At 69.3% G+C, this 114,401-nt stretch carries 108 protein-coding genes and 2 tRNA genes; 30 read left to right on the forward strand and 80 right to left on the reverse strand.

Features of this window, described 5'->3' with window-relative positions; genetic code table 11:
* Nucleotides 1-11: 11 nt before the first annotated feature.
* The 20 genes from AB0G63_RS02830 to AB0G63_RS02925 form a co-directional block, all read right to left on the reverse strand.
* A complete protein-coding gene (locus tag AB0G63_RS02830; RefSeq protein WP_360743195.1) occupies nt 12-1,388 on the reverse strand; it encodes an IS1380 family transposase in 1,377 nt (458 codons plus the stop codon).
* Nucleotides 1,389-1,570: 182 nt separating this feature from the next.
* The gene (locus tag AB0G63_RS02835) at nt 1,571-2,203 is read right to left on the reverse strand and encodes a hypothetical protein (protein WP_360743198.1); all 633 of its coding nucleotides are present in this window, start codon (nt 2,201-2,203) and stop codon (nt 1,571-1,573) included.
* Between the two features lie 171 nt (nt 2,204-2,374).
* Nucleotides 2,375-3,172, reverse strand: a complete 798-nt coding sequence (locus AB0G63_RS02840; protein WP_360743201.1) for a phosphoadenosine phosphosulfate reductase — start codon at nt 3,170-3,172, stop codon at nt 2,375-2,377.
* Nucleotides 3,169-4,158, reverse strand: coding sequence for an N-6 DNA methylase (locus AB0G63_RS02845; protein WP_360743204.1), 990 nt, complete (start codon nt 4,156-4,158; stop codon nt 3,169-3,171). Before AB0G63_RS02845 ends, AB0G63_RS02840 begins: the two co-directional genes overlap by 4 nt.
* Before the next feature lie 5 nt (nt 4,159-4,163).
* Nucleotides 4,164-4,799: a hypothetical protein gene (locus tag AB0G63_RS02850; protein WP_360743207.1), complete on the reverse strand. Its 636-nt coding sequence runs from the start codon at nt 4,797-4,799 to the stop codon at nt 4,164-4,166.
* A 94-nt stretch (nt 4,800-4,893) separates the two neighbouring features.
* On the reverse strand, nt 4,894-5,292 hold the full coding sequence (locus tag AB0G63_RS02855; protein ID WP_360743210.1) for a hypothetical protein: 399 nt from the start codon (nt 5,290-5,292) through the stop codon (nt 4,894-4,896).
* A complete protein-coding gene (locus AB0G63_RS02860) occupies nt 5,292-5,666 on the reverse strand; it encodes a hypothetical protein (RefSeq protein ID WP_360743214.1) in 375 nt (124 codons plus the stop codon). The genes AB0G63_RS02855 and AB0G63_RS02860 overlap by 1 nt, the downstream gene beginning before the upstream one ends.
* An 82-nt stretch (nt 5,667-5,748) precedes the next feature.
* A complete protein-coding gene (locus tag AB0G63_RS02865) occupies nt 5,749-6,285 on the reverse strand; it encodes a hypothetical protein (RefSeq protein ID WP_360743217.1) in 537 nt (178 codons plus the stop codon).
* A gap of 12 nt (nt 6,286-6,297) precedes the next feature.
* Complete coding sequence (locus AB0G63_RS02870) at nt 6,298-7,023, reverse strand: hypothetical protein (RefSeq protein WP_360743220.1); 726 nt, start codon at nt 7,021-7,023, stop codon at nt 6,298-6,300.
* 31 nt (nt 7,024-7,054) lie between these two features.
* Nucleotides 7,055-7,837: a hypothetical protein gene (locus tag AB0G63_RS02875; protein ID WP_360743223.1), complete on the reverse strand. Its 783-nt coding sequence runs from the start codon at nt 7,835-7,837 to the stop codon at nt 7,055-7,057.
* Between the two features lie 41 nt (nt 7,838-7,878).
* Complete coding sequence (locus AB0G63_RS02880; RefSeq protein ID WP_360743226.1) at nt 7,879-8,562, reverse strand: hypothetical protein; 684 nt, start codon at nt 8,560-8,562, stop codon at nt 7,879-7,881.
* Between the two features lie 94 nt (nt 8,563-8,656).
* Nucleotides 8,657-9,340 (reverse strand): hypothetical protein, encoded by a 684-nt coding sequence (locus AB0G63_RS02885; protein WP_360743229.1) that lies wholly within the window; start codon nt 9,338-9,340, stop codon nt 8,657-8,659.
* Nucleotides 9,341-9,405: 65 nt separating this feature from the next.
* A complete protein-coding gene (locus tag AB0G63_RS02890) occupies nt 9,406-9,714 on the reverse strand; it encodes a hypothetical protein (protein WP_360743232.1) in 309 nt (102 codons plus the stop codon).
* Nucleotides 9,715-9,810: 96 nt separating this feature from the next.
* Nucleotides 9,811-10,083, reverse strand: a complete 273-nt coding sequence (locus AB0G63_RS02895) for a hypothetical protein (protein WP_360743235.1) — start codon at nt 10,081-10,083, stop codon at nt 9,811-9,813.
* 85 nt (nt 10,084-10,168) lie between these two features.
* A complete protein-coding gene (locus AB0G63_RS02900; RefSeq protein ID WP_360743238.1) occupies nt 10,169-10,951 on the reverse strand; it encodes a helix-turn-helix domain-containing protein in 783 nt (260 codons plus the stop codon).
* Entirely contained in the window at nt 10,948-11,277 is a 330-nt protein-coding gene (locus tag AB0G63_RS02905) for a helix-turn-helix domain-containing protein (RefSeq protein ID WP_360743241.1), read from the reverse strand. The genes AB0G63_RS02900 and AB0G63_RS02905 overlap by 4 nt, the downstream gene beginning before the upstream one ends.
* A gap of 7 nt (nt 11,278-11,284) precedes the next feature.
* Nucleotides 11,285-12,154 (reverse strand): hypothetical protein, encoded by an 870-nt coding sequence (locus tag AB0G63_RS02910; protein WP_360743243.1) that lies wholly within the window; start codon nt 12,152-12,154, stop codon nt 11,285-11,287.
* A gap of 100 nt (nt 12,155-12,254) precedes the next feature.
* Complete coding sequence (locus AB0G63_RS02915; RefSeq protein ID WP_360743246.1) at nt 12,255-13,337, reverse strand: PD-(D/E)XK nuclease family protein; 1,083 nt, start codon at nt 13,335-13,337, stop codon at nt 12,255-12,257.
* Between the two features lie 55 nt (nt 13,338-13,392).
* A complete protein-coding gene (locus AB0G63_RS02920) occupies nt 13,393-14,559 on the reverse strand; it encodes a recombinase RecT (RefSeq protein ID WP_360743249.1) in 1,167 nt (388 codons plus the stop codon).
* Nucleotides 14,560-14,677: 118 nt separating this feature from the next.
* A complete protein-coding gene (locus tag AB0G63_RS02925) occupies nt 14,678-15,034 on the reverse strand; it encodes a hypothetical protein (RefSeq protein WP_360743252.1) in 357 nt (118 codons plus the stop codon).
* A 245-nt stretch (nt 15,035-15,279) separates the two neighbouring features.
* On the opposite strand from AB0G63_RS02925, the gene AB0G63_RS02930 reads away from it, so the two are divergent.
* Complete coding sequence (locus AB0G63_RS02930) at nt 15,280-15,771, forward strand: hypothetical protein (protein ID WP_360743255.1); 492 nt, start codon at nt 15,280-15,282, stop codon at nt 15,769-15,771.
* A 58-nt stretch (nt 15,772-15,829) separates the two neighbouring features.
* On the opposite strand, the gene AB0G63_RS02935 is transcribed toward AB0G63_RS02930, so the two are convergent.
* Nucleotides 15,830-16,480 (reverse strand): hypothetical protein, encoded by a 651-nt coding sequence (locus AB0G63_RS02935; protein WP_360743258.1) that lies wholly within the window; start codon nt 16,478-16,480, stop codon nt 15,830-15,832.
* A 228-nt stretch (nt 16,481-16,708) separates the two neighbouring features.
* Between AB0G63_RS02935 and AB0G63_RS02940 the strand changes: the two genes are divergently transcribed.
* Nucleotides 16,709-17,923 (forward strand): hypothetical protein, encoded by a 1,215-nt coding sequence (locus AB0G63_RS02940; protein WP_360743261.1) that lies wholly within the window; start codon nt 16,709-16,711, stop codon nt 17,921-17,923.
* A 426-nt stretch (nt 17,924-18,349) separates the two neighbouring features.
* Here the strand turns inward: AB0G63_RS02940 and AB0G63_RS02945 are convergent, their stop codons facing one another.
* Genes AB0G63_RS02945 through AB0G63_RS02960 form a run of 4 tightly spaced genes read right to left on the reverse strand, consistent with a single transcriptional unit; the run spans nt 18,350 to nt 20,029 of the window.
* Nucleotides 18,350-18,556 (reverse strand): hypothetical protein, encoded by a 207-nt coding sequence (locus AB0G63_RS02945; protein WP_360743264.1) that lies wholly within the window; start codon nt 18,554-18,556, stop codon nt 18,350-18,352.
* A 43-nt stretch (nt 18,557-18,599) separates the two neighbouring features.
* Nucleotides 18,600-18,845: a hypothetical protein gene (locus tag AB0G63_RS02950; RefSeq protein ID WP_360743267.1), complete on the reverse strand. Its 246-nt coding sequence runs from the start codon at nt 18,843-18,845 to the stop codon at nt 18,600-18,602.
* Between the two features lie 18 nt (nt 18,846-18,863).
* Entirely contained in the window at nt 18,864-19,127 is a 264-nt protein-coding gene (locus AB0G63_RS02955) for a hypothetical protein (RefSeq protein ID WP_360743271.1), read from the reverse strand.
* 26 nt (nt 19,128-19,153) lie between these two features.
* Complete coding sequence (locus AB0G63_RS02960; protein ID WP_360743274.1) at nt 19,154-20,029, reverse strand: peptidoglycan-binding protein; 876 nt, start codon at nt 20,027-20,029, stop codon at nt 19,154-19,156.
* Between the two features lie 400 nt (nt 20,030-20,429).
* Between AB0G63_RS02960 and AB0G63_RS02965 the strand changes: the two genes are divergently transcribed.
* Nucleotides 20,430-21,002 (forward strand): hypothetical protein, encoded by a 573-nt coding sequence (locus AB0G63_RS02965; RefSeq protein WP_360743277.1) that lies wholly within the window; start codon nt 20,430-20,432, stop codon nt 21,000-21,002.
* A 9-nt stretch (nt 21,003-21,011) separates the two neighbouring features.
* Here AB0G63_RS02965 and AB0G63_RS02970 read toward each other — a convergent pair whose 3' ends face one another.
* From AB0G63_RS02970 to AB0G63_RS03025, 12 genes are all read right to left on the reverse strand, one after another.
* Nucleotides 21,012-23,954 carry a hypothetical protein gene (locus AB0G63_RS02970; protein ID WP_360743280.1) on the reverse strand — a complete coding sequence of 981 codons (2,943 nt, stop codon included), beginning with the start codon at nt 23,952-23,954 and terminating at the stop codon, nt 21,012-21,014.
* Between the two features lie 125 nt (nt 23,955-24,079).
* Entirely contained in the window at nt 24,080-25,054 is a 975-nt protein-coding gene (locus AB0G63_RS02975; RefSeq protein WP_360743283.1) for a hypothetical protein, read from the reverse strand.
* Between the two features lie 11 nt (nt 25,055-25,065).
* Entirely contained in the window at nt 25,066-25,995 is a 930-nt protein-coding gene (locus tag AB0G63_RS02980; protein WP_360743285.1) for a hypothetical protein, read from the reverse strand.
* Nucleotides 25,996-26,015: 20 nt separating this feature from the next.
* On the reverse strand, nt 26,016-26,909 hold the full coding sequence (locus tag AB0G63_RS02985) for a hypothetical protein (protein WP_360743288.1): 894 nt from the start codon (nt 26,907-26,909) through the stop codon (nt 26,016-26,018).
* The gene (locus tag AB0G63_RS02990) at nt 26,909-31,960 is read right to left on the reverse strand and encodes a phage tail tape measure protein (protein ID WP_360743291.1); all 5,052 of its coding nucleotides are present in this window, start codon (nt 31,958-31,960) and stop codon (nt 26,909-26,911) included. Before AB0G63_RS02990 ends, AB0G63_RS02985 begins: the two co-directional genes overlap by 1 nt.
* A 9-nt stretch (nt 31,961-31,969) precedes the next feature.
* The gene (locus AB0G63_RS02995) at nt 31,970-32,419 is read right to left on the reverse strand and encodes a hypothetical protein (RefSeq protein ID WP_360743294.1); all 450 of its coding nucleotides are present in this window, start codon (nt 32,417-32,419) and stop codon (nt 31,970-31,972) included.
* Entirely contained in the window at nt 32,353-32,889 is a 537-nt protein-coding gene (locus AB0G63_RS03000; protein ID WP_360743297.1) for a hypothetical protein, read from the reverse strand. Before AB0G63_RS03000 ends, AB0G63_RS02995 begins: the two co-directional genes overlap by 67 nt.
* Nucleotides 32,889-33,413, reverse strand: coding sequence for a hypothetical protein (locus tag AB0G63_RS03005; protein WP_360743300.1), 525 nt, complete (start codon nt 33,411-33,413; stop codon nt 32,889-32,891). Before AB0G63_RS03005 ends, AB0G63_RS03000 begins: the two co-directional genes overlap by 1 nt.
* Before the next feature lie 85 nt (nt 33,414-33,498).
* On the reverse strand, nt 33,499-33,939 hold the full coding sequence (locus tag AB0G63_RS03010; protein WP_360743303.1) for a hypothetical protein: 441 nt from the start codon (nt 33,937-33,939) through the stop codon (nt 33,499-33,501).
* Complete coding sequence (locus AB0G63_RS03015) at nt 33,936-34,364, reverse strand: HK97 gp10 family phage protein (RefSeq protein ID WP_360743306.1); 429 nt, start codon at nt 34,362-34,364, stop codon at nt 33,936-33,938. Before AB0G63_RS03015 ends, AB0G63_RS03010 begins: the two co-directional genes overlap by 4 nt.
* Nucleotides 34,364-34,780, reverse strand: a complete 417-nt coding sequence (locus AB0G63_RS03020) for a DUF6093 family protein (protein WP_360743309.1) — start codon at nt 34,778-34,780, stop codon at nt 34,364-34,366. The genes AB0G63_RS03015 and AB0G63_RS03020 overlap by 1 nt, the downstream gene beginning before the upstream one ends.
* A complete protein-coding gene (locus tag AB0G63_RS03025) occupies nt 34,770-35,132 on the reverse strand; it encodes a hypothetical protein (RefSeq protein ID WP_360743312.1) in 363 nt (120 codons plus the stop codon). Before AB0G63_RS03025 ends, AB0G63_RS03020 begins: the two co-directional genes overlap by 11 nt.
* 94 nt (nt 35,133-35,226) lie before the next feature.
* On the opposite strand from AB0G63_RS03025, the gene AB0G63_RS03030 reads away from it, so the two are divergent.
* Nucleotides 35,227-36,459: an HNH endonuclease signature motif containing protein gene (locus tag AB0G63_RS03030; protein WP_360743315.1), complete on the forward strand. Its 1,233-nt coding sequence runs from the start codon at nt 35,227-35,229 to the stop codon at nt 36,457-36,459.
* Between the two features lie 21 nt (nt 36,460-36,480).
* On the opposite strand, the gene AB0G63_RS03035 is transcribed toward AB0G63_RS03030, so the two are convergent.
* Together AB0G63_RS03035 and AB0G63_RS03040 are read right to left on the reverse strand one after the other, a co-directional pair.
* A complete protein-coding gene (locus AB0G63_RS03035) occupies nt 36,481-36,708 on the reverse strand; it encodes a DUF397 domain-containing protein (protein WP_360743861.1) in 228 nt (75 codons plus the stop codon).
* Nucleotides 36,709-36,719: 11 nt separating this feature from the next.
* Entirely contained in the window at nt 36,720-37,601 is an 882-nt protein-coding gene (locus AB0G63_RS03040; RefSeq protein ID WP_360743318.1) for a helix-turn-helix transcriptional regulator, read from the reverse strand.
* A gap of 223 nt (nt 37,602-37,824) precedes the next feature.
* On the opposite strand from AB0G63_RS03040, the gene AB0G63_RS03045 reads away from it, so the two are divergent.
* Together AB0G63_RS03045 and AB0G63_RS03050 are read left to right on the forward strand one after the other, a co-directional pair.
* Complete coding sequence (locus tag AB0G63_RS03045; protein ID WP_360743321.1) at nt 37,825-39,168, forward strand: hypothetical protein; 1,344 nt, start codon at nt 37,825-37,827, stop codon at nt 39,166-39,168.
* A 55-nt stretch (nt 39,169-39,223) separates the two neighbouring features.
* Nucleotides 39,224-39,928 (forward strand): 2'-5' RNA ligase family protein, encoded by a 705-nt coding sequence (locus tag AB0G63_RS03050; protein ID WP_360743324.1) that lies wholly within the window; start codon nt 39,224-39,226, stop codon nt 39,926-39,928.
* Here AB0G63_RS03050 and AB0G63_RS03055 read toward each other — a convergent pair.
* On the reverse strand, nt 39,809-40,369 hold the full coding sequence (locus AB0G63_RS03055) for an ATP-binding protein (protein ID WP_360743326.1): 561 nt from the start codon (nt 40,367-40,369) through the stop codon (nt 39,809-39,811). The two genes, AB0G63_RS03050 and AB0G63_RS03055, sit on opposite strands and share 120 nt — an antisense overlap.
* Before the next feature lie 211 nt (nt 40,370-40,580).
* On the opposite strand from AB0G63_RS03055, the gene AB0G63_RS03060 reads away from it, so the two are divergent.
* From AB0G63_RS03060 to fxlM, 6 genes are all read left to right on the forward strand, one after another.
* Nucleotides 40,581-40,988: a hypothetical protein gene (locus AB0G63_RS03060; RefSeq protein WP_360743329.1), complete on the forward strand. Its 408-nt coding sequence runs from the start codon at nt 40,581-40,583 to the stop codon at nt 40,986-40,988.
* The gene (locus tag AB0G63_RS03065) at nt 40,985-41,164 is read left to right on the forward strand and encodes a hypothetical protein (RefSeq protein WP_360743332.1); all 180 of its coding nucleotides are present in this window, start codon (nt 40,985-40,987) and stop codon (nt 41,162-41,164) included. The genes AB0G63_RS03060 and AB0G63_RS03065 overlap by 4 nt, the downstream gene beginning before the upstream one ends.
* Before the next feature lie 183 nt (nt 41,165-41,347).
* The gene (locus tag AB0G63_RS03070; protein ID WP_360743335.1) at nt 41,348-41,551 is read left to right on the forward strand and encodes an FxLD family lanthipeptide; all 204 of its coding nucleotides are present in this window, start codon (nt 41,348-41,350) and stop codon (nt 41,549-41,551) included.
* 80 nt (nt 41,552-41,631) lie between these two features.
* Nucleotides 41,632-44,682 (forward strand): lantibiotic dehydratase, encoded by a 3,051-nt coding sequence (locus tag AB0G63_RS03075; RefSeq protein ID WP_360743338.1) that lies wholly within the window; start codon nt 41,632-41,634, stop codon nt 44,680-44,682.
* The gene (locus AB0G63_RS03080) at nt 44,682-45,857 is read left to right on the forward strand and encodes a lanthionine synthetase C family protein (protein ID WP_360743341.1); all 1,176 of its coding nucleotides are present in this window, start codon (nt 44,682-44,684) and stop codon (nt 45,855-45,857) included. The genes AB0G63_RS03075 and AB0G63_RS03080 overlap by 1 nt, the downstream gene beginning before the upstream one ends.
* Before the next feature lie 84 nt (nt 45,858-45,941).
* Nucleotides 45,942-47,165 (forward strand): methyltransferase, FxLD system, encoded by a 1,224-nt coding sequence (gene fxlM, locus AB0G63_RS03085; protein ID WP_360743344.1) that lies wholly within the window; start codon nt 45,942-45,944, stop codon nt 47,163-47,165.
* A gap of 467 nt (nt 47,166-47,632) precedes the next feature.
* On the opposite strand, the gene haaN is transcribed toward fxlM, so the two are convergent.
* The 4 genes from haaN to haaT all read right to left on the reverse strand — a co-directional run bounded on the left by haaN (nt 47,633) and on the right by haaT (nt 52,478).
* The gene (gene haaN / locus AB0G63_RS03090; RefSeq protein WP_360743347.1) at nt 47,633-48,112 is read right to left on the reverse strand and encodes a cyclophane-containing RiPP N-acetyltransferase HaaN; all 480 of its coding nucleotides are present in this window, start codon (nt 48,110-48,112) and stop codon (nt 47,633-47,635) included.
* A 92-nt stretch (nt 48,113-48,204) separates the two neighbouring features.
* On the reverse strand, nt 48,205-49,365 hold the full coding sequence (locus AB0G63_RS03095; RefSeq protein ID WP_360743350.1) for an FxsB family cyclophane-forming radical SAM/SPASM peptide maturase: 1,161 nt from the start codon (nt 49,363-49,365) through the stop codon (nt 48,205-48,207).
* A 13-nt stretch (nt 49,366-49,378) separates the two neighbouring features.
* Entirely contained in the window at nt 49,379-49,582 is a 204-nt protein-coding gene (gene haaA / locus AB0G63_RS03100) for a HaaA family cyclophane-containing RiPP peptide (RefSeq protein WP_360743353.1), read from the reverse strand.
* 127 nt (nt 49,583-49,709) lie between these two features.
* Complete coding sequence (gene haaT, locus AB0G63_RS03105) at nt 49,710-52,478, reverse strand: cyclophane-containing RiPP biosynthesis TPR protein HaaT (RefSeq protein ID WP_360743356.1); 2,769 nt, start codon at nt 52,476-52,478, stop codon at nt 49,710-49,712.
* 918 nt (nt 52,479-53,396) lie between these two features.
* On the opposite strand from haaT, the gene AB0G63_RS03110 reads away from it, so the two are divergent.
* From AB0G63_RS03110 to AB0G63_RS03135, 6 genes are all read left to right on the forward strand, one after another.
* Complete coding sequence (locus AB0G63_RS03110) at nt 53,397-54,572, forward strand: cysteine desulfurase family protein (RefSeq protein ID WP_360743359.1); 1,176 nt, start codon at nt 53,397-53,399, stop codon at nt 54,570-54,572.
* Between the two features lie 10 nt (nt 54,573-54,582).
* Entirely contained in the window at nt 54,583-55,731 is a 1,149-nt protein-coding gene (locus AB0G63_RS03115; RefSeq protein WP_360743362.1) for a DUF4007 family protein, read from the forward strand.
* Nucleotides 55,728-59,372 (forward strand): ATP-binding protein, encoded by a 3,645-nt coding sequence (locus AB0G63_RS03120; protein WP_360743365.1) that lies wholly within the window; start codon nt 55,728-55,730, stop codon nt 59,370-59,372. Before AB0G63_RS03115 ends, AB0G63_RS03120 begins: the two co-directional genes overlap by 4 nt.
* Before the next feature lie 2 nt (nt 59,373-59,374).
* Nucleotides 59,375-60,205: a phosphoadenosine phosphosulfate reductase family protein gene (locus AB0G63_RS03125; RefSeq protein WP_360743368.1), complete on the forward strand. Its 831-nt coding sequence runs from the start codon at nt 59,375-59,377 to the stop codon at nt 60,203-60,205.
* A 176-nt stretch (nt 60,206-60,381) separates the two neighbouring features.
* Nucleotides 60,382-60,960 (forward strand): hypothetical protein, encoded by a 579-nt coding sequence (locus AB0G63_RS03130; RefSeq protein ID WP_360743371.1) that lies wholly within the window; start codon nt 60,382-60,384, stop codon nt 60,958-60,960.
* Nucleotides 60,961-60,986: 26 nt separating this feature from the next.
* Nucleotides 60,987-62,297 (forward strand): DNA sulfur modification protein DndB, encoded by a 1,311-nt coding sequence (locus AB0G63_RS03135; protein WP_360743374.1) that lies wholly within the window; start codon nt 60,987-60,989, stop codon nt 62,295-62,297.
* Between the two features lie 78 nt (nt 62,298-62,375).
* Here the strand turns inward: AB0G63_RS03135 and AB0G63_RS03140 are convergent, their stop codons facing one another.
* From AB0G63_RS03140 to AB0G63_RS03260, 25 genes are all read right to left on the reverse strand, one after another.
* Nucleotides 62,376-62,681, reverse strand: coding sequence for a hypothetical protein (locus AB0G63_RS03140; protein ID WP_360743377.1), 306 nt, complete (start codon nt 62,679-62,681; stop codon nt 62,376-62,378).
* On the reverse strand, nt 62,678-62,863 hold the full coding sequence (locus tag AB0G63_RS03145) for a hypothetical protein (protein WP_360743379.1): 186 nt from the start codon (nt 62,861-62,863) through the stop codon (nt 62,678-62,680). The genes AB0G63_RS03140 and AB0G63_RS03145 overlap by 4 nt, the downstream gene beginning before the upstream one ends.
* A 210-nt stretch (nt 62,864-63,073) precedes the next feature.
* Nucleotides 63,074-63,895, reverse strand: a complete 822-nt coding sequence (locus AB0G63_RS03150; RefSeq protein WP_360743382.1) for a major capsid protein — start codon at nt 63,893-63,895, stop codon at nt 63,074-63,076.
* 27 nt (nt 63,896-63,922) lie between these two features.
* On the reverse strand, nt 63,923-64,333 hold the full coding sequence (locus AB0G63_RS03155) for a head decoration protein (RefSeq protein ID WP_360743385.1): 411 nt from the start codon (nt 64,331-64,333) through the stop codon (nt 63,923-63,925).
* Between the two features lie 104 nt (nt 64,334-64,437).
* Nucleotides 64,438-65,172 carry a hypothetical protein gene (locus AB0G63_RS03160; protein ID WP_360743388.1) on the reverse strand — a complete coding sequence of 245 codons (735 nt, stop codon included), beginning with the start codon at nt 65,170-65,172 and terminating at the stop codon, nt 64,438-64,440.
* Between the two features lie 86 nt (nt 65,173-65,258).
* Nucleotides 65,259-66,353, reverse strand: a complete 1,095-nt coding sequence (locus AB0G63_RS03165; protein WP_360743391.1) for an ImmA/IrrE family metallo-endopeptidase — start codon at nt 66,351-66,353, stop codon at nt 65,259-65,261.
* 72 nt (nt 66,354-66,425) lie between these two features.
* On the reverse strand, nt 66,426-67,085 hold the full coding sequence (locus AB0G63_RS03170) for a hypothetical protein (protein WP_360743393.1): 660 nt from the start codon (nt 67,083-67,085) through the stop codon (nt 66,426-66,428).
* Between the two features lie 102 nt (nt 67,086-67,187).
* Entirely contained in the window at nt 67,188-68,747 is a 1,560-nt protein-coding gene (locus tag AB0G63_RS03175; protein WP_360743396.1) for a hypothetical protein, read from the reverse strand.
* 96 nt (nt 68,748-68,843) lie between these two features.
* Nucleotides 68,844-71,375, reverse strand: coding sequence for a tetratricopeptide repeat protein (locus AB0G63_RS03180; protein ID WP_360743399.1), 2,532 nt, complete (start codon nt 71,373-71,375; stop codon nt 68,844-68,846).
* Between the two features lie 423 nt (nt 71,376-71,798).
* Complete coding sequence (locus tag AB0G63_RS03185; protein WP_360743402.1) at nt 71,799-73,253, reverse strand: terminase family protein; 1,455 nt, start codon at nt 73,251-73,253, stop codon at nt 71,799-71,801.
* Nucleotides 73,250-73,795: a hypothetical protein gene (locus AB0G63_RS03190; RefSeq protein WP_360743405.1), complete on the reverse strand. Its 546-nt coding sequence runs from the start codon at nt 73,793-73,795 to the stop codon at nt 73,250-73,252. The genes AB0G63_RS03185 and AB0G63_RS03190 overlap by 4 nt, the downstream gene beginning before the upstream one ends.
* 67 nt (nt 73,796-73,862) lie before the next feature.
* Complete coding sequence (locus tag AB0G63_RS03195; protein WP_360743408.1) at nt 73,863-74,063, reverse strand: hypothetical protein; 201 nt, start codon at nt 74,061-74,063, stop codon at nt 73,863-73,865.
* Nucleotides 74,060-74,263, reverse strand: coding sequence for a hypothetical protein (locus AB0G63_RS03200; RefSeq protein ID WP_360743411.1), 204 nt, complete (start codon nt 74,261-74,263; stop codon nt 74,060-74,062). The genes AB0G63_RS03195 and AB0G63_RS03200 overlap by 4 nt, the downstream gene beginning before the upstream one ends.
* The gene (locus AB0G63_RS03205) at nt 74,260-74,706 is read right to left on the reverse strand and encodes a VRR-NUC domain-containing protein (protein WP_360743414.1); all 447 of its coding nucleotides are present in this window, start codon (nt 74,704-74,706) and stop codon (nt 74,260-74,262) included. The genes AB0G63_RS03200 and AB0G63_RS03205 overlap by 4 nt, the downstream gene beginning before the upstream one ends.
* A complete protein-coding gene (locus tag AB0G63_RS03210) occupies nt 74,703-74,924 on the reverse strand; it encodes a hypothetical protein (RefSeq protein WP_360743417.1) in 222 nt (73 codons plus the stop codon). The genes AB0G63_RS03205 and AB0G63_RS03210 overlap by 4 nt, the downstream gene beginning before the upstream one ends.
* The gene (locus AB0G63_RS03215; protein ID WP_360743420.1) at nt 74,921-75,826 is read right to left on the reverse strand and encodes a ParB N-terminal domain-containing protein; all 906 of its coding nucleotides are present in this window, start codon (nt 75,824-75,826) and stop codon (nt 74,921-74,923) included. Before AB0G63_RS03215 ends, AB0G63_RS03210 begins: the two co-directional genes overlap by 4 nt.
* Nucleotides 75,823-77,175 carry a hypothetical protein gene (locus tag AB0G63_RS03220; protein WP_360743423.1) on the reverse strand — a complete coding sequence of 451 codons (1,353 nt, stop codon included), beginning with the start codon at nt 77,173-77,175 and terminating at the stop codon, nt 75,823-75,825. The genes AB0G63_RS03215 and AB0G63_RS03220 overlap by 4 nt, the downstream gene beginning before the upstream one ends.
* 203 nt (nt 77,176-77,378) lie before the next feature.
* A tRNA-Gly gene (locus tag AB0G63_RS03225) sits at nt 77,379-77,450 on the reverse strand.
* A 325-nt stretch (nt 77,451-77,775) separates the two neighbouring features.
* The gene (locus AB0G63_RS03230; protein ID WP_360743426.1) at nt 77,776-78,186 is read right to left on the reverse strand and encodes a hypothetical protein; all 411 of its coding nucleotides are present in this window, start codon (nt 78,184-78,186) and stop codon (nt 77,776-77,778) included.
* Nucleotides 78,187-78,195: 9 nt separating this feature from the next.
* Entirely contained in the window at nt 78,196-78,381 is a 186-nt protein-coding gene (locus tag AB0G63_RS03235) for a hypothetical protein (protein ID WP_360743429.1), read from the reverse strand.
* Nucleotides 78,382-78,871: 490 nt separating this feature from the next.
* Entirely contained in the window at nt 78,872-79,894 is a 1,023-nt protein-coding gene (locus AB0G63_RS03240) for a ParB/RepB/Spo0J family partition protein (RefSeq protein WP_360743432.1), read from the reverse strand.
* A gap of 211 nt (nt 79,895-80,105) precedes the next feature.
* Nucleotides 80,106-80,291 (reverse strand): hypothetical protein, encoded by a 186-nt coding sequence (locus AB0G63_RS03245; protein ID WP_360743435.1) that lies wholly within the window; start codon nt 80,289-80,291, stop codon nt 80,106-80,108.
* A gap of 215 nt (nt 80,292-80,506) precedes the next feature.
* On the reverse strand, nt 80,507-81,403 hold the full coding sequence (locus AB0G63_RS03250; RefSeq protein WP_360743438.1) for a recombinase family protein: 897 nt from the start codon (nt 81,401-81,403) through the stop codon (nt 80,507-80,509).
* 282 nt (nt 81,404-81,685) lie between these two features.
* Nucleotides 81,686-82,570, reverse strand: a complete 885-nt coding sequence (locus tag AB0G63_RS03255) for a PIN domain-containing protein (protein WP_360743441.1) — start codon at nt 82,568-82,570, stop codon at nt 81,686-81,688.
* A gap of 142 nt (nt 82,571-82,712) precedes the next feature.
* Nucleotides 82,713-82,913, reverse strand: coding sequence for a DNA-binding protein (locus tag AB0G63_RS03260; protein ID WP_316749129.1), 201 nt, complete (start codon nt 82,911-82,913; stop codon nt 82,713-82,715).
* A 357-nt stretch (nt 82,914-83,270) separates the two neighbouring features.
* Between AB0G63_RS03260 and AB0G63_RS03265 the strand changes: the two genes are divergently transcribed.
* The gene (locus AB0G63_RS03265; protein ID WP_360743445.1) at nt 83,271-84,947 is read left to right on the forward strand and encodes a site-specific integrase; all 1,677 of its coding nucleotides are present in this window, start codon (nt 83,271-83,273) and stop codon (nt 84,945-84,947) included.
* Between the two features lie 140 nt (nt 84,948-85,087).
* Here the strand turns inward: AB0G63_RS03265 and AB0G63_RS03270 are convergent.
* The 3 genes from AB0G63_RS03270 to AB0G63_RS03280 all read right to left on the reverse strand — a co-directional run bounded on the left by AB0G63_RS03270 (nt 85,088) and on the right by AB0G63_RS03280 (nt 88,460).
* A tRNA-Arg gene (locus AB0G63_RS03270) sits at nt 85,088-85,160 on the reverse strand.
* A 60-nt stretch (nt 85,161-85,220) separates the two neighbouring features.
* Nucleotides 85,221-86,987 (reverse strand): IclR family transcriptional regulator C-terminal domain-containing protein, encoded by a 1,767-nt coding sequence (locus tag AB0G63_RS03275; protein WP_360743448.1) that lies wholly within the window; start codon nt 86,985-86,987, stop codon nt 85,221-85,223.
* A gap of 168 nt (nt 86,988-87,155) precedes the next feature.
* Nucleotides 87,156-88,460 carry a M6 family metalloprotease domain-containing protein gene (locus AB0G63_RS03280; RefSeq protein ID WP_360743451.1) on the reverse strand — a complete coding sequence of 435 codons (1,305 nt, stop codon included), beginning with the start codon at nt 88,458-88,460 and terminating at the stop codon, nt 87,156-87,158.
* 343 nt (nt 88,461-88,803) lie between these two features.
* Between AB0G63_RS03280 and AB0G63_RS03285 the strand changes: the two genes are divergently transcribed.
* Both AB0G63_RS03285 and AB0G63_RS03290 read left to right on the forward strand, forming a co-directional pair.
* Nucleotides 88,804-89,448, forward strand: a complete 645-nt coding sequence (locus AB0G63_RS03285; protein ID WP_360743864.1) for a helix-turn-helix domain-containing protein — start codon at nt 88,804-88,806, stop codon at nt 89,446-89,448.
* Nucleotides 89,449-89,746: 298 nt separating this feature from the next.
* Nucleotides 89,747-91,288, forward strand: a complete 1,542-nt coding sequence (locus AB0G63_RS03290) for an MFS transporter (protein ID WP_360743454.1) — start codon at nt 89,747-89,749, stop codon at nt 91,286-91,288.
* A 149-nt stretch (nt 91,289-91,437) separates the two neighbouring features.
* On the opposite strand, the gene AB0G63_RS03295 is transcribed toward AB0G63_RS03290, so the two are convergent.
* On the reverse strand, nt 91,438-91,989 hold the full coding sequence (locus tag AB0G63_RS03295) for a MarR family transcriptional regulator (RefSeq protein WP_360743457.1): 552 nt from the start codon (nt 91,987-91,989) through the stop codon (nt 91,438-91,440).
* Between the two features lie 99 nt (nt 91,990-92,088).
* Between AB0G63_RS03295 and AB0G63_RS03300 the strand changes: the two genes are divergently transcribed.
* On the forward strand, nt 92,089-92,892 hold the full coding sequence (locus AB0G63_RS03300) for a class III extradiol ring-cleavage dioxygenase (RefSeq protein ID WP_360743460.1): 804 nt from the start codon (nt 92,089-92,091) through the stop codon (nt 92,890-92,892).
* A gap of 182 nt (nt 92,893-93,074) precedes the next feature.
* Here the strand turns inward: AB0G63_RS03300 and AB0G63_RS03305 are convergent, their stop codons facing one another.
* Entirely contained in the window at nt 93,075-93,593 is a 519-nt protein-coding gene (locus AB0G63_RS03305) for an N-acetyltransferase family protein (RefSeq protein ID WP_360743463.1), read from the reverse strand.
* A 226-nt stretch (nt 93,594-93,819) separates the two neighbouring features.
* On the opposite strand from AB0G63_RS03305, the gene AB0G63_RS03310 reads away from it, so the two are divergent.
* Nucleotides 93,820-94,818, forward strand: a complete 999-nt coding sequence (locus AB0G63_RS03310; protein WP_360743466.1) for a sigma-70 family RNA polymerase sigma factor — start codon at nt 93,820-93,822, stop codon at nt 94,816-94,818.
* Between the two features lie 585 nt (nt 94,819-95,403).
* Here AB0G63_RS03310 and AB0G63_RS03315 read toward each other — a convergent pair.
* Entirely contained in the window at nt 95,404-96,405 is a 1,002-nt protein-coding gene (locus AB0G63_RS03315; RefSeq protein ID WP_360743469.1) for a YafY family protein, read from the reverse strand.
* A 260-nt stretch (nt 96,406-96,665) separates the two neighbouring features.
* Between AB0G63_RS03315 and AB0G63_RS03320 the strand changes: the two genes are divergently transcribed.
* The 3 genes from AB0G63_RS03320 to AB0G63_RS03330 all read left to right on the forward strand — a co-directional run bounded on the left by AB0G63_RS03320 (nt 96,666) and on the right by AB0G63_RS03330 (nt 100,778).
* Complete coding sequence (locus AB0G63_RS03320; protein ID WP_360743867.1) at nt 96,666-98,243, forward strand: MFS transporter; 1,578 nt, start codon at nt 96,666-96,668, stop codon at nt 98,241-98,243.
* A 145-nt stretch (nt 98,244-98,388) separates the two neighbouring features.
* Nucleotides 98,389-98,586 (forward strand): hypothetical protein, encoded by a 198-nt coding sequence (locus AB0G63_RS03325; RefSeq protein ID WP_360743472.1) that lies wholly within the window; start codon nt 98,389-98,391, stop codon nt 98,584-98,586.
* A 278-nt stretch (nt 98,587-98,864) separates the two neighbouring features.
* The gene (locus AB0G63_RS03330; protein WP_360743475.1) at nt 98,865-100,778 is read left to right on the forward strand and encodes an HEXXH motif-containing putative peptide modification protein; all 1,914 of its coding nucleotides are present in this window, start codon (nt 98,865-98,867) and stop codon (nt 100,776-100,778) included.
* Nucleotides 100,779-100,931: 153 nt separating this feature from the next.
* On the opposite strand, the gene fxsT is transcribed toward AB0G63_RS03330, so the two are convergent.
* The 4 genes from fxsT to AB0G63_RS03350 form a co-directional block, all read right to left on the reverse strand.
* Nucleotides 100,932-104,771 carry an FxSxx-COOH system tetratricopeptide repeat protein gene (fxsT, locus tag AB0G63_RS03335; protein WP_360743478.1) on the reverse strand — a complete coding sequence of 1,280 codons (3,840 nt, stop codon included), beginning with the start codon at nt 104,769-104,771 and terminating at the stop codon, nt 100,932-100,934.
* 173 nt (nt 104,772-104,944) lie between these two features.
* Nucleotides 104,945-106,012 (reverse strand): ATP-binding protein, encoded by a 1,068-nt coding sequence (locus AB0G63_RS03340; RefSeq protein ID WP_360743481.1) that lies wholly within the window; start codon nt 106,010-106,012, stop codon nt 104,945-104,947.
* Between the two features lie 106 nt (nt 106,013-106,118).
* Complete coding sequence (locus AB0G63_RS03345) at nt 106,119-107,621, reverse strand: hypothetical protein (RefSeq protein WP_360743484.1); 1,503 nt, start codon at nt 107,619-107,621, stop codon at nt 106,119-106,121.
* Nucleotides 107,618-108,556: a toll/interleukin-1 receptor domain-containing protein gene (locus tag AB0G63_RS03350; RefSeq protein WP_360743487.1), complete on the reverse strand. Its 939-nt coding sequence runs from the start codon at nt 108,554-108,556 to the stop codon at nt 107,618-107,620. Before AB0G63_RS03350 ends, AB0G63_RS03345 begins: the two co-directional genes overlap by 4 nt.
* A gap of 213 nt (nt 108,557-108,769) precedes the next feature.
* Between AB0G63_RS03350 and AB0G63_RS03355 the strand changes: the two genes are divergently transcribed.
* The 4 genes from AB0G63_RS03355 (at nt 108,770) to AB0G63_RS03370 (ending at nt 113,507) form a co-directional block, all read left to right on the forward strand.
* Nucleotides 108,770-109,531: a DeoR/GlpR family DNA-binding transcription regulator gene (locus AB0G63_RS03355; protein ID WP_324783271.1), complete on the forward strand. Its 762-nt coding sequence runs from the start codon at nt 108,770-108,772 to the stop codon at nt 109,529-109,531.
* Nucleotides 109,528-110,475 (forward strand): 1-phosphofructokinase, encoded by a 948-nt coding sequence (pfkB, locus tag AB0G63_RS03360; protein ID WP_360743490.1) that lies wholly within the window; start codon nt 109,528-109,530, stop codon nt 110,473-110,475. Before AB0G63_RS03355 ends, pfkB begins: the two co-directional genes overlap by 4 nt.
* Before the next feature lie 469 nt (nt 110,476-110,944).
* On the forward strand, nt 110,945-113,086 hold the full coding sequence (locus tag AB0G63_RS03365; RefSeq protein WP_360743493.1) for a fructose-specific PTS transporter subunit EIIC: 2,142 nt from the start codon (nt 110,945-110,947) through the stop codon (nt 113,084-113,086).
* A gap of 166 nt (nt 113,087-113,252) precedes the next feature.
* The gene (locus AB0G63_RS03370) at nt 113,253-113,507 is read left to right on the forward strand and encodes a hypothetical protein (RefSeq protein WP_360743496.1); all 255 of its coding nucleotides are present in this window, start codon (nt 113,253-113,255) and stop codon (nt 113,505-113,507) included.
* Nucleotides 113,508-113,552: 45 nt separating this feature from the next.
* Here the strand turns inward: AB0G63_RS03370 and AB0G63_RS03375 are convergent, their stop codons facing one another.
* A complete protein-coding gene (locus tag AB0G63_RS03375; RefSeq protein ID WP_360743499.1) occupies nt 113,553-114,299 on the reverse strand; it encodes a DUF6227 family protein in 747 nt (248 codons plus the stop codon).
* Nucleotides 114,300-114,401 lie beyond the last annotated feature (102 nt).

Here is a 114,401-nt window from a genome sequence, read left to right on the forward strand (position 1 = left end):
GAATCCTTTGGTCATCCGGGGTTCGGCAGGAGTGCGAGCCGGTTGAGGGCTGTGGTGATGTGGCTGGTCCAGGGCCAGTGCCGGGCCAGGCGGAGGATCCGCCGACGGCCTGTGGTCACGAGTTGTCCGGCCGTGGTGAACAGGCGGAGCCGTAGTCGGCGGGGCTCCCAGAGCCTGGCCTTGCCGGTCAGGGCGAGCATCGGCATCCAGGCCAGCAGGTCGAGAGCGATCTGCACGATCTCCAGCCAGATCCGGTTCTGGGCGGTGCGGTGCAGGGGCAGGTTGCGCAGGCCGGTGGCCCGGGCGGCGCGGATGCGGTCCTCGGCCCGGGCCCGCAGCCGGTGACGGAGTTCGAGTTCGGCGATCGGCCGGTCCGAGGTGTTGGTGGCGAGACAGGTCAGCCGCATGCCGTCCGCGTCCGTGAGCCGCAACTGGGCCCCGGGGTGCGGCCGTTCCTTCCTGACGATCAGCCGCATGCCCTTCGGCCAGCCGTTCAGGACGTCGCCGGTGAGTTCGGCGACCCAGGCGCCGTCGCGGATCTCACCGTCCGCCTCGACAGCGGGCGTCCAGGCGGATGCCGGAACCTTCAGCACATGCTGGTGGACCTGCTCGGTGATCACCATGCCGACCGAGTAGGACAGCCACCGGCCTCGCTGGGCGAGCCATGCGACGAAGTCGTGGGTGCCGCCCGCGGAGTCGGTGCGGATCAGGGTCCGGCGTCCGCGCCGGTACTTCTTCGGCAGTTGGGCCAGGGCCAGTTGGGTGGCGGTGATGTGGTCGGCGGCCGTGTTCGATCCCGCGTTGCCCGGTCTGAGCAGGGCCGCGACCGGCTCACCGGTGCCGCCCGGTCCGTGGTCGAGGAACCCCATCAGCGGGTGGTGGCCGTAGGTTCGCTTCCACGTGGGTGCGGCGTCCTCCTTGTCCGAGTGCGCGATCACCAGCACTCCGTCGAGATCGACGGTCACCGTCCCGCCCGCATCAGGCGCTTCCCGGTCGGCCAGCTGCCAGGCCCGCTGGCGTGCTTCGGCCCGCGCGGCACGGATCGCCCGCAGAGCTTTCTCTCCGGAGGCTGCGAGGGTGTCGATGAGGCGGGAGACCGTCGGGTCGGAGGCGACCGGCCCGAACACGGCGGGCTCGGCCCGCAGCATGCCGACATCGGCCAGGCAGTCCCCGCCCAACGCGACCGCCAGTGCGACGTCCAGGAGGATCTTCCCCGGATCATGGACGGCCCGGGATTTGCGCCACGGTGCCAGCGCCGCGGATATCGCCTGGTCGAGGCCGGTTCTACGGACCGTCTCCACCAGCAGGACCGAGCCGGCCTGCGAGACAACCTGGCGGCCGTCCCCCTGGATACGGACACGCGGGTACGACGCGGTAGGCTCTCTCACCTGGAAAGTGCTCTTTTCCTCGCAGCCAACAGGACCCTCAGCAAGTCCTATCGTTGCAGGTCAAGAGCACTTTCTGTGTTTCTGATCAGCCTGCGGACAGCCCACCTAGTGAAAGCGCGAGGTTAGTCGCTATGTTGAGAGTGCGGGGCGATGCTCGGATCGCCCCGCACTGAGGGTCTTGATCAGTTACCGGTGGTCGTCTCGGTCGACTGCGACTTTTTCTTCGCCGTGGTCTCGTCCGGACTGGCCGTCTTGGTGGTTTTGGCCGTGAGGCGCTTTGACCGGGGCGCCGCCGGTTGCTTCTTCGGCTCGGTCTTCTTCGCGGTGGGCTGGGCCTTCTTGACCGTACGGCGTGGGCTCCTCGCCGGGGCCGCGGTTTTCGCCGTGGCCTTCTCCGGCTGGGGCTGGTCCGCGGCTTGTGTGGGCTCGCTGCTCGTCGTCGCGTTGGCGGCTGCCGGGGGCTTCTCCGCCACTGCGGTGCGGCGGGAGGGCTTCTTCGGGAAGGCGCGCAGCAGTGGGCGCCTGCCGTCGAAGGCTGGCAGGAGCCGGGTGCGGATGTTCCGTGCGGTGGTCGCGGCGGGCGGGTTGTTCGTGAAGCAGACGCCGACGTTGTAGCGGATGCCCGGGGTGAGGTGCTTGAGGCTGTCGGCGTACGTCTCGGCGTCCCCGTCGTTGTCGAACTCGCGGGGCGGGACGTCGAGCGCCCAGGTCTGGACGGCCTCGCCACGCCAGATGTGCTTGATACCGACGCGGCGGCCGTTGGGGTGGGTGAGGTACGCGGACAGGCCGGGGTGGGGCTTGCTGTCGGCGTTCACAGTCCACCCGTCGCCGAGTTCAGCCGCAGTCGCTTCGACGAACTCGTCGAAGTCCGCTGGGAAGACACGCTGCTTCTTCTGAGTGTCGATGTCATTGGATGCGGTTCGCTTCGCTGGGCTCACAAGTCGTCTCTTCCGGTCGTGTTACGTGGTGCCGTACGGTGCGGTGATTCAGGTCATGCACCAGCCCGAGTCGCATTCCGCTTCATCGGAGTCGACCAAGGGCAGCGGCGTAGCTTGGGGAATGGCTTCAGGCAGAGGCTTGGCTCGCCGCGTCAGGTAGGCGGGATCTCTCCCCAGTGCGGCACGCTGAGCGATCAGGGCGGCTTCCAGTTCCGCTGCCTGGGCGAAGAGCTCCGGCTCGCTGCGTCGCATCTCCTGCCACTGCTGCAGCGTTTTGAAGGGGCAGAAGAAGCAGGCGCTCTTGGGCGGGATGGGCAGTCCTGCTTGCTCGATGATCCCGTGGCAGTCGGTACGGCGGAGTCCGAGGTCCAGGAGAGGGTAGACGATCTCCTCGTGAGGTTCGGAGCGGCGTCGGTTGGCGCGGTGGATCTCGTCGACTGAGATACCGATGGCGACTTGGGCCGGAGTTTCCTTGGTGGCTCCGTTCTCACGAAGCCAGCGGCCGACGACCTTGATTTTGAAGTCGGCTGTGCAGGAACGGCGTCCAGGAGCCCCATTACTCATGCGGACCGGAATGGGGATAGAGCGCGACCCAGGGCGTACGAGACGCTCCCGGAGAGTCTCAGTGGTCCCGTCACGTCTGCGCCGCTCGAGGATGTGGAGGGCAATTCCGTTTTCTGCGGCGAACGGCGTGGCAATCTCTCGCAGGTATCGGAGAGTTGCTGGGTGCTCACTGTCATCGCCGACGTTGGCGAACAGGAAGGTGTCGTACGGGATGTGACCGTGCGCTGCAAGGACTAGGAGCGCGGTGGACTGAACTCCTCCACCGTAGGAGACGACGTTCACGCTGCCTGCCCTCCTTCGAAGAGACTGTCCAGGGCACGGAGCATGCGTCGGGCCCTGTGCTCGAACAGGGCCTGCTCCACGACCGCGTTGCGGTGCTTGATGACCGCCTCGCGCTCGGCCAGTGCCTTGGAGAGGCCGGCGTCCTCGGTGGCGAGAGAGTCGGCGCACCAGATGACGGTCCGGGGGCCGAGGTCCCAGATGATCGCGTTGACGGCGGCGCAGGCGGTGGCGAGCGGGTCGACGTCGTTGCCGAACCAGGTGTAGTCGTGCGGGTTGAGGCCGCGGAAGCGCAGCGTCTGGGCGACAGAGCGGAACATACCGCCACTGCCGAGGGCCGGTTCGCGGATGGTGGGGCCGTGGTCGTCGTGGACGAGGATCTCGGCCATCAGGTCGGTGACGCAGGGAGGGGTGTGGTACTCACCGCGCCACTTCTTGTCGCTCTTGTGGCGCAGGCCCGTCAGGAGCGGGCTGAGGACGTCGGCCTCGGAGCGTTCGTACGGGTCGTCCCGGGCGGTGAGGTCGAGCAGTCCCTTGTTGATCGCGGCGTGCATGACGGCCTGGACGGCCTTGAGCTGGTGCTCGTCGGGGTTCTCCTCGATCCAGTCGTGTAGGGGGCGGGCGACCTCGATGAGGTCGGGTCGGGCCATCCACTGGACGCCCCAGATCTCCCGCAGCAGCTGCGGGAGCTGGGCGGGCTGGAGGGTGAGGAGCCAGTCTTCGATGAGCGGCTCGCGGAAGAAGCAGAGTGCTGCGACGGTGCCGAGGGGGACGTCCATGCGGCTGCCGCCGTAGTGGCTGAACCATGCGGCGATGACGTTGTCGGCGACGTCGCTGGCGTGGCGGCGCGGGTCGCTCGGGAAGGCGCGGTGCCTTCGGCGCGATGCGGGGGTCGGTGGTGCCTTGGGTTTGGCGGCTTCCTCCGCTCGCTGCTTGGCGCGCTCTTCGAGTTTCTGCTCCACCTCGCCGAACAGGTCGAACTGGACCACGACGCTCACCTCCCCGCGGTCTCGGCTGAGATGTGCGGGTGCGGTGGGGCACCCGCGGGGGCAGGTACTGGGCCCGCCTGGAGGATCGCCGTGGCGCGATCGGCGCGCTGGATGTAGTAGGCGTGGGCCTCGCGTAGGCGGCGCATCCGTTCCTCGTGCTGGGCGATGAGGCCGCCGTAGCGGTTCAGGGAGTGGGGTGCGCAGTGGTGTTCGTGGGCGCGACGCAGCTCCGGGGTCCAGGGCTGGGCGAGCCAGTGTCGGGCTAGGGCGGAGACGATGTCGGAGGCCCGGCGGGCCGTGCCCTTCGGGGCGCGCACGGGGGCGCTGATGATGAGGCGGTATGGACGGAGGCGTAGGGCGCCGGCGTCGAGGGCGGTGCGGGTGAAGGACTCGGTGCCGGCGAGTGTGACGCCGAAGAGGACCGGCGCCTCGTCCATGTGAAAGCCGAGTGGGCCGGTGCCGTAGGCGACCTGGAGGACCTCCTCCATGGGGTCCTGGTCGGCTTCGGGATGGTGGTCGGGGTCCCAGCCGAGCGTGAAGGCGCCGATGCCGGTGACACGGTAGACGGCCTGGCCGGTGTCGAAGTCGGCGAACTCAGCGACCTCGAGGGCCGGTCCGCCGCCGACGGTGAAGGTCAGCACAAGGGTGCTCTTTCTCGTGATCGAGGCATGGGTGGGTAGGGGGCCGGCCGATGTCGTGGGCTCGGCCCCCTGGTGGTGTGTGGGTGGGCTGGGGTTATCCGCCGTGTTCGGCGCGCCAGCCGTTGACGTAGGTCCCGACCTCCTCGGCGAGGGGTTCGAGGGACATGTCGCCGGGCGGTTCGCCCTCGGCTGAGGTGGTGTCGTAGACGACCTTGGCCTGGCCGTGGGTGTTGTCGATGTGCACGGCCTTCCAGCCGCCGATCTCGGTGCGGTCGCCGTGCCAGGGCAGCGACTCGCGGCCCGCGATGGCGACGTACTGCTCGCCGTCGGTCGTGAGCAGGACGGTGATGTTCAGCTCGTTGCCGCACCAGTCCACGCCTACGTCCGTGCAGTGCTGTTCGAGGGCCTCAATGACGTCGGCGTACAGGGCGCGGGCCTTGTCCTCGTCGGCGCGGCGGAGGAGCCGGACGGCGCTGAGGTAGTGGAGGGCCATCACTCGCCCTCCGTGTTCTGGGCCGTGTCGGGGGCGTGGTCGCCGCAGACGAGGGAGAGGGGTTCGCCGTCGTGCGGGAGGTCCAGTTCGACTTCCTGGGGCTTGTGGCAGAGCAGGCAGGTCAGGGAGACGGTGCGGACCATGCGCAGGGCGCGGACGGGGGCGCTGGCCGGGAGGTGGACCCGTTCGGCGCGGCGGCCGTGGAGGGCCAAGGCGAGCAGAGTGAGCTCGGGGGAGATGACGGTCTTTTTGACGCCGCCTACGGTGAGGGGCGTGTGCGGTGCGTCGGGGAAAGCGAACGCGTCGCCGGGGCGCAGTTCGTGCGCGTACACGGGTCTGGTGAAGTTGAGGGTGACCACGGCGTGGTTGCTCATGCTCAGGGATCTCTTTCCGTTGTGAGTATGGGTGGTTGGCCGCTCGGTGGCGTCTCGCACACGGCACCGGGCGGAGGTCTGGTTACTCGTTGATCACGTGCCGGGGGCCGTTGATCGGGCCGCGGTCGAGTTCCTCGGCGATGTGCTGGGGAACGCGGGGCACCTGCGTGTCGTGGAGGGTGAGCTCGCCGCTCGCAAAGTCGATGAGCACGGTCCCGTCCGGGTCGACGCGGGTGACGCGGCCGTAGAGCGGCTGTTCGGGGTGCTTGACCCAGTCGCGCTCGGTGAGGGGCGGCAGGTGCTGTGGGCACCGGCCGTGGTCGCGGAGCGAGAGGTGGGCTGCCGACGGGAGCCAGCAGGGCTGTCCGTCGGGGCGGGGGTGCTCGCAGCCGCGGCTGATGTGGCCGTAGCCGTCGCAGCGGATCAGGACGGGGCCCGGCCAGGGCTCACGGGCGCGCACGATGGCGAAGGTGACAGTGCCCTGTGGGCCCTGGTCGTGGTGGGCGACGTACTCGATGGTCAGGCCGATGGTCGTCGGCCAGGTCTTCAGCACGTTCGCCGCGATGGTCTGGGCATGGGTGGCGGGAACGGAGGGCGCTGACGAAAGCTCGGAAGGCATGGGCATGTCACCTCACTCTCCGGTGGTGCCGGTCTGGGGGAGCAGGAGGAACGCCGTGTGCTCGTCCGGGCCGCCGACGCGTGCCAGGTGCCGTGCGCGCAGGTGCGGAAGGGCGTGGATCTGTCGGGCGAACGCCGTGATGCGCCGCTCGGTGCTCTCCGGCCACAGGGGGTGTTCGTCGGTGGCGCTGATCGTTTTGATGACGCCGACGTCGGACTGGGAGGTGTCCGCGCAGGTGACGTCGAGTACGCGGCACGTGTCACCTGCCAAGTCGACCGTGATCAGCTGGGCGTGGGGATGGTGTGCGCTGACGAGCTCGGCGATCCGCACGATGCGGTCGGCTGGCGGGAGGTCGAGCGTCCAGCGTCGGTCCGGTCTCGGGTACGGGCGTACGGCGCTCCAGGCTGCCGAGTGGAGTCCGGCGAGCGCGTCGCTCAGGTCGTCGGCGAGCTCGTCCAGGTCCAGCGTGGTGGTGTCGGCGTCCCTGCGGATGTCGAGAACCAGTTCCTCCGTCCCACCGTGGTGCGTGGTCCATAAGGCGTGCAGCTCGACGGTTCGGTCGTGCGTGGAGTGGTCGAAGGTGAGGTGGGTCGTCTCCGGGTACGCCTCAACGATGCGCGCCGTGACGTGGTCGAGGACCGCGATCTCGTACTGGGCCTGGGCCTCGTGGAAGGCGTCGACGGCGAGCTTGCGGTAGCGCAGGGCTGTGGCGACCCGGTGCGTTGCGGTGTTGGTCATGAAAGACCCGTCCTTCCAGGGGACTGCGGAATCAGTGGTGGGCGGTGTCGGCGGAGGCGGGCTCGCGGTACGGGAAGACCAGCTGCCACAGCTGTCCTTCGTGCTCGGAGGCGAGGTCCACGCAGGGGGTCAGGTGGATCCGGCGCAGGTGGGGGAGGGCGTAGAGCTGGCCGAGGGGGCGGGCGATCTCGTAGGTGACGTCGTGCGGCCAGGGGCCGTCCTCCGTGTCCGGCGAACAGTGTGGGCACGGGATCGCGAGCGTCTCGCCGGTCGCGCGCGTGACCTGTTCGAAGCCGACCGCGATGCTCCGGGCCCTGGTCTCGAAACGGCAGATCAGGGAGACGGCGTCCGGTACGTGGCGGCGTACGATGTCCGCGACAGTGGCGGCACGGTCGGCCGGCGTGAGGCTGATCCAGCGGCGGTCGCGGTGCGCAGGGACGGGGTGCGGTTCGACCACGCCCCAGTGGCGGAGGAACGAGCCACTCAGGACGCGGCCGAGGTCCTGGATGAGTTCGTCGACGTCCAGTGGACCGTCCCGCCAGTCCGGCTCCGCGTCGTCGTGAGGGTCGTACAGGAGGCGGAAGTCGCCGGAGTCGGGGTCGTCGGTGCTCCAGATGCCGTGCAGTTCGACGTCGCCGCCGTCGTCGACAGCGATCTCCAGGTATCCGGCCTCGGGGTGTGCTGAGCGCACGCGGGCCGAGATGTCGTCGTGGATGGCGAGGAAGAGCGTCTCGCCTGCCTGGACGTAGGCGTCTGCGAGTTCTTCGAGGGGGAGCTGGGTGGGGCGGAAGTTCGGTTCTCGCATGTGTTTCACGGGAGTTGGCTCCTTGAGATGCGTTTGCGTGGTCGGGGTGGTCAGTGCGCGCGGCGCAGGACGATGGCGGTCGCGTTGTCCGGGCCGTTGATGCCGGCTGTGCCGGCGAGGAATTCGGCGGCCTCGTTCGGGTCGTTGCGGAGGAGCGCGGCGGCGATGGTCCGTTCGTCGACGCCCTGGCTGACGCCGTCGGTGCACAGCAGGACCGCGGTGGTGCTGTGCGCGGGCAGGGACGTGGTCACGAACTCGTGGCGTGCGACGGTGCGTGTCACCTTGCGGTCGTAGAGCGGCAGCGGGCCGGGCTGCGCGGTGTGACGGCGGATGCGCTCGCCGAGCGAGTGGTCGTACGTGGCGCGCTGGAGCTGTCCCTCAGCGGCGAGGACGTAGGCGCGGCACAGTCCTGCCCAGGCGAACTGGACACGGCTGTGGGCGGGGTCGAACAGCGCGGTGACGATCGACGCGTCCGCGGTGATGCCGCTGGCGGCGAGCTGGTTGCGCGCTCTGATGCAGCCGGTCTCCGGCGTGGCGACGAGCGCCGCGCCCACCGCCTCCCCCGCGGCCAGGTCGGCCGCGTCGGCCGCGGCCGTGGTGTCGCCGATTCCGTCGGTGACGGCGACGGCGATACGGCCGGTGGCCTGGTCGCCTCCGACGGCGAAGGCGTCCGCCTGAACCTCGCGGCGTCCTTGCCGCTGTGCGCCGCCCACGCGCCAGGGTGTTCGGGACATGACTGGACTGACTCCTTTGCATGCGAAGGGGAATGCAGGGGCCCGCCCGGGCCGGGCCGCTCGCACCGGCGCGCGGCCCGGGTGGGAGCCGCCGTTACGGCACAGGAACCGCAGTGAGGGGAGCGGCCGGCGTGGTGAACTGCGGGCAGGCGCCGAAGCGTTCGTGCAGCGTGTGCTCCTTCTCCCACTGGCCGCAGCGGGTACAGGTGGGCTGGGTGTGGCCCGGGGCGGGCCTCGCGACGTAGGCGCCGCGCAGGTCACCGTCGGTGAAGGCGACGACCCCGGTGGCCTCCTCGAGGCTCGCCGCGCCCCGGCCGGGTCCGGTGGCTTCACGCAGGGTGCGGCGCAGCAGGGCTCCGGACCAGTCGAAGCCAGGGCTGATGTCGGCGCACGGGTCCTCGTAGGTGACGCGGTACGCAGGGAATGTCGCCTCGGCGGGATCGGCGAGGGGGCGGGCCCAGAACTGGATGGGCCGGTCGTCGGCGCACTGCTCGGGCTCCGGTGCGACAGCCGAGACGATGCGCATGACCAGGCCGCCGTCGTCGCCGAGGCCGGCCTTGCGGGTCGCGTACGCGCACAGCTCCTTGAAGCCGGAGACGCCGTACGCGGCGAGCCACCGGTCGGGCGTCAGCTCACCGCCGAAGTTCCTCCGGAAGTCGTCGCGGTCGCGGCGCTGGACGGCGGCGATGACGCCGACCGCGCTGTCGATCACGTCCGGGGCGATGCCGTACTTGGCGGCTTCGGCGTGCAGTAACTGTTCGCGGGTGGGCTGGTCCACTTCGCTCTTCTCTCCTTCGTGTATGCCGGGCCCTGGCGGTTCCGGGGCCCGTGTCGGCGTTGGCGTTACGGGAGGGCCGGGGGCCGCTGGTCGAAGTGCTCGGCCGCGGTGCCGTGCAGCACGTTCAGCCGGGCCGACAGGCGCTTGCCGAGCGTGCGGCCGTGCATGTCGATGCCGCTCTCGTGGCTGACGGACTCCAGACGCCAGCGGCGGTGGCCGTCGTCGAGCGTGAAGTCATACAGCTCTCCTGGGCGGGGGCCGCGCAGCGTCAGGACGCGCACGGGCCTGCCGTCCAGGTCGGCGCGGACGGCGGGCGGGCCCTGGAGGCGGGCGGCGGCCACTATCGCGGCGATGTAGGACAGGGGGATGTTCATCGGTTTCCTCGCACTCTGGTCAGGGCCCGCAGGCCAACGAAGGGCATCAGTTGTCTGTCGCCACACATGTCGTGGCGCGCGAAAGTGCCGGTTCCGTCAGGTGTCGCGGTACAGGCCCGGGTGGCGGCCGGTCGTCTCGCGCAGGGCACAGGCAAGGAGCCGACCGGCACCCTCGGCGCCGAGGACGTCGGTGACGAACTGCAGCGAGGTGACCGGGCGGCCGATCGCCTCGCTGTAGGCGCGGGCCAGGGCTTCGCCGATCGCGCGTGCCTGCTCCTTGGCCTGCTCGAACTGCTCGGGCGTGACGCCGCGAGCGGCGAACCTGGTGGTGAGCGCCTGGTGTTCGCCCGGGGTGAGATGTCGGAACATCGGGCAAGCCCTTCAGGGTTGGTGGGTGTTGATTGCGATGTTGATAACATTTTATCAATCAAGATCAACTGTCGTCAAGTGTTGTTTATTTGCGTGGTCTGTCGCCTCGGGGGCGACTGCGTCTGAACGCTTCGCGCGCCGCCTGACGCGGTCCGTCCAGGGCGCCCTGGGCTTCCAGCTCTGCGGCGCGGGCGCGCCGGGCCCGGTCTTCCTGGAACCAGCGGCGGTCCCGGCTGCGGGCGCGCTCGTCCCTCTCGCGTTTCTCCTGAGCCTCCGCAGCGGCGCGACGGGCACGCGGACTGGTGCCGCAGCCACGGCAGTTGGCGGCAGGTGAATCCGGGTGCGCCACGCAGCCGCTTGCCCCGTGGCGGGCGTCACCATCCGCCGGGGGTAGGGGGTTTCTCTGGTGGTTCTCTGACGGTTCCCCGGCCAGATTGGCCGGTTCCCCTGTCGCATCTGGCCGCTGGCCAGACTGGCCGGTGGCCATTTTGGCCGCCTGCTTTGACCGTCTTCCGGCGGGCTTCGGCGCGCCCTTCTTCGCCTTCGGGGAGGGAGCCTCGGAACCGGGCGCCGACTGGTCCGACGGCGGTGGCGCCTGCGGGCGCGGAGCATGGATCGTGTAGCGGTTGCTGGTGCGTCGCCCGTCCGAGAAGCGGGCGTGCGAGACGATGAACCCCTCCGCCTCCAGCCACTCCAGGTGCCGACGGACTGTGCGCTCTCCCTGGCTCGTCTTCTCCGCCAGAGTGGCCTGCCCCGGGAAGCAGGACCACTGCTCGTCGGCGAAGTCGCACAGGGCCAGCAGCACCAGCTTCGCGCCCGGCTTGGGGATGTTCTGTCGGAAGGCCCATGCCATGGCCTCGATGCTCAACTGCCTTCCCTTTCTTCCCTCTTCCAGGCCGCTCGCCAGCGGACGACGGTTCGGGGTTCCACGCGGAGGCGTTCGGCGATCTCCTCCGCCCCCAGGGCCTCGCGGGTCATGAGCCGGGCGGCGAGTTCCTGCTCGGCCTCGTTGAGGTGGGGCAGCGGAAGATCTCCGTTGACGACCCGCTCGACCGCGAGGAAGTCGACGCCGGGCACGCCTGTGGCGGTGGTGCTGACGTAGACGCGGCGTGTGGGCTCGCGAGTGGGGTCGGCGCCGATGATGGCGAACGCGGACGCTCCGGTTTGTGGCTGTGGCGTGTAGGTGATGGACACGGCCGGCTCATTCCTCGTCGTCGAGGTCGCGGCCGTAGTCCGGGTCGTACGCGTCCTCGCCTGCGGCCTCGTACTCGGCATTCCGAGCGGCCTGGGAGGCGTACGGGTCGACTACCAGCTCGACCACTTCGATGAGCCCGGTGAACGAGCCGTTCTGCGGGACTGCGAGCGAGACCGAGCCGTCTCCTGGGCTGGTCCTCTCGGTGGGGTCGGCGGGCGACAGCTCCAGTACGAGGTCACGGGCGCGGCCGTTGGCGTCCTCCACCAGCGGGTAGACACCGTGCAGATCGAGGACCGGGAAGTCGCCGTCGGCACAGCGCCGGACGGCGACCACAAGGAACATCCGCTCCGGGAGCCATGCCCCCTTGTCGGGTGGGTCGACGTACTGCGGGTCGTCGCTGTGCGCGCCGCCGTGGCCTGCGGGGCGAGCACACGGTGCCATGTCGTCGAAGAGCCCCGGCGCCGCACACGGCCCGAGCGGCCGGCCGTCGCTCTCCAGAACGGCGAGGGCCTGCCCGGGCAGCCCGGCACGCAGGAGACGGGCGGCCTCGGCGGTCATCTGCTCCAGGGTGACCGCGGTCGCGCGTGCCCTGTCGCGCTGCGCGAAAGCCTGAACGGCCTTGTCGTGCCAGCCGGATGCCTCTTCCCGCAACTGGGAGACCATGGACAGGACGATGTTCGTGAGGGAGTCGGCGACGTCACGGGCGTGGCCGGCGTGCGCCATGCGCGGCCAGTTCGCGGTGAGCGCGTCGGCCAGACGCTGCCGGATCAGGTCGGGGGTCAGTGGGTGCGGGGCGTCGGTCGGGCTGTCGAGCAGCGCCGCACCGGGCGACTCTCCGCCGTTCACGAGGCGTTCGCGGGGTGTGGGTGTGGACATGCTTCCCCTCCAGGGCGTGTCTGGTGTGCGGGTGTGGACAGGGGCCACCAGCGGTCGGTAGGCGCGGTGTGGTGGCCCTCGAGGTGTGGCCGCGGCCGGTTCAACCCGCCTCGGGGACGCGGGAGACGCCGATGGTGCGCGACGTCCGTCCGCCGGGCCGCATGGGGATGCCGACGCCGAGGCCCTCGAGGATGCGGATCATCGCCTCGGGGTCGGGCTCGGGCGGCCGCGGGTTGCCGCCGGACCAGGACAGCCTGAACGCGCCGTAGGTGCCGGCGTCGGCGGCGTCCAGCATCTTGCGGGCCTTGGCCTTGCGCTTCTTCGCAGCGCTCTCCACCTCGGCGGCGTCGGTGTAGGCACGCAGGGCGTCGGTGATGGCCGCAGTGTCCTCGGCGAGGATCGTCTGTGGGGCGCGGTCGTCGGCGAGCTGGTCGAGGTTCCAACAGACCGTCTTGAAAGGGCAGTTGTCACAGATGATCGACAGGCCGGGGCCGTCGAGGTCGCGCGGCATGGCCTCCGGTTCGGGGCTGGCCAGGACGTCCTCGGCCCACGCCAGGGCCTGCTGAGTGACGTCCTCGTCGTAGGCGCGCTGGTGGACGACGACCTGCCCGTACTCGCGGCCGACGTAGCGCAGCCGTACGACGTCGACCGGTAGGGGTTCGCCGGCCGGCAGGTGGGAGTGGTCCTTCAGGCCGCCGGTGCGGAGGAGGTGGGCGTACAGGTGGACCTGGAACCACTCGGCCTGGCTCGGGCCTTGGCGTACGACGACGTCGAGGGCCCGTGTGCTCTTGGTCTTCACGTCCTCCACTACGCCCACGTCAGCGGCCTGTGCCTCCGTGGCCCGGGGGTGCGGGGCGCCCGGGGCCCAGTAGGCGTCGGCGTGGCCGAGGATCACGCCGTCGGTGAGCTCCAGCTCGGTGTGGGCGCCGTACTGCTCCCGCAGGACGCGCAGGATGCCCTCGTGCAGCCAGGTGCCGAGGATCGCGGCGTGCATGTTGTCGGCGAGGTCGGTCGGCCAGGTGCCGTGGACCTCGTAGGCGGCGCGGCGTCTGCACAGGCCGATCGAGGAGGGGCCGAGGAGGCGCTGGCGGGAGCGCGGTCTGGCGCGGTCGTCGCGGTGTGCGCCCTTCCACAGGTCGGGGACCGGGACGCCGAGGTTGTCGACGGTGCTGTCGGTGGTCATGGTGATCTCGCACTCTGTTGGGTGGTCTGCCCCTTCGCCTGACGGGCAGGAGGGGCTATTGGGCCGAGCGGGTGGTGGCCTTGCTCCGGGAGGACTTCCGGGCCGTCGGCTTCTCCGCGGTGCTCTTGCGCGTCGTGGTCTTCGCCGCGGCCTTGCGCGGTGTCGCCTTCTTGGCCGAGGCGCGTTGGCGCGTGGGTGAGGTACCTGCCGTCGGGTCGGACTTGGCGGAGGTGTCCTCGCCGGTCTCGCCGTCGTCCGGCTGCAGAGTGTTGAGGAGGGCGCGCAGCTGTTCGGCGCTGGCGTCCTGGTAGGAGACGCCGAAGTCGTCGAAGCACCGCTCGTTGACGGTGTCGAAGCCCAGGCCAAGGCGGCCGGCGAGTTCCTGGACCTCCCTGCGTGCCTCATCCAGTTCGGCGCGAGGATCGGCCGGTGGCGGCGTTTCGATCTCCTGCGCCGACACCGCGTCCGTAGCCTCGACGCCACGAGTTTCGACGACTTCGCCTTCGACCACGTCTCCGGACGAGGGCGCTTCTACGTCCTGCTGGGTCTCGTCCGGTCGCTCTGCCTTTTCGCTCCGCAGTCGCGCGGCGGCGGCCTGGACTCGCTCGCGGGACTCCGCCGCGTCGGCCGCGTGCATCTCCTCGTCGACGTGCAGGCCGGACAGGTCTGCGGGGCAGGCCCGGCGGAGGGCCAGGGCCTCGGCGACCTTGCTCAGTTGACTGGCAGGCATTTGCGGCCACAGCCCGCCGAGCTTGTACTCCTGCGCCTCGTAGTCCCACACCTTCGGCGCGTACTCCCGCCAGTGGGCAACGGCGGGGAAGCGTGAGTCGTCGCGCCAGACGACGACACGGCAGGCAGCCGGCGGTTCGTCGCGCAGCCACACCGTGTGCTCGCCGCCCTCGGCGTCGTACCAGACGAAGTCCTCATACGCGATGGACTGTCCGGCCCGGTCGGCGGCCCGGCGTGCGATGAGCCGGTAGCCGTCGATGCCGGTCTGGATCGTCCAGCGGATCTCGCCGCGCGACTTGCGCTTGATCATGTAGATCTGCCGGCCGAACGGGTCGAGTCCCGACGCCTTGCAGTAGTGGAAGAAGATCCCCAGCTGTGCCGGACTGGCCTCCGCCAGATCTGGGAACGCCGCGCGCAACGCGCGCAACTGCTGGTCCTCGAACGCCTTCTGGTCCTCGCGGATCGCGAGCCAGGTGACCGGAGCGTCGGCCATATCCCCTCCATGCATCGTGGTCCCCTCACATGGACTTCAATTGTCACAACACATGTTGAGGTCAATTGAAGTTAATCAAAATCTATTTCACTGACTCTTTGACGTCAAGTTTGAACTATCAATCCACGTCACCTGTGCGCAGGCTCCGCAACTGGAACACGCCCGCCCACTCCGGATGGCGCGCGCGTAGCAGGCGCGCGTAGCGCGAGGTGAAGTCGTTGTTCAGTCGGAATGGCCTGTCGTTCGAGATGCTCGGCCGCGACCAGCGGAGCTGCTCGAACAGTGCCTTGACCCCAATGCGTCCGCCGCCGGCTTCGATCCAGCGCATCGTGAGGTCTTCCAGGGCTTCGAGCACCCACGGGTGTGCGGCGTGGAAGTCCTCGAAGCGCTCGTCGATGGTTGGGTCGTCGTGAGGGTGGGCGTGGTCTGGCTCTGCTATCTCCAGCGGTAGCTCCGCCTGGTGGTGCGCATGCATCACTTCCCCCAAAGAGACCGAGTTCTGTCACAACACATGTTGACCACACCCTAAGTGTGTCGAGTGCGGGTTGGCACCCCTGGTTCGACGGCTGCTGTGGCCCCTTGGTGTCGTGTCGCCGTTCGTCTACCTACTCCAAGTCTCGGAAAGTAGATTGAGTTCATCCTTCAGTAGACAGTGAAGTGGACTGTCTGTCAGGCTGTCTGGCATCAACTTGCCTTCTAACACCTGAGTTTGGGGGAGTCGTGTCTCACGACCGGCAGTTCATCTCCGTACCCGTCCCTGCTCAGTACGTCACTCGTGTATACGCCCTGCTCGCCGAACTCGACCTGAAGAAGGGCGAGATGAGTAGTCCGCTGCCTGGTGGTACCCAGGGTGCCGAACCGGGCGGAGAGTGGCCGGTGGTGGAGTGGACCGTTGAGGACTTCAAGTCTCTGATCGCCACGGATCTGCCGTCGGTCCAGCGAGTCGCCGCCCTACTGGACATCCTCGCCGCCGAGCCAGAGTGCTCGTACAGCACAACCGCCGTCGTGGAGCGCCTCAATCTCGACCGCGGTCAGATCAAGGGCGCCCTGTCAGCATTCACTCGACACCTGCACGCCCACTACGAGCGCGGCAACTGGCCGATGAAGTGGGAGTGGGGTACTGACCCCGACTCCACCTACCAGGCCGAGGCGTTCTACCGCCTTGACCAGGCCAACGCGGCTCGCTGGCAGGAGGCCCGCGCCGCGGTGTAGTGCACTCGGCAGGGTGAGCCCGGCTTGCGGGGCCCACCCTGCCGTGTTGCTGGCTTGGCTACCGCTTCGGTCGTACTGACAGCGAGAAGCCAGCATCCAGCAGCTCTGCTGCGAACGCTGCGACGTCCTCCGCCGAGTGCTCGCCCGGCCGGAAGGTCCTAACCGTCGGCAGTGGCGGCGGAGTCGGCTTGGGCTCCGCCGAGGGCTTTCGGCCGCGGGGCTTGATCTGCTCACGCTCGCCGGCCCGAATGCGGTCGATACCGTCCTGGACGGTCGCCCGCCCGCGGCGCTCGGCGTCCTCAAGCACAGTGTCCAGCAGCCACAGCGGCGAGCCGGAGATCACGGCGTCCTCGGATGCGAAGCTCCTACGGACCCGCCACTGGTAGACGTCCATGTACTTCTTGCCGAAGATCCAGGGGATCTCCTTGAGGCCGATGATCTGAGGGAGGTCGGCCGGGTCGTCGACCTCATACCCGCTGGTGATCTGGGCCTTGTACTCCTTCAGCCGCTTAGCGTCGAACTCGCGATTGCCGTCCTCGGATAGTCCGAGGACCGTGGGCAGTAGCCAGTACGGGTTGCCGGAGATGACGATGTCTGGCTCTCCGAGCACGCCCCGCGTCTTCCAGAGCTGCGAGGTCTGCCGCTCCACCCCGTAGAGGAACGCGATCTCCGCGTGCCCTAGCAGGTAGGGGAATCGCTTGGCTGTCACGCCGCCCTCCATGTCGCGCTGCGCATAAAACACACTTGATTGATCAAGTATAGTTCGGTGCTGCGGGTGGGTGGCCAGCCTGTGATGTCGTCGTTGGCGCGGTGCGCTGTTCTGAACGTCCGCGTCCCTCGCGCATCTCAAAATCGTCCGAAATCTAGGTCGCTTGCGGGGACCCACGGATCTGTCATCGTCGCCTCCAACCGCTGGTCAGGTGAACGGGAGGGAACCATGCCGACGTCCGAGATCGGGTACCGCGTGGCACGCCGGGGAGACGTGGCGCTGGGCGCTGGGATGCTGTGGCGAACTGAAGCCGAATCGCGCGGTAGGGGAGAGGTCGGCGACCGTCCTGCGCTGCAGGAGGTTCTCTTCTGTGTGCGAGCCGACCTCGTGGATGGTGTCCGGGTGGGCAGCTGGGAAGACCTGGGAGGTCCGATCACGCGGGCGTTGGTCTGCGAGGAGATGCGAGCTAGTCACGCCTCGCTGGTGGTGGATGGCGAGGCCGTGGCACTGGACGATCCGCTGCCGGATGTCCGACAAGATGTCCACGACCAGGTCCGGACCGCCTGTGCTGCACTACGAAGGCTCTTGCCGCGACAGAAGGGCAAGCATGGTCACCTGGACATCGGGCGTGGCCTGAGCAGGAACGAAGTCGTGAGGCTGGCGCACAAGCTCCACGTCGGGTTTCAGCTGACCTTGCCACAGACGGCCGAGTTCCTGAACCAGGCCGGCTACTACTGGTGGGGCCCGCAGGGGGAGCAGCTCTACAACAAGCAGAAGGTCCACAGGCTCCTGGAGGATTCGGCCTGGGATGAAGATCCCCCGCAGACCGTTGACGGCGAGCGGATCCGTGCCGGCGGGAGGTCCCACCAGACATCTCTCGGGGGGTTCGACGTGGTGCTCGTCTACGCAGCGGACAGCGATCAGGACCATGCCGCCCGGTCACGAGAAGTCCAGGAGATCGCGAGGCGCCACGGGCACGGCTGGGCGTTCCTGTTCTCTCCGGGAACTGCGGGCTTCGGCCTGACGGATCTGCTCCAACAGGTGACCACTCCAATGCCGATCACTTCGCTCAACGTGGCCGACCCATCCGTCTTCGCTGATGAGTCGGAACGCGAAGCCTCGTACGCGTGGGTCCAGCAGTTCGGGCTGCGGGTCCTCGAGGCCGACGAGGCCGTGCCTCTGATCGCGGAAGAGAGCTCCGTGATGCGGGAGGTCGTCAAGACGTACGCGGCGCTCCGCATGCATGACAGTTGCACCGTGGTCGAGAGCAGCCGCTCCATCGAGCACGCGCGAGCGTGGGCGAGACGTCTCAAGAGCGCCGGTTTCAGCCATGCCGAGATCGCCCGCAGACTCCGGCTGGAGGCGATCCCTCCACGAAAGCGCAGGGGCGGGTGGGGCAAGAGCGCTGTTGGGGATCTGCTGGCTGCCGAGGCTGCTTCATGAGCAACCTTCGCCGCGCTGCCCGGCGCGAACGTGCGCTGAACCGCCTTCGGGCTCAAGCCGGAGTCTTTCTGAGCCAGCACGCCCTGGTCCGAGCCAGGGAACTCGGTTTCGACGAGAGTGAAGTCCTGCGGTGCGTTGTGTCTCCCGAGCAGACGTACGGGGGAGACCCACGGTATCCAGGCGACCGGCGTGTCCATCAGCGTCAGGATTGCGCGTGTGTCGTCGACCAGACCACTCGAACAGTCGTGACTGTACTGCTGCGCGCGTACGGTGCGTGGCAACACGGTACGCACACCCGCCGCAACGCGCCTCGCACTTGCTCGGAGTGAGGCGACGCACATAGGCTCCCACCCTCTTTCCTTTGTGGAACAGCGCCTCGGGATCTGACTCGCACTCTGCCCGGGGCGCTGCCGTGTTCCGGGGTTCTCACGTCAGGATGTGCACGAGGAACCAGACGGCGAAGCCGGTCCAGGCCATGGCGAAGGCCGCACGGCCTGGTCGTGTGTGGACGCGGAACCGGGCGCGGACACGCTCCGAGACGGTGTTGCCGCCCTCGCTGTCCACCATGGTGAACAGCTCGTACGCGAGGCCCAGCACGAGCAGGTTGGCCCAGAGGAGTTCGGGCGGGGTCAATTCGATCTCCTTTGACCCTGCGCTGCTCTGTGAGCTGGCGCCGTTAGCGGCCCATCGCTGACCAGACGGCCCCGCCCAGAGCGGCGAGGCCGGTGAGTGTGCTGATGGTGGGAAGCGGCCACCGGGACCGTTCGAGCGCGGTCACTCGGGCGTCGAGATCCTCGACGCTCTTGTCGATCTGATCGGACCGCTGGACCAGGAGCGCGAGTTGGCCGTCGATGCGCGCCAGCCCGACTTCGAGGGCGCGGCGGAGTTCGGCGAGCTCCAGGGCGATCTCTCCGTCGGGCATGGCGCCTGCTGCTCTTGATCAGTTGATGGTGATGGAGGCTGGGTCGCTCTTGGCCGGGAGCCACGAAGCCGTACCGGCGCGACCGAGGAGGGAGCCGACGGCGCCCTTCACCACGGCGAGGCCCGCGGGAATCGCGGCGATGGCCCCCGACTCGAGCGCGGACAGGGTGACGACGTTGGTCGATTCGGATGCGAGGAGGAGACCGAGGAACGCTTCGATGTACGTCAGCACGGCGCGCTCGGCGATGTCGGCGATAAGCTTGGGAGTTCTGGAAGTGGCCATGGGGAAGGAACCTCTCGACGCGTGGATCAGGGCTTGGGGATGCGGAGCTTGGCCCAGCTCGTTGGGCCCGGGATGCCGTCGGCGTCGTCGCCGGTGTAGCCGAGCTTGCGCTGCCAGGCGGCGTACGAGCGCCGGTCAGCCTCGGTCCAGCTCGGGCCGGGGCCTTTGCTGTACTTGCCGCAGCCCTCGGCGACGAGGCGCTTGCCCATCTCGGTGATCAGGGCGGAGCGGCGGCCGGTGTGGAAGTAGTCGGCTCCGGGGAATGGCGCGTACTCGGTCTTGTCGTCCGACGGCGTGCTGCTCGTCGGCCTTCCGCTGAGGTGCTTGGCGACCGCGGCGCGGAAGTCGTCCATCGAGATGCCGGCCGGGTCCGGTTTTCCGGGCTGCCACTCCTTGTGGCCGATCACCGACCGCGCAGTCCAGCCGTGGGCCTGGCACAGGGCGGCGCTGACCTTGTGCATGGTGTCGAGCTGGGCCTGCGGCCACGTTTGTCCGCCGCCGGTGTTGATGCACTCGAAGCCGTAGAAGTGGGGGTTGCCGTCGGTGTTGGCCTCGTTGTCCGGCGGCAGCGGCTTCTCGGCGATGACAGCCTTGAGGACGTCGTCGTCGCCGGAGCCGGCGTGGTTGGCGCGGCCGTAGCCGACGAGGTGGACGGTGCCGGAGCGGTCGATGACGCCGTGGCACAGTGGGCCGGGTAGGGAGGTGTAGCCGGTACGGCAGAGCTCCACCATGGCGGCCTCGGTGGTGTACGGGCCGGTGTGGTGGATCATGACGCCGTGGACCGGGCCCCAGGCGCCCTTGTGGTTGCGGTTGTGGGTGCGCCAGCTGCCGTGCTCGACGACGCGGACGCCGGACCTTTTCAGGACGCCGAGGAACTGGTCTGCGGACAGTGGCTGGGCCACGTCGGGACGCTTTCTCCCCCGCGCCTCCACGCAGTCGAACGACGCCAGGGGCCACCTGGCGGTCCCTCTGTACAGCAGGCACCACGGTGCTGCGAGTGATGCGGAGCGGAGGGTCGCCCACGGAGACGGAGCCTAACGCACTTCAGGTACGCGTCCGATGCTGTGCGCCTCCGGGAACCTGATTCGTCCGATGGCTTCGAAGGAGCCAGTGCCTGCGTCAGGCGACCGGTGCACGGTACCCGGTACCGGAGGGACCGGGTTTGTGATTCTGGCGCATCCTCCGTGTGCCTTGTGTTATTTATCCGGCGGGAGTAGTCACGAACGACTTGTCGCTGGCTGTCGCCTCCGGTGCCCACCCTGGGGGACGCGTCCCGGCGCCGCACAGGAACCTGGTCCCTTCATGAGACTTGGCAACACGCTCACCTTGGAGTTGGTCCGCAGTTACATCGCCAAGCAGGGCTCCACACCCTCGGGCGTGAGTGACGCCGGGTTCGCCGCCGAGTGGCAGCTCGAGGCTCCTGGTCGGCCGCCGCTGACTGTCCACGACACGCGATGGGACAACGGTGAAAGGGATGTCGTGCTCCAACAGCCGCCCCTCATCCCGGAGATGCCGGCTTCCCTGGCCAACCTCCACAATCGGCACCGCGCCGGTATTGCTGAGGTCTCCCCGGGCCTCCAACGGATGATGGCCTATCTGTCTCTGCCTCAGCCGGACGGTCGGCCGAAGCAGAAACGGGCCCTCACCACCGCACAGCTGGCAGAAGGCTGCGGCGAGGGACTGCTGAGGGAACTCGTCGGCCGCCCCGGTGTATCGCTCGACCCAGCATTCGACCTAACGAAGCCGCAGGACACGGAGCGTTTCCAGCACACCATCCGTTTCCAGGAAGAAGACCGAGAGACGCCCGTCGTAGCCTACGTCCTCACCCGACTCATGCCGACTCTGAGGCAAACCGGCTGGGTGCCGGACCTGTGAGGAACCCAGCTACTTGACGTACGTGATCCGCAGCTTCGGCGGATACGTCTGCCCCACCCCCTGCGCGCGACCGTAGTACGTCTTGTCTGAGTTGTTCGGATCCAGGGCGATGCCGCGCCAGCTCGTCGAGTCGAACACCGCTGTGATGTCCACCCACTTGCCGACGTTCTTGCCCCAACTGATCGTCTGCGCCTCGCTGTCCGAGCTGAACGTCGACGGGCGGGAGGTGTGCTTGTGGGCCTTGATGACCGCCTTGCCGCCGCTGTTGTAGTACCAGTGGTCGAAGTAGAGATAGACCTCGGCCTTCTGGATGGTGGCGCCGGAGAGGTCGGTGGCGAGAGAGGAGGGGAAGCCGATCAGGCTCGCCTGCATGCCGTTGGTCGAGCTGTAGTAGCCCTGCAGGCACTTGTTGCCGTAGTAGGAGTTGTACGCGCTGCGGTTGGCGTAGGAGCCGGACCAGGAGGCTGCGTAGGTCTTGGTGTAGGTCTTCTTCGGCGGGGTCGTCGTACCGCCGCCGGTGTTGTACTGACCCGTTTCGGGGACGTACGGGCCCACGTCCTCGATGTACATCAGGCCGGGGTAGTTGGAGCCGCCGAACAGGCGGACGGTCTGGCCGCTGGGGCCGTTCTGGCAGCGGAAGGTGATCAACAGGCGGTGGAGGCCGGCGCCGAAGGCCGCTCCCGAACGGACGGTCTCCATGTGGATGCGGCGGTAGCCGGCCGTTGGCATGGGGAAGATCGCGGACTGGATCTGTGTGGAGGAGACCGTCGGGGTGCTCGCGCCACCGTCCTTCAGGGCCAGGACGAGTTCGCCGCCGGCGGCCGAGGGGTCGGCGTAGCAGTCCAGGACGACGCGGTACATGCGGCTGGTATCGGCGTCGAACGACAGCTCGACGTAGCCGTAGTCGGTGGTGCCCGCCGACACGGAGGTGGCCTGGTAGTCGACGGCGACCAGGCCGCGGGCGAAGCCGGACAGGTAGGTTTCGATGGGGTCCCCGGCGATGGTGAGCCGCCCCGCGACCGCGAGGTCCGCGACGCCCGTGTTGCCGTCCTGGTCGATGGTGGCGACGGCCGTGCCGTCGTTCGTCAGGGTGAGGTAGTTGGGCGAGCCGGTGGTCAGGGACACGGCCTCGTCCCCCGACTCGTCGTACAGGCGAAGTCCTTCGGGTGAGAGCTCGGCGCGGGCTCCGGTGCCCGGGGTGCTGAGGAGCGAGCGGCACTCGAGGTTGTCGAAGTAGACGCGGCCGGTGGCCGTGGTGTTGCCGGAGGCGTCGACGCCGACGCGCACGTTTGCCTGGGACGCGCCGGCAGGGATGGTGACGATCTTCGAGACGCGTTGCCAGGTGCCATCGGTGACTGGGACTGACACGGTGACGCCGTCGGAGCCGAGACGGGTGCCGGCCTCGTCGTAGAAGCCGAGGTACAGCATGACCTTGCCGCCGGTGAAGTCGGTGGACGTCCTGTAGTCGGCGGCCACCCAGTACCGGTCGCCCGGGAGGACGGGCGAGGTGGCGTGCTGGAGCCATCGGTAGGTGTCCGCGCCCGCCGTGATGCGCAGGCACTTGGCGGAGTTGTTACCGCCGTCCTCGATGGCAAACTCGTCCTTGCCCGCGATGTAGGTCGCGATGACGCCGTTCTCGTACGAGGGGTCGCCGACCAGGTTGCCGGTGGTGCCGATCGCCAGCCGGGACGCCGAAAGTGAGCCCGCGACGATGTGGCGCGCGGTGAGGGTGTTGGTAGCGATCTCGTCGCCTGTCACGGACAGGGCCTTGATCTCGCGGGCCGTGAGGGTCTTCGCCACCACCTTCTCGCCGGTCACGGACTCCGCGGCCAGTTCCAGGGTGCCGATGGACTCGGCCACCACCATGCCTGTGCCGATGACGGTGCGGATCTGCGCGTTGTCGAAGTCCGCCGTGCCGGCGGTGGCCTGGAAGTTCTGCAGCCACACGGTGGCGGTCACGGTCCCGGCCGGGGCCTGGACCTGCTGGCTCGTACGGGTCCAGTCGGCGCCTGGGGTGGGGGTGGCGATCGCTGTGCCGTAGCCGAGCACTTCCCCGGCCGCGTCCTGCCAGCGCAGGTAGAAGCGGATCGAGTTCCCGGCCCAGTCGGCGGAGACGCGGGAGTCGAAGGCCAGGTAGAACCGGTCTCCCGGGGAGACGGCCAGCTCCGTGACGCGCAGGCTGGGAGAGGCGGGCTCACTGCTGGTGCCGTCGACCCGCAGGCCCCGGGGGGAGCCGTTGCCCTCGGTCAGGCTCCACCGGCTGGATGTGGCGATGAGCTGCTCGGTGAAGGCGCCCTCGAAGCTGGGGTCGGGCATGAGGTTGCCGGTGCCGATGGCGAGCTGGTTGTGGCCGACCGCGCCGATCTGGAGTTTCGCGCGGGAGACGGCGTCGTCGGCGAGCGCGGTTTCCGTGATGATGCCGTCGAGGACCGACTGGGCGACGACCGGTGCCGGGCCGACCGGGCCGCTCTGGAGGGAGGGGGCGGAGGAGGTGCCGGAGGTGTTGCGGGCGAGCAGGCGTACGTACAGTGGCCGGTCGGCGGGGATGGTGAGGGTGCCGCCGAGCGGGGACTCCAGGGTGCCACGCAGGGTTGTCGGGCCAGGGGTGAACCCATCCTGGGCGGAGGCATGGATCTCGACTCGCGCGAAGTCCAGCGGCGCGGCGGCGGCGTCGGTGAAGGTGCCTTCCCAGGTGGCGGCGATGCCGCCGAGCACGGACACTGCGGTGGGCTGGCTCGGGGCCGGCGGAGGCGGGGCGTTGACGATGTTGACCGCCGTGGTTCCGTCAGGCTGCTGACCGATGACGGCGCGCAAGGAGCCGTTCTCGTCGTACACGTCCAGCGCGCCGTTCTCGAGCGAGGAGTATGCGAGGCGGGAGGTGCGGGTCTGCTGGGTGAGGCGGCGTTCGAGGGCGGCGATGCGGGCTGCCAGCTTCGCGAGGTCGTTGGCCATGGCGGTCAGCTCCCGTAGGTGAAGCGGTCGGCACGGGCGAGGGTCAGGGTGATGCGCTCGGGGCCGTCGCCTTGGGGCGGGCGGAGCGTCCAGGCGGTGATGCGGCACCAGCCGTCGTAGTCCGACTACTGGTCGTGGAGGGACACGCGGATGTCGTCGCCGACCTGCCAGCTGCCTACCGGGGCGGCTGGGTGGTCGCGGACCTGGATCTCGGTGACCTCGCCGAGGATCTGGCGGGCGGTGCGTTCGGCGCGGGCGCGGGCGGCCAGGCGGTCGTTGGCCTTCTCGGCGGGGGCTTCGAGGACGTGTTCCAGGCGTAGGCGGCCGTTGCGGATCGCGTCGACGGCGCGGCGTCGGCTGCGGCCCTCTCCGGCGCCGAGGGCGATGACGACCTGGGCATACTCGTCGGCGTCGTAGGCCACCGGGACGGTTCCGGCGACGTTGATGCCGGAGGTGAAGGAGATGTCGGTGCGGCGGGTGCCGAGGCGGGGCCAGCCGAGGCGGATACGGCCGCCGGGGCGGCCGGTGGCGGTCCAGTCGGTGGTCTCGGTCCACTCGGGGCCGCCGTCGACCTGCGTCATGTCGTCGACGACCTCGCCGAGCACCGGGGCCTCCCACCACTCGGTGGAGTACGGCTCGGCAGGAGTGCCGGCCTTTGCCTTGCTGGTGGTGCCGTCGACGGTCACGCCGAGGTTGCCGTCGGGCTGCGACTGCGCGTACGCCCAGACATCGCGCATGATCCGGCATGGGTCGGCGTAGGTGTACGGGCCGCGGCCGCCCAGGTTGCCGTGGACGTCGTGGCGGCGGTGCAGGTAGCTGCCCCATCCTGCGGCCTCGATGGGGTACGCGGCGCCCTCCGGCTCCGCCCGCCAGACGATGCCGCCCCACAGCAGGGTGTCGTCCCGCTCGGCGGTGAGCAGTGTGTTGCCGGGGTCCAGCTGGGACGGGAGGAGGTGGGCGAAGCGCGGCTCCAGGCGGCCCGAGAAGTCGCCGGTCGCGTTGAGAGACAGGCCGAACTCCACCTCGGTCAGCGGCAGGTCGGTGGCCAGCGACTCACCGGTCAGGGCGTGCCAGCTGCGGTAGCGGTACGACGTCGTCATTGCCCTGGGCCTCACCGCACGCCTTCGGTGAACTCGACGTCCGCGATCAGGGAGGTTGCCGCGTCGACGCCGAGGTTGCCCCACTCGGACTTGGAGGGCTGAGTGCGGACGTACAGGTCCTGAGTGGTGCCGCGAAGCGCCGCGGAGATGCTGATCGTGTCGGCGAGCACGACTGTGTTGCGGCGGGTGTTCGCGCCCTGGTCGTCGTCGATGGCGGTGGTCTGCCCGTAGTCGGTGCCCAGGACCGTCTGCATGTTGGCGAACACGTCGGACTCCGACAGCCGCAGACCCGCGAGCGTCACCACCAGCTTCGCGGTCACCGCCCAGGACGGGATCGGCACCTTCCAGCGGGCCGCGGCCGGCCAGTTGTACCACTGGCCGTTCTGCGCGGTGAGCCTGCTCAGCGAGCCGGGGTAGGCCGTGTACAGCGTCCGTTCGCGGCGAGGGTTGGCGATCCGCCGTAGATCCTTGATCATCGAGTCGGTGATGACCGACGTGTTGGCGGGGATGTCGACGCGGGCCAGCGGGATCGCGGTCATGCCGGACGGCACGGTGGTCGCGGTGGCCGAGACGTTGCTGACCACGTGGAAGTAGCCGATCTCGTCGGTCTCCGGGTTCCGGGTGCCCTCGTACTCGGGATCCTCCACGCGCAGGCAGACCAGGTCCGAGCGGGCGGTGGCCCCGGTGGGCGCGATGGGCACGGTGGCGTCGCCGACGTTGTACTGCGTGTACGAGCCCTGGCCCCATGCCGCGCCACGGATCACCGCGGAACCGTCGACCACCCGTACGCCGGCGCCGGGCGTGGCCAGCTGCTTCACCTTCAGGTCGTCGCCCTCGGTCACGCCCTGCGAGCCGCGAGCGAGGTCGCGCACCATCATCCGGAAGGCGCGGGCGGCGTGGGTACCGCCGTGGGTGAGCAGCGGTGGATTGATCAGGGTCACGTAAGAGCTCCTCGTGCGGGCTACAGGGCGGCATAGGCCGAGCGCCAAGTCACGGCCAGCCGGGTGGCGTTGGTGTAGTCGCGGGCGGTCCACCAGATCTCGCTGGCTCCGGGCGGGATGACGAAGGTGTCGAGCCGGGAGGCGGGCGACAGGGCGGGGGCGAGGTTGCCGGTTCCGTTGCGGAGGACCCAGCGGGTGCCGGGACGGGTCTCGATGTCGACGTGCTCGCCGCTCCGCAGCGCGACGGACAGCTCGATGACCTTGCCCGACTCGACGTGTCGGATGCGCGGGTTGGTGCACGGCCCGCTGATACGGAGTGACGGCCATGCCGGTAGGTCGCCGTCGTTGTGCACCCAGCCGCGCCGTTCGTCGGGGATCGCGACGCCGGTCGTCAGCGGGGCCGTGAGCGGGGCGCGGAAGCCTCCCAGCCCGTCGGCGGACAAGGCGAGGGTGAGCGCCGAGGCGTCGTCGGCGTGGAAGCGCGGGTCGAGTGCCGCGAACTCCAGGTCCAGCGGGATCCAGCCGTGCAGCACGTTCGCGGTGCTGGTGGCCTCCACGCGGCGCAGCCGGCCGTAGAGGCGGCGCGTTGTGCGGCCCGGCCAGCGCAGGCGCAGCACGGTCTGTGCGCCCGAGCCCGTCCGGACGGCGGGATCGTCGGCGGCGCGGTGGAGCCGACCGAGCACCTCGACGGCCGCCGCTGGGTTGCCGGCGGTGCGGATGCCCGCCTCGATACGGATTGTCCGTACGCTGTAGAGATCGACGCCGGGGAACGCGCCGTCTCCGACGGGGTTGTCCACATCCTGTGTACGAAGTTCGGGGGCGCCGAGACCTTCTACTTCGCTCACCGGTACTTCCGTTCCGGCGCCGATGAGGACTCCGGCGATCTCGATCTGCCAGTCGGCGAGCTCCGGCATCACAACCGGCCTCCCCTCTGTGCGTTGCGGAGGCGGCGCATGACCTCGGCACCGATCTGCTGCGGGGTAGCCTGAGTTGAGGCCACGGTGACCGGCATGGTGCCGATCAGTGGCTGGTGCTCCCGCACGACGACGACCTGAACGGATCCAGCCGGACGGGCATCCACCGTGTGTACTGGCGTTAAGGGGCCGTGTGCTGCATCGAGTTGGAGGCCGAAGCGCTGCGCGACGTCGCCGAGCACCGCCGTTGCGGCCGCGCGCTTGGCGGGGGCGAGGGGGATGAACGCCTCCCCGCCAGTGCTCGCCTCCGCGAACTTGATCAGTGCGGTCGGGGAGGAGTAGATGCCCGGTTCCCAGATGCCGCCGCTCGCATAGGCCAGGCCCTTGTTGGCCTTGGCCAGGTCGTCGAGGAACTTCGTCGCGCGGGAGCCGAGGGCGGACTTGATGCGGGACTTGCCGAGGTTGCCGACCTCGATAACTCGGTCTTCCTCCAGGCCGGTGGTGTCGGCGACCTTGTGGATACCCGTACTGCTCGACTTGATCGCGCTGATGATGTCGAGGAGGTCGGCGAGGTCCTCGGCCGCGAGCGTCTTGTCGGCCGCCTTCGCTGCGTCGTCGGCCTTCTTCGCCTTCTTCTTGTCCTTCACCGCCTCGGCGGCCAGGTCCTCCGCGGCTTCGTCACCCTGTTCGGCGAGCCTCGCGGCGAGGTCCCCGTAGCCGAGGGCGGCGAGCTTGGTCAGGTTCTTCTCGAAGGTGCTCTGGTCCTTCACGGCCTGCTTGAGCTGGGCGGTGAAGTCGCCCAGGGACGCCTTCGCCACGAGACCCAGTCGCTCTAGGTCGGAGGCCATGTCCTTGAGGTACTTCGACGAGCCGGTGGCCATCTTGTGGGTCAGCTCGATGCCGTCCTCTCCCATGGCCTCCAGCGCGTCGGCCACGTCCTGCCCCGCGCGGCGGGCTACGGTCCGCAGGTCCTTGCGCCACCGCTCGGTCCTCTTCACCGCCTTGTCGAGGTTCCTCTCGAACTTCGAGAGGTCGAAGATCTCGACCTCCTTGCCCTTCCTTTTCACGGTGCGCATGGAGTCCGACCGGATCGAGGACACCGAGATCAGTTCGTCCTCGCCGGAGGGGCTGTAGGACCAGCCGGACAGGCCGCCGCCCGCGTACCAGGTGACGTCACCGCCGAAGCGCCGGACGACCTCCTCGACGATGGCCTTGCTGCGCGGGCGCTTGCTCGCGGCGAGCGGCACGTATGCCTCGCCCTGCGTCTCCGGCTCGGCCCACACTCGCCATGAGCCGGCGGGGGCGATCTGTGCGACGTGGTTCTCACGCCGTACACCGCCGTTGGCGAAGTAGTCGACGACCGCGCCGTCGGCGCGGGCCTGGATGGCGTCGGGTACGCCGTTGCCGTCGCGGTCCCAGGACGTCGGCTTGAGGTAGATGCCCACGCCGACGCTGGTGCCGGTGATGTTGTTGATCGCGCCCTGGATGGTGCCGAGGGCGGTCAGCGGCGGCTGGACGGGGATGGTGACCTTGGCCCGGCCGTTCGGCATGTTCTGCACCTTGAAGCCGAGGTCCTGAAGCGCCTTGCTCGCCGCGGCTGTTGGGGCGCTGATGGTTACGGTCTTGGCGCTCGGCGTCTTGATCAGCTGGGTTTCCACGGCCTTCAAGCTGGTGAGCGCACCGACCGTCGCGGCGTTGACCTTCACCGTCTTGTGGCCGGGAGTGGCACTGAGCTGGTCGATGAGCGCCTGAAGCGCACCGCGGGCGTCCTTCGTCGGAGCCGTGATCCTGATCTGACGGGTGCCCGGGATGGTCTCGACCTTGTAGCCCAGGTCCTTGAGGTCCTTCTGCGCCTCCGTACTGAGGGAGTCCACTTCGATCGTGGTCTTCTTCGGGACGCGGTCGAACTCCGCCTGGACGGCGAGGAGATCGGCCAGCGTGGAGTCCATGCCTTCCGTTTCCAGCAGGAGCGAGACCTTCGACGGCAGCAGGCCGAGACTGTCGGCCACCGCCTCGGCCTGCGCGCGCGTCAGCCCATAGCCCTGGGCCGCCTCGACCGCGGCCGCCCTCGCCTTCGTCATCTGTGCGCGGGCGGAGGACAGGGACTCGGCGAGCGGCTGGCCGTTCTGCTGGGCGAGGGCGTATGCGGAGACGGACGCGTCCGCGGCGGCGTCGCTCAGGGAGGTAAGGGACTGGTAGAGCTGCTGGCCCTTGCGTGTGGCGGTGTTCAGGGTGCCGTTGTTGTTCAGCAGAGCCTTGCCGTAGCCGTCGGCCCTGTCGATCCCGTCGGCCAGGGCCTCGTTCACGTCGAGGACGGCGCTGTTGACGCGGGCTTCGGCGGCCTGGAGGGAGATGCTGCCGCCGGAGAGGAGATCGAGGGCGTCCTTCAGGGCGCGAGTGCGCTGGTCAGCGTCTGCTGTCCGGTCGGCCAAGGCACCGACGGCGGCCTTGAGCTTGCCGTAGGCGGTGACGCCCCGCCCGGTGGCGCCCTGCGCCTCGGCGAGGTCCTTGGCGCGCTGGACAGACTCTTCCATCTCGCCCTTGACGCCGTCCAGGGCATCGGCGGCGTCCTGCGCCCTGCGTCCCAGGACGTCATAGCCCTGCCAGGTGTCGCCGAACTCGTTGGTCTGCCAGACGTCGTCGTGTGCGTCGGCGACAGCCTGCAACCGGCCCTGGAGGCCCTCGAGGGTCAGGCCCTGACCGAGGTAGGCATCGGTGAGTTCCGACAGCGAGACGCCCGCCTTCTTCATGACGTCGACCAGGCGCTGGTTGCCGTCGGCCGTCTTCGTGTCCATCAGGACCTGGGCAGCCTGGGCGCGGACGTTGGCGTCGATAGCGCCCTTGGAGGCGAGCAGTGCCTCGGTCAGGCTGCTGATGCGCTGTTCGTGCTCGGCCGCCCTCTCGGCGGCCTTCCGCTGCTGGTCGGCGAGCAGCCCGAGACCGAAAGTGGCGGCGACCATGGCGGCACCCCATGGGCCGCCCATGAACGCCACCAGCCCGCGGCCGGCGCCGAGGAGCCCGGCCCCGGCTGCACGCGCCGCGCTGTTGAGCGTGCCAGCGAAACCGGACGTCGGGCCCTGGGCGCTGCGGAAGGCGGCAGCCATCTGACCCACCACAGGGATCCGCGTCTCCAGTACGGCGAACGCCGCCGCGTACCGCGACAGCGACACCCCGGCCCGCGCGGCCAGGTTCTGCTGCACCTGCATCTGCGCGCCGAAGCCCTGCCAGGCGCCGGTCAGCCGACCGCTCACGGTCGAGGCGAGCCCGCCCAGCATCGGCGTGAGGCGCCGGGCGAGGAACATCGCGGCGATCGCCGTCTGAACGGGCCCGGGCAGCGACCCGAACGCCCGCACCAGGGACCCGACCACCTCACCCACCGGGACGAGTACGGCGGACAGCCCGGCGACCGCGGACATCGCGAGGTCGGCGGTCGTGACGAGGATGTCGAGGCTGTTGCTGGCCCCGCCTGCCTCGTCGCCCAGCAGACCGAGCGCGGAGGCGACCGGTGCGGCCCCCTCGGTGGCGTTGCCGAGGACCTCGCCGAGGTCGCGGGCAGCGTTGATGAGGAGGTTCAGCCCGGCGGCCAGGCCGTGCTCGCCGAGGGCCTGGAGCGGGCCGAGGAGCTGTTCGGCCTCGTCGATCAGCTCGCCGAGACCGCTGCGCGCGCTGTCCCTGAGCTCCGGGCCGTAGAGGGTGGCCAGGTCACGCCCGTACTCGATCGCGGCGACGAGGTACGGCGTCGCGCCGGACATGCCGCGCGTCAGCAGCCGGGTGACGTACTCCAGGCCCGGCGCCATGGCGTCGTACAGCGCGAGTCCGGTCTGTTGGGTCTGCTTGCGCAGCAGTGTCATCGCGCCCGCGAGTCCTTGTCCGCGGGCGGCGGTGATCTGCGCGGCAGCGCCACTTTCCCGTACGGCCTGGCTGAGCGCGTCGAAGGACTCGGTGCCCTGGTGGGCCAGCGCGATGGCGCCCGACATGGCGGGCTTGCCCATCGCCTTCTTCACCGCGGCGGTGAAGTCCTGCTGGGACATCTCGTGCTGGGCGTGGCTCAGCTCCTCGATGACGTACCGCAGGCCCTTGAACCGGCCCTGCGCGTCCCAAGCCTCGATGCCCAGGGCCTCCAGGCCGTCGCGCATCTCCTTGGTGGGCGCGGCGAGGTTGGCCATCATGCCGCGCAGCGCGGTGCCGGCCGTCTGGCCTAGGATGCCGGCCTTGCCGAGCATGCCGACCGCGCTGGCCGCGTCCTCCATGCTCACCCCGAGGCCGGCGGCGACCGGACCGGCGTACCGCATCGCGTAGTAGATATCGATGATGCCGCCGGAGGCGTTGTTCGCGGTGGCGGCCAGGATGTCGGAGGCGCGCGCCGCCTGGTCGGCGCCGAGGCCGAACTGGTCCATGATGTCGCCGAGGTAGCGGGCCGAGTCGGCCGCGCTGACGTTGGCGGCGGAGGCGAGCTGGAGGGAGGCGCGGGTGGCGGTGACGGCCTGGTCAGTGCGGAAGCCCGCCTTCGCCAGCTCTACCATGGCCTCGGCGGCGTCGGCCGCGGTGGTAGTCGGCAGAGTGAGGTCGTTGCCGAGCCGGTTGGCCATCCAGGAGGCGCGCTGCATCTGCCCGGCGGTGGCCCCCGTTACCGCCTGGAAGGTGTTCATCTGCCGCTGGTAGCGGTTGCCCTCCTCGACGAGCCGGCCGGTGCCGAGGACGAGGGCGCCTCCGGCGAGGAGGCGGGTCAGGGCGGTGGCCTGGCGGCCGACACTCCTGAGGGAGCGCTCCAGCGTGCCGGCGTCGTCGCCCGCCCGACGCAGGCCGCGGCCGGTATGGCCGCCGCGCGCGCCGAGGGCGCTGAGTCGGGTGGCGGCGGTACGGGCCTGGGCGCCGAGGGTGTTGATCTGGCGAGCGGTGCGTCGGCTGGAGGCGTCCAGTGTGTCGAGGCGGCGGTCGAGTTCGCGGGTGCGGCGGCCCAGATCCTGGGCAGCGTCGGCAGCCGAACGCAGCCCGGAGATCAGGCTGTTGGCCTGTGCCGTCAGCTGGACGGTGAGGTTGTAGGTGGCCATCCTGACGGCTCACCGTCCGTTCGCCAGGGCGGTTCGCCCGGACGAACCGCCGTGCTGGACCGCCTCGTAGGCCGACCGGGGCAGGAGCGTGATCTTGATGCCGTAACCGGCCCGCCCCTCGGGCACCTGATCGCGCTCCTGGGCGATCAGCTCGCAGCCCGGGCAGCGCAAGGTGTCCGTGACGTACGCGTGCCGGTGCCCGCCCTCGGCCGGGTTCCACTCGTCGAGCCGGGTACGGCAGTCCGGGCACACCGTGCGCTGCCACTGCTGCCAGGCCAGGGCCTTGGCTCGGTCCAGGTCACTCCAGCGGCCGTCCCCGCCGAGGAACTGCGAGTGAGGGATGCCGTACTGCTCGCACAGCTCCAGCTCGGCCCGCAGTCGCGAGTCGGCCTTCAGCCTTTTCCCAGGTCGGCCCGGTCGGTACGGGCTTCCTGCTGCACCTCCCAGGCGGCCTCCCACAGGGCGTTCGCGTCCGGGGCCGACCAGGCGTCCAGCAACTCGCGGGCCTCGGCCTCGGTCATGCCGTCCGTGGACGATGCCGAGATGAGCGCGGCCGGGAAGGTGTTGGGATTGAACGCCGCCCCGTCGGCGGCCTGTTCGTCTGTGGGTGGATGTGCGTGGAGGAGCTCCTCGAGGACCGGGCGCGGCAGAGCGCGGAAAGTGAGGTAGATCGAGGCCGCGCGCAGAGCCTCGGCCGCGGCGTCGTACCGCCGCCTCGCCTCCGCCGCTCGCTCGGCGAGAACGCTGTTGTCCGCGTCGCTCTCGGCCAGGATCCGCGCGCGGTCGGCGGCTCGCCTGGCCTCGTCGTACTCTGCCCGCAGCGCTGCGTCGTCGCAGATCTGCAGAACGCGCTCTGGCAGCGAGCGGCGACGCAGCCGCTCCATCTTCTGCTCCCACGTCACCGCGCCCTGGGCCTTTCCGGCAGCCATCAGCTGCCTCCGGACGAGGACGAGGAGGAGGACGATGCAGAGGCAGCGGCCGGGACGGCGGCGTCGAGCGCCGGCGGAGAGGTGATGGAGAAGACGGCCTGGAACTTCGCGGCCTCATTGCCGGCGTTGTACTGCGCTGTGCGGGACGCCACCTGGACCGGGAAGGTGTCCATCGACTTAGACCCGGGGATGTCGCCCTTGCGCAGGAAGACGACGAAGCCGACGGCGCCCTTGGGCAGCAGCGTCTCGATGGTGTCGCTGAGCTGGTCCTCGTAGAAGGTGATCGAGGAGTTCTCGGCCTTGTCGTTGCCCGGGATGGAGGACGAGAAGGTCGAGGCCATGTCCGGCGTCTCGATCGCCTCGTTCGTCAGCGACCAGCCGTCGACGTCGCTGATCGCCTCGGTCAGGTCGGTGGCGTTCGGTGTCGAGATCTCCGCGCGGGTCGGGATGAGGTTGGCGGAGGCGACCTTCGTCAACCAGAGAATCTTGGTGATGCCGCGCCGCATGAAGCGCTGTTGAGCCACGGGGCACTCCTGGACGGGTGCTGCGCCGGGCTCGACGGCCGGGCGTCCGCGTGGCTCCGCGGTGAGGTGTCGTAGATCGAAGGGATCAGGCGGCGGGCGTCACTGTGATCGTGAACCGCTGCACGTAGGTAACGATACTGCCCTGCGAACCGTCAACCGGATCTCCGTCGGCGTCGTAGGTCAGTTCCCGGTCGATGACGCGCATTCCGGCGACCGGGATGTCCGTACGCCAGCCACTCGGCGTGCGGTCGAAGAGCGCGGCACGGACCCGGTCGCCGAGCCACTGCACCTGGTCCGCCCGTTCGCCGACGCTGGTCGCCTGGTACGTCCACGTCGCGTCCGCATGCCAGTCGGCGAATGACGGGCCGGAGAACTGGCCGGGCAGGCTGTCGAGGATCAGGTACGGCAATGCCGCGGGCCCACCGTCCGTCGCGCGTGGCAGGACGGTGAGCCCGCAGGGCCGCCCGGTCCCGGTGGTGAGCACGTCGATGAGCGCCCGGGTCAGTGGCAGTCGAGGAGGGCTCATCGTGGCAGCGCTCCGCTCCGCAGGGCCTCCAGGAAGCCGGGTTCGGTCTGCCGAAAGGCCGGCTCGATGTGCGGGTACGGCGGCTGCCGGTACTGGCGCCCCAGCCGGTCGACACCGACGAAGCCGTACTCCAGACGACGCGACTGCGGCGCGTCGGTGAACACCACGGCGCTGACCTGCCCTCCGGCCACGGTCACCTTCACGTCCCACGATGCCCGGTACTGCCCGGTGACGACGTTCGGCCCTGGTCGTCCGGAGGCGTTCTTCTGGATGCGGACCCGCAGGAGCATGGCGTGATGCCGGGTGATCGCCCGCGTCCGGGCCCGGACGGCCGACCCCATCCCCGACAGCGCCGCCGCCAATGCGATCGGGTCTCGGAACGCGGTCGCGTCGGGGTGCACGTTGGGATGGGCGTTCAGTGCCATCAGTCGATCACCTCCAGGCGTACCGTGCGCACCACCGCATAGCTACCGACAGCAACCTCCGCAACCCGGAACCGGCGGCCCACCAGTTGCTCGTCACGCACGGAACGAGAAACGCTCAGGACGTCGTCGACCATCACCTGCGGCGCGGAGAGTGGCAGCAGCGCTTGGTACACGGTCGGGGCGGGCAGCGATGCGACCACCCCGTCCAGGGGCGGGGCGACCGAGAGCTGCCCTGGACGCACGATGGCCCCAGCCCCCTCCCACAGCGGCACAGACGCCTGGCCGACGGGCTTCAGCTCGCCCGTCTCCTCGTCCAGCTCGTCACTCGAGTCACCGTCCGCGTCCCGCCACAGCTGGAGCTCGTCGTCGAGAAGCCCTTCCACGACCCGGCGCACACCCGACAGATCAAACGCCACGGGCCCACTCCGCCAACTGCCGCAGCACCGCCGCCGTACCGCCACCCGGTACGTTCTCCAGGTCCACCCGCGCGAGCGCCGCCCGCTCGACTTCCAGCGGATCGAGAGCCTCCAGGAACGCGGCGGCCGAGGGCCCGGGTTCGGGTGGCACACCAACCTGCACACGGGCGAGGAGATCGAGTTCAGCTGGCCAGGTGCCCGTCGGGCGCAGGTGCAGCACGACGTGCGGCAGGCCGTGGGCGTCGGCGTGGACGTCGACGGCGGCGACGTGACTAGTCACATTCTGGCCGTCCACCACGACGCCGTAGGCGCGGCCGTCGAAGGTCATCTGGAATCGCTTCGGTGTCGTCACCGGCGGAGCCTAATCCCAAGTGCCCTGCACCGCTCCGACACCGGTACCAAGCGCTGAGACCGCGCTGTCAGACGTGTCGCGTAGGGTTCCGGTCATGGCGCTGACGGACATAACACGCACCGAGGTGGAGAAGGCGGTGGAGGAGTGCGACCGGCTTGGCAGGGACGCATTTCTCCAGCGCTACGGCTTCCGACGCGCACGTCGTTACCTGCTTCTGAACTCGGGGCACCAGTACGACTCCAAGGCAATCGTCGGCGCCGCTCACGGCTTCTTGCCCGGTCGGCAGCCGCTGGCGGCCAAGGACTTCTCCGGTGGTGCGGGGCACGCCGCGGGGCTGTTGAAGAAGCTCGGCTTCACGGTGGTGGACGAGCTCCCAGAAGCCGAGGTCACTTCCGATGGCCTCGTCAACTGTGTCACCCAGCTGAACGTGAATCGTTCCTCCGGGCGTCCCGCCCTGTTCCAGCCGATCGTGCTGTTGTGGGCCGTTGGCCGTGCCCGACGCGCCGAGCCGCGACTGCTGCCATGGGAGGAGACCGAGTCAGAGCTCAAGGCTCTCCTGCAGAAGCACGGCATGAGGGGAGAGCGCCCGCGCCCCGACTACCCTGTCGCAGCTCTTTACCATGCTGGTCTCTGGGAGCTACGTGACCACGCGGGTGCGGTGCCGGCCGCCCATGGTGACTCGCAGTTGCGCAGCTGGTTTCGCGACTATCAGCCGGTTGGTGGCTTGACCGAGCCGGTGTACGACCTCCTCCGGCGCTCCGGCGAGGTGCGCCTTGCGGTGATTGGCGAGCTGCTGTGCAGGTTCTTCGATGATCTGGACTACTGCCCGCTTCTGACCGACGTCGGTCTGTATGACGATGGAGTGGCGGACGACGCGTCTCCCGGCGCCGACGCGGAGTCAGAAGACCGACCCGAGCCGTGGCTCATCACCGCCGTCGAGTATGAGCGCTTGTGCCGCATTGCCGAGCACGGCGCGGCTCATAACCACGGCAGGCGAGCACCGCGCACTACGTACAACCCCATACGATCCAGTGCTGCTCGCAAGGCAGCACTGGGGCGCAGCGGCGGACGCTGCGAGAATCCGCAGTGCACGGGCCAGCCAGCTGACGTTACCGACCGCGGGTGGCCGATACTCGAGGTCGATCACGTCGTAGATCTCGCTCTCGGAGGTTTTGACCACCCCAGCCAGATGGTCGCCCTGTGCCCGAACTGTCACGCGGTGAAGACTCGTGGCCGCACCCGCGAAGCACTGCGCAAAGTCCTACTCGAGGTCGCGATGGAGCGGCATACCGCCGTGCGGCCAGATCAGGATCCGTCATGCGTGTGATCTGCCCTGTCTGCCTATTAGTTAGATGATTCCACTTGCGATTCCACCGATCAGGGCACGCATTGCCCCCCGCGAAAACGCCAATGGCCGAAGACCGGTGTTCTTGGAGTCGCGCACCGCAACATGCTCGCCCAGTTCCGCGATCTCCACGCAGTCATTCGCGCCCCCGCTGTATGAGCTCTTCCGCCACCGCGCTTGTGTGAGATTGATGTCGTGCGCAGCCGTCGTGACGTCGTGCGGGGCGGCCATGCTGGGCGTGCTCACTCTTCGAGCTCCTTGCTGATGCGTGCGATGCGGGTGCGGGTCTCCGACGGGTCGAGGGCGGTGCTCCTCAACTGGTCAAAGATCTCTGTGTAGTTGTTCATGTCTTCCGGGGACTCGAGATACACGGAGTTCTTGGGGTTCTCCAGCCACACCAGGTTCGGCGTGGGGTCCGGGAAGGTCAGGATGACGAACGGACCGTACAGCCCGGGATGCGCTCCGAGTGAGAACGGCAGCAGCTGCACGGTGACATTCGGCCGCTCGCTTGACTCCACCAGCTTCCGCATCTGGTCGCGCATCACTTCAACGGAGCCGACCGTCCTTCGCAGCACGGCTTCGTCGAGGATCGCCCACAGCCTGGCCGGGGCCCCACCGCCCAGGCGGCTGTTCTGCCGCTCCATGCGGACTCTGACCAGGGACTCGACCTGCGGCGGAGACAGGTCCTTCCTCATCTGGGAGATCACTGCACGGGCATAGTCCTCGGTCTGGAGCAGTCCCGGCACGAGCATTGGCTGGTAGCTGGCGAGGTGTGTCGCGCCGGCCTCCAGCGCGAGGTAACCGTCGTAGCGAGTCGGGGTGAGCACCGTCGAGTACTTCCGCCACCAGGGCTTCTGCTGCTCCTTGTCCGCCCGTACGAGGTCGAGCACGTCGGCGCGCCGGTCGTCGTCATCGACGCCGTACAGGTCGAGCAGCGCCCGGACAAGGACGGGCGTCGTACCGCGTTCGCCATTCTCGATCCGGCTCAGTGACCCCTGGTTGACCTCCAGCTGATCGGCGACCTCGGTGAGGGTGAGCCCGGTCGCGTCACGCAGCTCCTTCAACCGTGCCGCGAGCTGTCGCCGGTACACGGACTGCGGGACCAGGCTTCTCTTCAAGGCCATGCCGGAAGTCTCTCCGTACCGGCGACACCTCTACAACCCATACGGGTCAACTTCTCAAGACATATTGCCTAGTTGGTGGTTGCCTCGGCATGCTGTCAGGAGTCACGGCGCGCGTTCGCACGGGCGTGCGCCGCAGCCGACCGATGGGCGACGCATCGCCACCACCCCGCTATCGGCACGCGCCTCTTTGTCGGTCCCGCACGCCGCACCAGGAGGGTGGGCCATGCCACGGACAACGCTGCTTCGGCAGCTGCTCCAGCAACGGCACCTGACGACGCACGAGGCTTTCGCCGCCCAGTACGAGCGGGCCGCCGCCCGGCTGGCGGAACTCGACCGCGACCCCCGCCTGGTGTCCCTCCAGGTCTCCCCACGCCAATTCGACCGCTGGTACGGCGGGGAGTTACTGACTCTGCCCCGTCCTGACGCCTGCCGGGTGCTGGAACACATGCTGGGCCGACCCGTCTCCGAGCTGTTCTCCACGGCATACGACGGCGACTCCGAGCACGACGGAGACGAGGAGGAGCCGCGCAGCCGGCGGCAGACGCTGAGTCCGCCTCCACCACGAGAGGACGACGAGAATCCACTGGACATCGTCACCCGGACCCGGCAGCTCACGGCCAGCAACGCCGACGACGCGACGCTCACCTTCCTCGATTCCTCCCTGGAGGGCATCACCAGCCGGTACGAACAGGACGGGCCGTACGTCCTGCGCCCCCAGGCCCGTCAGGTGCGGCAGCTCGCCCACACTCTCCTCGACGGTCGCCAGCCCCCACGCGCGCGCCGGGAGCTCTTCCGCCTCGCCGCCCGCGCCTCCGGCCTGCTCGGCTACATGGCAGTGAACATGGGCGACTTCGCGCTCTCGGAGGCGTACTGCACCGAAGCCCGGGATCTCAGCCGTGAGATCGGCGACCTGGACACCGACCTCTGGGCGCGCGGCACCCTCTCCTTCAGCTTCTACTACGCCGGCCGGTACGACGAGGCGGACGCCTGCGCCGCCGCGGCCGTCGAGCGAGCTCCGCGCCACGCCCAGTCCATCCGCCTGCTCGCCAACGGCCGGGCCCGGGCCCTCGGCAAGACCGGCGACCGGCGTGCCGTCGAGCAGGCCATCGGACAGGCACTCCGCCTCTCCGACCTCCATGAGGTACCCGTCGGGCTGACCTCCTGCATCTCCTTCGAGCCGTACGGACGGGCCCGGACGCTGGCCAACGCCGTCACGTCACACGTGGCGCTGCGCAACACGGCCCAGGTGCTGCGCGACGCCGAGCACATCGACGATCTGGTGGAGCACTCGACCTCCTGCTGGAGCCGTTCGCTCGTACGCCTCGACGTCGCCACCGCGTTGCTGCAGCAGCGTGCCCCCGACATTGACCATGCGATGGTGCTGGGGGGTGAGGCCCTGCGGCTGTGCGGAGACACCCCGATCAGCTCCGTCTACCAACGCTCCCGCGACCTGCACGAGCAGGCCGGGCCGTGGCGTGATCACCCGGCGGTACGCGATTATGGCGACGAGTTCCGGACCTGGAGCTCGCAGCCAGCGGCCCTGGCCATGGCGTCATCCGCGTCGTAGGCGCCGTCGGTGTCGTCGTACTCCGGGGCAGTGTGAAGCCGAAGGAGTACGTCGGGTGCCCCTGCTCAGCGCCGATCCCGCCGCGTTCCCCGCCGAGCCCCCCGCCGACACGCACGATCCGGCGGTCACCGCGGCCCACGACTGGGCGGCGTTCAGCGCACTCGACGAGATGACCGACCACTGGGCACGCCCCGGCTGGTCGGACGGCAGCCGGGCGTACTACTGGATGCTGACCTTTCCGGATGATCAGCGGCTCGCGGATCTCGCCCGGCACTGCCAGAAGGAGTTGGTTCCCCTCGGCCTCGACCCGGTGCCGACGGATGGACTGCACATCACCCTCGCCCGCGTGGGCAGGCCGGACGCTGTCGCCCCCAACCAGCTGGACAGCCTTGCGCGGGACGCCGAGGCGCTGCTGCCCTCCGCGTTCTCCGTACGCGCCATGCCGCTGGCCGGCTCCCGCGGCGCCGTGCGCCTGTCCCTTGGCCCCTGGGAACCCCTGCTTCGGCTGCACCACGCGCTGGCCAAGGCTGGGGCCAGCGTCGGTCTCGCCCCGAAGAAGCCGACGTCCGCCTTCCGACCGCACCTGAGCCTCGCCTACAACAACCGTCGGCGTCCCGCCGCCCCCGTCGTGGAAGCGGTCTCAGGACTGCGCGCTCTCCCGTCCGTCGAACTCGTCGTGCCCGCAGTCCAGTTGGTGGAACTCCGCCGCGAGGGGCGGACGTACCGCTGGGATGTACGGAAGAACGTCCCGCTCGGATAGCCCGCCGACGTCCAAGGGGAGAACCACGACCACTTCCTTGCCGATCGCGGTCGGCCAGACCGACCATCTGGAAGCCAACTCCCCGACGAGCAGCAGCCCGAGCCCACTGCCCGCCAGCTCATCCAGCGCCCCCTCCGCCGATCGTGCCCTGACCCCGGAGACATCCCGTCCCGCGTCGTGGACCCGCAGTACCGCCACGTCCCGATAGACCTCCACACACATGCAGTCCGGTCCGCCGGCTGTGTGCCTGACCGCGTTGCCCACCAGCTCCGAGGCGACCAGAACGGCGTCGTCGACCCGCTCCGGCGAGGCACGTCCCTCGAGGAACTCTCGTACGTGCCTGCGCGCGAGGCCCGAAGGCTCGGCGCAGCCGGCCAGCTTCACCCAATGACGCCGTACTGGTGTCCGCCTGCAGAGGCGCTCTTCGTCCGCCGCGTCCATCGCCGCTTCTCGTTTCCGGTAGGCACTGGACCGATCACCCTCGCCTCGCGTGAGCCGCGGCGGTACGCCGCACCTACGCCTCCTCGCGCGCTGCCGGACGGCGGACGAACGGCGTGCTGACGGCGTACCGCCGCCGATTGCCCCCGGCGAGGCTCTTCTCCGAGACGCCGGCCCTTGGCGTCTCGGCACACCTGGCTGGAGGTAACGCGGAATGAGCAGCAGTGCGAGGCAGACCGCACCACACGAGGTGCCCCCGGGCACGCGCCTGGTGCTCTACGCCTGCCTGCCCGCGTCCCTCGGTGAGGCCGCCGACCACAGCGTGGCCAGCACACGGCGGTACGTCGCCGATGCCGGCTGGCAGACGGTCGAGACGTACGTCGACCGGGCGGCACCGTTCGAGAGCCGCGCCCTGTGCGAGGGCTGGCACAACGCTCTGGCCGCGGTCGAGCAGGGGAGGGCAGCCGGGATCGTCACCCCCCTGCTCGTAATGCTGGGCCATCTGGAGGAGGACAGGACCAACCTCGCCGCCTGGCAGGCCCGGACCGGGGCGCTGATCACGACGCCGTGGGCAGTCGTCGACGCTGCCGACTCGACGGCCTTACGGAGGCCGGCAGCGTGACGACCACCATGCGGCAACGGCCTCTCCGGCAGATGCTTGGCCAGATCGGATGGGTGCTTCGGCACCCGGCGAAGTACGCCAGCCGGTTCGGCTTCGGCGCCTTCCAGGTGCTCTTCCTGCCCGTCCTGGTGACCGGCACCACGTTGACCACGCTCTACACGGGCCACATCCGATAGCTCCGGCCCGTGTCCTCGGCTCCCCTCTCCGGATGCTCCGAATCCAAGTCCCCCACGGAATCCGATCAGCCGGAGAGGGGGCGCACCGAAAGGTGCGAACGCAGAAACCCGGCCCTCGTCAATCCAGACGTCGGCCGGGCAGCACGACGAACCGTTCGGATCCTTCCGACAGGAGAAAGTGCGATGACCGCAACCACGCTCAGCCCGATCACGACGGCCACCACCGAGGCGTCCGACGCGACGGCCGCCTCCGAGATACCCGCCGACCCGTTCGACATCGACCTGACCATCGTCACGGAGATCGGCGCCGACCTGCTTCCCAAGGCGTGCGGCACCGGTGACGGGTGCGCGTCGACCTGCGCCTCGTCCTGCGCGAGCGCCGTCTGACGGCGGTTCGTGCACAGGGGTCGGGGGCGCTGCCGCTCCCGACCCCGCTCGTTCACAGCACTGATGGCGGAGGCATTGGGATGGGATGCGACGGAAAGCTCTACCAGCACACGGGCGCGGCGCTGCTCCGGGCCGCCGCCATGCCGCTGATGGGTCTGCCGGGATGGTGGCCTGATCCGTCCGACACGGACGCATGCGGCAGGTGGCTGAAGCAGGTGTGGGCCGATGCGCGGTTCGCCGATGCCGTCCGACAGGCGAGCCGTGATCTCGCCAAGCGGGTCGACGCGATCTGCGGCGGGCAGCCGGTACGTCCCAAGCAGGTCCGGCGCGCCGCCATGGCCACCGTCCGCTATGTGCTGCGCGCCACGGGGCGACCGACCCCGTTCGGCCTCTTCGCCGGGGTGGCGCCGGTCAGCGTGGGTTCCACGCCGTACGTGAGATGGGGCGACGCGCACCGGGCCGTGGTGCGGGTGGACACCGAGTGGCTGGACGACGTCATCGTCCGTCTGGAGGCGTGCCCCGACCTGCTGGAGCGCCTGGACGTGGTCCTGAACAACCTGGCGGCACGCCGCGGAGGACGCCTGCACGTCCCGCACGGCGGACCGATGGGGGCCACCGTCCGGCGCACCAGCGCGGTCCGCGTGATCGAGGACCTCGCGCGCGGGCCGGTCCGCTTCGCCGCCCTCGCCGAACAGTTGGCTGCCTCCTTCCCCCGAACTGAGCCGCAGAGCATCCGTACACTGCTCGGCGCGCTGGTGCGCGAGAAGTTCCTGATCACCAGCTTGCGCGCGCCGATGACCGACACCGATCCGCTGTCCCATCTGATCGAGCGGCTGCACGGCGTGGACGCGGGCACGGTGCCTGAGGCCGCGCAGATTCTGCACGAATTGGAAGCGGTGCAACGCGCCGCGCACGAGCACAACCGGCGCCCGGCGAGCGGGCAAGGGCTGGCTCGGGAGGAACTCACGGGTCGGCTGCGTCGGCTCTCGGACGCGGGGCGAAGTCCTCTGGCCGTCGACCTGCGACTGGACGCCGAGGTACGGATCCCCGAGAGCGTCGCGCTCGAGATGGAGAGGGCTGCCGATGTGCTGCTGCGGCTGACGCGCAGACCGGCGGGCCAGGGTGTGTGGAAGGAGTACCAGGTCGCGTTCTGGGAGCGGTACGGCACCGGCACGTTCGTGCCGGTGAAGGAGGTCGTCGATCCGGCGTCCGGGCTCGGCTATCCGGCCGAGTACCCCGGCAGCCGCATGACCGCACCGCCGCCGGCGGTCTCCGAGCGTGACGAGCGGCTGCTGGCGTTGGCCTGGCAGGCCCTGGCCGACGGCAGCAGGGAGATCGTCCTCACTGACGACCTGATCAACCGCCTAGCCGACGAGGTGCCAGCCAGGCTGGAGGCGCCGCCCCACGTGGAGATGTGCGCGCGCCTGCACGCCGACAGCCTGTCCGCCCTGGAGCGCGGGGACTTCACGCTCACCGTGACGCCGGCCCGCGCAGCGGGAACGCTCACGTCTAGGTTCACACCGGTTGCCGCCGGCACGGGACTGGACGAGGTCTATCGCCAAGTCCACGCAGGCGTCGAGAACGCGCTGACTGCACAGCTCTCCTTCCCGCCGCTGTACCCGCACACCGAGAACGTCGCCCGCGTCCCCGCGTATCTCCCGCACGTGATCCCGTTGGGCGAGCACCGCAGCCCCGACGACACCGTGCCGACGCTCATCGACGTTGACGACATCGCGGTCACGGCCACGCACACCCGCCTGTACCTGGTCAGCATTTCCCGGCGCCGCGTGGTGGACCCGCAGGTCTTCCACGCCATGGCCCTGGAGAAGCAACCCCCGCCCCTGGCCCGGTTCCTGGCGCACCTGACCCGCTCCTTCGGCCCTGCCTGGACCGGCTTCGACTGGGGGCCGCATGGCGCACGGCTGCCGTTCCTGCCGCGCGTTCGCTACGGTCGTGTGATCCTCTCTCCCAGCCGCTGGAACCTGACCGCCGACGACCTTCCAGGCCGTGGTGCGGACATGCGGGAGTGGGCGGACGCCCTCGGCCGGTGGCGGAAGCGGTGGCACTGCCACGGTGCCGTCGAGCTGCGGGAGGACGACCGGACACGGCGGCTGCAGCTCGACGTGCCGGCCCACGCCGCCGTCCTGCGCGCCCACCTGGACAGGGAAGGCCAGGCCGTGCTCACCGAGGCGCCGCCCGAGGAGAGCTACGGCTGGATCGGCGGCCACGTCCACGAGATCGCCCTGCCGATGACCAGCATCCGCCCGCCGGCCCCCGACCCGCTCTCCGGCTTCCTCCCCGTGCTCACCAACAGCACCCTCGGACCCGTACCGGGAGCGGTCCAGGCACCCTGGCTGAACGCCAAGATCTACACCCACCCCGACCAGTTCGAGGAGCTGATCGGCACCCACCTCGCGCGGCTCACGGCCCAGCTCCCGGACACACCCGAGTGGTGGTTCGTCCGCTACCGCACCCCGCACGACCTCGACCACCTGCGCCTGCGCATCCGCACCCGCAGTCCCGGGCCGCGCGCCGCCTACACCGAGCGCGTCGCCCGATGGGCCGCCGGGCTGCGCCGCGAGGGGCTCAGCAGCAGGCTCGTGTTCGACACGTACACCCCGGAGATCGGCCGCTACGGCCCCGGCGCCGCCCTGCGCAGTGCCGAGGCGGTGTTCACGGCCGACTCGGCCTACGCCCTCGCCGCCCTGCGGGGCCCCGGAGCCGACGGCATCGACGGACGCGCGCTGGCCGCGGTCGGCATGGTGGACATCGCCTGCGGCATGCTCGGCCCCGATGAGGGCATGCGGTGGCTGGCGAACCGCCCCGCGCCTCCGGCCCGCGTTGAGCGAGGCGTCAGCGACCAGGCCATCGCACTCGTTCGCCACACCACGCCCCGGGCCCGCGGCTGGGGCGAAGCGCTCGCCCAAGCGTGGCACGGTCGCGCCGTGGCCCTGGCGCTGTATCGCGAGGGCCTCGCCGAGAGCATGGACCTCGATTCCGTCCTGGAGTCCCTGCTCCACATGCACCACAACCGCCTGCGCGGCCTGGACCGGGAGGACGAGAGGATCTGCCGCCGCCTGGCCCGTCAGTCCGCCATCGCATGGGCCGCCTGGCCGAGGGAGAGCCGCTGATGAACCACGACGCGCCGCCCACACCCACCAGGCCCGGCTGGAGCCAGTCGCTGTACGACGGCGCGGCGGGAGTCGCCCTGCTGCACGCCATCAGGGCCCACACCGGCGAAGAGGACCGGGACGCGCTCCGACCGTGGGCCGCCGCCATGCTCAAGAGCCCGATCCAGGCCGTCCCGGAAGCATGCGGCCTGTACGAGGGCGCCCCAGCCGTCGCCTACGTCCTCAGCTTCACGCACACGAACACCGCCACACGCGCCCTGGCGACCCTGGACACGCACCTCGCCGACGTCACGCGCCAACGACTCAAGCGGGCACACGCCCGCATCGACCGAGGCGCGTTGCCCACCCTGGGCGAGTACGACCTCATCAGCGGACTGACCGGGCTGGGCGTGTACCACCTGCACCGCGGCCACAAGACGGAACTGCGAGACACCCTCGCCTACCTGGTCCGATTGACCGAACCGATCACCATCGACGCGCAACTCCTGCCGGGCTGGTGGACCAGCGACAGCCCGGATCTGCGACCGACGCCGCGATGGCCCGGTGGACACGGCAACTTCGGCCTCGCCCACGGCATCGCCGGACCGCTGGCGCTGCTGGCCACGGCCCTGCGCCACGGCCACACGGTGCCCGGACAGACGCAAGCCATCACCCGGATCTGCGACTGGCTCGACCGGTGGCGCAACGGCACCGGCTCACACACCTGGTGGCCGGACCTGATCACCCGAGCCGAACACCGCCACGGCGAACTCCAGCGCTCAGGACCCAGACGCCCGTCCTGGTGCTACGGCACTCCCGGCATTGCCCGCGCCCAACAACTCGCCGGCATCGCCCTCGGCGACCACGACCGGCAACGCCAGGCCGAGCAGGCCCTGGCCGGATGCCTGACCGACAACCAGCAACTCGCCCTACTCACCGACGCATCCCTCTGCCACGGATGGGCGGGGCTCATACAGACCGTCTCCCGAGCCGCCGCCGACGCCACCGACCACGAACTCGCCTCGCTCCTACCCCGCCTGAACGACCAGCTCAACGCGCACCTGGACCACCGCGGACTGCCGGACGGCGTCGGCCTGATGGACGGCACGGCAGGCATCCACCTGGTCCGTCTCACCGACCCCGTAAACACGGCGATCACCGCTCCCTGGGACCGCTGCCTGCTCCTGACGGGATGAAGCCGCGACCCGCCCCTGCGCACCAGAACAAATGAGTACGATCTGCCCCTGCCGCACGCACGGCCGGGCAACCGGAAGGACGCGATGAACACAACCACCGGCGCCTCCCCCGAGGACCTGCGCAACCACCTGGTCGACGCCATCCTGAAGGAGGACATCTCCGGCCTCCGCGACCCACGCGTCGAAACCGCCATGCGGACCGTACCCCGCCACGCATTCCTCCCCGACGCGCCCCTAGAGGAGGCGTACGCCAACAAGAGCGTGACGATCAAGGAGAACCCCGACGAGGACGCACTCCCGCTGAGCTGCGCCTCCCAGCCAGACGTCGTGCACTTCATGCTCGTCCAGCTCGCGGTCCGCGAGGGCGACAACGTCTTCGAGATCGGGGCCGGCACCGGCTACAACGCCGCCCTGCTCAAGCACCTCACCGGACCGTCGGGACAGGTCACCACGTGCGACATCGACCCCGACGTGACCGCCTACGCCCGCCGGATGCTGGACGCAAACGGAAACGAGGACGTTCGCGTGGTCACGAGGGACGGCGCCCTCGGCGCCCAGGAGTACAGCCCCTACGACCGAATGATCGCCACAGTCGGCATGTGGGACCTTCCCGCTACCTGGTGGGACCAGCTCGCCGTCGGCGGACGCCTCGTGGTCCCACTGCGATGGCGCGGCCTGTCCAGGTCCGTGGCCTTCCGGCGCGAGAAGGACCGGATGCGGTCCGACTCCGTCAAGATGTGCGGCTTCCTCCCGGTGATCGGCCAGGACGGAGAACGGAACGACTACATCGACGACGACCGGCTCGTCAGGCTCTACTGGGACGAGGACCAGTCCATCGCCTTGGACCTCCTGCGCGACGCGCTCACCCAACCGAAGTCGGTCGCCTGGACCGATGTGACGGTCGGGCCCGTCGAGTCCTTCGACGCCGTCTGGCTGCGATTGAGAGCCACCGAGCGAGCGACCTGCCGCATCACCGCGAAGCCCGCGGCGATGGAGGCCGGCCTTCATCGCCCCGCCTCACCCGCCCTGAGCCCCGCCCTCGTCGAGCGGGACTCCATCGCGTACCTCACTCTGGAGCGGACCACCGAACACCAGGGGGCAGAACCCCGGTTCCGGCTGGGAGCCGTCGGCTACGGCCCGGCTGGCGCCAACCTCGCCGAGCAGATCTGCGCGCAGATCCGCGCCTGGAGCCCGGCCCGGACCGCCGAACCCATGGTCACCGCCTACCCCGCGGACACACCGGACAGCGACCTTGCCGACGGAGCCGTGATCGACCGGCCCTCCGTGCGGCTCGTCATCGCCTACTGATCCTTACGCAGGCGGGCGCGGCCGTTGACAGGCACGGCCGCGCCCACCGAAACGAGAGCCGAGCGGCGTTGTAGGACGGTGGTCAGCCCTGCGCGAGGTTCGCCTCGCAGTCGGTGCACCGCCGCACGGCCCGCCGCCTCGGATTGCCCGCGGTGGCGGTCGCCGGAGAAGCGCTGCTCAACCGCTCCCACAGCCCAGGCGGAGGATCCGGGATCCACCCCCACCGCGGCGGCCGTACGTCGTCCTCGGTCATGTGGTCGCACCAGCCGGGTCTGTGCGCGCACTGCGTCGGGGAGATCAGGATCGTTTCATCCGGGTGAGTCCGCCACTCCCTCCTCACGAACGTGCCCACCGAACGCGGGGGCGCCGAGGCGGACGACCCCGGCGGACATTCGCATCCCAGCCCGATGACGATCTCGCTGCCGCACTCGTTGCAGCGCTCTTCTACCACTGGTCTCGCGCCACCCTCACGCGGTGCCGGAGTCGACCCGATAGACGGTCTTTCCGTCGAACTCGGCGAACCCGAGTGACTTGTAGAAGGCCCGTGCACCCGGGTTGTCGCTGTCGGTCATCCACTCCACACGGCTGCACCCGGGACGCGCCGCAGCGATGGCACGGAGTTCGTCCATGAGGCGGGCACCGATGCCCTGCCGTCGGAGCGTGCCGCGGACATACAGCTCCTTGAGGAAGAGGGAGTGCGAGGAACCGGCGGCCGGCCAGAGGAATGAGTAGGCGGCGAGTCCGACGATGTCACCGGTCTCGTCCTCGACGAGCAGCGCGGAGGCCAGCGGCGGCGAGCCGAACAGCGCCTCCTCGACCTGGGTTCGGCGTTCCTCCAGCGGCTGGATACTGGTGTCGGTCGCGCCGTAGAACCGCTCGATCTCCTCGATCAGCTCGGCCACGGCCGGGACGTCCCGCTTCTCCGCGGGACGGATCGTCACGGTCATCGGCGCCTCCTGTCCTTCCTCGATTGCTTCGGTCGCTGCTGCACTCGTTCGTTCCAACGCGTGATCCCCTCTTGGCGGTACGGCACACGCGTCTACGGCGACGAAGCGGCCTGCGCATACGGGTTCCAGCCGTGCTGCCGCAGGGAGCCCTGGACGTGTCGGATGAGGTACTCCAGGTCCGCGCAGTAGACAGACGGGTTCCTGTAGCCCTGGGCAGCGCTGAAACGGTGCGGGAGGTAGCCACCGCCGCACACGTCCACGAGTGGGCAGGCGCGGCACTCGTCGGCGAGCGCATCCTTGCCGTGCTGCCGGTGCAGCAGCTTTGGATGCGACAGAGCTTCGTCGAAGGAGTGGTTGAGGACGTCGATCCCGAGCCAGGAGGCGCCCTCCTCGACCGACCGTAGGGTGTCCACCGCTTCGATGGAGCCGTCGGACTCGATCACGACGCTTGTCGGCGGGGCCAGGCCGAGCGTCTCCACCGAGCCGCGCACGCCAGAGCTGAGGGCCACGATGTCCTCCAGCATCCGGACGCTGTGCCCGTACTCGGGCCGGGCGAGCCAGGCGTCGTACACCCTGCTCATCCACAGCCCGTACTCGGGCACGCTCGGGTCGGAGCGGTGCGGCGGGTCGTCGTGGGTCGCGTGCGGCAGGCCGAAGTCGATCACGGGCGGTTCGAACGCCGCGAGGTAGTCGTGGACCTCCACGGGGTCGTTGGCCAGGTCCACGACGGCGAGCAGCCCCGCGAACAGGTGTGGCCGCGACCGCAGGAGTTCGATGCCGCGCACGGCGGAGGCGGCGCTCGACCGCCCGGCGTGGGTCAGCCGGTGCCGGTCATTCGCGCGTGGCGGTCCGTCGAGGCTGACGCCGACCGCAACCTCGTACCGCTCGAAGAGGTCCAGCCAGGCACCGGACAGAAGAGTCCCGTTGGTCTGGAGCTCGAAGAGGACCCGGGTCCCGGCCGGCGTACCGTCCCGGACGGCCTCCAGCAGACCGGCCATGTGCCCGACGCCAGCCAGAAGCGGCTCCCCGCCGTGCAATACGACGTGGATGGTCCGAAGGCGGTGTGCGGAGGCGTGCTCACCGATCCGCCGGGCCGCAGCCCGGGCCACACCGAGGTCCATTCGCGCGGGGAGGCGCCGCGCCGCCTGGTCCCTGGAGTTGAAGACGAAGCAGTAGTCGCAGTCGATGTTGCAGCGGTTGGCGACCTTGAGGATGAACGTCCGGAAAGGAACGGGGCCTTCGAGTTCTGTCATCGAGCGGACGTGCTCACAGCGGCCAGGGCCAGATGAGCGAGGCCGCGTGGGCACCGTCACCGACCCGGCCCGTCGCGCCCTCCTCAGCTTCCAGCCGCTGTCGGACACGGGCGGCCACGCGGTCCAGGACGGCGGTGCCGGCCACCGTCGGCTCTCCGGACGCCGGGCCGACAGACGTGATGGTGTGTGGCTCGGTGACGGACGTGGGTGACGGCATTCAACGCTCCTCGTGAGGTACGTGCCGGAGGTGGCACTGTGCGACGGGGTTGAAGCGACAGATCAGCCGGAAACGTAGCATCCTCAACCACGCACCTGGCACAGGGAATTCGGCCACATGGTTGGCGTCAACCAGACCGTGACACCAGCAACCGTTCGATGTCGTGCACGGCCGCGCTCACTCCCAACCGCCGGTACACGGTCACGGCTGCTTGTAGCGAGCCCACGCCGTGACCAGGCCCGTCAACCGTCCAATCGCAGCGGCCGATGCCCTCCAGTGCCCGTGCCTCCTCCAGCGGGCAGCGGATGTCCCGCGCGAGCGTGAGCGCCTGGTCGAAGTGCCCGCGAGCGGCACTCGATTCACCGGAGGTGAACAGCACCATCCCCCAGTGGTTCAGTACCTCCGCCTCGCCGCATCGGTCGCCCAGGCCCCGCAGGATCTCCAAGCTGCGTTGGAACGCGTCGACTGCGTCGTCCCGCTCACCAACGATGCCGCGCGCCACGCCCAGCTCGCTCAGCGAGGCGGCCTCACCCCCGCGGCTGCCGAGCTCGCGGTAGGCGTCCAGGGCCTCCTCCAGAAGCCGGATCGCCTCTGTCGCATCCCCTGAAATGCGGTCCACGACGCCAAGGTGGCGGATGCTGTTCGCGCGGCCGAACCGTTCACCGAGCTCGGTGAAGTGCGTCAGGGCCTGGCTGTATGCCGTCCGCGCTCCCTCGATGTCTCCGGTCAGCCGTCGGACGACGCCCAACTCGTTCAGCGCGTAAGCCTGGTGAACACGGTCGTCCAGCTCCAGGTAGATGTCGAACGCTTCCTGGTGATGCCGCGCGGATAGGTCGTACGCGCCCATAAGACAGTGCACGACACCCAAGTCCCGCAGGGAGTTCGCTTCCCCGTACCGGTCACCGAGTTCTCGGTAGATCGTCAGAGCCTCGCTCTGCGCCTCCACCGCCGCGTCGAACCGGCTCAACTGCCGTTGTGTCATGCCGAGATCCGCGAGAGCGTTCGCCTGTCCGAGCCGGTATCCCAGCTCACGGTACAGGGCGAGGGCCTCGGTCTGGGCGCGGGCCGCGTCCTCGTTGTCCGCGGTCAGGTACCAGACGATGCCGAGCTGGTTCAGCGCCTCCGCCTTGCCGCGCCGTTCGTCGACGGCTTCGTACGCCGTTACGGCGTCGTTCAGGGCCTCGATCGCCTGTGGGTAGGCAGCCATGAAGCGGCGTACGACACCGAGTTCAGCGAGAGCGTCGCCCCGGGCCCGCTGGTCGCCGGTATGGCGGGCGGCCTCGGCGGCGGTCCGATGGAGCCCGACGGCCTGGTCCCAGGGGCCGGCCTGGCGCAGGAAGGGCGCCATGGCCGCGGCGAGCCGGACCACGAGGTCGTACAGGGCGAGGCCGTTCGCCCGCCGGACGCAAGCCAGGATGTTGGCCCGCTCGGTCTCCAGCCAGCTCAGGGCATCCGCCCGCGACTCCAGGACCGGGGTCTCCACCCGCGAGGCGCCGTCCGGCGCCGGTGGCACTGCGGCTCCGCTGCGCACGATGTGCTCGTTCGCGACGGCGAGAGCGGCCAGGTAGTAGGTGCACACACGCTGGACGGCCTGTGCGTGGTCCATGCTGTCTCCCTCAGCGGCGAGACCGCGAGCGTAGTCGCGCAAGAGATCGTGCAGCCGGTAGCGACTCCCCGGGTGCTCGTCGATCAGGTGGTCGTCGTAGAGCGCCTCAAGGTGCAGACGGGCCACCACGACCGAGACCTCACTAAGTGCCGCACCGACGTGCGCGTCGAGATCAGTGCCCGGGAAGAAGCCGAGCTGTCGGAAGAAGCGCTGCCGCTCCGGCGCGAGATCCCGGTAGGAGAGATCGAACGTCGCGGTGACGGCGCGTTCCCCGGCGCGCAGCTCTCCCAGGCGGTCCCGTGTCGCGACCAGCCGCCCGCGCAGGTCCTCGGCGGTCCAGGACGGATGGTGCCGCAACCGTGCCGCGAGAAGCGACACTCCCAGCGGCAGACACCCACACAGCCGCACCAACTCCTCCACCACATCCCGGCCGAGAGCGTCAGCCGGCCGCCCACTGAGCCGCACGAAGAGGTCGACCGCGTGATCCGGCGGCAGTGCGTCCACCGACATGACCACCTCCTCGTTCGCCACCAGCCGCTTGCGGCTGGTCACCAACACCAGGCAGCCGCTGCCACCGGGGAGCAGCGGCTCCAGCTGCCGGTAGCTGGCGGCGTTGTCGAGAATCAGCAGCGCCTTCTTGCCCGCGAGCCTGCTCCGCCACATGGCAGCCCGGGCCTCCGTGACCGCTCCGACGTCGTCACCGACGGGTATCTGCTGCGTTGGCACGCCGGCGGCCGCGAGAAGCGAGGCGAGCGCCTCGCCGGCCTGCACCGGAGTACGCCCCGGCGTGTGCCCGTTGAGGTTCACGAAGAGCTGGCCGTCGGGGAACCGCTCGGAGAGCAGGTGGCCGGCGTGCACGGCGAAGGTGGTCTTGCCGACGCCTGGCATGCCGTCGATCACGTGAACCGGCAGCCCCTCACCACGCTCCTGTGAGGCCCGCACCGAGCCCACCAGCCGCTCCAGCTCCGCGGCACGGTCGGTGAACGCGGCGGTGTCGCGCGGCAACGAACGCAGCACCTGGGCGGCTCCCGGTGGCCCCGCTCCATCCTCCGGTCGTCCCGGCGGGGTGGGAGGGCGCGCCTCGGACAGCCCGGCGAGCAGGGCTGTCAGCCCCGCCATCGCCACGCCCAACACGACGAAGGAGAACCAGGCGTGCTCCTGTAACCACCCCAGCCAGCCGGGCCACCGCGACTTGTTGGACACGGCGTTCGTGACGAGCCCGACCAGCAGCGTGGTCACAGCGCCGCCTCCGGCGACGACGGCGATCGCGATCCCGCGCCGGAGTCTCATACGGAGGCCCCAGTGGCCGGCGGAGCGGTCTCCGCCTTGGTGCCGTTGACGAGACACCACGAACCGCCAACCGACCTGGTCACAGAAGGCCACCCCCGAGTCCGACGTCCCAACTTCCCTAACGGAACAGCCCTCGTGGACCTTGGTCAAGGGCGCCTCTGCGCCACCAACCACTGCATGGACCAGCATCCACGCACAGCGTCCGCCATGCCGACGAAATCGATGTTCTGACTGACCAGTCCGCGGGTTTTCGGCGCACATATCTGGTCCAGTTGAATTAAATACCGAGTCGAAGGTCAAAAACTTCCCGGACAGAGCGGCATGCCGAGAATGATGGAAAGCGAGGCCAATATCGGGCGCCTCTGACGGCCCGGCCCTGAGTTCGGTGCTGCTTACCCTCATTCGGCTGACCCAGCTGCAGGCACTTGGCCCGCTAGGTCCTATCGCCGGTTGCTGGTGTTCTGAATTCCGGCAACCGGTAAAAGGGTACTTATCGTGTTATGTGAACGAATCCTACGGATTAACGCTTCCTGCCCAGCCCAACGGGCTCGGTAAACGCGGGGTTGCAGTTCCATAGTCAGCGTGGGTGACGCGTCGGAATCGAGACCGTCTTTGGTGTGTGGCCCGGGGCCGGCCGTCGCCGTACGGAGTGGTGTGCAACGACCGGAGAGGCGTTCAACGGGTCCCCCGGGTGCGCTCCGCCCCACAAAGGCTGCGTCACACGTTGGGCAGATGTGCACATTCCGCGATCGTCAGCGCTCCTGAGCTGTACTACGAGCGCTTCCTGTGGCGCGGCGGTCCCAATCGTCCCCAGCGTTCGTTAGGATCTCAGAGCACTCCTGGTGGAACCTGAGTGGCCTGCTGACGACAGGCACCAGGAGCGACATCAGGAGCGAACCGGACCTAGTGGGGGATTTTATGGCAGCGGAGACGTTCGAGGCGTCGCCCGTGTACCTCGACTACAACGCCACTGCTCCCATGCGGCCCGAGGCCCTCGAAGCCGTGTATGACGCACTGCAAGCCGTGGGTAACGCCTCCAGCATCCATCACCACGGCCGTGATGCTGCAAGCAGGGTCGACTGGGCGCGTCGGCAACTCGCTGAGCTGCTCAACTGTTCCCCCGGAGAGGTCGTGTTCACCTCGGGTGCCACCGAGGCCAACAACCTTGCCCTGAAGGCAGCTTATGCCGAGAGCGGCTTGATCATCACCTCGTCCGTAGAGCATCCCGCAGTTCTGGAAACTGCTCGGGCGCTTGCAGTTGGCGCGTCGACGGGGCTCGTCACCGTCTCGGTTGACGAGGACGGACGGATCGATCTAGACGAGCTGAGGGGTGCCGTTCTGGAGCGCGGGGCGGCGCTCGTCTCCATCATGCTGGCCAACAACGAGACCGGGGTGATCAACGATCTGGCGCCGGTCGTCGAGGTCGCCCACTCGGCTGGTGCGCTGGTCCACACGGATGCGACGCAGTACGTCGGTCGCCTCCCGCTCGACCTGGATGAACTCGACGTCGACCTGTTGTCGCTGTCGGCGCATAAGTTTGGCGGTCCGCAGGGCGTGGGCGCCTTGTTCATTCGCCGGGGCAGCCCGTTGCCGCAGCGCCCGCTGCTCTTCGGAGGCGGGCACGAACGTGGGTGGCGTGCCGGCACCCTCAATGTTCCCGGGATCGTCGGCCTGGGCGCCGCTGCCGAAGCAGCACGTCGACACCTTGACGAGGAAGCGTCACGCATCGCGAAGCTGCGCGACCTCCTCGAAGGTGAGGTCCTCGCGCAGCTCCCGGGGAGCCGGGTCAACGGCGCCGGCGCCCCGCGGTTGCCCGGCGTCTCCAACATCACCTTCCCGGGCGCGCCCGCCGATGCTCTCCTCGCGTCCATGCCTGAGGTGGCTGCATCTGATGGAAGTGCTTGTTCCGCAGGAGCGCCGACTCCAAGTCATGTGCTGCTGGCCATGGGGCTCAGTCGGGAAGCAGCCGATTCCACCATCCGGTTCTCCCTGGGCCATGCCACCACCGAACAGGAGATCGGTCGCGCCATCGACGCCACTGTTCGAGCCGTCATCCACGTACGGACCGTGATGGACGCAACAGCGGCTTCATGAGCCGCCCCTCGTGACTTCGTACGCACACCTTGATCTGAAGGGTTCTACCCCAATGCCAGAAGGCCGCCTCTCCGACGTCGTCGGGCTTAAATTCAACCGGCACGAGAGTTTCCCTCCTCGGTTCGGCTGGCTGCACAAGGCATATCTTCAGGTCAAACAAGCCGAAATGCTCTTCCATGCCCCGGACGCGCTGGTTCGCCTGGGGGTAGGTAAGAACATGGTCTACTCCATGCGCTACTGGTCGCAGGCGTTCAAGCTGACCCATGAGTACCGGAGCTCGGAGCCGCAGTCGCGCTCATACGCGGCTGCGCCGACCTGGCGGGCCCGCTGGCTGCTGGACCCGGACGGAGCTGATCCGTACCTCGAGGACACGGGAAGCCTCTGGCTTCTGCACTGGTGGCTCGTTTCCGGCGACAAGGACGCTCCGTGTCTCGCACCGAGCTGGTACGTGATGTTTCACCTCTCGCCTCTTGCTCGGGTGACGCACGAGGAGATGACCGCCCTCATCACTCGCGAAGTGCACAGCAGCTTCAACCGCGAGGACTGGCCGGCGGCCGAGTCGATCGTTCGCGATGTCGACTGCATCATCAAGATGTACGCGCCGGACGCTGAGGCGAACCCGCTGTCACCCGGAAGCTTTGAGGATTCTCTGCTTTGCCCGTTCAAGGAGCTTGGGCTGCTGGAATACCAGGGAGGCCGCGGAAAGGAGCGCACCTACCGCTTCACAAGCGGTGTTCGTCCGAGCCTTCCGTCCCGCGTCCTTGTATACGCGTGCCTCGACTACGCGGCTCGCTTTACCCGCAAGCCGGATTCTATTTCCCTTGCGCGTCTCGCCGGCGAGCCGGGCGGACCCGGTCGTGCCTTCCGTATGCGCGAACCGGAACTGGCCAGGGCCATTGAGAGTTACATCGAGAATCACCCCAAGCTGGAAATCGTTGAGTCTCTGGGACAACGCAGCCTTCGCTTCCAGGACAACCCGGAGACCCTCGCCTGGGATGTCCTCGACGAGCAGTACGGCCACGTACGGCAGCGCGACGGGTTCCCCACGCCAGAGGAATGGGCGCGTCAAAACCCGGGCCTGATGAAGACCACAGACGACGCCAACACCGCGCAGGGGCAGATCCCCCAGCAGGCTGACATGCTCGAGGAGCTCGCGTGACCACGGCCACCACGACTTCGCCTCGTACCGAAGCGACCAGCTCCGGTGCGCAGATCCCTGCAGGTATCAGCTTCATCGGAACGGAGTTCCGCTCCACGAACCTGGAGCGTGATGTTCGGGACCCGGACATCCACGCTCCCTACGTAGGCGTCCGAGCGCGCGACGTCCTGGAGCGGGTGGCGACCGCGCTTCGCGACCCTAAGCGGGCCCGCGCCTGGTCCTTCACTGGACCATACGGTTCCGGGAAGTCCACTCTCTCCAACCTCATCGATGCCCTCCTCGGCCATGACGGCAGCCGTCGCAAGGCCGCGCACGAAGCAGTAGCAGCCACGAACGAAGCGCTGGCCCAGGAGATTGCCGAGGGCTGTGCCGCGTTCGCCAGTGATGGGTTCCTCGGGGCCGTTACCACGGCACGCCGAGAACCACTGGCCGCCACGGTCTACCGAGCACTTGAGATCGCGGTGGAGCGAAAGTGGAAGAAGCGCGTTCCCAAGGACATCGCTGCCGCTCTTGCCGAAGTTGACCTCGAGACTGAGAATCCGACGGACAGCCTGATTGCCGCAGTCACCCTGCTGTGCAGCAAGGCGCCGTTGCTGCTGATCATCGACGAGTTCGGCAAATCCCTGGAGTACCTGGTCTCCTCTGGAGACAACAGCAGCGCCAAGAACGACGTCTTCCTTCTCCAGGAGCTCGCGGAGAAGGGCGCCGGCGCCAACGGGCTGCCGCTGTTCATGTTCACCCTCCAGCACCTGGCCTTCACGGACTACGCATCGCGGGCCAGCTCGGTGCAGACGCAGGAGTGGGCCAAGATCCAGGGCCGATTCGAGGACGTCACCTTCGCCCCCAACATCGGTGACGCGGTCTACCTCCTCCAGCGGAAGCTGTCCCACGCTGAGGTGCCGGACAAGGGACGCAGGCTGATCGAGGCCCAAGCGGCGGCCGCATACAAATTCTGGCGCGAGCACTCCCTGCACTCGGTTGTAGACATCTCGACGGAGTCCTTCGCCAACCTCTACCCGCTGCATCCGCTCACCGCGGTCGCGGGGCCTCTCATGGCCTCGCAAATTGGTCAGAATGACCGCAGCCTGAGCGGTTTTCTGGTCAACGATGAGCCACACACGGTACGCCGCAGTATCGCTACCTTCGCTGAGGCCGCACCTCAGCGCGCCACCACGATCCGGATTCCGCAGCTCTACGACTTCTTCTTCTCTGCCGGTCGAACCACGATTCTGGCTTCCTCCAAGGCCAGTCGTTGGCTGGAGATCGACGCGCGCCTAGAGGAAGCACATGGCCTCCCCGAGGCAGACCAGGAGCTCCTCAAGGCCATCGGCGTACTCAACCTCATCGACGCTGACGGCCTCCTTCGCGCCACGCCCGCGATGATCCAGTTCGCGCTGAACGATCCGATCGAAGCCGCCAACGCCGAGCGGTTCGCAGAACTGAAGAGCCGGCTAGACAAGCTGGTGAAGGACGGACTCGTCGTTCACCGTGAGTACAGCGATGAGTACCGGATCTGGCAGGGTACCGACGTCGACATCGATGCTCGGGTGCGCGAGATCGCAGCGCAACTGCAGCCCGACGATGTGGTGCGCTACTTCAACAAGCACCTCGGAACGAGCGTGCTGCCGAACGCTGTCACGGCTGGTGCGCACAGTCAGATCACCGGCATGCAGCGCCACTTCGTAACTGCTGTCAGCCACCAGACCGAGAAGCTGCGTGGGCCGCGGATCATTCAGGACGCGGCCGACGGCATGCTCGTTTTCCACCTCGGCGACTTGAAGAGCACTCCGCGGGTCAACTCGCCGCTCCCGGTCGTCGTTGGCGTCACCAGGAACCCCGACGCCGTGCTGGAGGCCGGCACCACGCTGGTGGCGCTCCAGGACCTCATGGGCGATGAGGAGCTTGATCACGTCGCTCGCCGAGAGATCAGCGAGCGAGCCGGAGAGTTCTCCCAGCGCATCACCGCCATGCTCGCTGAGGCGTTCCGGCCAGGCAGCGATGAGTCGAGTTGGTTCCTCTGGAAGAGCGGCGAGGACACCGACGGTGATCCCGCCATGAAGCTCACGGCCCGAAGCTACGCAGGGCTTGTGTCCGAGGCGTGCAACGTCGTCTACCACCAGACCCCGCACGTCCGAAACGAGATGGTGGGCCGCCACCAGCTCACCAGCAACGCAGCTCGTAGCCGTCGCGAAGTTCTGACGGCCATGATCGAGAAGACGGGGCTTCCGCGACTCGGCTGGCCCGAGGACAAGTTCCCTGCCGAGCGAGCGCTCTACGACGGCGTGGTGGAGCATCTTGGTCTCCATCGGGCCGCTGGAGAGGTCAATGGCGGGCAGAGTTCTGACGGGACGATTCACACGCATGGGATGTCCCGCCCCAGCGCGGAGGTGAACGCGAGCGTCATCCCCGTGTGGGAGGAGCTTGAGGAAGCATTCAGTGAGGCAACAGAGCCCACCAACATCGTCGACATCTACGAGCGGCTCATGGCCCCTCCGTTCGGCGTCAAGGCCGGCGTCGTCCCCATCCTGGTCGTCGCCGGACTGATTCTGCGGGGCAACGACGTCGCACTCTTCGAGGAGGGCAGTTACTGCCCACGCCTCACGTCCGCCATCATGGAACGCCTCAGCGTCCCCTATCCCGAGCGCTTCACCGTTAAGTCGACCCCGGTCGACCGTGGGCAGCGTCGACTCGTGCTCGATGGCCTTGTGACGTCGCTTCGCGTCGACATCCCTCGCAGCCGGGCCAACCGGAACCCTGCGCTGCTTGCCGTCACACGCGGGATGCTGGAGCGGGTCATGGTTCTCGACCAGTACTCGCGAAAGACGAAGCGACTCAGCGCCGACGCCCTTGCAATCCGAGAGGTCCTCTCCAAGGCAACTGACCCCGACCGCCTGGTGTTCGAGGAACTCCCTCAGGCACTCGGCCTCGAAAGGATCACACCGAGCACCAAGAAGGACTCCCAGAGCGCCGACACGTACATCGAGCGACTCACCGCAGCACTCGACGAGCTCACCGCTGCCAGCACGGAACTTCGCCAGCACGTCGTCATGACGATCGCTCAAGAGTTCCGACTGGAAGCGGCGACCACAAGGGAGCTCCGCGCTGGCCTTGCCGAACGCCTCCGGGGGTTCGCTGACGCCTCCCTCGAAGCAAGCCTCCATGGCTTCGTCTCCCGCGTCCTCAACGACCTGCTGCCCGACGACGACTGGCTCGGCACGGTGGTGGTGCAGCTCGTCAACCAGGCCCTTGGGGACTGGAGCGACCGGGACCTGGAGGTCTTCCCCCGCGTAGTGCGTGACCGAGCCCGGGCGCTGGACCGAGTCAGCCACCTGTACAACGCCGTGGAAGAGCAGCCAGCCGATCTTCCGGCCGAGGAAGTGGCGAGGCAGGCCAAGACGAAGTCGAAGCCGAAGCCACGCCAGATCGACACCCACCTGCTCACCCTGACCACCCCCCAGGGCACGGAGGAGCGCACGCTCATCCATGTCCCGAAGAACTCGCGGAATGTCGCCGACAAGCTCGTTGTCAGTGTCATCAGGCAAGCTAAGGAAGCACTGGGCCCTGACGGCGCACGCATCCTGCTCGCCGCACTGGTTGAGCACCTGTCCCAGGACAGCGCGACATCCGAAGGGAAGGAGTAGCCTTGTCGGACGCCGACAGCGGTAACAAGCGTCATGTACTCGGGATCTCGGGAGGAAAGGACTCCTCGGCACTCGCGATCTACATGCGCGATCGCGTACCGGACATGGAGTACTTCTTCTGTGATACCGGTGCCGAACTCCCCGAGACCTACGAGTACCTCAACCGCCTCGAAGGTGCCCTGGGCAAGCCGATCGAGCGGCTCAACTCCTCACGGGATTTCGACCACTGGCTTGAGGTCTACCAGGGAACGCTTCCCAGCCCACAGATGCGCTGGTGCACAAAGAACCTCAAGATCAAGCCACTTGAGGAGTGGATCGGCGACGATCCGGCCATCTCGTACGTGGCGATCCGGGCTGACGAGAACCGCCTCGGATACGTGAGCACGAAGCCGAACATCACAGCTGTCTTTCCCTTCCGGGAAGACGGCATCGATCGCGCAGGAGTCGATCGCATCCTCGAGGAGGCCGGCATCGGCCTGCCTGACTACTACGAGTGGCGCACACGGTCCGGCTGCTACTTCTGCTTCTTCCAGCGCAAGCACGAATGGGTGGGACTCAAGGACCGCCATCCGGAGCTCTTCGAGAAGGCTGTCGCCTACGAGGACAAGGTCAAGCACCAGGGAACGGCCATGCAGGGCCGCAAGTACACCTGGTCGCAGGGTGAGTCGCTGGAGGAGCTGATCGAACGGCGCGAGGAGATCGAGGCCAAGCACCAGACGGCCATGGCGCGTGCCGCGAAGCGCATACAGCCGAACCGCCCCCTGCTGGAGATACTTTCAGACGCGCTCGACGAGGACGACGACTCGGCAGCCTGCGCTGTCTGCCACCTCTGACCTGACGTCAAACTCCTTGCCCGGCCTGCGGATGTTCTTCGCAAGCCGGGCATCTCTTTCGGTTCGCTGATGCATTGTCAGTGCCTCCTGTCACACTAGATCCACAGAGCGTTGGATCCGTGGGGGGTTGAGGCATGTCCATATCAAGCGCAGCAGGTTCGGAAGCGCTTGCTCGCATGGTGCAGCGGCACCGCGAGGAGGACAGCCCGGCGCTCCCCATCGAGGTGGGGCTCCTGCGCATGCTTGATGTGAACAGCTGTCAGCAGCTGGACCTTGACCTGCGCGAGTTCGCGGCGTCGTGGGAGATCCACCAGGCAACGGAGAACCTCGCATCGATTCTTCCCGACGAGCCTGGCCTGTACATGTTCGTGTGGCGCCCTCAGTTTCAGTTCGCTGTCGACGGCCGGCCGACTCATGGCAGCTTCCCTCAACTGCTCTACATCGGACAGGCCGGTGCGTCGCAGGCTGATTCCGGGAACACTATCCGCCGACGCTACAAGGAATACACGCGATATCTGCGTGCGAACCCCGAGGGCCTGTGGACCGAGAGCGAGCCGAAGACGCGAGAGCAGCGCCTCAGCCGCTATCTCCCGCTGCGCCCGATGGAGTTCTGGTGCTGCACGGTGGCGGATCGAGGAAGGATCAGGGGGCTTGAGAAGAGGTTGATCCGCCTGTGGAATCCGCCGCTGAACGACTCTGACCGCCCGAAGTTGCGCGGGCGGCTCGGTACTCCCCGTGCCGCTTGGACGTCTTGACAGTCAACGCCGAAGAAGAGGTATCCATGCCCTCCAAAACGTTCGTGCCTGCTTTCGAAGCGAAGGTGGGTAACTGGACCTACTACTCATGCCTTATGAGCTACGCCGCAGTGGCCCGGGAAATCAATTTCGCGCACGATCTTGGCGGAAACCAAGACCTGGGTACGATGATTCAGCGTGGCGTCGGCGCGCGCACTGCAGAGATCACGAACTACCTTCTGACGAATGAGAATCGATTCCTGGGTGCGATCATCGTCGCTGCCTGGGGAGGGGCGCCGGAGTACATCCCTCTTGAAATGGAGAAGAACTCCGAAAACAGTGACGTGCTTTCTGGCATGGACCGGAACTTCGGCGTCCTTACGTTTGACGGAACGCACCAGTTCTTTGCACTGGACGGCCAACATCGTCTCAAGGCGATCAAGGATGCAGTGAAGCGGAACCCGGAACTGGGTCGCGAGGACATCAGCGTCATCGTTGTGCCGCACTTCGACGACGAGGCTGGCCGACGAAGGACCCGCCGTCTCTTCACCAACATCAACCGGAACGCGGTCAAGACCACCGCGCAAGAGAACATCGCCCTCGATGAGGATGACGGCTTCGCGATCCTCACCCGTCGCCTGCTCGACGACCACGACTTCTTGAGGCAGGACGGCGTCGTCCAGGTCTTCAGTAAGGTCGGCAACGATGGTGAGCTCAAGCTCGCCACCCGCCAGGTGGGCGTCACAGGCACAGCCTGGACGACGATCGGTGTCCTGTACGACTTGCTCACGGACCTTGGCTTCGGCCTTCACGAGAGCATGAACAAGACCTCGCAGCGAGCCACGGACGAGATCCTCGACGAGAGCTACGAGGTGCTCGCCAAGCGCATCGACGAGTTGCTCGCGGCTTGCGGGAACATGCGAGAGCGCTACGAGGCCCACGCGGCCCCCAAGGATCTGCGCGCCCCGAAGGGACGCGACGGCGAGGGTCATCCGTTCATGCGCCCTGCCGTCCAGGTGCAGATCGCACGGGCCGCCCGTCACATCATCGAACAGCGCCTTCTGGACTGGCCGGAACTCCTGACTCGCCTGAGCGAGCTCGACTGGAAGATGACCTCGCCGCCGTTCTCGGCCGTGTGGCAGGAGACGCCGGACGGAGCCTCCCGCAAGGGCAGGATGATCCCGGGGAAGGAGAACAATCAGGCCCTGTACGAGCTGCTGCTCGTGCATCTCGCGCCGAGCTCCCGGGCGCAGATCGATCGTGCTCTTCGTGCATTCCGCACGGTGAAGAACGAGCGTTATCCGGTGACCGCGGAGGAGTTGGCGCGACGACTGCCCATCGCAACCGAGCAGGACTGATTCCCAGGTCTTCGAGTAACACCTTGAGGCCGCTGGCCTGCCCATTTTGGGAACAGGTCCCGCTGGGCGAGTGGCGGGTCAGCGGCTGCATCGGCGTAGCAAGGGGGCGGGAACTGCGTAGGTGGCTTCGTTGGGCCTGGACTCCTCAAGTGCGGCGATTTGGCGTTCGAGTGCCTTTACGTTCTCCGCGTTGTTGACAGTGGCGACGCCCTGAACAGTCACGGCAAGGGGGTCTGAGACGAGCGCTGCCTTGCGTTCGCGAAGAACCTCTACGGCGACGGCTTCAAGAGAGCCGAGGCGCGTGTAACGGGCGTCGAGGTCGGCGCGGTCGGCATCGCCGAGTTCCGAGCGGAGGTAGGCGTACTCGGCGTCGGTGAGGCTCACGACGTTTCGGCCTTTGTGCTGCGGGACCGGCGGGGTGGTTCCGGTGCCCAGGCATCCGGGTGGGTGATCTGCTCGGCGATCGCCGGGTCGGTGACCTCTGCGCCGGGCCGGAGCAGCAGGCTCTCGTGGGTCTTCGGGTCCACGACGAAGACCGCGCTGGCGAGGGTGCGGGCGGTGGGCATCAGAGGACCTTCGCGGCGATGTGGATGTCGGGGACGTACATGACCGGCATGGCGACGGCGGAGCCCTTCGTCCATACCTGGACCGGGTCGTCCTGGTGGCCGGCGGTGATGACGATGCCGGGGGCGTCCTCCCGGGTGATCGCCGGATTGGTGCCCGAGGAGAGGACCAGGGACTCCGCGGTGATTCCGTACTGGGTCTCCGCCCAGGACTCAGGGTTCGGCGGCAGGAGGATCCAGCGGTCCTCGGTAGGCGTCGTCGACGGAGATCTGGACGTCGTAGACGGTGATCGGCGGGAGGTTGTAGCGGGCGCGGACTACCTCCACTTCGTTGGGGGCGAGGACAGCGGTAGGCGTGGTGGACCCGTTCACGCTGCCGTAGTACGCGGCCCGATAGGCGTTGTTCGCAGCCAGCGTCGCGCGTGCCTTGTAGGACGTGAGCACGCGGGCGGGGAGTGGGGCGCCGATGGAGCGCAGGTACTCGATCCAGCGCAGCTCGTCGGCGATCGGGTCGCTCGTCGGGTCCGACCAGGGCTTGGCGGCCGTCGGCATGTTGGCGGCCGGGACGCCGAAGTCGGCTTCCAGGGTGAGGCCATTCTCCCCGTTGAGGCTGAACTTGCCGTCGACCAGGAGGTCGCCGGCGGCAAGCTCCATGCGGTTGTGGATGGACTCGACGTGGCGCTCGATGTCGTCGTAGAGCAACTCGACGAACTCGGAGGAGTCGGCGCCGCGGGCGGTGTCGAGGAGGATCTGCTCAAGTTCGCCGACGATCAGCTTCTGACCGAGGGGCGGCAGCATGCCCTCGGTGATGATCTTCTCGGCCTGGCGGCGGGCGACGGCGGTCTGGGCGTCGTACGCGCGGAACTTGGCTGCGTTCACGCGTCGCTTGCTGCTCTTGATGCGGAACTTGACGGAATTCAGGCGGCGTTCGGGCATGACCGTGCGGGTCAGCTCGAAGTCGTCCGGAGTCGTCATGGTGCGGGCGAAGGCGTTGAGGTCGGCCGCGTCGATGTCGCGCAGCAGGGTTTCGAGCATGGGGCGGTGTTCCTCAGCAAGTGGGGGTCAGATGAAGTGGATCTGCGCGGTCGAGGCGGTGATGGCGGCCGGGTCGAGTCCGCCCGGAATCTGGGCGGCGGCGATCACGCCGTGCCAGAGCAGGGCCGCGCCGGCACGGCTGCCGCTCTGGGTGAAGGGCACGTCGGCGAGGAGGACGCCGGTGAAGGTGGCGCGACCGTCCGTGGCGGTGGTGGCCCACGGGCCGTACAGCCCGGTGGCGGTGACACGGCCGAGCGGGATGCCGGCCTTCATGACGTTGCGGGGTTGGCCGAGCGTGGGCGGCGTGTAGTGGGTGCCCTCGGTGAAGAGCGCGGTGTCGAGGGTGATGGTGAGCGGGGTGTCGAGTCCGTGGCGTGAGGCCAGCCAGGGGCGGTTTGCGGTGGCGGCCTCGGAGTAGGTGATCGGCTGGAGATCCACGCCGGGTGCCTCCGGGTCGGGCGTCTCGGGGGAGGCGTACGGTCACCGGGTCGTGCCGTCGTCCGCGGAGGTGCAAGGGGCGCGGTCCCCGTGGCGGCCGCGGCTCAGAAACTCTTGACGTGACCGCGGCGCCGGGCAATGTCCAGGCCGAGCTGGCCCGGCCTCGCCGGGGTGCCACCTGAGCGAGCAGGGACTCCGGCCGGGCTTCCCGAAGGAGGAGCGACTGGCGTCTGCGGGGCCGTGGTGCCGAAGAGCTCCGGACGGCGTTGCTTGAGTTCCTCAGCGGCCCGGGTGAGCGCGGCTTCGTCGGCGTCCGGCTCGACCTCGCGGGCCAGGAGAACCACTGCATCCTCCAGTTCCGCGCCGGTGGCACCGAGGCCGACCAGCGTGGCACGACGGGCGGCGCCCTGCTCCCGGGCGGTGGCGGCTGCCTCCCGTTCCTGGGCCTGGCGCTCGCGCTCCGCCGCGGCCTGCTCTCGCCGCTCGACCTCGGACAGGCGTTCCCGTTCGGCGTCCTTCTGCTGCTGTTCGGCCTGGCGCTGCTGCTGTACGTACTCCGTCAGGGCCTTGGCGGATTCGAAGCCGAGCTGGCCGAGCAGGTCTCGGACACCAGCGCGACGGCCCTGGTCCTTCTCGCGGGCGAAGCGGCGGGACAGTTCGTCCTGGGGGAGGGAGACCATCGTGACGCCGGTGTCCTCGGTCGTCGGATCGTCGACCGGAGGGTCTCCGGGATCGTCGGACGACGCCCCGAGGATCGGGAGGATCGGGCGGCCGTCACGGCGATAGCCGACGGGAGCAAGGGGCAGCAGTGATCGCGGATGCCGCGTTCGTACGGTCATGGGCAGGCTCCAAGCCCAGACGCCCCCGCGTCGGCGCGGAGCCTAACCCTTCACCCGCTCTCGAGCACACCCCACCGTGCGAGGGGTCAGGGCACGAGAGTCAGGACCCCCTTGGAGCGGCCGGATGACGAGCGCTCGCCGCCGCCTTCCACCGACGTCATGGTCAGACCGAAGAGCATCTTGTTCATCTCGTCCACCGTGACCCCCAGCTCATCGGCGACGTCAGCCGGGCGGACGCCCTTCGACCTCAGACCTCCGAACACCTTCGTCAGAACCTGAGACGTCTCGCGCTTCTTCATGCCCTGCGGTTCGTCCGTCTTGTAGCCGCGGGCACTGAGCTCCGCGCATGTCGAGCGGTACTGCCAGTCGGTCAGCAGCCCCATGTCATGCATTCGGTACGTCAGCGCCATGGCCGATACCTTCCAGATCCGCTTGCCCTGGAGGATCTGGTCGACACGGGCCCCGGCAGGCATATGGCCGAGCACGCTAGCCGCCGGCATCAGAAAGGCACTCGCGAACTCGTTGGCCTCGCGTTCGGCCTCCGGCCCAGTGCAGCCGCGCTCGCCGCTGCCGTGCATCACCAGGTGGCCCAGCTCGTGCGCCGCGTCGAACCTGCTGCGTTCGACCGTCTTCATGGTGTTCAGGAAGACGAACGGCACACTGCCCCGCCACACGGCGAAGGCGTCCACTTCCAGCGAGTCCGGCGGCAGTGAGAACACCCGGATTCCATGGGCCTCCAGCAGGTGGACCATGTTGGGAGCCGGAGCGTTACCGAGCCCCCACCGTGTGCGGACCATCTCCGCGGCCGTCTCAGGGTCGGGCTTGCCGAGCGACGGCACGTCCGGCTCGGGCAGACGGAACCGTCCGTCGATCCAGTCGTACAGCTGGGCGGCGAGTGTGCCGGCGGCCCTGGCAGCGTCCAAGACCCGGGGAGGCGTCTTGGTCCGGGCGCGCCAGGAGATGCCCTCTGCGGGGAGTTCGTCGATCTCGGGGCCGCTGAAGAACCGGTCAGGGAAGTCGAGTGACTCGGCGATCCGCCGGACAGTGGGTGGGCGGGGCGTGGTCCGTCCTGTCTCGTAGTTCGACAGGCTCTGCAGTGATACCCCGGCCCGCTGGGAGAGCTCCGCGAGGGTCAGTCCCCGGCGCTTCCGGGCCAGAGTGATGCGTGATGGGGTCACCATGGTGGACTGCCTCGTCTTGTCGGTGGTGCAGGGTGCGGCACTGCCAGAACAGTGCCGCACCAGGACGTACGATCAGCGGAACGGCACCGGGATGTCGATCTCGCCGTCCCCATCTTCGTACGGCGGTTCGATTCCGTCCATTTCAAGGACTGGAAGAGGGATGCGCTGCTTCCACCTCGTGACGTAACCGTCCGCAACCTCGCCGGGCAGCGAGAGCTCGCTGTGAATGCGAACCTTGTCGCCGTCCTCGACGCGGTACGACACGAGGAACCAGAGAGCGAGCCGGGACGACTCCTCTGCGCTCAGGACGGTCTCGTTGCGCCGCACCGGGGGCGGGAAAAGTTCCAGCTGAGCGTTGGCCTCGGCGGCCCGCTCCGTGGCCGCACCACGCCGGTGAAGGTTCCGCGGGTGAAGGCTGCGCTCGCCGGTCGCCGCATCTCCGACCATGACGCCGATCGCGACGGTCTTGTCGGAGTTGCAGACGAGCTCCAGGTGGTCGTGCAGAAGCCGCTTCCAGCCCTCGTGCTGGATGTGCATCTCACGAATGATCCGGACGTGTTCCTGGTACGCCCGAGTGCCGGCGGTGTTGGCCGGGTGGTTCGGCGTCGCGGAACGACGAGCGATCTCGCCGGCCCGCAAGGCCGGGTGCAGATATTCCAGCTTGGTGCCGAGGGCGGCAAGCTGCGCGTTGTGGTCCTCGGGACCAGGCGCAGCGAGGGAAAGGGCGGCCATTCAACCTCCGAGTTCGGCGGGCACGATCTTATAAGAACGGTACCGCAAGTGCGGTGCTGTTTTTATAAGCGCCGCGCCTGTGCGGGTCGTTACGCCTCGAGTTCACGCCGCTGTAGCGGAGGACCTTCGTAGCAGCTCCACTTCAAGCGCCGCGTCCTTGATCGGAAAGCCGGCCCCGACGAGCAGACGCACCGCGGTCTCCAGCGATAGAACGCCAGCCTGGACACCACGGGCCGCCAGGTCCAAGGCAGTTGCCTGGTCGGTGGGCAGGTAGGCCCCGAAGGAGATCGTGGCGCGGGGGTTGTCGCCGGGAGGCAGTACGCCGCCGAGCTGATACAGCCTTTGCACCATCTTCAGCAGCAGGGGGTACTTGGCTTCCCGTGCCAGGCGCATCGAGCGCACCATGGCGTCCAGCGGGCCGAAGCTGAGCTGCAGCGCGTACCCGGATGGAACCTCTGACGGACTGACGGTGCCCAGCACGCTTGCGGGCAGCCGGGTCACAACGGACAGGCGGTCGCGCAGCGCTCCTACGTACGCGCGGAGTTCGGCGAGCTGGGCCGAGGTGTCGACGGTGCTGAGCTGTCCGTTGTCGCCCAGCGGCCACACCATTCCTGGCTCGACTTCAACGGGCAGGGGGTTGCCGGTCCTGCGGTCTACAGGGAGTCGTGCCCCGGAGAGGCCGATGATGGGCGAGCCAGTGGTCGCCGAGGCCCGCTGGCTGTCGGTGTCGGCCGCGGCGAGGTCGTCGAGGAGCTGCGCGACGGACAGGAGGCTCGACTGGCCGTAGTGCTCAGCGCCGTTGACCGTGTTGGGAATATGCACGAGCGGGATGAAGTCCAGCTGTAGATCGAGCCGGTTGAGGACCTCGCCGTCCCCGTTGCTGCGGAAGCGGGCCCGTGCAGGGGAGAGGGCGTCGATGTCGCCGGCTCTGTCTACCTGGTCCAGGTCCCATTCGGCGTCGGTGAGGTAGCAGGTGATGGTGCTTGGCTGGCTGGACCACGGATACGTCCGTCTGGTGCCTCCATCGCCGATTGGCCCGAGTTCGTATGTCACCCGGCGCAGGATGCCCTTCCTCCCGGTGGCCGCGTCCTCCGGCACCTCCCACGCCAGGTGGACACGCTGCGGGTACTCGTCTGCGTCGATCGCACCCTCCGGCAGCACGGGAAAGTAGAAGCCGGGGTCGATCGTCTTCAGTACCGGCCGGGCCTTCGCGCGGGACCAGGCGAGCAGGTAGACCGTGTCGCCAAGCAGCACGGCGGTGCGCTCGGCATACTGCATCCGCAGCCGCAGATGTTCCGCCTGCGCCCACTCCCGCAGCAGTGCCTCCCGCGCCTGGGCCGCCGTGTCGCCCTCGGCACCGTCGACCACGATCTGCTGGGTCTCGCCGAGCAGGTGGCTAAGTGTCTGGTCAACGATCAGGGAGGCATCGCCGTACTCGCGGCGGTTGTCGCCGTGCTCGCCGAGCAGAGCTGCGGCCTGGTTGGTGTCGTAGGCCGCGAGCACCGTGTACGCCGCTAGGCGGCGTCGGTCTTCCTCTGGCACCCATGATGCAGCGACGGACCCGGGCAGCCTGGTGGTGCGGCCCTCGGAGGCCGCCTGGAAGGCGGGCTTGTACGCCAGTGCTCCCCAGGTGTCGATGAGGAGCTTTCGCCAACTACGCACACAGTCCTCCCGAACTTCCGTCAGCTGCAAAGACGGCGCAGCTTAAGGCATCTGCGGAAGGTTCAGCGGGTGGACGGGACGAACAGCGACACTCCGTCAGAACTTGTAGAAAGGATTCTTACTTCGAAGGTCATGCAGCCAACGCTTGGCCGCCAGAACCCCGTCAAACGCTCCGGACTCCTGGAAAGCTGCGACTGCCTCCTCAAGACAGCCGACTGCATCTCCGATTCGCCCGACATCCTCATAGGTGACGCTCAGACACATCAATGTCTCAGCCTCCCTGTAGCGATCTCCAATCGCACGCTGAACCTCCAGTGCCTGCTGGTAAAGCGTCAGCGCTTCAGGGAATTCTTTCAGTCCGGCGTAGCAGTTTGCGAGGTTTTTCAGGGCGTGACCTGCTAGATTAAGATCTTGGAACTCTCGGGCGATCTCCAAGCTGCGGCTGAAGTTGGAGGCTGCTTCTTGGTATTTTTTTAGGTCGTAATGCGCACATCCCAGCGTGTTCAATGTTTCCCCTGCCCCTCTGTGGTCTCCGAGTTCTTCGCAGATGGCAAGATCTTCCTGCAAGAATTCTATTGCCTGCTTCGGTTCGCCTAGGTTGCTGAGGATGCTGCCCAAGTTGTGAAGGACCATTCCCTGGCCGCGTATGTCCCCCTCCTTTCGGTATTCGGCTAGGGCCTTGCGAAAGAGGGGCAAGGCTTCCTCGTATCGTAGTGCGTCTACCATAGAGGAGGCCGCACTGTTGAGAACTGATGCTTTACTGGGGTGGTGTCCTACCTTTTTGAGCAAGCTGAGGGCCTCGCAATGGAAGCGGCTCGCCGCTTCGGGTTGGTGTGCAGCATCATAGAGGCGCCCTATGGTGGATAGCACTTCAATATCGAGTCGCGGCTCTCCATATCTGCGACACGCCTTGAGTGCTACTTCGTATACGTACTCCCAATCCGTGGCGTGGTGATTTTGCTTGAAGTATCCAGCTAGATTCATTGCAAGGTGGATTGCAATGATGTCTGCTTCGACGCGATAAGCATAAGAGACGGCTGAGACGAGCGTCTGATGCTCAGTGACAAGCCATTCCCACGCTTCATCCCTCGAGAGGAATCGAGCGCCCTGTTCCTCGTCCGATACCCATCTAATTTTCTCGTCGGCCTCTTCGCAAATGGCTAGCAGGTGTCGAAGAATGCGACTGAGGGCTTCTGAAGACTCAATGTTCTGCTCGACGGCTTTCTCTTCCGCGTAAAATCCGATGAGGTCATGCATCAACCAGCGTTCTGTGTTCTGGCTAAGCAAGAGATGAGCACTCATCAGCTTGCGGATGAACCGCCGAGCGTCCGATGGGGATACGTTCAGAATTACGCTAGCGGTCTCTAGCGAGAAGTCGGGTCCAGGTGCCAGCGCCAGCAAACGGAAGGCACGGGCTTCTTCAGCTGAGAGGCGACGGTAGGAGAGCGAGAAAGCGGCTCTAACCGCTAGCGGGTTACCTAGGGCGTCAAATTCCTCGTACTCGAGGCCGTCGAGACGGTTCCGCGTTTCTTGTAGCTCTTCGACCAAGCTAGCCAATGGTCGGTTCGGTTCCACCTTTAGAAGAGCTGCGACGATTTGCAGGGCCAGCGGCAGTGCGCCACAAAGTGAGACCAACTCGGCTGAGTCCTGGGGGTTATCTGTGACTCTGGAGTCCTCTGGACGCGCAATTCGTAGAGCCTGATCGATGACCTTTGCGGCACTTGATTCAGTGAGCTCGCCCAGCTCTATCTGACGACTAGGTAGAGATGCCAGGACATGGCGCGTCGTGATCAGGATCCGGTGGTCTGAGGATGGTGGAATGAGCGGTGCTACCTGGCTAGCAGTCGACACATTGTCCAGAATGACGAGCAGTGGGCGATTCTGATCACTCAGAAGACTGGTGTGCCGTCGCCACAATTCCAGCACCTCTTGGCCGGTAAGCTGAGATTCGTTCTCGGGGACCTCGAGATGGCGGAGTAGCAACTCGGCGGCATTCTCGGCCTTCAGGTCGCTATCGTTACTACTATAACCGCGCATATCGACAAAGAGTATTCCGCCAGTGAACAAACCGAGGTCCCGCAAGCGGTGGGCGGCCTCGATAGCAAGTGTCGTTTTGCCGGTTCCGCCCATCCCTGAGACTGTGGTTACGATTGTTGATTTCTGTTTCGTCTGGCGGGTGTCAAGATGATTGATCAGATCTCGCAAAGACTCGTCACGACCCACGACCCCGATTGGGCGTAGCGGCAAGTTTTCTACAGATTGCATCCTATCTGGGGTGCTCGCCCGCACCTGGTTCTTCTCGTTTTGAGGCCGTCCGCCCCGATGTGCATTTCTCTCGCTGCGTGCCTCATGCAGAAGGTGTAGCCAAGCCTCCCCTGGTCGAGCCTGATAACCGTTCTTTTTTGCACGGCTCTGTAGAAAGGTAACGAGCGTGACAAAGTACCTTTCTTTGGGGCCGGGACCCGGAACATGCCCCGCGTTCAACCACGCGCTAATGGTGGAGTCGGAAATCTTGATAGGAGGTCTTTGTTTTGCGGCAAGCCGCACGAGCTGGCTCAGGGTTGGTTCTCCTGCTGCCTTGTAAAGGCTCTGCAGCTCGTCGTTCAACCGCTTCACAGCCCCGTCCAAGATCCACCCTCCTGGCAAGCTTCCAGTCCTGTAGTCCGCTGGAAGACACGGAACTACGCCGCTGACCAGGGTACTTGTAGGTCTTTCGGCGCACGGAAGATCGCTGGAAACCTCCTGGAAGGAGGAGACCTGAGGCCGGCCCTTCGGAGGAAGCCGTCGGGCGCCCCATCACAGGAGGTACCAGTGAGTCGTTGGGCTCCGAACCGTTGCACTCAAGGTAGGAACGGATCCGGGCAGGAAGATGCGGCCGCCCGTGCGGTTGGCTCCAAGTCTCCACGCAGGCGTCTGTTCAAGTGCACACTGCCTGTTGAGGCCGTGATCAAGGGGGCTTGTGCGGGGATCACTCGATTTGCTCTCGAGATGGTCTGGCGGTGGATCTCACAGTAGGCGCCGGCCACTGCAGGGCAGAGATGCTGCCAACTGTCACCGTCGCCCTTTCAACCGGCCGTCTGAAGCGTTCCTCGGCGCGGCCAGCGGCGTGCCGAGGAACAGATCCGTCAGCGCCCAGACGCAGGAGTCGAGCAGGTCCGGGGACCTCTCCTCGGCCTCGGACGCGCCGACGTACGTCGTCATCTGCTCCTCCAGCACCGCGAACGTGCGCGGCGGCCCCGCGTGGCTGATGCGGGACTGTTCGTACAGCATCGCCACCGGGGCCGCGCGGGCGCGCTTGCCGCGCGTGGCGTGGACGACGCGGCACGGGACGGTCGGGTCGACCTCGGCGAGGAGGGCGGGGAGGTAGTCGCCGCCGTTGTTGGCCTCGATGACCACGCAGTCGGCCTGGTGCTCGTGGTACAGCGCGGCGGCGCGGCGCATCGCGGCCGTGGGGGTGTGGCGGTCCTGCTCGGCGTGAAGGACGTAGCCGCGGGGACGGCGGTCGCCGTACATCTGCTCCAGCGGGTAGGAGCGGCCGGCCACGGTGAAGGCGGTCAGGTCCGCGGTGTCCGTCGTCGTGACGGCCGGGTCGACGGCGACGACCAGGCGGTCGAGCGGCGGGACGGCGGTGCGGGCGATGCGGAAGCCCTCCACCTCGAACATCCACTGCTTCCACAGTGCGCCTTCGACGTCTTCGAGGAGGACGCCGTCGAGCTCCTGACGGCCCAGGCGGGTGCCCCCGTACTCGGAGTCGAGCTCGGCGAGTGCGGCGGGGGAGAGGTTGGCGCGGTTGTCCTCGGTGCGGCCGGTCGTCAGGACAACGGTGGAGCCGGGGCGCCGACCGCGTTCCACCAGGCGCTTGACGTGGGGAAGCGGCTTGGGCGTGGTGGAGATGACCACCTGGGGGCTCGGTGCCTCGCGCAGGCAGAACCACAGCATGTCGTACACCGACTGGGCGGTGTGGCGGTTCCAGGCGGCGTACTCGTCGAGCCAGCCCTTGTCGAAGGCGAAGCCGCGCAGGTTGTCCGGGGTCTCGGCGCCGAAGCCGTAGATCGCCGAGCCGTTCTTCAGGCGGAGGGTGGTCAGGCCGTTGCCTGGGCTGTAGCGGCGGATGTCCTCGGGCGGGATGACCGCCAGGAGGCCGGACTTGGGAGACTCGAAGCAGATCTCCTTGACCAGCGTGGCGTTCTTCGCGACCACCGCGATCATCGTTCCCGGAGCGGCCGCCCATTCCCGTACAGCCTCCGCCGCGGACTTCGTCTTGCCCCAGCCTCGGCCGGTCAGCATCATCCATGCCGCCCAGTCACCCTCTGGTAGACGCTGCGTGGCACGGGCGTGGTGGTGCAGCCAGCCCTCGTGGGGCAGGCCGTCGCAGCCGGGGCGGTCGCAGGCCCAGCGGCGCGCCGAGACCGCGTCGGCTTCGATCAATGCGCTGATCTCGGCGTGCAGTTCGACGTCCGACATGCTGGCCGGGTCGGGCAGCGCGGCCCGCGGATCGGCGGTCACGGCTGCTCACCGCCCAACGTGCCGATGCGCGATTCGAGTTCGCGGCGCAGCTGCTCCATGCGGGCCCGGCGTTCCTCGTCCGTCAGGCCCGACACGTCTGCCGTCTCCGATCCCTTGGAGGTGGACGCGGCGGCGTCGGCCAGGTCCATGCCGTACGCCTGGCGCTCGATGCGGATCGTGACCTCCAGCCAGCGGATCACGTCCGACGGGCTGAGACGTGCGGGGTCGAGCTGCTGGAGCTGGGCGACGATCTTCGACTGGGCTGCGGAGGCGAGGCGGGCGTGCCGGCGGGCCACCTCCCGGGCGGCCTGCTGTTGCTCGGCGCGCCAGAGCCGGTCCTGCTCCCGGTCCCACGCCTCGGCGCGCAGCACCCAGCGGTGTGTCGTCGACCAGCGCTCGATGAGTGTGCGGGACTTGGCCAGGCGCTCGGCGACCTTGCCGATGCTGCGGGACAGGCCGAGGTCGCGGTAGCAGGCGAACGCCTCCCACGCGGCGGCCGACTCGCTCGGCTGCCTCTCCCATGCCTCGGCGCTGTCCGCCATCCGATCAGTGCTCTCCCGCCTGGTCTGTCTCTCCTCCCGCTCCCCTCCTGCGCAGGGACGTTTCGTCTCAGCTCGACGAGCTGCGCAGGGCCGGGTCGAGAAGACCGAGGTGCGCCAGGAGGTCGGCGCAGTCGGCGCGACGCTGTACGCGCTCCCCACCGGTGGCGCGGGCGGCGACCTGGAGGGCTGCCCTGCGGCGTACGGAGTCGGGCAGCGGGGTGACGGAGACGGTGCGTTCCCACGACGCCGAGTCCTTGGCGAGGTTCATCGTGCGTTCCCTTCGGGGATGTCGTCGGGCTCCAGCTCGCCGTCGAGGAGGCGAGCAAGCTGGTTGGCGAGGCGGAAAGGTTCGTCCGCGAGGTGTTCGGTCAGGGCACGGGCCAGGCCGGCGGCCGTGCGGTGGATGGTGGTCAGGTGGTCGATCTCGGCGTGGAGCCGGTTCAGCTCGTCTGCGTGCGGGCCGCTCACGAGGCGGGCCTCCGGAAGTTCGCGGGGAGGGTGGCCCGCTGCCGTGCCGGGCCCAATACCTGCAGGACGGTGGGCAGATCGCGAGGACGCCATACGGCGACTTCGAATCCGCTGTCGGCGAGGTGAGCCAGCCATTCGCGCTGGGCCGGGCGGATCCGCCCGGTGTCGGTCTTGAACTCGACGAAGAGCGTGCGGCGCTGGCCGAGGTGTCCGAACACCTCGTCGGGCCAGCCTGGGTCGGAGCGCCGGGAGTCCGCCGTGTGATACTGCAGCCGCCAGCCGTAGCGCGTGGCGATGTCGCGGACCTGGCGGCGCCACTGCTCCTCGCTGGTGCCGGTGACCGGCTCCGCCCGGTCGACGGCCAGCGGGTAGCGCTCGGCCTCCAGCCGGTCGAGTGGCCCGTACCGTTCGGCGAGCAGCTTGCGGTACAGCTCGCTGTTCACGGCGTACCGTCCAGGAGTCGGTAGCCCGTGCTCGTCGGCCGCATCCGCTCCAGCGCGATCCGGGCCCGCTGCCCGGTCCGGCCGTCGGGCGTGGCAGCGGTGAGCACCGTGCAGTACGCATAGCGGGCATCGATCTCGTCGACGCGCACGGTGCGGCCCTCGCTGCGCTTGTCGTTGTCGGCCCACACCTGGCCGACCCGCACATCGGGGCGCTTCACGCCGCACCGGCCAGGTAGTCGGCGGCCCACAGCTCCAGGGCCCGCCACCGCTGGCCGGCCTCGATGTCGCCGTCCCGCTCCATGCGGTCGATGGCCCGCTGCACGATGGCCGCGGCGTCGGCGGGCATGGTGCGGGTGGCCAGCACCGTCTCGACCGGGGTGGTGCCCTTGCGGGTGGCGGTCTGCTCGTCCGGGTCGTACCAGCCGTCCGCCAGCTCACCGAGGTGGCGCTCGACGAGCGCCAGGATGATCGCGAACACGGCGGCGACGTTGCCGATGTTGTGCGCGCCCTTCACCGTGTCGAGCGTGTCCAGCACGCTCTCGTACTGCTCGATGCGCGCGAGCCAGCGGGCGTCGGCCGAGGCGGCCTTCCGCGCGGCCTCGAAGGCTTTCTCCGCGGCCTCCTTCTCGTCCGGCAGGAACACGATCTGTACGGTCGCAAAGTCCAGGTTGGCCTCGGCCAGGCTGGGCACGCTGACCTCGTCAAGCAGGTCGAGCGTCTTGTCGTCCAGGCCGGAGTACAGGCGCATGGAGACGTCCTCCAGCTCCTCGTACAGCGCCTTGAGGGTGGCCGGGTCGTCCTCACCCACGATCGCGTTGTGCGCCAGCTGCAACGCGATCTGCCGCTGCCTCGGCAGCGGCTCGGTGATCTCCATCCACCAGATCCGCTCCAGGCCGGCCTCGATGGCGGCCTTCGTGCGGTGGTTGCCCGACAGCACGATCCGCTGCCCCGACTCACTGTCGTTCCACACCAGCGGTGTCGAGGTCAGCGCCCCGTCGGCGCGGATGTTCGCCACGAGGCGCTGGAACTGCTCGTGCCGCATGAACCGTGCGTTGACGTCCAGCAGCATCAGCTCACGCGGGTCGCCCTCGACCATGCGGGGCTTGAGCTGCTCACTCATGGCTTCCTGCTCTCCTTCAGTTCCTCGGCCTGTCCGTGCTTGCTCCTCCACTGCGCGAACCCCTCTGCCAGCGACCAGCGGCCCAACTCGCCGCCGTAGTCGAGCTGATAGCGGTAGGCGGGGTCGGTGGAGTCCTTGCGGGAGTTCAGGCGCAGCAGCCCGCGGTACTTCATGGAGACCGGGCGCTGGGTGAACGCCGTCGTGTTCAGGCGGGTCAGGCGGGTGTTCATCGTCCGCTGGGCCAGGAACTGCGCCTCCGTCGACAGCGCCGCGTACAGCACGAGCTTCGCCAGACGCCCGTACGACGTCGGCGCCACCGGGAAGTCCGAGAGCAGGTACACGTTGTGCGGGTCGTACTTCGGCGTCGAGAACGCGAACGCGCCCACCACGACCCCGTCGACCAGGACCGCGAGCGCCATCGTCGGCGTGCCCGGGCGGATGTTGTGGTTCATGTACTGCGAGCGCAGCGTCGCGAACTGGCCCATCGACAGCGGGGCCAGCGTCAGCGTCTTGCCGAGCCGCCGACCCGGTACGAGGCGCGGGGCGCGCACCGGCTCCAGGCGCTGGTTGGGGCGAACGATCCGTGAGCGCGGCACCGACGAGTACACGTTGATCGGCAGGCCGCGGTTGGCCGTCTGCACCTGACCGCGCAGGTGGTCCGCCAGTTCCTCGACTTCGAAGTGCAGGCCGAGCACCCAGTGCGGCCGGTCGGTGATGCGCTCGATCAGGGTCTGCTTGGCTGTGTCGTCCAGCGTCGGGTACTCCGGTGCCGGCCAGTCCAGGTGCTTGTCCAAGGCCGCGAACTGGCCCTCGTAGTCCCCGGCGTAGAACGGCGGGAAGGCGACGACCGGGGCGTCCGCCGGTAACTGCTCGGCGAGCCACTCGTTCACGTCCATCGGCGCGTACGACGCCAGCCGCAGCGGGAGCGCCTCGATCTTCGAGACCGTCTTCGCGTGTAGCTCGGGGAACTGCCGGCGGTACGCCGCCAACATCCGCCCGTAGTACGGGTGGTCGCCACGCCCGACCCACTGGAAGAAACGGGAGCCGAGCAGCACGACGGCGAGTGTCCCGGCGTGGCCGTCAAAGTAGGGGGTCAGCCAGTCGAGTTCGTCTGCCGACTCGGCACGGATGGTGATGGGTAGTTCCTGCCCCGCGAGGTACCAGCCGATCGCGGAGGAGTACAGCTGCACGTCGCAGCCGTGGAGCCGGAAGCCCGAGTCGTGTAGGACGCGCTCGATCGTGAAGTTGCCCGAGCAGCCGACGTAGATGTCCTCGGCCTGGCCGCGCCAGGTGGTGGCGTGCTCGTGGATGATCGCGCGAAGGTCCGCAGGGATCGAGCCGTGGAACACCGGGCCTCCCCGCTGTGGTGACTTCTTCCTTCTTCGTTCCGACCTGAGCCCCGTCGAGGGGTGGGACGCGGGTCCGGAGGAGCAGGGGGCTGGTCCTGCCGTGCCGGACCGCCTGGGAACCAGGAGGCGCGGGGGACGCCTGGAGGGGGATGGTTCCTTGGCTGGTCGACTCCGCACCACGTGCCTGTGCGGACGCGTCCTCGAGCGCCGGGCCCGACTCGAACGAGCTCCTCCCCACCGGGAGCGGGGTGTGCTGCCAGGTGCACTACCGGCGCGCGGCGGGGCCGACCGGGAAGATCACCCCGCCACAATCGAACGCTATCAGACGAATGTCTGTCACAACACATGTGACGGGTGCGCTGCCGCACCCGTCACATGGATCGTCAGGCCGCAACGACTGCCATCACTGCTCCGCTGCCAGGAGGTCCAGCAGGCTCAACGTTCCCATCGGGCACTCCTCCGGAAGACCCGGCTTCACCTTCGCCCTCGCCGGCCCGGGCTCGAACAATTCCATCTGGCCCGGCGGCCCCGGCTTCGGGCGAGGCGGAGCCTCGAAGTCCTCCTGCCTCATCTCAGCCCAGTTGGGCCTGCGCTCTTCGCTCACAGCAATGTCCCCTGCTCGTACACGGGCCCCAGCGGCCCGAGCTCCCGCACCTTCGCGCCGGTCTTCTCCTGCCACCAGGTGGCGAACATCCGCCGGTGGCACCACTGGTCCGGCTTCGACAGGTCCTCGAAGCACAGCAGCACCAGCCTCAGATCCCCGGCCGCCACCGAGATCTCCTGGAACCGCGACGCGAAAAACTGCACGCCATGCCGGTCCAGTTGGGCCAGATACGCCGCCTCGTACGTCGGTCGGGCCGACCCGAAGTACTCGCGACTCGGCGCCGCCTCCCGCACCTGGTGCTCCAACGCGTACGGCAGCGCCCACCGCGGCGCGCCCAGGGTGATGCGCACCGGCACACCCATCGACGGCTCGAAGCCCTGATATCTGTGCGTGAACAGCTCGAACACGTTCCTCCCTCACGCCGGTTCCGCCGCACCGCACAGCGGGCAGCCCGGGTCCGGCTTCTCCTTGTGATCCTCGTCGCTGTGGGAGTTCTCCCACCCGGCCAGCTCGAAGCAGGCGTCGCACAGCCGAACGCTGAGCGCGTCCCGTGTGAGGCTGCCGGAGCCGAACACGAGGCGCCCCTCACTGTCCACCGCCACCGTGCCCATCCCAGGGCCTGGCGCGGGGATCACCCGCAGGCGCCGCCCGCATGACCGGCACGGGATCGCCGTGCCCAGAGCGGCTGCCAGCCATCGGCGACGCGGCGTCACCACGCCACTTGCCAGGAGGCCGGCCGCTTGGTCTGGGTCTAGGCCCCCGCCTTCTTCGATGACGACTTCCATAGTCGCCCACCTTTCCGTGCCCCAAGGGGGGTACAAGTCGGCGACCAGCCGGGGAGCTGCCCCCTGGCCGGCCGCCGGGATTGTTCCGCACGCCTGCGACGAGCTCGCCAGTGCTCGTAGATGCCGACTTTCGGCAATAACATTCTATCGTCAACAGCTATTTGCGTCAATATTGTTTTATGGCTGAGTCGGCCTGCACGCCGCCCCACTCGCACCCCACAAACACCCCATCCGCACGCGCGCCCGAACGTTCGTCGACACAAAACAGCCGGGGCCCGTCCTCGGGCCCCGGCTGTCGCGTACGCGCTCAGGCGGCGGCCTCGAGCTCGGCCTCTGAGGGCTCCTCCGCCGCGGCCTCGGTGATCTCGGCCTCGCTCGGCTCCTCCTCGCCCTCCGCCTCCGGCTCGACCTTCAGCTCCGGCCGCACCGTCAGCTGCTTCGCCTCCGACATCGCCTTCGCCTTCCGCAGCTTCTTCACCGCTTCGGCCGCCGCCTTGCGTACCCGCTCCACCGCGTCCAGGTGCTTGCCGACCTCGCCCTCGAAAAGGTCCGCCAGCTCCGACGGCGTCAGCTTCGCCAGCTCCTCCAGGAGGGTCCCCGCTCGCTCGACCTGGTCCACCTTGCCCTTGGCCTGCCTGCGCTCCTTGGCCTTGTCCTCCTTCTCCTTCTCCGACAGTTCCTTCTCGGAGAAGAAGCCCTCCTGGTTCTCCTTCATCCGCAGGGCCTGCGCGAAGGTAGAGGCGTCCGTCTCTGTCTTGAAGTCGCCCTTCATGTACCGGGTGACCGCCACCTTCTGGTTCGCCGGCGTCAGCTTCGACAGGTACCAGGCGAAGTCCGCCTTGATCTTCCCCTCGGCCACCAGCTCTGCGATGTCGGTGGTCAGGTTCAGCAGGTCCATCCGCCACCGCACGTAGTCGGTGGTCTTGCCGAACATCTCCGCGATGCGTTCGGCCTGATAGCCGAACCCGACCAGGTCCGCGTACGCCTGCGCCTCCTCCATCAGGGTCATGTCCGCCCGGCCGATGTTCTCGGAGATGCCCATCACGAACGCCTGCTCGTCGTCCACGCTGCTGACGACCTTGGCTTCGATGGTGGTAGCGCCCTCCACCAGGTGCATCGCCCGCCAGCGGCGCTCACCCATCACGATCTGGAACTTGTCGCCGCCGACCATGCGGACCACGATCGGCTGGAGCTGGCCGACCGAGCGGAACTGGGCCGCCAGCTCCTCCAGCTTGGCCTCGTCGAAGAACTTGCGGGGCTGGTCCGGGTTGGGCTCGATGTCCGCGAGGGGGATCGCGGTGACCTCGATGCTCGCCTCGGTGACGTTCATGTCGCTGACTCCTCGCACTCTCGGTCTCGCAGGGTGGGTTCCTGTGAGGTGATGACTAAATACTATTGTCAGTCGATCTTGACCGTCAAGTGTGTTTCGCTGGCGGGTTGCCGGGATTGCCCCTGTTCGGCGGGGAGTTGAAATGAGTGAGCCCCGGCCGCCTATCGTTGACGGCCAGGGCTCGTGTCTAAATTGACTTGCTCAGTCGGCTCTACTCTTCCTCGACACATGTTGGCCCCAAATCCTCGGGCTCGAACTCGACGTCCGCCCCCATCAAGACCTTGAGGATCTCCCCATCGAGCCAGTCGTCCTCGCCTGGTGGATCGACGTCCGTCGCCGGGTTCACCCCGTCCCCGTCGGTCCGTCTGTCCGTCCGCGACGAGTCGCGCCGGTTCATGCTCCTCCCCTTGAGCCATGGCGCAGTCTCGGCCCCCCTGCGCCCCGACCGCCTTCTGCGGGAGCGTCACCAGGACGCACCACGAGCGGTGACGAGGTCTTCCACAGAGAGCGAGATCGTCAGCGTATTCGTGGTTACTCGTCAGTGCAAACAAATGTCCGAACAGAGAGTGTCTTGCCTGACACCTCAAACCTCGCTGATCCGTTTGCCAGTTGTCACTTCCATCGCCAGAAGATCTCGAAGCGGGCCTCGTCGAACTTCCGCGAGCCCCGTACGGTCGCCGGTCCAACGCGCACCTCGCGCACGACGAGCTGAACGAGGTTGCGGCGCTGCTCGCGGCCGGCGGTCTCGTTCCACCAGGTCTCGACTCCCTTGGGGGTCAGCTCCGGGAGTTGCTCGAGTGCCTTGCCGCGGCGTACGGCCGCCATCGCCTCGGTGCGCCGCCCTTCCAGGGCGGCCTTTGCCGTCCTGAACTCGCCGAGGTTCATCTCCTTCGCCCCGTAGGCGTGGGCCAACTCGTTCTTGTGGCCGCTCAGTTCCGTCAGGAACCTCTCTGCCTCGCGAGCCTCGGCCGCGTACCTGTCGCGGAGGGCGGCCAGCCGCTTGAGATGCGTGGGACTCTGCAGACGAGCTATGACCCGCTCCCCGATGTACTCGTCCAACGGCTCGGCGGAGATCCGGACCTTGCCGCAGCCCTCGGTCTCGCAGACGTACCCCCGCCCGCCATTCGCTGTAGACCGGGGCACCAGGGGCTGCCTGCACAGGGTGCATGTCGCGATGCCGCCCGACAGGTAGTGGACGTGCTTCGGCTTCGTGCCCTGGCCCTTCTTGTTCTCCTGGAACAGCTCCTGCAGGGCGTCGAACGTCTCCCGATCGATCAGCGGCTCGGCCGGCCCCGGAACCAGTTCACCCTCGCCGTTCTCCTTGAGGCCGGCGATCGCCGGGTTCCGTAGTCGGCGACGTAGCGTCGTCGGCGACCATGCCCGCCCGGAGACCGTCGGTCCGGCGTTCTCCGTCATCCAGTCCGCGGTCTCCGCGAGTGTCTTCTTCCCCTCGAGAAGACGCTTGGCCGCCGCCGCCAGGTGGGCGGCCTCCTCGGGAACGGCAGTCACGCCGTCCGTTTCGTGGCCGTAGGCCCTCATGCTCTCTCCAGCCCAAATATCCCCCGGTCTGACCCACATGGTATGCGAAGGCGTAGCATTGTCACCCCTACATGTGAGGGGCGTTGCCTACCGCTTACGCATTGGGTTTCGATCTCAGCGGACCCTACCCCGGGTAGCCCCGAAACTGTGTCCCAGAACTCCGCAGTATGCCAACTTGTGGTTGGCCTACAACCTGCGATCTCGTCTGCGACTCGGCGATGCCAGGGGCGGCGCCACCCTGGCGCCGAGCAGCTACATCTCCTGCGGCGGCACTTCGTCGAGGGCGGTGCCCTTCTTGCGATGGTCCTCCGGTAGGCGCACCACCTGCAGGCCCAGCTGCTGAGCGCGCAGACGCATGCCGATGTCGTCGGTCAACACACGGGCGCCCGTGGCCGGATGGAGGTTCTCCAAGTCGGCGGCGCAGCGCAGTATCGACAGGTCGGCATCGCCGCCACGGTCGTCGGTGTCGACCCACACCTCCAGCGTGACGGCTTGGCGCAGTCGAACCGGCTGTCCGGGTTGGCTGTCCTTGAGGACGCGCTCAAGGTAGCGAATAGCGGTAGCGGCCTTCCTGGCGAGGTCTCCCTGGCCGTACTTCTGCCGGTCGAGCTCGTCAATCACACGTAGCGGCACTACGAGCCGGATCTGCGACGCCTCCTCGCCCTGGGCCTTGAGGACCGCGCGCCACAGAATGTCGCCGGGCTGCCGCCAGTGGTTGAGCATGTTGGTGTCGTACACGACGGGCAAGCCAGGCCGGGCGACGAGGTTCTTCAGCGCCTCGAGTTCGGCGCGGGCGTTTTCCATGGCCCTCACCTGGTTCTCGATCTCGACGGTGAGTGCCTGGTTCTCCGCGCGCTGGGCTCGCGCTGCGTGCGTTGCTACAGAGCGGTCGCTGACGACACCGAGCGCGGGACGGGCAACACCGAGGGGCAGCAAGTTCCAGTAGGCCGCGGAGTGCAGGCCGAGAGCCAGATCCGGGGATGCGAAAGCCTGCTTGAGTGCTGGGTAGGTGTCGTGGACCGCATCGACATAGGCGCGGTAGAGGTCCTGTGCGCCACGTGCATTGGCCCACGTCGTCTCCGCTCGGCGGAGCACGTCGTCGGCGTGGGCAAGGGTCGTCCCCGGGGTGAGTCTCATGCCGAGATCGTGGCAGAGGACAACGGGTCCGACGGGCCATCCCAGCTAGGTGCACCGGTCGGCTTGGCACCCGTGCTGCCCGTAGGCAGGAAGACGTGCGGCGCTCCCGCTGACGCCCGCAGGAGATCACCGCCAGCCTCCATCACTCTGGGCGTACGCCGAGCGCCGCCCACAGCTCTGACGTCAGCACCCTGCGCTTGCCCTTGCCGTACGGATGCACGGGTACAGGGAACTCGCCGGACCTGATCAGCTCGTACGTGGTGTTCCGGCTGAAGCCGAACGCCCTGCCGGCTGTCAGTACGTCGACCGTCACGGGCAGGGCCAGGACCTCGTCCCGCGTCATGGACGCACCACCACCGCAGTGTTCTCGGTGGCCGGATCGTTTCGATCTCGCATGCTCAGACTCTCCTGTTCCGCCCCCGCGCCTCCCAGGAAGTCCCGATCGAGTCTAAGTTCTCTTCGGGTGGTCGGACAAGATCGCGCTGGAAGCCTTCGAGCGCGGTCGGATCTGTCTGCTGCCACACATGTGGTGTTCGGCTTCGTTCGGCGGCCACACGGTCAGCCGCGAGTGTCGCGGTCAAATCTGGGTGAGTCGGATACGCCCGGCAGTCATTCGGCGCCCAGTAGTTGAGAGGCGTTTCATTTGTCTCCACATATGATCGCCGCATCGTGGCTGCTCACACGACAGGTAGGAGGGGATGTGTTCAAGGGCTCGGTCTACAGGCGCTGCGGCTGCAAGGAACCCGTCACAGGCGAGGACGGCGCTCCAGTCCTCGACGCCAAGGGCAGACCGAAGACGCGGGAGCTCGGCGCAGAGTGCCCCGACCTCGGCACGAGGGACCACGGCAGCTGGTACTACTACGTCGAACTGCCGCCGGGGCCCAAGGGAGAGCGGCGTCGACCACGCAAGGGCGGGTTCCTTACCAAGAAGAAGGCCGAGGAGGCAGCCCAGGAGATCTGGGACAAGGCCCAGGACGGCATCGACGTGCTCTCGGACGAGACGGTCGAGCAGTTCCTGCTCCGCTGGTTCGCCAAGCGCGTCGACCTCAAGCGGTCCACCTGGAAGACCTACCACGACCACATCCACCGGGTCTTCATCCCGAACCTCGGCCACATCAAGATGCGGGACCTGCGCACCCGGCAGATCCAGGAGATGTTCGAGCAGATCTGGCGCGACAACGAGCAGCACGCCGACAACGCGGACGCCGCCGAGCTCGCCAGGCTGGAGTGCGAGGCCGCCCACCGCGCCTGGAAACAGACCGCCAAGCCGCGACCGCCCGAACTGCGGCAGCGCTGGAACACGGCCAAGGAGAAGCTGCGGGAGGCCCGTAGGAAGCCGCGGTACACCACCGGCCCAGGCGTGCAGCTCAAGATGAAGAACGAGCTCAGCGCCGCGCTCGACTACGCCAAGAACACCGAGAAGCTCATCAGCGAAAACTGGGCCCAGCACCTCGTCCTGCCGAAGTACACCCCGCCCAAGCCGCTCGTGTGGACCGACGAGCGCGTCGCGCGCTGGCGCGAGACAGGGGAGAAGCCGGGACCGGTCATGGTCTGGACGGCCGAGCAGACCGGCGCCTTCCTCGACGGCGTCGCCGAGCACCGGCTCTACCCGATGTTCCACCTCATGGTCTTCCGGGGCACACGCCGCGGCGAGTCCTGCGGCCTGCCCTGGCGTGAGACCGACATGACCGCCGGCACCGTCCACATCAGTGAGCAGCTCGTCGCTGCCTCCTACGACGTCTGGGAAGACACCCCGAAGAGCGACAGCGGCGCCCGCACCATCCGGCTCGACAGCCAGACTCACGAGCTCATGAAGTTCTGGCGGCGACGTCAGCAGGCCGAACGCGCGGAGTGGGAGGAGAAGCACCGCAAGGAGCCGAAGAAGTACGGGCCGTATGTCGACTCCGGTCGCGTCTTCACCTGGGAGGACGGCCGCACGTACCACCCGGAGTACCTCTCCCAGGTCTTCAACCGGCTGGTCCAGAAGCTGGGCCTGCCGCCGATCCGGCTTCACGACCTGCGCCACTGCGCTGCGACGCTGTCCCTGGCGGCCGGCGTCCACATGAAGGCCATTCAGGTCCTGCTCGGGCACTCCTCGTTCAAGCTCACCGCCGACACCTACACCAGCGTTCTCCCACAGCTCGAGGTGGAGGCCGCAGACGCGCCCGTGGCGCTCGTCCCGCGCAAGGCGGCACAGCAGGGTGGGCAGGGTGGGGACGACGCGCCGCAAGGCCCTCAGCTCGTACCGGCCGCCGAGCCCACGGCGTCCCCGGCTCCCGCTGCGCCTCGCTCCAGCGACGTGGCGCGAGCGGAAGTCCATCCCATGGTCGGCCCCGCGGAGGCCGCACCCGAAGCCGCAGATGAGGCGGCCGCCTAGCCGGACCGTCGGCCTGCGGGAGGCAGCACACATACGGCACACACGCCGTGTCCCCACCCTGTCCCCACCAGGCACGAAACAGGCCCCTCGGAGATCACTCCGAGGGGCCTGTTCGATACATATCGCCTGGTCAGGCAGTGTGCCCCCGGCAGGATTCGAACCTGCGACACCCGCTTTAGGAGAGCGGTGCTCTATCCCCTGAGCTACGAAGGCGGACGTGGCCGTGAAGGTCACTGGCGTCAGCGTACCGGATTCGGTGTGGGCGATGGGGGGTCAGGAGGGTGGGACGCGGGTGAAGCGGCCTGCCACCGACAGGTCGGCCTCGATGCGGTCCGCCGTGCGGCGCAGTTCGGGGAGGATGTCCCGGACGCATTCCTCCACCGTGCGCCGGGCCGCGTGCATCGCGACGTTCACGGCGGCCACCGCGTGGCCGGTCCGGTCGCGGACCGGGACCGCGATCGAGCGCAGGCCCTCCTCCAACTCCTCGTCGGTCAGGGCGTAGCCCTGGGTGCGGATCCGGGCCAGGAGGCGGGTCAGGGTCTGCGGGTCCGTGACCGTGCGGGGAGTCAGCGGGTGCGGGGTGCCCAGGGCCTGGGGCGGCGGTGGTGCGTCCGCCAGCATCACGCGTCCCAGTGATGTCGCGTACGCCGGCAGCCGGGTGCCCACCGTGATGTTCACGCTCATCACGCGGGTCGTGGCCGCCCGGGCCGTGTACTGGATCTCCGGGCCGGATCCCGAGTCCGTCAGTACCGCCAGGGACGCCGACTCGTGGACCCGCGCCGACAGCTCCGCCAGGTGCGGGGTCGCGATCTCGGGGAGTGTCGTGCGGGAGAGCGGGGGGAAGCCCAGGGAAAGGACCCGGGGAGTCAGGGTGAAGGTGCGCGGATCGTCGCCCGGTGTCACCAGGCCGAGGTGTTCGTAGGTGATCAGGGCCCGGCGGGCCGTCGCCCGCGCCAGGCCCGTCGCCTTCGCCACGTCCGTCAGGGTCAGCGCGGAGCGGCCCTCGCCGAACGCCGTCAGGACCGTCAGGCCTCGCGCCAGCGACTCCACGAACTCGCGGCCCAGCCGCTGCTTCGACGCGCCCGTCCAGGCCGCCAGGCCCGAGGGGGCGCGCGCGGGCCCGGGCGGGGGCGCGGTGCGCAGGTCGTCCTCCATCCGGGACACCGCCGCGCGCAGGCGCTCCAGCAGGGTGTCCCGCAGGTCCGCCGCCGTGTGCCGGCTGGTGTGGCTCACCACGTTCGCCACGCAGGCGATCCGGCCGGTGCGGGGATCTCGTACGGGTACGGAGACGGCGACCAGCCCCGGTTCGATCAACTGGTCGTCCGACGCCCAGCCGTTCGCTGCCGCCTGCGCCGTACGGTCCTCGAAGTCGGCGTCGGCCGAGGGGTGTTCGCGCGGGGGTACGGCCGGGAAGGCGTGGTCGTGCGGGTCCGCCGCACGGCGCGCGCGCCACCTCTGCCAATCAGCCTCCGTCCACTCCGTCGCGAACAGCGGTCCCGGCGCGGTGCGTTCGGCCGGCAGCAGGTCGCCGATGCGGAAGCTCAGCGACATCGCGCGGCGGCGGGTGGCCTGGTGGATGAAGCGGATGCCGTCGCGGTCGGCGACCGCCAGCGACACCGACTCGTCCAGTTCGTCGGCCAACGCGTCGGCGTGTCCGCCCAGCAGCGCGGGCAGGCGCAGGGCGGCCAGGTAGGAGTTGCCCAGTTCCATCAGGCGGGGGGCCAGCACGGCGTCACGGCCGTCCAGGCGGACGTAGCCCATGCGGCCCAGCGTCATGGTGATGCGGTCGACCGTGGATCGAGCCAGGCCGGTGGCTCGTTCCAGGCCGCTCAGGCTCAGCGTGCCGCCCGCCTCCGTCAGCCGCTGCAGCACGGCGATTCCCCGGATCAGCGGCGTGACCGCCTCGGCCGGTGCGGCTGCCTCGGCCGGCGGTACCGGCTCGGTCGGTGCGGCTGCCTCAGTCCGTGGGATCGGCTCGGTCGGTGCGGGGGAGGGGCCGGCGGACGCACGGGAGGCGTCGGCGGGGTCGACGGGGTTCATCGCGGCATCGGGGGCGGGAGCCGGGACGGGAGCGAGGACGGGGACGGGAGCGGGGGCATCGGGTTTCGGTTTCTGGTATGTCGGTTCGGCACGCCTACCGTAATGCGCGCGTCCGTCACCGCTGAGCCGGGGAGATCGAAGGTGCGGCTGCCCGCCCTGCCCGGTCGCTCACCCCCGGGTCACCGCCACCCGGTAGTCCCCCTCGCCGTCCCTGCTCGTCACCGTGATCCGGATGTCGCCGTCCGGGGCGCGGAACTCCTCGCCCGGAGTGAAGGGGGCGTCGGAGAGTTCCGCGTGGACGTTCGGGGCGTGGGTGCAGCCGCCGGTGTCGGGCTGGGCGTCGTAGACCGTGACCGGGCCCATGCCGGTGTCCACGCCGGCGTCGACCCGGTAGATGAGCACGCCCGGCCGGCACACGGCCTCGTCGTTGCCCTCGCGGGTGCGCACTTCGACGGCGTATCCGCGGCGGCCGTCGATGGGGACGAAGATCAGCTTCGGACCGCCGGTGCGGGCGAGCGGCGTCAGCGTGTACCGCACGGTGCCGTGCGTCGCCGCGCAGGTCACCTGGCCGGGGTCCAGCCAGCCCAGTTTCCACTTGTGCCAGCCGAGAGTGTCGTTGTTGGCCCCCCAGTCCTCGCTCATGATGTCCCAGTGCCCGACGGCGCCCCCGCCCTCCTGGGTGTAGAGGTCGGGCAGGCCGAAGACGTGGCCGTTCTCGTGCGGCAGCACGCGGTAGCCGGTGCGCCCGTAGGAACCGGAGTCGTCGTCCTGGCGGGAGTAGACGAAGGAGGCGTTGGCCACGGGGACACCGTCGGCGATGGGGGCCTCCTTGTTGCCGGCGAAGGTCACCGACAGGACCGTGTCCAGGGCGGACGGGCCGGCGTTCGGGGTGATCAGCACGTTCAGGAAGTCGTAGGCGCGGAAGTCGACCTGCGGATCGGCGGCGGTGACGATGTCCTGGACCAGCTGGCGGTAACCGGGGTCGAAGGGGGCGCCGCGTTCTATGCCGTACGACCGGAAGGGCTTCGGCATGCGCAGCCAGTGCGGGACGGGCGTCTCCGGGCGGTAGACGAGCCGTCCGTAGGAGGCGGTGCGGAACCACTCCTGGGTCTGGGGGAAGAACTCGCGGAAGCGGTCGAGGGCGTCGCCCTTCCCGTGCGCGTCGGGGAAGTCGATCATCAGGTTCAGAGCCCGTACGGTGCCGGTCGAGCGCGAGTAGCCGGTGACGGTCGGCACCCCCTCCGACATCTGGACGGTGCGGCCGCCGCTGATCAGGCAGGGGCTGAGCGCAGAGCCGCGGGCCAGGGAGACCGGGCCGGCCCCGGCCGTGGTGGAGCGGGACGTGAGGTCGCCCGTGCCGGCCGAGGTGGCGACCGTCAGGGTCAGCGCGGTCACGGCCGTGAAGGCGGCCGCACGGCGCGGGCGTATCCGACGGCGGAGCGGCACCTGGGGGCGGGGGCGCTCATGCTGCATGCACGGGTCCTTCGTCCACGGCAGCCGGCGGTCACGGACTGCTCCTTTCTGATCACCCTGTGTCCGGTGATGTGTGGACGCGCGCTGAAAGGGTCCGAACGTGTGTTTTTGTGTGACTCAGGTCACACGGAATCTTCTTCCGGGCGGGAAATAACCGGGGAGCGTTTCCCCGTTTAGACGTGTGTCCGACCGAAACGGGGACTCGGTCCCCGGATCGCCGCAGTACCGCACTACCGCACCCCGTAGTACCGCACCGCCGCAGTACCTGCAGTTCTCGTGGAACTCGTAGAACTTGCAGAACCCGCAGTCACCCGATCGAGCTGAGGAGTCCGCCGTGCAGGCCATGACGACCGCGACCCGCGTGCAGCGGAAGGTGAGCCGGCCGCGTGCCGACGCCCTGCGCAACCGCGAGCGGATCGTCACCGCCGCCCGGGAGATGTTCACCGAGCACGGACCGGACGTGCCGCTGGACGAGATCGCCCGCCGGGCCGGCGTCGGCAACGCCACGGTGTACCGCAATTTCCCCGACCGCGACGCGCTGGTCCGTGAGGTCGTCTGTTCCGTGCTGGACCGGACGTCCGAGGCGGGCGAGCAGGCGCTCGCGGAGACCGGGGACGCCTTCGAGGCGCTGGAGCGCTTCGTGCACGCCGCTGCCGACGAACGGATCAGCGCGCTGTGCCCGATGGTGGCCGCCGCCTTCGACGAGAACCATCCCGATCTGGAAGCGGCGCGCGAGCGCTGCGAGCAGATCATCGCGAGCGTGATGGAGCGGGCCAGGAAGGCCGGCCAGCTCCGCCCCGACGTCGGCGTCGGTGACCTGATGGTCGCCGTGGCCCAGCTCAGCCGGCCGCCGGCCGGCACCGACTGTCTCAGCGTCGACCGCTTCGTCCACCGTCATCTGCAACTGTTCCTGGACGGACTGCGGGCCCCGGCCCGTTCTGTCCTGCCGGGGGCGGCGGCCACCATGGAGGATCTGCGCCGGCCCTGACCGATGAGTTCAGCACTGAACGCACCGAACGCACTGAACACACCCAAGCACCAAGCGCCTGAGCGTTAGTCACCAGACAGGGAAGCGCCTCGTCGGCCGTCGCTGTGGATGAGCCGCAGACGAGCCGTGCACGAGTCGTTCCCTCACCGTGCCCTCGCGACGTCCTCAGAGTCCTTCCGTCACGACACCTGTCACGCCGTCCCGTTCTCACGTCTGTCAGAAGTCCCTAAGTCCCTAAATTCCGAAGTCCCTAAATTCCGAAGTCCCGAAGTCCCGAAGTCCCGAAGTGGGTACCTCCATGTCTGAAACAGCCCGGAGCGCTCCCGGCGCTCTCGAAAAGGCCCCCGATTCCAACCGCTGGAAGGCGCTCGTCTTCATCGCGCTCGCCCAGCTGATGGTCGTCCTCGACGCGACCATCGTGAACATCGCACTGCCGTCCGCGCAGCAGGACCTGGGCATATCCGACGGCAACAAGCAGTGGGTCATCACGGCCTACGCCCTCGCCTTCGGAGGACTGCTCCTCTTCGGCGGCCGCATCGCCGACCTGTGGGGCCGCAAGCGGGCCTTCGTCATCGGCCTGATCGGCTTCGCCGGCGCCTCCGCGCTCGGCGGTGCCGCCACCACCGGCGCGATGATGTTCGGCGCCCGCGCGCTGCAGGGCGTGTTCGGCGCGATGCTCGCGCCCGCCGCGCTGTCCCTGCTCGCCGTGATGTTCACGGACGCCAAGGAGCGCGCCAAGGCGTTCGGCATCTACGGCGCGATCGCCGGTGGCGGCGGCGCCGTCGGCTTCATCCTCGGCGGCGTGCTCACCGAGTACCTGGACTGGCGCTGGACGTTCTTCGTCAACATCCCGTTCGCCATCGTCGCCGCGCTCGGCGCGTACTTCGTCATCCGTGAGCCGGAGGGCGGCCGCAACCGCAACCCGCTCGACATCCCCGGCGTCCTGCTGTCCACCCTCGGCCTGGTCTCGCTCGTCTACGGCTTCACCCGCGCCGAGTCCGACGGCTGGGGCGACTCCCTGACGGTCGGCCTGTTCGTCGCCTCCGCGCTGCTCCTGCTGGCCTTCGCAGTCACCGAGTCCAAGGTCAAGGCCCCGCTGCTGCCCCTGCGGGTGGTGACCGACCGCAACCGCGGCGGCGTCTACCTCTCGCTCGGCATCGCCATCATCGCGATGTTCGGCACGTTCCTCTTCCTGACCTACTACCTGCAGGTCATCAAGGGCTTCTCGCCGATCGAGACGGGCTTCGCGTTCCTGCCGATGGTCGCGGGCATGATGATCGGCTCCACCCAGATCGGCACCCGCCTGATGACCCGGGTCCCGGCCCGTACGCTGATGGGCCCCGGCTTCCTGGTCGCCGCGGCCGGCATGCTCCTGATGACGCAGCTGGAGATCGGCTCGTCGTACGCCTCGACGATCCTGCCGGCGATGCTGCTGCTCGGCCTCGGCATGGGTACGGCGTTCATGCCGGCCATGTCCCTGGCCACCCTGGGCGTCGAACCCCGGGACGCCGGTGTCGCCTCCGCGATGGTCAACACCTCGCAGCAGGTGGGCGGCGCGATCGGCACGGCCCTGCTGAACACGATCGCCGCGTCCGCGACGACCGCGTACATCAAGGACCACATCGCGACCGCGACCTCCAAGCAGCAGGCGCAGCTGGTCCAGATGCAGGGCGCGGTGCACGGCTACACCAACGCCATCTGGTTCGCCGTCGGCATGCTGGTGCTCGCCGCGCTGATCGTGGTGACCTTCGTCAACGCCGGCCGTCCCGGTGCCACCGCCGTGTCCGGGGCCGTGGAGGGCGTCGAGGACGAGGTGGCCGTCCCGGTGGTCGTCCACTGACGGCGACCGTCGGTCGTACCCCTTCGGTACCACTTGGTACCACTCGGTACTAATAGGTGCTACTCGGTACTACCCGTGCGGAACGAGGAAGGGGACGCCTCGTACGCACGGGCCCCGGGACCTGCCCGGCTGCTCGCCGGGTGAACGGCTCAGCGCAGCCAGGGCAGGTCCGCGCCCGCTCCGTCGGGCTGGAGTCCCTCGGCGACGATCTGCATGATCTCGCCGAGGGACTTCTGCTGTTCCGGGGTGAGCCGCTCGAACACCGCCTGCCGCACGGCCGCCACATGGCCCGGCGCGGTGCGCCGCAGCACCTCGTACCCCGCGTCCGTCAGCACCGCGAACTGGCCCCGCTTGTCGGAGGGGCAGTCCTCGCGCCGTACCCAGCCGTTCTTCTCCAGGCGGGCGACCGCGTGGGACAGGCGGGAACGGGTGATCTTGGCCTGCATGGCCAGCTCCGTCATCCGCAGCCGGCCGTCCGGGGACTCGGCGAGGCCGACGAGGAGGCCGTAGTAGATGTGCGGCATGCCCGCGTCCCGCTGGAGCTGGCGGTCGAGGTGGTCCTCCAGAAGCGTGGTGGCGTGCAGGTAGGAGCGCCAGATGCACTGCTCGTCGTCGGTGAGCCAGCGGGGCTCGCGGGGCTCGGGTGCCTCGGGGGACCGGCGGGGCGCGGTGGGCTCGTCGGCGGGTGCGGAAGCGTTCATGCACTCCACTGTACGAGGGATCTCCTTGAATCTTAAACAAATCGGGCGTAGGGTGACCGAAGACATTGAGAGTTAAAGTAAAAGCAGGGAGTCGCCACCATGTCCGCCGCCACCCAGGAGCGCACGCCGGAGCGCATGCCCGCCCTCTATCTCAGCCACGGCGCCCCGCCGCTCGCGGACGACCCCGTCTGGCCCGGCGAACTCGCCGCCTGGTCCGCCACCCTGCCGCGCCCCAAGGCGATCCTCATGGTCTCCGCCCACTGGGAGGAGGCCCCGCTCGCCATCGGTGCCACCGAGACGGTCCCGCTCGTCTACGACTTCTGGGGCTTCCCCGAGCACTACTACCGGGTCCGGTACGAGGCTCCCGGCGCCCCCGAACTCGCCGCTTCCGTCCGTGCGTTGCTGCGCGCGCCCGGCATGCCCGTGCAGGACATCCCGGACCGCGGCCTCGACCACGGTGCCTACGTGCCGCTCGTCGAGATGTTCCCGGCCGCCGACATCCCGGTCCTTCAGGTCTCCATGCCGACCCTGGACCCGGTGAAGCTCATGGAGATCGGCCGCCGGCTGGCCCCGCTGCGCGACGAGGGCGTGCTGATCGTCGGCTCCGGCTTCTTCACCCACAACCTGGCGGCACTGCGGCACATCGGAGCGGGAGTGCCCGCCTGGTCGGCCGAGTTCGACGACTGGGGCCACCGCATGCTGGAGACGGGTGACGTGGACGCGTTGCTCGACTTCCTGCGCAAGTCCCCGGCCGGGCGCCTCGCCCACCCGCGCACCGAGCACTTCGCCCCGCTGTTCGTGACGATGGGCGCCGCCGACGCGGCCGGCGAGCTGGACGCGCAGAAGTCGGTGATCGAGGGGTTCTGGATGGGGCTGGCCAAGCGGTCGGTGCAGTTCGGCTGACGCCCGGGCGGCCGCGGCTCCTGGCCGGCCGGCGGCCGTAGATCCTGCCTGGCCGGGTGGCTGCAGATCCTTCTGCGGATCTTGCCTGGCCGGGTGGCTGCAGATCCTTCTGCGGATCTTGCCTGGCCGGGTGGCTGCGGATCCTTCTGCGGATCTTGCCTGGCCGGGTGGCTGCGGATCCTCTACAGCTCCTTCTCGTACCAGGCGACGTCCCAGTAGCGGCCGAACTTGCGGCCCACTTCCCGGTACGTGCCGAGGTGGCGGAACCCGAAGCGCTCGTGCAGCCGGGTGGACGCCTCGTTGGGCTGGGCGATGCCGGCGTAGGCGCGGTGCAGGTCCTCGCCCGCCAAGGCCTCGAAGAGGGCCTGGTACAGCAGCGTGCCTATGCCCCTGCGGCCCGCGTGCGGGGCCACGTAGACCGTCGTCTCGACGGAGGTCTCGTACGCGGGCTTGGCGCGGAAGGGGCTGGATGTGGCGTAGCCCAGAATCTCCTGTGTGTCCCGGTCCGCGGCAACCATCAGGCGGTGCGGTCCGTCTTCGGGGTGGGAGAGCAACCAGGGGCGTCGCTCCGAAGGGGTGAAGGTGGCGGTGTCGAATGTGATGGGCGTCTCACGCACATAGTGGTTGTAGATGTCGGTGAGGGCCTCGAGGTCCCTCTCGGCACCCGGCCTGACCTGCACCTCTGCACGCTCTGGCGGCACTGCGCCTCCTCCCGGAGCGGCACAGGGTACTGCATGATCAGAAAAATCGGGGGGCGGGTTGGGAATTCTGTCCTGATTCCAGTCGTTGTGCCCATCAGATGCCGGGCACCCGAGGAAAGTGCCGAGACGTACTCGAAGGCGAGTACCGGGCATCTGAAGAAACACCCGCCAGCCCTCCCCACGCTCGTCGATCGAGCGGGGGACTCGCAACGCAAAGGGAGCACGCATGGCAACCCGTGCCGTCGCCCGTCGTCAGTCCGCCTCCGGCGGGACCGTCGACAAGGCCAGCAGTGTTCGCGCACACGGCGGCGAGATCGCGGACCGCGACCTGGTCGGCATGTACCTCGACGAGATCGCGCGCACGCCGCTGCTCGACGCCGCCAAGGAAGTCGAGTTGTCCCAGATCATCGAGGCGGGTGTCTTCGCACGGCAGGTACTCGACGGATACGAGGAGTCCAAGGCCGACGCGACCCGCGAGGAGCTGGCGGCCCTGGTTGCCCAGGGCGAGCGCGCCAAGGACATCTTCATCCGCTCCAACCTTCGCCTGGTCGTGGCCGTGGCCCGCCGCTACCCGCGCAGCGGGCTGCCCCTGCTCGACCTGATCCAGGAGGGCAACGCCGGTCTGGTGCGCGCGGTGGAGAAGTTCGACTACCGCAAGGGCTTCAAGTTCTCGACGTACGCGACGTGGTGGATCCGCCAGGCCATCACCCGCTCGATAGCCGACCAGTCCCGCACCATCCGCCTGCCCGTCCACCTCGTGGAGGAACTGGGCCGCATCCGCCGCGTGCAGCGCGAGTTCAACCGGGAGCACGGCCGGGACCCGGAGCCCGCTGAGATCGCCGCCGAGCTCGGCTCGAATTCGGAGCGCGTCACCGACGTCCTCGACTGGGCCCGCGACCCGGTGTCGCTGAACATGTCGGTGGACGACGAGGGCGAGACCCAGTTCGGCGACCTGCTCGAGGACACCTCGGCGGTCTCCCCGGAACAGTCGGTTCTCACCCTGCTGCGCAGCGAGGAACTGGACCACCTCATCGGCCGCCTCGACCCGCGCACGGCCTCCATCATCAAGATGCGGTACGGCATCGAGGACGGCCGCGAGCGCACGCTGACGGAGGTCGGCAAGGAGCACGGTCTGACGCGCGAGCGCATCCGCCAGATCGAGAAGCACGCCCTGCTGGAGCTGAAGAAGCTGGCCCGAGACACCGGCTTCGAAGCGGTGGCCTAGCCGGGCCTGGCCCGGCGCGACGCGGGCGCGATTCCGGCATGCCGGGCACGGCTACGGGGCTCGGTGCGCCGGACGGCCGAATGGCGTGCGGCAGGCCGTGCCGCGCACGCCGGGTGGCGGAAGACCGCGCAAACAATGGCCACAGGACGCTGCTTCAAGCGGCTGAGCCCTGGGAAAAAGACCTCAGGGCACAAGAGTTCGGGCCCTCCTGGGCCCGCGAACCGGGGTCGGAGGGACACACCCTCCATCCCCACAGACCACACCCGGTCCCGACGCAACCCCCCGGCGCCGGGACTCTCCCTGAGCCGGGCTTCGGCGCCCTTCCCCCCAGGGCGCCGGGGCCCGGCTCCTCTTTCGCCCCGCGTCCGGAATGGCGGGCCACCCCGGACCTGAACCCCGGGGTGGCCCGCCGGACGGCAGATTGTTCCATACGGGCACGGTTTGCCGGGGCGACCGGGGCGACCGGGGCGAGCGGGGCGAGCGGGGCGAGCGGGGCGAGCGGGGCGACCGGGGCGACCGGGGCGACCGGGGCGAGCGGGGTGACCGGGGCGACCAGGGCGACCGGGACCGGGCCGCCGGGGCGGCCTACCCCGCCTTCCGGTCCGGCTCGGGAGCGCCTCCGCTTCCGGCCCGCGTCAGCCGCCCGCCCATCTCCCGCACGGCGGCGACCAGTTCCTCCGGTTCCCGGACCGTGAAGTCGAACCCCAGGATGGCGAGCCGGGCCGCCAGCCACTCGACCGAGTCGCTGACCGTGGCCCGCAGGCGGCAGCCGGCGGCGCCGAGGGGTTCCGGAGTCCCCAGCCAGGACGGCACGCGCGCCGCGACGGCCTCGACGGGCGCGGCGAACGTGACCTCGAAGTCGTAGCCGTACGATTCGTGCCGTCGCTGCATCGACTGCCGCAGGTACTCCGCCGCGCTCCCCGTCGGCAGCTCCCGCGGAGCGAACCGCGCACCGGTCGCGAACGGCCGGCTCACCCGGTCGACCCGGAACGTGCGCCAGTCGGCGCGGTCGAGGTCGTGGGCGACGAGATACCAGCGTCGTCCCGTCGACACCAGCCGGTGCGGCTCGGTGACGCGCCGCGACTCGGTGCCGTCCTTGGCCCGGTAGGCGAACCGCAGCCGCTCCCGCCCCGCCACCGCGGACGCTATGGCGGTGAGCGTCTCCGACGCGATGCTCGGCCCGTCCCCGCTGGTCAACGGCGTCGTCGCGGACTGGAGGGCGGCGACGCGGGGGCGCAGGCGGGAGGGCAGCACCTGTTCCAGCTTCGCCAGGGCTCGTACGGACGCCTCCTCGACGCCCTCGACCGCGTGTCCCGCGCCGGCCCTGAGACCGACCGCGATCGCCACCGCCTCCTCGTCGTCGAGCAGCAGCGGCGGCATCGCCTTGCCCGCGACCAGCCGATAGCCGCCGTCGGACCCCTTCGTGGCCCGCACCGGGTAACCCAGCTCGCGCAACCGGTCGACGTCGCGCCGGACCGTACGCCGGGAGACGCCCAGCCGGTCGGCGAGCTCGCCGCCGGGCCATTCACGAGGCGTCTGGAGGAGGGACAGGAGCTGCAGGAGCCGGGCCGGGGTGTCCGTCGTCATGTGTTCGAGGATGCCGGAGAACTAGGACATGACCTGACCTATTGCCGCCATAGCTTCGGCACATGACCTCAACCGAATCCCGTGGGGACACGCCCGACACCGTCCTCGTCACTCCGGAACGCGCCGCGGAGGAGCCGACTGCGCAGGCAACCGTGGAGTCGGCCGCGGAGGCAACCGTGGAGTCGGCCGCGGAGGCGACCGTGGAGTCGACTGCGGAGTCACCCGCGGACCGACGCCGCTGGTTCGCGCTCGCCATCGTGATGACGGCGGCCTTCATGGACCTCGTCGACGTCACGATCGTCAACATCGCGATCCCGTCGATCCGGCAGGAGTCCGGCGCTTCCTTCAGCCAGATCCAGTGGATAACGGCCGGCTATGCGCTGGCCTTCGCGGCGGGCCTGATCACGGGCGGCCGGCTCGGCGACATCCACGGCCGCAAGCGGCTGTTCCTCGTCGGCATCGGCGGCTTCACGCTCGCGTCGGCACTGTGCGGCTTCGCCGCGAACCCGGAGATGCTGGTCGCCTCCCGGATCCTGCAGGGCGGCATGGCGGCGATGATGGTCCCGCAGGTCCTGTCGATCGTGCACGCGACCTTCCCGGCACACGAACGCGGCAAGGTCTTCGGCATGTTCGGCGCCGTCGTCGGGCTGGGCGCGGTCTCCGGTCCGCTGCTGGGCGCGCTGCTGACCGAGTGGAACCTGTTCGGTCTGGAATGGCGGCCGATCTTCCTCATCAACCTGCCCGTCGGCATTGCGGGACTGTTCCTCGGCGGCCGTTTCATCACCGAGTCGAAAGCGCCGCGGGCGCTGAAGCTGGACCTGGTAGGCGTGGCGCTGGTGACGCTCGCGCTGCTGATGCTGCTCTACCCGCTCACCCGCGGCCTCGAACTGGGCTGGCCGCTGTGGGGACACGTGTCGATGGCCGGCTCGGTCGGCGTCTTCGCGGCGCTGGTGGCGTACGAGCGGCGGAAGGCGGCGCGGGACGGTTCCCCGCTGGTCGAACTGTCGCTGTTCAAGGTCAAGAGCTTCGCGGCCGGGATCGCCGTGCAGACCGTGTTCGGGACCGGGCTCGGCGTCTTCTTCCTGGTGTGGACGCTGTACATGCAGACCGGCCTGGGCTGGAGCCCGCTGCGGGCGGGGCTGACGGGCGTGCCCTTCTCGATCGCGGTGTCCGTTGCGGCCGGGCTGTCCGTGCAGAAGCTCGTTCCGCGCTTCGGACGCAAGGTGCTACAGGCGGGCGCGCTGGCGATGGGGGCGGGCGTGCTGCTCTACATCTGGGAGTCCGGCCGCTACGGCCTCGGCATCGCCGCCTGGCAGATGGCGCCGCCTCTCGTCGTCATGGGCGCCGGCATGGGCCTGATCATCGCCCCGCTGACGGACGCGAACCTGTCCGAGGTGCCGCGCGAGCACGCCGGTTCGGCGTCCGGGCTCATCAACACCGTGCGGCAGATGGGCAACGCGCTGGGGCTCGGGCTGGTGTCGGTGGTCTTCTTCGGTGAGATCCCCGACCGGCTGAGCCGTCAGGCCGTGGGCCCTGCCTTCGTCGACGCCTTCCGGCACGCGATGGGGTGGGTGGCCGCGGTGATGGCCGTGATCTTCCTGCTGATGTTCGCCCTGCCCAAGCGCGCGGGGGCAGCGGCAGTCGGGGGTGCGGAGGCTGCGTCCGCCTGGGGTACGGAGGCTGCGTCCGCCGGGAGTACGTCCGCAGGGGGCGCGGCGAGCGCGGCGGGCGTGGCGAGTGCGGTGGGCGCGGCGGCCAGGGAAGTGGAGGGCGTGAGTCCGGAGGTGGACCGGGCGGAGGCGGGTGCGGCACCGCTGACACCCCACGGCTCCCGGTGATCCGTGGCCTCCCGGCCCCCGCAGCCGCCTGCGGTGGCCGGGAGGCCACGGGGGTGTCAGCGGTGGCACGGCGTCGGGGCGGACGAGGAACCCGTTCGACCTGCGCAGGCTCGGCGGCGGGCACTTTTTGCTATACGGTGACGCCATGTCATCGACGGAACACGCCACCTCCTGTGAAGTGACGCAGTCCGAGGCGCCGCGACCCTGGCTGCCGGCCCTGTCAGGACTGTCGCTCGCGGAGATCGCGGCCCTCGACGACGCCGTTCTGCGCCCGTCGGTCGAACGGCTGCGCCGGCGTGTCGACCGTCCGCTGTCCACGATCGCCGGCAGCGACGGCAGCTAGCCCGTCCGGCAAACCAGCCGGAACCGCGGCGCCCGCCACGCTCGACCGCCGACGTGTCGTCAAGGATGCGGGTTCCGCGTCCCTGCCCTCTTTCCGGCCGGCCTGCGTCCCGGCCTTCCGGCCTGCGTCCCGGCCTTCCGGCCTGCATTCCGGCGCACGCCACCGCAAGCCCCCGTCGCCCGGAGTCGGCCCGACCCGCCGGACAGGCCCCGGGGCCGACGCCCCGATCCGACGCGGCGTGCACCCCACGTCACGGCCCTTGTGAACGAGGAAACGTCGTGCCCATCCGCCTTCACCACCTCTCGGACCCCGTCCTGCGGTCGCTCAGCTCCGTCACCGAGGACGAGGAGGCTGTCGCCTTTCTGCTGGAGGCGGAGGTGAGCCGACGGCTCCTGCTGCTGCGGGCGCTCCTGGACGCCGCGACCGAGACCCCGCACTGCGACACCGCCGCCGTGCGGGTGCACTGGCAACTGCTGGAGGCCGCCGAACGCGCGGCTCCCGCGGCCTTCCGCACCGTGCTGCTCGACCCCCAGGTCGGCGTGTGGTCAGCGGCCCTGGTACGCAGACTGACCCGGCCGGATCCGCGGGCGACGCCGGACGAAGCGCCGCTGGGCGTGGAACTCGGCTTCCTCGGACAGCTGGCGGCGGTCGTGCACGTCGCCGCGGGCGCCGACTTCGCCGTGCGCGTGCCCGTAAGGGAGGGCCGGGTCTTCCTCCCCGGGCTCGGCCGGGCGACCGTCGGCGGCGATCCCTGGGGCACCGCCCGGGTGTGGGCGCAGGACGGGGTGGTGCGCGTAGCCGCGGGCGGGGTGACCGTCACGCTGCCCATCGACCCGGAGAAGGACGGCCCCGGATGGGAGGGGCAGCGTCGGCTGCGCGCGGAGCACGCCGGGACGACCCTGGACCTGGCGCTGGACGACCTGGGACCGTACGCGCCGGTGTCCGCGCTGCCCGCGGCCGGCCGGCTCTCTCCCGCTCGCCACGCCGCCTGGCAGCGCTGGTTCGAGCGCATGTGGCCGGTCATGGTGGACGACCGTCCCGCGGGCGCCCGCGCGCTGGCCGCGGGACTGCGCTCCATCGTCCCGCTCCCGCGCGGGGAGCGGCTGCGGGCCCGCGCGGCGTCCTCGAGCGACGCCTTCGGGTGCGTGCTGCTGTCGGAGCCCGACGAGGACGCGGAGGTCCTTCCCGCCCAGGTCGGCGTCGCCGTCCTGCACGAGTTCCGGCACACCCTCCTGAACGGCGTCATCTTCCTCACGCCGCTCTTCGAAGAGTGCGGCGACCTCTTCCACGCCCCGTGGCGCGACGACCCGCGCCCGCTCGGAGGCCTGGTGCACGGCGCGTACGCCTTCTCGGGGGTCGTGCACTACTGGCGCACGCGCGGTCTTGAGGGGCTCGCGGGATTCGAGTTCGCGCTGTGGCGCAGCGCCGTGCGCGAGGTCATCGGGACGCTGCGCGGGCACCCGGCGCTCACTGCGCCGGGGCGCGCGCTGATCGACGCGCTGGACGAGCAGACCGCGGGCTGGCAGGCGGAGCCGGTGGGGGCGCGCGAGCAGCGTCTCGCGTCGCTCGCGGCGGCGCACCACCGTGCCGCCTGGCGCGCACACCACATGCACCCGCCCACGGCGTACGCTGCGCACCTGGCGCACGCCTGGCGCGCCGCCGAGCGCGCCGGGGGGCGCCCAGACGGCACCGCGCGCCCCGAGGCCGTCCTGCGCGCCGGGGCTGTCCCGCACCCGGAAGCCCCTGCGTGTCCCGAAGCCCCCGCGTGTCCGGAGGCGCTCCCGCGCGTCGAGGCCGCCCCGCGCCCCGAGGCCGTCCTGCGCGCCGACCCGCACGCCTGCCGGCTCGACACGCTCGCGCTGCTGGCACGTCTGCGCCTCATCGCACCCGCGGAGTTCCGCGCCCTGCGCGCCGCGGACGATCCGGCAAGCGGCGTCCCCGGTGCCCTCCCCGCCGACCTGGCACTGGTGGACGGCGACGCCGTGACCGCGGCGAAACTGTATGGCGAGGAACTGCGCGGCCCCGACGCCCGGCCCGCGGCCTGGGCGGGACTCGGCCTGGCGCTGATCGAGTGCGGCGAGCCGGCAGCCGGAACCGCGCTGACCGACCACCCCGAACTGGCCGTGGCGGTCAGCCGTGCGCTGCCCGTCCCGCCGGACCCGCTTGCACTGGCCCACTGGCTGGCCCACTGACTGGCACGCAGGCCGGTCCGCTGACCGCCCTGCCTGTCGACGCACCCAACGGCCGAACACGCGAACCGGCGAGCACCCGAACCGGCGAGCACCCGAACCGGCGAGCACTCGAACCGGCGAGCACTCGAACCGGCAGCAAGCAGCAGCTGTCCGTCACAGGGGCAGCGGGTCCATGTCGCAGTCCGCGCGATGACCCCAGTCGGCGGCCTGGGCCACGGCCGGGTGATCGCCGCCCAGGGTGCGGCGCAGCCGTTCGTGGGTGTCCTGGCGCAGGGCCTGTGCTTCCTCCTCCCGCCCCACCGCCCGCAGGTCCATGGCGAGGTTCGCGGCGCAGGCCAGGGTGGAAGGGTGGTCGTCGTCGAAGACCTCCCGCGACCGGCGCAACGTCTCGGTGTCCAGTTCCAGAGCCGCCGCCGCGTCGCCCAGCGCGAAGCAGTCGCTGGCGAGGTTGGTGCGGCAGATCAGCGTGGAGGGATGGTTCTCGCCGAGCTGCCCGGTGAGCCGTTGCAGGGCCACGGTGTCGATGTAGTGCGCGGTCGGCGCGTCGTCCAGCAGACGGTGGATGACCGCGAGGTTCACCGCGGCGGACAGGGCGTGCGGATGATACGCGCCGTACGTCTCCTCGTACCGGCGGCAGATCGCCGTACCGAGGACGGACGCCTCCCGCAGACTGCCCCGGTGACGCAGATGGATGGCCATTTCGAGGCTGGCCGCCATCGACTCGGGGTTGTGGTCGCCGTACCGGCGCACCAGTTCGGCGTGGATCCGTTCCGCGGTCGCCGCGGCCTCCTCGTGCTCGCCGGCCTTGCGCAGTGCGACGGCGAGGAGACGGACGCAGGACAGCGTGAACGGGTTGCTGTTGCCCAGCAGCGTCGTGGAGTGCTGCGTGATCTGGTGGTGATAGGCCAACGCCTTCTGGTAGTGGCCCAGTTCACGCAGGTCGACGATCATGCCGAGCCAGGTGCGCAACGAGTCGATGTGGTCCTGGCCGAAGATCTGGGTGCGGCTGCGCCAGGTCTGCTCGTCCAGTTCCAGGGCCCGGGCGAAGCGGCCGACCAGCCGCAGGCTCACCCCGAGGTTGTGCGCGGCCCGCAGGGTCTCGGGATCGTCCGGGCCCAGGAGCTCCAGATACTGCCGGTGCACCGACTCGGCGAGTTCGAGGGCTTCCGTGAAGGCCCCGCGCACCCGGTGGTCGATGGCGACGTTGCCGAGGGCGTCCAGTGTGTCCTGGTGACCGGGGCCGAGTGCACGGGTGTGGGCCTCCAGCGTCGCCGCGTTGAGATCGGCGGCCTCCTTGTAACGGCCCATGCTGAACTGCAGGAAGCCCAGCCAGCGGGCGACCTGCAGCGTGTGCGCATGTTCCTCACCGAGGTCGCGGGTCCAGGTCTCGTAGGCCGAGCGGGCCAGCTCCAGACAGGACTCGTAATCACCCCAGCGCAGCAGGTACTTGACCTCGTTCACCACCAGGCGGCGCACCCAGGCGGAGTCGGAACGCACCGCCTCCGAGACGACGACGTGGGGGTACAGGGCGCCGTAACGGTCCCAGCGCAGGGCGTCGTTGGGATCGTTGGGGTCGCTGGCCACCAGCAGCAGGTGGGCGCCGCGCCGCATCGTGGCCCGGTCCTCCTCGGTCATGCGGAACTGCAGCGCCGCCTGCACCAGCCGGTGCATCTGGAGGGAGTTGGTGCGGTGGTTGAAGCGGGCCAGGGAGTAGCGGCCGATGTCCCGGATGGCCTGACCGAGGCGGATCGGGTCGTCCAGCGCCGCATCCAGCTCGGGCGTGACGGGACCCGGCGGCACACGCGAGAGCATGCTTCGCGCGATCGGCTCCGGGGCGTAGAAGGAGCACACCTGCAGCAACTGGTAGGCGGCCGGGTTCTTCGCCTCCAACTGGTCCAGGGAGATGTTCCAGGCCGCGATCACCGGATGCTGGTTGCCCAGCGGAGCGGTGCCGCGCAGCAGGTCGACGCGTTTCTCGTCGAGCAGCCGCAGGTACTCCTCCACCGGCATGCCGGTCTCCGCATGCCACGCGGCGGCCTGCTCTATGGCGAGCGGCAGATCGCCCAGCGCCTCCGCGAGCCGGTCGGCGTCCGCGTCCTCGATCTCCGGGCCCCGGGCCCGTATCAGCTGCTTGCTCTCCTCCCGCAGGAAGACGTCGACCTCCAGCGGACGTGCCAGTGACGCCCACTGGGGGTTGCGCGAGGTGACCAGGATGTTGCCCGGCCCGCCCGCGGGGAAGAACTGCCGCACGGACTCGGGGCTTTCGGCATTGTCGAAGACCAGGATCCAGCGTGAGTACGGCACACCGGTGCGCAGCGCCTCCAGGACCGCGGCCACGGTCGAGGAGGCGTCGGAGCCGGTCGGCAGGCCGAGTCTCGGGGCCAGTTCCACCAGGGACAGGGAGATCTGCGCGGTCCGCTCCGCGGAGATCCACCAGACCACGTCGTACTCGCTCATCCTGCGGTACAGGTACTCGACCGCCAGCAGGCTCTTGCCGACGCCGCCCATGCCGTGCAGGGCATGGGGCAGTACGGCGGTCGCCCGCTCCCGCAGCAACCGCTGGTGGAGCCCGTCGAGGAGCGCTTCACGGCCGGTGAAGTTCGGGTTCCGGGGTGGGATGTTGCCCCAGATCGTCGGCGTGGAACCGGCGCGTCCGTCGTCTGTCGTGTCCGCCGGGGCCTGCTGCGGCATCACCGGCCTCCTCTTCCCGTGAAGGGTCGTCTCGTGAACGGTGTTTCCGTGAAGGGTGGTTGCGTGAGCGGTGGTGCCGTGAAGGGTGGTTGCGTGAGCGGTGGTGCCGTGAAGGGTGGTTGCGTGAGCGGTGGTGCCGTGCTGTCGTGCCCGCTGCGCGTCGTCCCGGTGGGCCGCGAGGGCCGTGCGGGCCGCGAGGACCTCGTCCACTTCTCTCGCCGGCTTCAGGAACGGTCCGGACAGGGCGTGGAGCACGGCGCTCTCGGCCATGAGCCACGGCCGGGACTCCTCGTCGACCTGGGGGAGCCGGTGCTCGGCGGCCCCGCGCAGCAACCGGGGCAGTCGCCACAAGTGTTCCCCGCCGTATCCCGTGCGATCCCCCACGAACTCGACGACCCGCACCAGATCCGGTCGTCGTGCCGCGGCCAGCAGCTCGTCCCGGACGCCGGCGCCGAACTCGAACGTCTCCGCATCCCGGCCCACCGGCACGACAAGGCCGTACACGAGCAGGTGGGCGAAGTCGGTGAGGGAGGTGCCGGGCAGCAGCGCCTGCTGGATCTCGGTGATCAGTCCGGCGGTGAGGGGGAGGGCGGCGAGCATGGTGGCGAGCGTGAACACGTCGCGCGGCACGGACGACCGGAAATGCGCCACCCGCGCCGCCGGCGTGACCGTCGGCTGGCTGCCGCTGCCGCTGCCGCTGCCGCTGCCGTTGCCGCCGCCGCTGCCACTGTCGTTGCCGCTGTCGTCGGCGTCGACGGGCACGCGCACGTGGGGGAACATCACCGTCAGCGGCAGCCACGCGGGCGGGGCCGCGCTCAGCAGCCCGGACCAGGCGTCCAGCCAGCGTGGGGCCAGTTCGAGCACCGGGACCGGCACATCGGGCCGACGGCCGGGCGGCATGTCCCGCACGTCCGGACCGAGGCCGCGAGGCCGCCAGCGTGTCCGGTGGTTGGGCGCGCCCGGCCCGGGGGAGCGCAGCAGCACCTGCCAGCCGCGCAGTCCCGTCGCCCGCCACACCGCGTGCGGCAGGAGGTGGATCAAGGCGGTCGGCCCGGACTGTCCCCAGCGGCGCAGCAGAGGTTCCACCTCGTGCGTGCGCCAGCGCGGGCCCGCGCCGTCGGTGAGGAGCAGGGTCAGCCGCGACGCCGCGGGCCGGCGCGGCAGCGTCGCCGGGCCCGCGCTGCGGGCTGGCGGGAGCCGGTGCACGGTGACGCGGCGGGCCGCGCCGGCGTGGTGAAGGACGGTCGCGAACTCACCGACTGTCGGCAGCCAGAGGCCCATCGTCGGACCGGTGTCGGCCACCACCGCCACTTCCCGGACGCCGGAGCGGCGGAGCGTGCCGCCCAGGCGCCGCAAGGCGGCCGGGACGCCGGGGGGCAGGGCGGGGGGAAAGCCGCCGCTGTTCCGGGAGGCCGGCCAGGAGGGCCGTCGGCCGGTCGGGGTCCCGTCGGGAAGCGGCGCCCGCCGTGGCCCCGTCACGGCTCCTCCGGCGCGGTCCACTCCCAGACGGCGTCCACGGCCTCCTGCCAGCCGCCGTTCTCGGCCAGCGTCGTCAGGACGCCGTCGGCGGCCAGCCGCAGCGCGTCCAGGAACCGTTCGACGACCGGTCCCTCGCTGCGGACGGCCCGGTCCAGGAAGGCGTCCACGACGTCCGGCGCGGGGGCGGGTGCGGATGCGGGTGAGGCGGATGCGGGTGCGGGGCCGGAGAGCGAGACGGGGATTCCGGGCCCGGGCGGGAAGTGGTTCGCGGCGATGGCGCGCAGCAGTTCGGGGCCGGGCCGCCTCGTGCGCAGGGTGACGCAACGTCGTACGAGATCCGCGGACAGGTCCCGCTCGCCCGTGGTCGTGATGACGATCAGCGGGAAGGCGTGGCACCGCACCGTCCGGTCCGGCAGCACCACCGTGGCCGCCGGATCGTCGTCGGTGGCCACCCGCGTCTCGGCGGGCGCGTCGGGCGCGTCGGACACCGAGGGCGTCGCGGACCCCGGGGGCGATACAGGCGCCGTGCCGGGCAGACGGAAGCCTCCGGCGGCCAGGACCGTGCACAGGTCGTCGGGCAGGGTGATCTCGGCGCGGTCGAGCCGATCGATCAGCAGCACCCGGGGCCTGGCGTACGGCAGGAACGCGGTACCCAGGGGGCCCAGCCCGATCCGCCCTCTGTCCCCGGCGTCGTACAGGCCCTCCCGGAGTGTGCTCAGCGACGTGATGCGCCAGTGAAGGACGCGGCCGAGCCCCAGTTCCCGGCTGATGCGGTAGGCCAGCGTCGATTTTCCGGTGCCCGGCTCGCCGGTGACGAGCAGCGGGCGGCTCAGGCGCAGGGCCGCGTTCACCCGGTCGACCTCCTCCGGTGGCGCCGGCAGGTGCTGCCGCGGGGCGCCCAGCATGATGCGGGCGTACGGGTCGGAGGCGGGCGGCGGGGGGAGGTCGGGGCCGCCGCCGAAACTGCGCCAGGGGGGCGCCTCGGGCCACGGCTGGTGCGTCGTACCGGGCAGGCCCGTGCCCCGGTACGGCCCCCACGACACGCTGTTGGGCATCGACGGCATCGACGGCGTCCCTTCGGATGATGGCCTGACACGTACGGTCCACGTACGGTCCTGGATCCGGTGCTGGTGCGGAGGGCCGGGGCAGGCGCGGGCGCGCCGGGCGTGGTCATGGCGCTTCGGGGAGCACGGGCTTGCGGTCGGGGTCGTCCCACAGCACCGCGAGGTGCCGGCCGATGTGCGTCGCGTCCTCGTCCTCGATGGCCGCACGGCGGCGGAAGGCCGCCACCTTGGCCGGAAACCGCCGTAGGCCCTCCGCGAGCAGTCCGTCGATGACGTCCCGGAACTCCTGCGGCGAACGGCCCTCGCGGTGCCAGATCACCACCGGCAGCCCGCTGCGCAACGCCGCCTGCAGTTCCCGTCGGCTGTGCGCCCGGGTGGGCACGGGCGGCTCGCTCAGCACCAGGGCGACGCAGTGCTCGTCGTCGCTCAGGCGCGCCTCCAGGCCGCGCAGGTGGTCGCCGTTCGTCCGCGCGACGTTGACGTACACCGACTTCGACGGGTGCTCGTCCCGGGCCAGCTGCTGCCAGCGGGAGCGCCAGAAGCGGTACCAGTCACGGTTCTGCAGCCGGTCCAGGCTGCGCACGACCACCGGGTAGTCCACCGCGAGCGGCACGCCGGGCACCTCGGAGGTGTCCCGGGGCCAGCGGTCGACGGGCAGGTTGAGCAGCTCGAAGGGGAGCACGAACTCCAACGACACCTCGGCCAGCCGGTCGCCGCCCGTCTCCTCGACCCTCCGGATGACGTCCGTCACCGTCTGCTGCAGCCGGTCGGTCGGCACCCGCACCACAGTGTCGCCCAGTTCCCAGATCCGGCCGCGCGCGTCCGACATGAGCGAGTAGGAGACGGTGTAGTGACCGTCCTCCAGTGGATCGGGCGCGATGTGGATCGCCAGGTACTCCTGGTGCGGCCGGGCCACCGGCGGCGCGGCCGGACTCGCGGCGCGGTCGCGGTCGAGCAGCTCCGCCAGACCGCAGCTCAGCGCCCACTGCCGGTTGCGGGCCAGCAGTTCCCGGGCCGTGGCCGGCTCCATCGCCTCGGCACTGCGGTCGAGGTACACCATCCACGGCGGCAGCCCGTTCCGCGTGGCGCCCTGGCCCGCCATGTGCAGGAAGTCGTGCCAGCAGCTGGCGGCGTGCGGCGGCGGCACGACGACCCTGGACTCGGTGGCCGCCCGGACCACGGCAGTGCGCATCGCGTACGACATCGTCAGTCCGCCCAGGGCGCCGCTCAGGAAGTCCCAGGAGCCGGTGACCTGCGGCAGCCCGTGCAGTGAGTCGACGGCGGTCCACTCGTCGGCGAGCCGTTGCACCGCCGGCGCCTGGGGGCAGCCCGGCTCCACCAGCGCCAGGGTGCGCGCCAGCGCGGACAGGCCGTCCTGGTGACGGGTGCAGAACCGGAACAGCTCCACGAGCTGCAGCGGCAGCGTCGGCTGCTCCCTCAGGTCGGCTCGGCGCCCGAGCGCCTCGCCGACCATCTCGACCAGCAGAGCGCGCGCGGAGCGGTCGTGCAGGGCGGGCACCTGGAGCAGCGCGGCCTGCGTCTCCTCACCGATCCGCTCCCGTATCCGTAACGCCGGGCTGCCGCGGCCCGAGCCGCCGTCTCCCGTCAACGCCGACCCGCCGGATCGGGGGAGCCGGAACCGGGGGAGCCGGCACCGAGGGAGCCGGTGCCGGGGAAGGCGGTGCCGGGGAAGGCGGGGCCGACGGTGATCGGGGAGCGGTGGCTGGTCGGCGGGTGGCCGGTGCGGGAGCTGCCGGCGGCCGCGAGCAGCCGGGCACGGGCCTCGCCCTCGGTCAGGCCGCCCGTGAGGTCGACGTACGCCGTGTCCGGCAGGGGCCAGGGGGGACGACACTGCTCGACCACGACCGGCAGCAGCGCACCGCTGCCGCTCTGCGGATCCCTCGCACGCACCGCCCGCCACACCAGACCGGGGTCCGGGCCCGAGAGGTAGTCCGCGGACAGCACGGGGACGGTGCGTTCGCTCCGCTCCACACCGCTGCGCACGTCAGGGTGACCGGCGGCGACGGGGTCGTCGTCGCCGAGGCCGTCGCCGCCGGGGGCCGCGACGTCCCGCTCCTGTACGAGGACGTGGCAGCCGGCGTTCTCCAGCTGCCAGGCGATCCAGGAGGCCCACCGGCGGTCGGTCGCGGCGTACGACACGAAGAAGTGGACGCGGTCCGCGGATGCCGCAGCGTTGAGGGTTCCGGCCGTGGGACGCCCCGCCCGGGGGTCCCGCAGGCTCCGCACCAGGTCACCGATGGCCTCGGCGGTGCGGCTGCGCCCTTCGAGGAGCGACACCGCTTCGGCCAGTGCGGGCGGCCCGTCCTCACCCGCGCGCAGACAGAACCGTACGAGCTCGAGCAGCTGCCCCCGCACGGTGGGCTGTTCGCGCAGGACCACCGGACGCCCCAGTGCGTCGCCCACCAGCTCGACCAGCGTGGCCCGGGCACCGCGGTCGACGAGGACCGGGGAGGCGCACAGCGCCTGCACCGCGGCGCGCAGCCAGTCCTGGTCCGGGTGGGTACGGAGACCGTCCCTGTCCACAACACCCCCCGAGAAGTTGTGTCCGAGAGTCCAGGATACGGACGCGGTGACACGGCGTCAGGAGTTCTGCGGGGCGGGAGCGATGGGGCGGCGACCGTTTGCCCGATGCCTGTTTGTGTCCGACTCGCATCCGAACCTGTTTACATTCCGGAAAAGCGGGCGTAGCCTCCCAGCGAAACCACACGTTCGGGCATGAGTCGGAGGCGAACGGACATGTACGCACCGGAGCGCCAGCAGGAGATCCTCCGGCTGGCCCGTGACGGCGGCCGGGTGGACGTGGTCTCGCTGGCCGAGGAGTTCCAGGTGACGGCGGAGACGATCCGACGCGATCTGAAGGCCCTCGACCGCGCCGGCCTCGTGCGCCGGGTGCACGGCGGTGCCATTCCGGTCGGACGCCTCGACTTCGAGCCGGACCTTGCCGAACGGGAGGGCACGGCGGCCGACGAGAAGGACCGCATCGCGAAGGCGGCCGTCGCGGAACTGCCGGGTGAGGGCACGATGATCCTTGACGCCGGCACGACCGTGGCGCGGTTCGCGGCCGCCGTCCCGCTGGAGTCCTCGCTCACCGTCGTCACCCACAGCCTGCCGATCGCGGCCCGCCTCGCGGACCACCCCGGCATCCAGCTCCACCTCGTCGGAGGGCGCGTACGGCACCGTACGCGCGCCGCCGTCGACGCCTGGGCGCTGCGGGCGTACGGCGAGATCCGCGCCGACGTCCTCGTCCTCGCGGCCAACGGCTTCTCCGTCGACCACGGCCTGACCACCCCCGACCTCGCCGAGGCGGCGGTCAAGCGGGCCGCGATGGCCGCGGCCCGGCGCGTGGTACTGCTCGCCGACTCCTCCAAATGCGGCCAGGAGCACTTCGCCCGCTTCGGGGACCTCGGCGACGTGGACCTGCTGATCACCGACAGCGGGCTGAGCCAAGAAGACACCACCGCCATCGAGCGCGGCGGCACGGAAGTAGTGCGCGCATGATTCTCACCGTCACCCCGAATCCGTCCCTGGACCGCACCTACGAGGTTCCGTCACTGGAGCGCGGTGAAGTCATCCGCGCCACCGGCGAACGCATGGACCCGGGCGGCAAGGGCGTCAACGTCTCGCGCGCCGTCACGGCCGCCGGGCGGCGCACGGTCGCGGTTCTGCCCCTCGGTGGTGCGCCGGGGGCGCTCGTGGCCGCCCTGCTCGACGCGCAGGGCATCGAGGTTGCGCCGGTGCCGGTCGCCGGCGACACCCGCTCCAACATCGCGCTGGCCGAGGCGAACGGCGTGCTCACCAAGATCAATGCGCCGGGGCCCGAGCTGTCTGCGGCCGAACAGGAACTCCTGCTGGAGACCGTGCGCGAGCAGTCGCGCGACGCGGACTGGATCGCGTGCTGCGGGAGCCTGCCGAGGGGACTCGCGCCGGCGTGGTACGCCGATGTCGTGTCGCGGGCGCACGCCGGAGGCGCGCGGATCGCGCTGGACACCTCGGGGCGCGCGCTCCTTGAGGCGCTGGCCGAGCGGCCCGATGTGGTGAAGCCGAACGCCGAGGAGCTCGCGGAGGCCGTCGGGCGCCCCCTGGCCACCGTGGGTGACGCGCTGAAGGCGGCCGAGGAGTTGCGCGAGATGGGCGCGTGCGCCGTGCTCGCGAGCCTGGGCGCCGACGGGCAGTTGCTCGTGGACGGCACGGGCGCCTGGTTCGGCAGCGCGCGCGTGGACGCGGTACGCAGCAACGTCGGCGCCGGAGACTCCTCGCTCGCCGGTTTCCTGATCGCGGGTGGCAGCGGCCCGGAGGCCCTCGCCTCGGCGGTCGCGCACGGAGCGGCGGCCGTCCAACTGCCGGGCAGCGTGATGCCGACGCCGGCCGATCTGGATCCCGCGGCCGTGACCGTCACCGCCGAGGTGCCGGCGGACCGTGCCCTGAGGGAGCCGGTGTCATGACCCCCCTCACGACACCCGCCACGAAGGACCCCACGACACCCGCCACGAAGGACCCCACGACACCCGCCACGACGGACCCCACGACGGACCCCACGACGGTGACCGCTGCCACGATCGCGGGGACGTCGACCGCCGCTCTGCCCGGAGAACCCCCGGCACGGGCCTTCGGGCCGACTGCCAAGCCGACCGCCAAATCGACCGCCAAATCGACTACCGAACTGACCATCGATCCGGTTACCGATCTGGTTACCGCTCCGGGTCCCGAACGGCGAGCCTCCCCGCTGCTCGCCGCCACCGACGGGAGGCAGAGCCGCCTGAGCCGCCCTGCCGCCCCTGGGGTGCGGGGTTTCCCAGGCTCCGCCCCCTGCCGCGCGGGTCTCGCCGCCCGCGCCGCCATCCCCCACAGCACCCCCGTCCCCACCTCCGCCCACCCCACGTCCCGGGCGATACGCGTGCGAAGGAGCCCGCGATGAGCAAGATGATCACCGCGGACCTGGTCGATCTCGACCTGTCCGCCGATACCAAGGAAGCGGCGGCGCGTGCCCTCGCCGAGCGCATGGTGGCCCAGGGCCGGGTGACCGACCTGGAGGGTTTCCTCGCCGACGTGGCCGCCCGTGAGGCGCAGATGCCGACCGGCCTGGACGGCGGCATCGGCATCCCGCACTGCCGCAGCGCACACGTCACCGAGCCGACGCTCGCCTTCGGGCGCAGCCGTGCCGGGATCGACTTCGGCGCGCCGGACGGCCCCGCAGACCTGATCTTCCTGATCGCGGCGCCCGCAGGCGCCGACGACGCCCACCTGACGATCCTCTCGTCGCTGGCCCGGCAGCTGATGAACGCCGAGTTCACCGGCGCGCTGCGCGCGGTGGGCGACGCGGCGGCCGCGGCGGCGCTCATCCGGGGCGAGGAGCCGCCGGCGGAGGCCGGGCCGTCGACGACGACCGAGACCGAGGGTGCGCGGCCCGAGGGCGCAGCTGAGGGCGCGTCCGAAGACTCCGTGGCGGCGTCGGGGGCGGCCTCCGTCGACGCCGCCACGGGCAGTGCGGCCCCGGCGCCGGGCGCCACCGCTCCGGCGCCGGGCGCCAAGGACTCCGCCGGTGCCTCTGCCTTCCGCATCGTCGCCGTCACCTCCTGCCCGACCGGCATCGCCCACACCTACATGGCTGCCGAATCGCTGGAGAACGCCGGCCGCGAGGCGGGCATCGAGGTCGTCGTCGAGACGCAGGGCTCGGCCGGCTTCACCCGGCTCGACCCGGACGTCATCGCGGCGGCGGACGGCGTGATCTTCGCGCACGACGTGCCCGTGCGGGAGAAGGAACGCTTCGCCGGCAAGCCGACCGTCGACGTCGGAGTGAAGGCGGGCATCAACCGCCCCGCCGAGCTGATCTCCGAGGTGCGCGACAAGGCCGCGCGCGGTGAGGTGAGCGCGGGCGCGCCCGGCGGGACCGGTACGCCGGTCGAGCGCGCCGGTGAATCCGGCGAGGGCTACGGCACCAAGCTGCGCAAGTGGCTGATGTCGGGCGTGAGCTACATGGTCCCGTTCGTCGCGGCGGGCGGTCTGCTGATCGCCCTCGGCTTCGCGATCGGCGGATACAAGATCAACAAGGCCCCGTCGGTCATGGACCACTTCGTGTGGGGCCAGGCGGACAGCTGGGCGGCGCTGCTGTTCCAGATCGGCGCCGTCGCCTTCGGCTTCCTCGTCCCGGTGCTGGCCGGCTACATCGCCTACGGCATGGCGGACCGTCCCGGTCTCGTCCCCGGCTTCGTCGGCGGCGCGATCGCCCTCACCATCAACGCCGGCTTCCTCGGCGGCCTGGCGGCCGGTCTGATCGCCGGTGGCGTGGTGATGGCGATCCAGAAGGTCAACATTCCGGCTGCGCTGCGCGGCATCATGCCGGTGGTGGTGATCCCGCTGATCTCCTCGGCGATCGTCGGGTTCCTGATGTTCGTCGTGATCGGCAAGCCCATCGCCTCCGCCCAGAAGGGCATGACCGACTGGCTGAACGGCCTCTCCGGCGCCAACGCCGTCCTGCTCGGCATGCTGCTCGGCCTGATGATGTGCTTCGACCTCGGCGGTCCCGTCAACAAGGTCGCCTACACCTTCGCCACCGCCGGCATCGCGGTCTCCGACCCGAGTGACTCCGCGATGAAGATCATGGCCGCGGTCATGGCGGCCGGCATGGTCCCGCCGCTGGCGATGGCCCTGGCCACGACCGTGCGCGGCAAGCTCTTCACCGAGACCGAGCGCGAGAACGGCAAGGCCGCCTGGGTCCTGGGCGCCTCCTTCATCTCCGAGGGCGCGATCCCGTTCGCGGCGGCCGACCCGCTGCGCGTCATCCCCTCCTCGATGGTGGGCGGCGCGATCACCGGAGCGCTGTCGATGGCCTTCGGCGCCACTCTGCGAGCCCCGCACGGCGGCATCTTCGTGGTCCCGCTGATCGGCAACCCGTTCCTCTACCTGGTCGCCATCGCGGCGGGCGTGTGCGTCACCGCGGCACTGGTGGTCGTCCTGAAGGGCATGCGCAAGCCGGCTCCCGGGACGACGGCCGGGCAGGCGGCCGACGGCTCGGTCACCGCGAAGGCCGGTGCGAATCAGCCGGTGCCTGCCTGACACCGGCCGGAGGGGGCGGCGCCCACGGAAACCGCCCCCTCCGCATGTCCTTTTCAGGTGCTGTGAGTTGTTCACGGCACCTGGGGCAAGTGCGACGCCTGCGTGTCATGCGAGATACGTCACGGTCCGGGACGGAAGTCCCGGACCGTGGTGTCTACTGGAACGCATGTCTGAGCACGTCTCGATCCTCCGGTCGCTGGGCGTCGCCGTCCTCGCCCTGACGGCCGTCGTCTGGGTGATCCTCCTGACCCGCATCCTGCGCCGCGGCCGCACCCGGGCGGGCAGCCGGCCCGCCGCTTCCACACTGGACGCCCTCCCGTACCAGACTCAGGCCGGACCCCACCTGGAGTCCGTGGAACTGACCCCTGCGGAGCGAGACGCCTTCGCCGGCCTGGTACGGCAGCTCAGCGACGGCCGCTGAGGCGCGCGCCGGGCTGCTGAGGTCGCGTGCGGCGCGCTCTTCCGGTCAGGAGACCTGCGCCGCCCGCCGTTCCATCGCGTCCCGCGCCGCGTCCTCCGTCGTGTACACCTCACACATGTGCCGTCCGTCCGGCGTCGCCGTGTGCTCGACCTCCCACAGGGACACCTCCTCGCCGTCCCGCAGCAGGAACGCGTGCTCGTACAGCGAGAAGCACAGCCCGCTGCGACCCGCGCGGCACGGACGCCCGAAGGCCTGCATGATCTGGTGCGCGAACGCCGTCCTCAGCAGTGCGGCGGTCTCCGCACCCGGCCGGTCCGGGTTCTCCGCGCGACGCAGGAGCCGGCGCGCGTGGTCCGCCGAGTCGTCCGCAACGTACGCATGTCGAGGCACGGGGACCGACGACCACTGCACCGTGACCGGAAGCTCGAAGTCGGCGGCGGCCGGCGGCATCGGCAGCCGCGCGGTGGCGACGCGCAGCTCCTCCTCGTCGACATACACCTCGTGCTGCGGGGCGCTGCCCGGCGCGGTGTTGTGCACGAGCTCCCAGAGCGTGAGCGCCGAGCCGTCGACGAGCAGCCACGTGTGCCGGTACGTCTCTCGGTGCAGTCCCGCGCTGTGGTGCGCCGAGTGCAGCGAACTGTCGTGCGCCAGCGCACTGTCGACTCGTCGTATCGTCTCGTCCGGAAGCTCGAAGGAGTTCAGAGCACGGCCGAGCAGGCGCGCGAGGTGCTCCTCCGGAGACTCCGGCGACTCGTGTGGTTCGTACGCTGCCGTCTCGTACGGAACGCTCAAGGTTTCTCCCGGCGTTGCTGCATGTCACCTTGTGGGTGCATACCGTAGCCCCTCGGTCGGACATCGTGTCCGGGAACCGAGAAAACGTACGCCCGGAAAACG

Source organism: Streptomyces sp. NPDC020996 (genome assembly GCF_040641355.1).
Classification (GTDB): domain Bacteria; phylum Actinomycetota; class Actinomycetes; order Streptomycetales; family Streptomycetaceae; genus Streptomyces.

Bases quoted from the DNA above. Each gene is read 5' to 3' on its own strand.
- AB0G63_RS02985 (WP_360743288.1), bottom strand. From the start codon at position 26,909: ATGCCGGAGCTCGCCGACTGGCAGATCGAGATCGCCGGAGTCCTCATC.
- AB0G63_RS03015 (WP_360743306.1), bottom strand. From the start codon at position 34,364: ATGGCACTGAACGCCCATCCCAACGTGCACCCCGACGCGACCGCGTTC.
- AB0G63_RS03315 (WP_360743469.1), bottom strand. From the start codon at position 96,405: ATGACGACGGACACCCCGGCCCGGCTCCTGCAGCTCCTGTCCCTCCTC.
- AB0G63_RS03010 (WP_360743303.1), bottom strand. From the start codon at position 33,939: ATGAGCCCTCCTCGACTGCCACTGACCCGGGCGCTCATCGACGTGCTC.
- AB0G63_RS03110 (WP_360743359.1), top strand. From the start codon at position 53,397: ATGGCAGCGGAGACGTTCGAGGCGTCGCCCGTGTACCTCGACTACAAC.
- AB0G63_RS03170 (WP_360743393.1), bottom strand. From the start codon at position 67,085: ATGGCCGCCCTTTCCCTCGCTGCGCCTGGTCCCGAGGACCACAACGCG.
- AB0G63_RS03075 (WP_360743338.1), top strand. From the start codon at position 41,632: ATGGGATGCGACGGAAAGCTCTACCAGCACACGGGCGCGGCGCTGCTC.
- AB0G63_RS03215 (WP_360743420.1), bottom strand. From the start codon at position 75,826: ATGAGTGAGCAGCTCAAGCCCCGCATGGTCGAGGGCGACCCGCGTGAG.
- haaA (WP_360743353.1), bottom strand. From the start codon at position 49,582: ATGCCGTCACCCACGTCCGTCACCGAGCCACACACCATCACGTCTGTC.
- AB0G63_RS02990 (WP_360743291.1), bottom strand. From the start codon at position 31,960: ATGGCCACCTACAACCTCACCGTCCAGCTGACGGCACAGGCCAACAGC.
- AB0G63_RS02965 (WP_360743277.1), top strand. From the start codon at position 20,430: ATGAGACTTGGCAACACGCTCACCTTGGAGTTGGTCCGCAGTTACATC.
- AB0G63_RS03245 (WP_360743435.1), bottom strand. From the start codon at position 80,291: ATGAACCGGCGCGACTCGTCGCGGACGGACAGACGGACCGACGGGGAC.
- AB0G63_RS03300 (WP_360743460.1), top strand. From the start codon at position 92,089: ATGTCCGCCGCCACCCAGGAGCGCACGCCGGAGCGCATGCCCGCCCTC.
- AB0G63_RS03340 (WP_360743481.1), bottom strand. From the start codon at position 106,012: ATGCCGTCGATGCCCAACAGCGTGTCGTGGGGGCCGTACCGGGGCACG.
- AB0G63_RS03030 (WP_360743315.1), top strand. From the start codon at position 35,227: ATGGCGCTGACGGACATAACACGCACCGAGGTGGAGAAGGCGGTGGAG.
- AB0G63_RS03000 (WP_360743297.1), bottom strand. From the start codon at position 32,889: ATGGCTGCCGGAAAGGCCCAGGGCGCGGTGACGTGGGAGCAGAAGATG.
- AB0G63_RS02970 (WP_360743280.1), bottom strand. From the start codon at position 23,954: ATGGCCAACGACCTCGCGAAGCTGGCAGCCCGCATCGCCGCCCTCGAA.
- AB0G63_RS03070 (WP_360743335.1), top strand. From the start codon at position 41,348: ATGACCGCAACCACGCTCAGCCCGATCACGACGGCCACCACCGAGGCG.
- AB0G63_RS02925 (WP_360743252.1), bottom strand. From the start codon at position 15,034: ATGCATGCGCACCACCAGGCGGAGCTACCGCTGGAGATAGCAGAGCCA.
- AB0G63_RS02865 (WP_360743217.1), bottom strand. From the start codon at position 6,285: ATGCCTTCCGAGCTTTCGTCAGCGCCCTCCGTTCCCGCCACCCATGCC.
- AB0G63_RS02860 (WP_360743214.1), bottom strand. From the start codon at position 5,666: ATGAGCAACCACGCCGTGGTCACCCTCAACTTCACCAGACCCGTGTAC.
- AB0G63_RS02920 (WP_360743249.1), bottom strand. From the start codon at position 14,559: ATGGCCGACGCTCCGGTCACCTGGCTCGCGATCCGCGAGGACCAGAAG.
- AB0G63_RS03325 (WP_360743472.1), top strand. From the start codon at position 98,389: ATGTCATCGACGGAACACGCCACCTCCTGTGAAGTGACGCAGTCCGAG.
- AB0G63_RS03280 (WP_360743451.1), bottom strand. From the start codon at position 88,460: ATGCAGCATGAGCGCCCCCGCCCCCAGGTGCCGCTCCGCCGTCGGATA.
- AB0G63_RS02895 (WP_360743235.1), bottom strand. From the start codon at position 10,083: ATGTTCCGACATCTCACCCCGGGCGAACACCAGGCGCTCACCACCAGG.
- AB0G63_RS02940 (WP_360743261.1), top strand. From the start codon at position 16,709: ATGCCGACGTCCGAGATCGGGTACCGCGTGGCACGCCGGGGAGACGTG.
- AB0G63_RS03160 (WP_360743388.1), bottom strand. From the start codon at position 65,172: ATGACCGTACGAACGCGGCATCCGCGATCACTGCTGCCCCTTGCTCCC.
- AB0G63_RS02910 (WP_360743243.1), bottom strand. From the start codon at position 12,154: ATGTCCACACCCACACCCCGCGAACGCCTCGTGAACGGCGGAGAGTCG.
- AB0G63_RS03130 (WP_360743371.1), top strand. From the start codon at position 60,382: ATGGTGCAGCGGCACCGCGAGGAGGACAGCCCGGCGCTCCCCATCGAG.
- AB0G63_RS02915 (WP_360743246.1), bottom strand. From the start codon at position 13,337: ATGACCACCGACAGCACCGTCGACAACCTCGGCGTCCCGGTCCCCGAC.
- AB0G63_RS03165 (WP_360743391.1), bottom strand. From the start codon at position 66,353: ATGGTGACCCCATCACGCATCACTCTGGCCCGGAAGCGCCGGGGACTG.
- AB0G63_RS02950 (WP_360743267.1), bottom strand. From the start codon at position 18,845: ATGCCCGACGGAGAGATCGCCCTGGAGCTCGCCGAACTCCGCCGCGCC.
- AB0G63_RS03150 (WP_360743382.1), bottom strand. From the start codon at position 63,895: ATGCTCGAAACCCTGCTGCGCGACATCGACGCGGCCGACCTCAACGCC.
- AB0G63_RS02955 (WP_360743271.1), bottom strand. From the start codon at position 19,127: ATGGCCACTTCCAGAACTCCCAAGCTTATCGCCGACATCGCCGAGCGC.
- AB0G63_RS03275 (WP_360743448.1), bottom strand. From the start codon at position 86,987: ATGAACCCCGTCGACCCCGCCGACGCCTCCCGTGCGTCCGCCGGCCCC.
- AB0G63_RS02855 (WP_360743210.1), bottom strand. From the start codon at position 5,292: ATGGCCCTCCACTACCTCAGCGCCGTCCGGCTCCTCCGCCGCGCCGAC.
- AB0G63_RS03290 (WP_360743454.1), top strand. From the start codon at position 89,747: ATGTCTGAAACAGCCCGGAGCGCTCCCGGCGCTCTCGAAAAGGCCCCC.
- AB0G63_RS02870 (WP_360743220.1), bottom strand. From the start codon at position 7,023: ATGACCAACACCGCAACGCACCGGGTCGCCACAGCCCTGCGCTACCGC.
- AB0G63_RS02880 (WP_360743226.1), bottom strand. From the start codon at position 8,562: ATGTCCCGAACACCCTGGCGCGTGGGCGGCGCACAGCGGCAAGGACGC.
- AB0G63_RS03310 (WP_360743466.1), top strand. From the start codon at position 93,820: ATGGCAACCCGTGCCGTCGCCCGTCGTCAGTCCGCCTCCGGCGGGACC.
- AB0G63_RS03145 (WP_360743379.1), bottom strand. From the start codon at position 62,863: ATGCCCACCGCCCGCACCCTCGCCAGCGCGGTCTTCGTCGTGGACCCG.
- AB0G63_RS03255 (WP_360743441.1), bottom strand. From the start codon at position 82,570: ATGAGACTCACCCCGGGGACGACCCTTGCCCACGCCGACGACGTGCTC.
- AB0G63_RS03240 (WP_360743432.1), bottom strand. From the start codon at position 79,894: ATGAACGTCACCGAGGCGAGCATCGAGGTCACCGCGATCCCCCTCGCG.
- AB0G63_RS03040 (WP_360743318.1), bottom strand. From the start codon at position 37,601: ATGGCCTTGAAGAGAAGCCTGGTCCCGCAGTCCGTGTACCGGCGACAG.
- AB0G63_RS03035 (WP_360743861.1), bottom strand. From the start codon at position 36,708: ATGGCCGCCCCGCACGACGTCACGACGGCTGCGCACGACATCAATCTC.
- AB0G63_RS03355 (WP_324783271.1), top strand. From the start codon at position 108,770: ATGTACGCACCGGAGCGCCAGCAGGAGATCCTCCGGCTGGCCCGTGAC.
- AB0G63_RS03060 (WP_360743329.1), top strand. From the start codon at position 40,581: ATGAGCAGCAGTGCGAGGCAGACCGCACCACACGAGGTGCCCCCGGGC.
- AB0G63_RS03260 (WP_316749129.1), bottom strand. From the start codon at position 82,913: ATGACGCGGGACGAGGTCCTGGCCCTGCCCGTGACGGTCGACGTACTG.
- AB0G63_RS03320 (WP_360743867.1), top strand. From the start codon at position 96,666: ATGACGGCGGCCTTCATGGACCTCGTCGACGTCACGATCGTCAACATC.
- AB0G63_RS03190 (WP_360743405.1), bottom strand. From the start codon at position 73,795: ATGGCGGACAGCGCCGAGGCATGGGAGAGGCAGCCGAGCGAGTCGGCC.
- AB0G63_RS02975 (WP_360743283.1), bottom strand. From the start codon at position 25,054: ATGACGACGTCGTACCGCTACCGCAGCTGGCACGCCCTGACCGGTGAG.
- AB0G63_RS03080 (WP_360743341.1), top strand. From the start codon at position 44,682: ATGAACCACGACGCGCCGCCCACACCCACCAGGCCCGGCTGGAGCCAG.
- AB0G63_RS03285 (WP_360743864.1), top strand. From the start codon at position 88,804: ATGACGACCGCGACCCGCGTGCAGCGGAAGGTGAGCCGGCCGCGTGCC.
- fxlM (WP_360743344.1), top strand. From the start codon at position 45,942: ATGAACACAACCACCGGCGCCTCCCCCGAGGACCTGCGCAACCACCTG.
- AB0G63_RS03295 (WP_360743457.1), bottom strand. From the start codon at position 91,989: ATGAACGCTTCCGCACCCGCCGACGAGCCCACCGCGCCCCGCCGGTCC.
- haaN (WP_360743347.1), bottom strand. From the start codon at position 48,112: ATGACCGTGACGATCCGTCCCGCGGAGAAGCGGGACGTCCCGGCCGTG.
- AB0G63_RS03135 (WP_360743374.1), top strand. From the start codon at position 60,987: ATGCCCTCCAAAACGTTCGTGCCTGCTTTCGAAGCGAAGGTGGGTAAC.
- AB0G63_RS03055 (WP_360743326.1), bottom strand. From the start codon at position 40,369: ATGGACGCGGCGGACGAAGAGCGCCTCTGCAGGCGGACACCAGTACGG.
- AB0G63_RS03095 (WP_360743350.1), bottom strand. From the start codon at position 49,365: ATGACAGAACTCGAAGGCCCCGTTCCTTTCCGGACGTTCATCCTCAAG.
- AB0G63_RS03045 (WP_360743321.1), top strand. From the start codon at position 37,825: ATGCCACGGACAACGCTGCTTCGGCAGCTGCTCCAGCAACGGCACCTG.
- AB0G63_RS02890 (WP_360743232.1), bottom strand. From the start codon at position 9,714: ATGAACATCCCCCTGTCCTACATCGCCGCGATAGTGGCCGCCGCCCGC.
- AB0G63_RS03365 (WP_360743493.1), top strand. From the start codon at position 110,945: ATGAGCAAGATGATCACCGCGGACCTGGTCGATCTCGACCTGTCCGCC.
- pfkB (WP_360743490.1), top strand. From the start codon at position 109,528: ATGATTCTCACCGTCACCCCGAATCCGTCCCTGGACCGCACCTACGAG.
- AB0G63_RS03195 (WP_360743408.1), bottom strand. From the start codon at position 74,063: ATGAACCTCGCCAAGGACTCGGCGTCGTGGGAACGCACCGTCTCCGTC.
- AB0G63_RS03370 (WP_360743496.1), top strand. From the start codon at position 113,253: ATGTCTGAGCACGTCTCGATCCTCCGGTCGCTGGGCGTCGCCGTCCTC.
- haaT (WP_360743356.1), bottom strand. From the start codon at position 52,478: ATGAGACTCCGGCGCGGGATCGCGATCGCCGTCGTCGCCGGAGGCGGC.